Source organism: Bacillus sp. COPE52 (assembly GCF_003355115.1).
Classification (GTDB): Bacteria; Bacillota; Bacilli; order Bacillales; family Bacillaceae_G; genus Bacillus_A; species Bacillus_A toyonensis.
In genome coordinates this window covers 5,357,812-5,473,154 of sequence record NZ_CP031292.1, presented here as the reverse complement: position 1 = coordinate 5,473,154, position 115,343 = coordinate 5,357,812, and the positions used below count along the sequence as shown (strand labels likewise).

At 33.1% G+C, this 115,343-nt stretch carries 96 protein-coding genes and 13 pseudogenes; 63 read left to right on the top strand and 46 right to left on the bottom strand.

Annotation, left to right across the window (positions count from 1 at the left end; all coding sequences use genetic code 11):
- Positions 1-62 precede the first annotated feature (62 nt).
- Positions 63-1,253, bottom strand: coding sequence for an MFS transporter (locus DPQ31_RS27670; protein WP_208731302.1), 1,191 nt, complete (start codon positions 1,251-1,253; stop codon positions 63-65).
- A 351-nt stretch (positions 1,254-1,604) separates the two neighbouring features.
- Here DPQ31_RS27670 and DPQ31_RS27665 point away from each other — a divergent pair, with 351 nt between their 5' ends.
- Positions 1,605-2,192 carry a TetR/AcrR family transcriptional regulator gene (locus tag DPQ31_RS27665; RefSeq protein WP_208731301.1) on the top strand — a complete coding sequence of 196 codons (588 nt, stop codon included), beginning with the start codon at positions 1,605-1,607 and terminating at the stop codon, positions 2,190-2,192.
- 334 nt (positions 2,193-2,526) lie between these two features.
- On the opposite strand, the pseudogene DPQ31_RS27660 reads toward DPQ31_RS27665, so the two are convergent.
- The 9 genes and pseudogenes from DPQ31_RS27660 to DPQ31_RS27620 all read right to left on the bottom strand — a co-directional run.
- Positions 2,527-3,315: pseudogene (locus tag DPQ31_RS27660) on the bottom strand (RNA-guided endonuclease TnpB family protein); the annotation flags it as partial.
- A gap of 11 nt (positions 3,316-3,326) precedes the next feature.
- Complete coding sequence (tnpA, locus tag DPQ31_RS27655) at positions 3,327-3,722, bottom strand: IS200/IS605 family transposase (protein ID WP_208731300.1); 396 nt, start codon at positions 3,720-3,722, stop codon at positions 3,327-3,329.
- A gap of 203 nt (positions 3,723-3,925) precedes the next feature.
- Positions 3,926-4,132 carry a hypothetical protein gene (locus DPQ31_RS27650; protein ID WP_061530031.1) on the bottom strand — a complete coding sequence of 69 codons (207 nt, stop codon included), beginning with the start codon at positions 4,130-4,132 and terminating at the stop codon, positions 3,926-3,928.
- Positions 4,133-4,155: 23 nt separating this feature from the next.
- Positions 4,156-4,677, bottom strand: a pseudogene (locus DPQ31_RS29745) (peptide ABC transporter ATP-binding protein).
- Positions 4,678-4,975: 298 nt separating this feature from the next.
- Positions 4,976-6,871, bottom strand: coding sequence for an adhesin (locus DPQ31_RS27640; protein WP_208731298.1), 1,896 nt, complete (start codon positions 6,869-6,871; stop codon positions 4,976-4,978).
- A gap of 20 nt (positions 6,872-6,891) precedes the next feature.
- Positions 6,892-8,265 carry a hypothetical protein gene (locus DPQ31_RS27635; RefSeq protein WP_208731297.1) on the bottom strand — a complete coding sequence of 458 codons (1,374 nt, stop codon included), beginning with the start codon at positions 8,263-8,265 and terminating at the stop codon, positions 6,892-6,894.
- 406 nt (positions 8,266-8,671) lie between these two features.
- Entirely contained in the window at positions 8,672-9,643 is a 972-nt protein-coding gene (locus DPQ31_RS27630; RefSeq protein WP_208731296.1) for a sigma-70 family RNA polymerase sigma factor, read from the bottom strand.
- Between the two features lie 22 nt (positions 9,644-9,665).
- Entirely contained in the window at positions 9,666-9,896 is a 231-nt protein-coding gene (locus DPQ31_RS27625; RefSeq protein WP_208731295.1) for a hypothetical protein, read from the bottom strand.
- 338 nt (positions 9,897-10,234) lie between these two features.
- Positions 10,235-11,548: a DUF3854 domain-containing protein gene (locus tag DPQ31_RS27620; protein ID WP_208731294.1), complete on the bottom strand. Its 1,314-nt coding sequence runs from the start codon at positions 11,546-11,548 to the stop codon at positions 10,235-10,237.
- A gap of 2,919 nt (positions 11,549-14,467) precedes the next feature.
- On the opposite strand from DPQ31_RS27620, the gene DPQ31_RS27615 reads away from it, so the two are divergent.
- On the top strand, positions 14,468-15,217 hold the full coding sequence (locus DPQ31_RS27615; RefSeq protein ID WP_000572413.1) for a terminase gpP N-terminus-related DNA-binding protein: 750 nt from the start codon (positions 14,468-14,470) through the stop codon (positions 15,215-15,217).
- 25 nt (positions 15,218-15,242) lie between these two features.
- Here DPQ31_RS27615 and DPQ31_RS27610 read toward each other — a convergent pair whose 3' ends face one another.
- From DPQ31_RS27610 to DPQ31_RS27600, 3 genes are all read right to left on the bottom strand, one after another.
- Positions 15,243-16,691: an FtsZ/tubulin family protein gene (locus DPQ31_RS27610; RefSeq protein ID WP_001097026.1), complete on the bottom strand. Its 1,449-nt coding sequence runs from the start codon at positions 16,689-16,691 to the stop codon at positions 15,243-15,245.
- Positions 16,691-17,125 carry a hypothetical protein gene (locus DPQ31_RS27605; RefSeq protein ID WP_001006721.1) on the bottom strand — a complete coding sequence of 145 codons (435 nt, stop codon included), beginning with the start codon at positions 17,123-17,125 and terminating at the stop codon, positions 16,691-16,693. Before DPQ31_RS27605 ends, DPQ31_RS27610 begins: the two co-directional genes overlap by 1 nt.
- A gap of 576 nt (positions 17,126-17,701) precedes the next feature.
- Positions 17,702-18,388 (bottom strand): hypothetical protein, encoded by a 687-nt coding sequence (locus tag DPQ31_RS27600; protein WP_098157558.1) that lies wholly within the window; start codon positions 18,386-18,388, stop codon positions 17,702-17,704.
- 525 nt (positions 18,389-18,913) lie between these two features.
- Here DPQ31_RS27600 and DPQ31_RS27595 point away from each other — a divergent pair.
- Complete coding sequence (locus tag DPQ31_RS27595; RefSeq protein ID WP_208731293.1) at positions 18,914-20,464, top strand: replication-relaxation family protein; 1,551 nt, start codon at positions 18,914-18,916, stop codon at positions 20,462-20,464.
- A complete protein-coding gene (locus DPQ31_RS27590; RefSeq protein WP_208731292.1) occupies positions 20,436-23,513 on the top strand; it encodes a type IV secretory system conjugative DNA transfer family protein in 3,078 nt (1,025 codons plus the stop codon). Before DPQ31_RS27595 ends, DPQ31_RS27590 begins: the two co-directional genes overlap by 29 nt.
- 267 nt (positions 23,514-23,780) lie before the next feature.
- On the opposite strand, the gene DPQ31_RS27585 is transcribed toward DPQ31_RS27590, so the two are convergent.
- On the bottom strand, positions 23,781-23,939 hold the full coding sequence (locus DPQ31_RS27585; RefSeq protein ID WP_001181914.1) for a hypothetical protein: 159 nt from the start codon (positions 23,937-23,939) through the stop codon (positions 23,781-23,783).
- Positions 23,940-24,181: 242 nt separating this feature from the next.
- The gene (locus tag DPQ31_RS27580) at positions 24,182-25,879 is read right to left on the bottom strand and encodes a helix-turn-helix domain-containing protein (protein WP_053446372.1); all 1,698 of its coding nucleotides are present in this window, start codon (positions 25,877-25,879) and stop codon (positions 24,182-24,184) included.
- A 550-nt stretch (positions 25,880-26,429) separates the two neighbouring features.
- On the opposite strand from DPQ31_RS27580, the gene gntR reads away from it, so the two are divergent.
- The 11 genes and pseudogenes from gntR to DPQ31_RS27525 all read left to right on the top strand — a co-directional run.
- Positions 26,430-27,161 (top strand): gluconate operon transcriptional repressor GntR, encoded by a 732-nt coding sequence (gene gntR, locus DPQ31_RS27575; RefSeq protein WP_001130026.1) that lies wholly within the window; start codon positions 26,430-26,432, stop codon positions 27,159-27,161.
- On the top strand, positions 27,154-28,689 hold the full coding sequence (gene gntK / locus DPQ31_RS27570) for a gluconokinase (RefSeq protein WP_199634582.1): 1,536 nt from the start codon (positions 27,154-27,156) through the stop codon (positions 28,687-28,689). The genes gntR and gntK overlap by 8 nt, the downstream gene beginning before the upstream one ends.
- Positions 28,690-28,805: 116 nt before the next feature.
- Entirely contained in the window at positions 28,806-30,152 is a 1,347-nt protein-coding gene (gntP, locus tag DPQ31_RS27565; RefSeq protein ID WP_001131719.1) for a gluconate permease GntP, read from the top strand.
- Between the two features lie 264 nt (positions 30,153-30,416).
- Positions 30,417-31,826, top strand: a complete 1,410-nt coding sequence (gene gndA / locus DPQ31_RS27560; RefSeq protein WP_208731291.1) for an NADP-dependent phosphogluconate dehydrogenase — start codon at positions 30,417-30,419, stop codon at positions 31,824-31,826.
- A gap of 2,174 nt (positions 31,827-34,000) precedes the next feature.
- On the top strand, positions 34,001-35,710 hold the full coding sequence (locus DPQ31_RS27555) for a hypothetical protein (protein ID WP_208731290.1): 1,710 nt from the start codon (positions 34,001-34,003) through the stop codon (positions 35,708-35,710).
- A gap of 1,000 nt (positions 35,711-36,710) precedes the next feature.
- Entirely contained in the window at positions 36,711-37,817 is a 1,107-nt protein-coding gene (locus DPQ31_RS27550; RefSeq protein ID WP_208731289.1) for a conjugal transfer protein, read from the top strand.
- Positions 37,818-37,819: 2 nt separating this feature from the next.
- On the top strand, positions 37,820-38,110 hold the full coding sequence (locus DPQ31_RS27545) for a hypothetical protein (RefSeq protein WP_208731288.1): 291 nt from the start codon (positions 37,820-37,822) through the stop codon (positions 38,108-38,110).
- 41 nt (positions 38,111-38,151) lie between these two features.
- Complete coding sequence (locus DPQ31_RS27540) at positions 38,152-38,556, top strand: TcpE family conjugal transfer membrane protein (protein ID WP_000192365.1); 405 nt, start codon at positions 38,152-38,154, stop codon at positions 38,554-38,556.
- 59 nt (positions 38,557-38,615) lie between these two features.
- Positions 38,616-41,156: an ATP-binding protein gene (locus DPQ31_RS27535; protein ID WP_208731287.1), complete on the top strand. Its 2,541-nt coding sequence runs from the start codon at positions 38,616-38,618 to the stop codon at positions 41,154-41,156.
- Between the two features lies 1 nt (position 41,157).
- Entirely contained in the window at positions 41,158-41,640 is a 483-nt protein-coding gene (locus DPQ31_RS27530) for a hypothetical protein (RefSeq protein WP_061530268.1), read from the top strand.
- 32 nt (positions 41,641-41,672) lie between these two features.
- Positions 41,673-43,172, top strand: a pseudogene (locus DPQ31_RS27525) (CD3337/EF1877 family mobilome membrane protein); the annotation flags it as partial.
- A gap of 69 nt (positions 43,173-43,241) precedes the next feature.
- Here the strand turns inward: DPQ31_RS27525 and DPQ31_RS27520 are convergent.
- Both DPQ31_RS27520 and DPQ31_RS27515 read right to left on the bottom strand, forming a co-directional pair.
- Complete coding sequence (locus DPQ31_RS27520) at positions 43,242-44,282, bottom strand: endonuclease/exonuclease/phosphatase family protein (protein ID WP_208731286.1); 1,041 nt, start codon at positions 44,280-44,282, stop codon at positions 43,242-43,244.
- 276 nt (positions 44,283-44,558) lie between these two features.
- Positions 44,559-44,936, bottom strand: a complete 378-nt coding sequence (locus DPQ31_RS27515; RefSeq protein ID WP_001001283.1) for a hypothetical protein — start codon at positions 44,934-44,936, stop codon at positions 44,559-44,561.
- Between the two features lie 330 nt (positions 44,937-45,266).
- Between DPQ31_RS27515 and DPQ31_RS27510 the strand changes: the two are divergent.
- The 5 genes and pseudogenes from DPQ31_RS27510 to DPQ31_RS27490 all read left to right on the top strand — a co-directional run.
- Positions 45,267-45,734: pseudogene (locus DPQ31_RS27510) on the top strand (GMC family oxidoreductase N-terminal domain-containing protein); the annotation flags it as partial.
- A 527-nt stretch (positions 45,735-46,261) separates the two neighbouring features.
- The gene (locus tag DPQ31_RS27505) at positions 46,262-47,131 is read left to right on the top strand and encodes an RNA-binding protein (RefSeq protein WP_208731285.1); all 870 of its coding nucleotides are present in this window, start codon (positions 46,262-46,264) and stop codon (positions 47,129-47,131) included.
- Positions 47,131-48,102, top strand: coding sequence for a hypothetical protein (locus DPQ31_RS27500; protein WP_208731284.1), 972 nt, complete (start codon positions 47,131-47,133; stop codon positions 48,100-48,102). The genes DPQ31_RS27505 and DPQ31_RS27500 overlap by 1 nt, the downstream gene beginning before the upstream one ends.
- Before the next feature lie 244 nt (positions 48,103-48,346).
- Positions 48,347-48,997, top strand: a pseudogene (locus tag DPQ31_RS27495) (DUF2306 domain-containing protein); the annotation flags it as partial.
- A gap of 541 nt (positions 48,998-49,538) precedes the next feature.
- Positions 49,539-49,979: a hypothetical protein gene (locus DPQ31_RS27490; protein ID WP_208731283.1), complete on the top strand. Its 441-nt coding sequence runs from the start codon at positions 49,539-49,541 to the stop codon at positions 49,977-49,979.
- 320 nt (positions 49,980-50,299) lie between these two features.
- Here DPQ31_RS27490 and DPQ31_RS27485 read toward each other — a convergent pair whose 3' ends face one another.
- From DPQ31_RS27485 to DPQ31_RS27470, 4 genes are all read right to left on the bottom strand, one after another.
- Positions 50,300-52,135, bottom strand: coding sequence for an FtsX-like permease family protein (locus DPQ31_RS27485; RefSeq protein ID WP_208731282.1), 1,836 nt, complete (start codon positions 52,133-52,135; stop codon positions 50,300-50,302).
- A 16-nt stretch (positions 52,136-52,151) separates the two neighbouring features.
- Positions 52,152-52,913: an ABC transporter ATP-binding protein gene (locus DPQ31_RS27480; protein WP_208731281.1), complete on the bottom strand. Its 762-nt coding sequence runs from the start codon at positions 52,911-52,913 to the stop codon at positions 52,152-52,154.
- 763 nt (positions 52,914-53,676) lie between these two features.
- A complete protein-coding gene (locus DPQ31_RS27475) occupies positions 53,677-54,738 on the bottom strand; it encodes a HAMP domain-containing sensor histidine kinase (protein WP_208731280.1) in 1,062 nt (353 codons plus the stop codon).
- Complete coding sequence (locus DPQ31_RS27470; RefSeq protein WP_098711883.1) at positions 54,735-55,421, bottom strand: response regulator transcription factor; 687 nt, start codon at positions 55,419-55,421, stop codon at positions 54,735-54,737. The genes DPQ31_RS27475 and DPQ31_RS27470 overlap by 4 nt, the downstream gene beginning before the upstream one ends.
- 1,162 nt (positions 55,422-56,583) lie before the next feature.
- Between DPQ31_RS27470 and DPQ31_RS27465 the strand changes: the two genes are divergently transcribed.
- The 7 genes and pseudogenes from DPQ31_RS27465 to DPQ31_RS27435 all read left to right on the top strand — a co-directional run bounded on the left by DPQ31_RS27465 (position 56,584) and on the right by DPQ31_RS27435 (position 62,095).
- The gene (locus DPQ31_RS27465; RefSeq protein WP_208731279.1) at positions 56,584-57,567 is read left to right on the top strand and encodes a type 2 periplasmic-binding domain-containing protein; all 984 of its coding nucleotides are present in this window, start codon (positions 56,584-56,586) and stop codon (positions 57,565-57,567) included.
- Between the two features lie 231 nt (positions 57,568-57,798).
- Positions 57,799-57,936: pseudogene (locus DPQ31_RS27460) on the top strand (endonuclease/exonuclease/phosphatase family protein); the annotation flags it as partial.
- Between the two features lie 20 nt (positions 57,937-57,956).
- Entirely contained in the window at positions 57,957-58,244 is a 288-nt protein-coding gene (locus DPQ31_RS27455) for a transposase (protein WP_208731278.1), read from the top strand.
- 53 nt (positions 58,245-58,297) lie between these two features.
- On the top strand, positions 58,298-58,726 hold the full coding sequence (locus tag DPQ31_RS27450) for a hypothetical protein (protein WP_208731277.1): 429 nt from the start codon (positions 58,298-58,300) through the stop codon (positions 58,724-58,726).
- A gap of 95 nt (positions 58,727-58,821) precedes the next feature.
- Positions 58,822-59,409: an SMI1/KNR4 family protein gene (locus DPQ31_RS27445; RefSeq protein ID WP_208731276.1), complete on the top strand. Its 588-nt coding sequence runs from the start codon at positions 58,822-58,824 to the stop codon at positions 59,407-59,409.
- 921 nt (positions 59,410-60,330) lie between these two features.
- Positions 60,331-61,215: an Rpn family recombination-promoting nuclease/putative transposase gene (locus DPQ31_RS27440; RefSeq protein ID WP_061530279.1), complete on the top strand. Its 885-nt coding sequence runs from the start codon at positions 60,331-60,333 to the stop codon at positions 61,213-61,215.
- Between the two features lie 583 nt (positions 61,216-61,798).
- The gene (locus DPQ31_RS27435; RefSeq protein WP_000900156.1) at positions 61,799-62,095 is read left to right on the top strand and encodes an ArsR/SmtB family transcription factor; all 297 of its coding nucleotides are present in this window, start codon (positions 61,799-61,801) and stop codon (positions 62,093-62,095) included.
- Positions 62,096-62,193: 98 nt separating this feature from the next.
- Here the strand turns inward: DPQ31_RS27435 and DPQ31_RS27430 are convergent, their stop codons facing one another.
- The 3 genes from DPQ31_RS27430 to DPQ31_RS27420 all read right to left on the bottom strand — a co-directional run bounded on the left by DPQ31_RS27430 (position 62,194) and on the right by DPQ31_RS27420 (position 65,086).
- Positions 62,194-62,295, bottom strand: coding sequence for a YjcZ family sporulation protein (locus DPQ31_RS27430; RefSeq protein WP_079995239.1), 102 nt, complete (start codon positions 62,293-62,295; stop codon positions 62,194-62,196).
- 236 nt (positions 62,296-62,531) lie between these two features.
- Complete coding sequence (locus DPQ31_RS27425) at positions 62,532-62,960, bottom strand: stress protein (protein WP_097926718.1); 429 nt, start codon at positions 62,958-62,960, stop codon at positions 62,532-62,534.
- A 1,661-nt stretch (positions 62,961-64,621) separates the two neighbouring features.
- The gene (locus tag DPQ31_RS27420; protein ID WP_001059293.1) at positions 64,622-65,086 is read right to left on the bottom strand and encodes a hypothetical protein; all 465 of its coding nucleotides are present in this window, start codon (positions 65,084-65,086) and stop codon (positions 64,622-64,624) included.
- 194 nt (positions 65,087-65,280) lie between these two features.
- On the opposite strand from DPQ31_RS27420, the gene DPQ31_RS27415 reads away from it, so the two are divergent.
- Positions 65,281-65,649, top strand: a complete 369-nt coding sequence (locus DPQ31_RS27415; protein WP_098911878.1) for a DUF3888 domain-containing protein — start codon at positions 65,281-65,283, stop codon at positions 65,647-65,649.
- A 338-nt stretch (positions 65,650-65,987) separates the two neighbouring features.
- Here the strand turns inward: DPQ31_RS27415 and DPQ31_RS27410 are convergent, their stop codons facing one another.
- Positions 65,988-66,164: a hypothetical protein gene (locus tag DPQ31_RS27410; protein ID WP_001113524.1), complete on the bottom strand. Its 177-nt coding sequence runs from the start codon at positions 66,162-66,164 to the stop codon at positions 65,988-65,990.
- 388 nt (positions 66,165-66,552) lie between these two features.
- On the opposite strand from DPQ31_RS27410, the gene DPQ31_RS27405 reads away from it, so the two are divergent.
- Complete coding sequence (locus tag DPQ31_RS27405; RefSeq protein WP_208731275.1) at positions 66,553-67,350, top strand: cell wall hydrolase; 798 nt, start codon at positions 66,553-66,555, stop codon at positions 67,348-67,350.
- A gap of 499 nt (positions 67,351-67,849) precedes the next feature.
- On the opposite strand, the gene DPQ31_RS27400 is transcribed toward DPQ31_RS27405, so the two are convergent.
- Positions 67,850-68,071: a helix-turn-helix domain-containing protein gene (locus tag DPQ31_RS27400; protein WP_097953849.1), complete on the bottom strand. Its 222-nt coding sequence runs from the start codon at positions 68,069-68,071 to the stop codon at positions 67,850-67,852.
- A 288-nt stretch (positions 68,072-68,359) separates the two neighbouring features.
- Between DPQ31_RS27400 and DPQ31_RS27395 the strand changes: the two genes are divergently transcribed.
- The 3 genes from DPQ31_RS27395 to DPQ31_RS27385 are packed head-to-tail and all read left to right on the top strand — an operon-like array spanning position 68,360 to position 70,455.
- Positions 68,360-68,680, top strand: a complete 321-nt coding sequence (locus DPQ31_RS27395; RefSeq protein WP_098711057.1) for a hypothetical protein — start codon at positions 68,360-68,362, stop codon at positions 68,678-68,680.
- Between the two features lie 10 nt (positions 68,681-68,690).
- Positions 68,691-69,857 carry an FtsK/SpoIIIE domain-containing protein gene (locus DPQ31_RS27390; protein WP_208731274.1) on the top strand — a complete coding sequence of 389 codons (1,167 nt, stop codon included), beginning with the start codon at positions 68,691-68,693 and terminating at the stop codon, positions 69,855-69,857.
- Between the two features lie 40 nt (positions 69,858-69,897).
- The gene (locus tag DPQ31_RS27385; protein WP_033658465.1) at positions 69,898-70,455 is read left to right on the top strand and encodes a replication-relaxation family protein; all 558 of its coding nucleotides are present in this window, start codon (positions 69,898-69,900) and stop codon (positions 70,453-70,455) included.
- A 295-nt stretch (positions 70,456-70,750) separates the two neighbouring features.
- Here DPQ31_RS27385 and DPQ31_RS29495 read toward each other — a convergent pair.
- A pseudogene (locus DPQ31_RS29495) lies at positions 70,751-70,876 on the bottom strand (vancomycin resistance histidine kinase VanS); the annotation flags it as partial.
- A 216-nt stretch (positions 70,877-71,092) separates the two neighbouring features.
- Between DPQ31_RS29495 and DPQ31_RS27380 the strand changes: the two are divergent.
- From DPQ31_RS27380 to DPQ31_RS27365, 4 genes are all read left to right on the top strand, one after another.
- The gene (locus DPQ31_RS27380; RefSeq protein ID WP_208731273.1) at positions 71,093-71,740 is read left to right on the top strand and encodes a lysozyme family protein; all 648 of its coding nucleotides are present in this window, start codon (positions 71,093-71,095) and stop codon (positions 71,738-71,740) included.
- 304 nt (positions 71,741-72,044) lie between these two features.
- Complete coding sequence (locus DPQ31_RS27375; protein WP_208731272.1) at positions 72,045-72,551, top strand: GNAT family N-acetyltransferase; 507 nt, start codon at positions 72,045-72,047, stop codon at positions 72,549-72,551.
- Between the two features lie 243 nt (positions 72,552-72,794).
- A complete protein-coding gene (locus DPQ31_RS27370) occupies positions 72,795-73,727 on the top strand; it encodes a transglycosylase SLT domain-containing protein (protein ID WP_208731271.1) in 933 nt (310 codons plus the stop codon).
- Positions 73,728-74,498: 771 nt separating this feature from the next.
- A complete protein-coding gene (locus DPQ31_RS27365) occupies positions 74,499-75,344 on the top strand; it encodes a hypothetical protein (protein ID WP_208731270.1) in 846 nt (281 codons plus the stop codon).
- A gap of 315 nt (positions 75,345-75,659) precedes the next feature.
- Here DPQ31_RS27365 and DPQ31_RS27360 read toward each other — a convergent pair whose 3' ends face one another.
- Positions 75,660-76,127 carry an RsfA family transcriptional regulator gene (locus tag DPQ31_RS27360; protein WP_000237088.1) on the bottom strand — a complete coding sequence of 156 codons (468 nt, stop codon included), beginning with the start codon at positions 76,125-76,127 and terminating at the stop codon, positions 75,660-75,662.
- A 361-nt stretch (positions 76,128-76,488) separates the two neighbouring features.
- Here DPQ31_RS27360 and DPQ31_RS27355 point away from each other — a divergent pair, with 361 nt between their 5' ends.
- Positions 76,489-78,138 carry a S8 family peptidase gene (locus tag DPQ31_RS27355; RefSeq protein ID WP_208731269.1) on the top strand — a complete coding sequence of 550 codons (1,650 nt, stop codon included), beginning with the start codon at positions 76,489-76,491 and terminating at the stop codon, positions 78,136-78,138.
- A 596-nt stretch (positions 78,139-78,734) separates the two neighbouring features.
- Here DPQ31_RS27355 and DPQ31_RS27350 read toward each other — a convergent pair.
- A complete protein-coding gene (locus tag DPQ31_RS27350) occupies positions 78,735-79,508 on the bottom strand; it encodes a cardiolipin synthase (protein ID WP_208731268.1) in 774 nt (257 codons plus the stop codon).
- A 23-nt stretch (positions 79,509-79,531) separates the two neighbouring features.
- Positions 79,532-80,059 carry a matrixin family metalloprotease gene (locus tag DPQ31_RS27345; protein ID WP_001011319.1) on the bottom strand — a complete coding sequence of 176 codons (528 nt, stop codon included), beginning with the start codon at positions 80,057-80,059 and terminating at the stop codon, positions 79,532-79,534.
- Positions 80,060-80,195: 136 nt separating this feature from the next.
- On the opposite strand from DPQ31_RS27345, the gene DPQ31_RS27340 reads away from it, so the two are divergent.
- Positions 80,196-80,975: a hypothetical protein gene (locus tag DPQ31_RS27340; RefSeq protein WP_208731267.1), complete on the top strand. Its 780-nt coding sequence runs from the start codon at positions 80,196-80,198 to the stop codon at positions 80,973-80,975.
- A gap of 136 nt (positions 80,976-81,111) precedes the next feature.
- Here the strand turns inward: DPQ31_RS27340 and DPQ31_RS27335 are convergent.
- Positions 81,112-81,303 (bottom strand): annotated as a pseudogene (locus DPQ31_RS27335) (TetR family transcriptional regulator C-terminal domain-containing protein); the annotation flags it as partial.
- 109 nt (positions 81,304-81,412) lie between these two features.
- On the opposite strand from DPQ31_RS27335, the gene DPQ31_RS27330 reads away from it, so the two are divergent.
- From DPQ31_RS27330 to DPQ31_RS27320, 3 genes are all read left to right on the top strand, one after another.
- A complete protein-coding gene (locus DPQ31_RS27330) occupies positions 81,413-81,688 on the top strand; it encodes a DUF1093 domain-containing protein (RefSeq protein ID WP_208731266.1) in 276 nt (91 codons plus the stop codon).
- A gap of 233 nt (positions 81,689-81,921) precedes the next feature.
- Entirely contained in the window at positions 81,922-82,329 is a 408-nt protein-coding gene (locus DPQ31_RS27325) for a type VII toxin-antitoxin system MntA family adenylyltransferase antitoxin (RefSeq protein ID WP_208731265.1), read from the top strand.
- Entirely contained in the window at positions 82,319-82,732 is a 414-nt protein-coding gene (locus DPQ31_RS27320) for a type VII toxin-antitoxin system HepT family RNase toxin (RefSeq protein ID WP_098323516.1), read from the top strand. Before DPQ31_RS27325 ends, DPQ31_RS27320 begins: the two co-directional genes overlap by 11 nt.
- A gap of 423 nt (positions 82,733-83,155) precedes the next feature.
- Here the strand turns inward: DPQ31_RS27320 and DPQ31_RS27315 are convergent, their stop codons facing one another.
- Both DPQ31_RS27315 and DPQ31_RS27310 read right to left on the bottom strand, forming a co-directional pair.
- Complete coding sequence (locus DPQ31_RS27315) at positions 83,156-83,548, bottom strand: hypothetical protein (RefSeq protein WP_097953838.1); 393 nt, start codon at positions 83,546-83,548, stop codon at positions 83,156-83,158.
- Between the two features lie 113 nt (positions 83,549-83,661).
- Positions 83,662-83,811: an HU family DNA-binding protein gene (locus DPQ31_RS27310; RefSeq protein ID WP_002060360.1), complete on the bottom strand. Its 150-nt coding sequence runs from the start codon at positions 83,809-83,811 to the stop codon at positions 83,662-83,664.
- Between the two features lie 727 nt (positions 83,812-84,538).
- Between DPQ31_RS27310 and DPQ31_RS27305 the strand changes: the two genes are divergently transcribed.
- The 3 genes from DPQ31_RS27305 (at position 84,539) to DPQ31_RS27295 (ending at position 89,818) form a co-directional block, all read left to right on the top strand.
- Positions 84,539-85,708, top strand: coding sequence for a serine hydrolase domain-containing protein (locus DPQ31_RS27305; protein WP_208731264.1), 1,170 nt, complete (start codon positions 84,539-84,541; stop codon positions 85,706-85,708).
- Positions 85,709-86,473: 765 nt separating this feature from the next.
- Positions 86,474-87,640, top strand: coding sequence for a serine hydrolase domain-containing protein (locus DPQ31_RS27300; protein ID WP_208731263.1), 1,167 nt, complete (start codon positions 86,474-86,476; stop codon positions 87,638-87,640).
- A 93-nt stretch (positions 87,641-87,733) separates the two neighbouring features.
- Positions 87,734-89,818: a serine hydrolase domain-containing protein gene (locus DPQ31_RS27295; RefSeq protein ID WP_208731262.1), complete on the top strand. Its 2,085-nt coding sequence runs from the start codon at positions 87,734-87,736 to the stop codon at positions 89,816-89,818.
- Between the two features lie 520 nt (positions 89,819-90,338).
- On the opposite strand, the gene DPQ31_RS27290 is transcribed toward DPQ31_RS27295, so the two are convergent.
- On the bottom strand, positions 90,339-90,920 hold the full coding sequence (locus DPQ31_RS27290; RefSeq protein WP_000124673.1) for a TetR/AcrR family transcriptional regulator: 582 nt from the start codon (positions 90,918-90,920) through the stop codon (positions 90,339-90,341).
- Positions 90,921-91,194: 274 nt separating this feature from the next.
- On the opposite strand from DPQ31_RS27290, the gene DPQ31_RS27285 reads away from it, so the two are divergent.
- The 3 genes from DPQ31_RS27285 to DPQ31_RS27275 all read left to right on the top strand — a co-directional run bounded on the left by DPQ31_RS27285 (position 91,195) and on the right by DPQ31_RS27275 (position 94,617).
- Entirely contained in the window at positions 91,195-92,454 is a 1,260-nt protein-coding gene (locus DPQ31_RS27285; protein WP_208731261.1) for an MFS transporter, read from the top strand.
- Between the two features lie 99 nt (positions 92,455-92,553).
- Entirely contained in the window at positions 92,554-93,627 is a 1,074-nt protein-coding gene (locus tag DPQ31_RS27280; protein ID WP_106081082.1) for an LLM class flavin-dependent oxidoreductase, read from the top strand.
- A gap of 51 nt (positions 93,628-93,678) precedes the next feature.
- Positions 93,679-94,617 (top strand): alpha/beta hydrolase, encoded by a 939-nt coding sequence (locus tag DPQ31_RS27275; protein ID WP_208731260.1) that lies wholly within the window; start codon positions 93,679-93,681, stop codon positions 94,615-94,617.
- Between the two features lie 791 nt (positions 94,618-95,408).
- On the opposite strand, the pseudogene DPQ31_RS27270 reads toward DPQ31_RS27275, so the two are convergent.
- Together DPQ31_RS27270 and DPQ31_RS27265 are read right to left on the bottom strand one after the other, a co-directional pair.
- Positions 95,409-95,564 (bottom strand): annotated as a pseudogene (locus tag DPQ31_RS27270) (zinc ribbon domain-containing protein); the annotation flags it as partial.
- 185 nt (positions 95,565-95,749) lie between these two features.
- A complete protein-coding gene (locus tag DPQ31_RS27265; RefSeq protein ID WP_199633723.1) occupies positions 95,750-96,844 on the bottom strand; it encodes a Rap family tetratricopeptide repeat protein in 1,095 nt (364 codons plus the stop codon).
- A gap of 295 nt (positions 96,845-97,139) precedes the next feature.
- On the opposite strand from DPQ31_RS27265, the gene DPQ31_RS27260 reads away from it, so the two are divergent.
- Positions 97,140-97,466, top strand: a complete 327-nt coding sequence (locus DPQ31_RS27260; protein ID WP_208731259.1) for an ArsR/SmtB family transcription factor — start codon at positions 97,140-97,142, stop codon at positions 97,464-97,466.
- Positions 97,467-97,701: 235 nt separating this feature from the next.
- Here the strand turns inward: DPQ31_RS27260 and DPQ31_RS27255 are convergent, their stop codons facing one another.
- From DPQ31_RS27255 to DPQ31_RS27245, 3 genes are all read right to left on the bottom strand, one after another.
- Positions 97,702-97,968 (bottom strand): hypothetical protein, encoded by a 267-nt coding sequence (locus DPQ31_RS27255; RefSeq protein ID WP_208731258.1) that lies wholly within the window; start codon positions 97,966-97,968, stop codon positions 97,702-97,704.
- Positions 97,969-98,344: 376 nt separating this feature from the next.
- Positions 98,345-98,722: a hypothetical protein gene (locus tag DPQ31_RS29485; protein WP_232353609.1), complete on the bottom strand. Its 378-nt coding sequence runs from the start codon at positions 98,720-98,722 to the stop codon at positions 98,345-98,347.
- A 460-nt stretch (positions 98,723-99,182) separates the two neighbouring features.
- The gene (locus DPQ31_RS27245) at positions 99,183-99,857 is read right to left on the bottom strand and encodes a hypothetical protein (protein ID WP_106081079.1); all 675 of its coding nucleotides are present in this window, start codon (positions 99,855-99,857) and stop codon (positions 99,183-99,185) included.
- A gap of 376 nt (positions 99,858-100,233) precedes the next feature.
- On the opposite strand from DPQ31_RS27245, the gene DPQ31_RS27240 reads away from it, so the two are divergent.
- Together DPQ31_RS27240 and DPQ31_RS27235 are read left to right on the top strand one after the other, a co-directional pair.
- Positions 100,234-100,404: a hypothetical protein gene (locus DPQ31_RS27240; protein ID WP_176569475.1), complete on the top strand. Its 171-nt coding sequence runs from the start codon at positions 100,234-100,236 to the stop codon at positions 100,402-100,404.
- Positions 100,392-100,520 (top strand): annotated as a pseudogene (locus DPQ31_RS27235) (IS3 family transposase); the annotation flags it as partial. The gene DPQ31_RS27240 and the pseudogene DPQ31_RS27235, both read left to right, overlap by 13 nt.
- 129 nt (positions 100,521-100,649) lie before the next feature.
- Here the strand turns inward: DPQ31_RS27235 and DPQ31_RS27230 are convergent.
- Positions 100,650-100,946, bottom strand: coding sequence for a hypothetical protein (locus DPQ31_RS27230; protein ID WP_106081078.1), 297 nt, complete (start codon positions 100,944-100,946; stop codon positions 100,650-100,652).
- An 827-nt stretch (positions 100,947-101,773) separates the two neighbouring features.
- On the opposite strand from DPQ31_RS27230, the gene DPQ31_RS27225 reads away from it, so the two are divergent.
- On the top strand, positions 101,774-101,962 hold the full coding sequence (locus tag DPQ31_RS27225) for a hypothetical protein (RefSeq protein WP_098179939.1): 189 nt from the start codon (positions 101,774-101,776) through the stop codon (positions 101,960-101,962).
- A complete protein-coding gene (locus DPQ31_RS27220; protein ID WP_098145065.1) occupies positions 101,962-102,390 on the top strand; it encodes an SMI1/KNR4 family protein in 429 nt (142 codons plus the stop codon). Before DPQ31_RS27225 ends, DPQ31_RS27220 begins: the two co-directional genes overlap by 1 nt.
- A 176-nt stretch (positions 102,391-102,566) precedes the next feature.
- Here the strand turns inward: DPQ31_RS27220 and DPQ31_RS29480 are convergent, their stop codons facing one another.
- Both DPQ31_RS29480 and DPQ31_RS27215 read right to left on the bottom strand, forming a co-directional pair.
- Positions 102,567-102,701: a hypothetical protein gene (locus tag DPQ31_RS29480; RefSeq protein WP_254903127.1), complete on the bottom strand. Its 135-nt coding sequence runs from the start codon at positions 102,699-102,701 to the stop codon at positions 102,567-102,569.
- Complete coding sequence (locus DPQ31_RS27215) at positions 102,701-103,771, bottom strand: Rap family tetratricopeptide repeat protein (protein WP_085450949.1); 1,071 nt, start codon at positions 103,769-103,771, stop codon at positions 102,701-102,703. The genes DPQ31_RS29480 and DPQ31_RS27215 overlap by 1 nt, the downstream gene beginning before the upstream one ends.
- A 316-nt stretch (positions 103,772-104,087) precedes the next feature.
- Here DPQ31_RS27215 and DPQ31_RS29475 point away from each other — a divergent pair, with 316 nt between their 5' ends.
- From DPQ31_RS29475 to DPQ31_RS27205, 4 genes and pseudogenes are all read left to right on the top strand, one after another.
- Positions 104,088-104,306 carry a hypothetical protein gene (locus DPQ31_RS29475; RefSeq protein ID WP_061531659.1) on the top strand — a complete coding sequence of 73 codons (219 nt, stop codon included), beginning with the start codon at positions 104,088-104,090 and terminating at the stop codon, positions 104,304-104,306.
- 169 nt (positions 104,307-104,475) lie between these two features.
- A complete protein-coding gene (locus DPQ31_RS29470; protein WP_261797476.1) occupies positions 104,476-104,670 on the top strand; it encodes a hypothetical protein in 195 nt (64 codons plus the stop codon).
- A 2-nt stretch (positions 104,671-104,672) separates the two neighbouring features.
- Positions 104,673-104,975: a hypothetical protein gene (locus DPQ31_RS29465; RefSeq protein WP_257142536.1), complete on the top strand. Its 303-nt coding sequence runs from the start codon at positions 104,673-104,675 to the stop codon at positions 104,973-104,975.
- A gap of 339 nt (positions 104,976-105,314) precedes the next feature.
- Positions 105,315-105,598 (top strand): annotated as a pseudogene (locus DPQ31_RS27205) (DUF3967 domain-containing protein); the annotation flags it as partial.
- Positions 105,599-105,733: 135 nt separating this feature from the next.
- Here DPQ31_RS27205 and DPQ31_RS27200 read toward each other — a convergent pair.
- Entirely contained in the window at positions 105,734-106,192 is a 459-nt protein-coding gene (locus DPQ31_RS27200; RefSeq protein WP_208731257.1) for a hypothetical protein, read from the bottom strand.
- Between the two features lie 665 nt (positions 106,193-106,857).
- Between DPQ31_RS27200 and DPQ31_RS27195 the strand changes: the two are divergent.
- Positions 106,858-107,046: pseudogene (locus tag DPQ31_RS27195) on the top strand (hypothetical protein); the annotation flags it as partial.
- A gap of 93 nt (positions 107,047-107,139) precedes the next feature.
- On the opposite strand, the gene DPQ31_RS27190 reads toward DPQ31_RS27195, so the two are convergent.
- Positions 107,140-107,544, bottom strand: coding sequence for a DUF3221 domain-containing protein (locus DPQ31_RS27190; protein ID WP_208731256.1), 405 nt, complete (start codon positions 107,542-107,544; stop codon positions 107,140-107,142).
- A 1,166-nt stretch (positions 107,545-108,710) separates the two neighbouring features.
- On the opposite strand from DPQ31_RS27190, the gene DPQ31_RS27185 reads away from it, so the two are divergent.
- The 4 genes from DPQ31_RS27185 (at position 108,711) to DPQ31_RS27170 (ending at position 111,521) form a co-directional block, all read left to right on the top strand.
- Positions 108,711-109,331 carry a DsbA family protein gene (locus tag DPQ31_RS27185; RefSeq protein ID WP_097879202.1) on the top strand — a complete coding sequence of 207 codons (621 nt, stop codon included), beginning with the start codon at positions 108,711-108,713 and terminating at the stop codon, positions 109,329-109,331.
- Between the two features lie 293 nt (positions 109,332-109,624).
- Positions 109,625-110,446 (top strand): MBL fold metallo-hydrolase, encoded by an 822-nt coding sequence (locus DPQ31_RS27180; RefSeq protein WP_098179936.1) that lies wholly within the window; start codon positions 109,625-109,627, stop codon positions 110,444-110,446.
- Positions 110,447-110,450: 4 nt separating this feature from the next.
- Entirely contained in the window at positions 110,451-110,843 is a 393-nt protein-coding gene (locus DPQ31_RS27175) for a nuclear transport factor 2 family protein (protein ID WP_053446117.1), read from the top strand.
- Between the two features lie 153 nt (positions 110,844-110,996).
- On the top strand, positions 110,997-111,521 hold the full coding sequence (locus tag DPQ31_RS27170) for a nuclear transport factor 2 family protein (RefSeq protein ID WP_208731255.1): 525 nt from the start codon (positions 110,997-110,999) through the stop codon (positions 111,519-111,521).
- 145 nt (positions 111,522-111,666) lie between these two features.
- Here the strand turns inward: DPQ31_RS27170 and DPQ31_RS27165 are convergent, their stop codons facing one another.
- A complete protein-coding gene (locus tag DPQ31_RS27165) occupies positions 111,667-112,008 on the bottom strand; it encodes a hypothetical protein (RefSeq protein ID WP_106081073.1) in 342 nt (113 codons plus the stop codon).
- A gap of 244 nt (positions 112,009-112,252) precedes the next feature.
- On the opposite strand from DPQ31_RS27165, the pseudogene DPQ31_RS29890 reads away from it, so the two are divergent.
- Both DPQ31_RS29890 and DPQ31_RS27160 read left to right on the top strand, forming a co-directional pair.
- Positions 112,253-112,443, top strand: a pseudogene (locus DPQ31_RS29890) (hypothetical protein); the annotation flags it as partial.
- Positions 112,444-112,635: 192 nt separating this feature from the next.
- Positions 112,636-114,684: a class I SAM-dependent methyltransferase gene (locus DPQ31_RS27160; protein ID WP_208731254.1), complete on the top strand. Its 2,049-nt coding sequence runs from the start codon at positions 112,636-112,638 to the stop codon at positions 114,682-114,684.
- A gap of 458 nt (positions 114,685-115,142) precedes the next feature.
- Here the strand turns inward: DPQ31_RS27160 and DPQ31_RS27155 are convergent.
- A partial coding sequence (locus tag DPQ31_RS27155; protein ID WP_208731253.1) for a zinc ribbon domain-containing protein occupies positions 115,143-115,343 on the bottom strand: 201 nt, incomplete at its 5' end.

Genomic DNA, 115,343 nt, shown 5'->3' with positions numbered 1-115,343 from the left:
CTGGGATATACCAATGAATAAGCATTCAAACGAATGCGGACTGCTAAAATTCAATTATAAAACTATTTCTCTGTAGAAAAATAAAGAAGGGCTATGATCGGAAAAGCGATTCCTATCCATAATGTTAGGCTCCAACCACCTAAGGCATATGCCCATCCTCCAAGAGAGGAACCAACAGCACCTCCTAAAAAGAAAATAGCCATAAATAGCCCGTTTAGTCGACTACGAATTTCTGGATCCAATGAGAAAATTAAACGTTGACTAAGCACAAGGTTTGCAGATACTCCCATGTCCAACAGAATTGCAGCAATTACTAAAACAGTTATTCCGATGGGCGAACTACCTTGAATAATAAGTGGTAATAATAAAGAAATAATAACAACAGTGAGAGCTATCCCAGTGGCGGGTCGTGTCCAGCCAAAATCAGCTAGACGACCACCTATTGGAGCGGCTATTGCACCTGTAATTCCGACAAGTGCATATAATGCTATGGCAGTCTGAGAAAAATGAAAAGCAGGACTAGACAATAATAATGGAACAGTGGTCCAGAATAAGCTGAAAGCCCCAAATACACAAGCATGATAAATTGCGCGACGGCGTAAAATTGGAGTAGTTCGTAGTAGTTGCCACATTGAACTAAGTAAGATAGTATAATTTGTTTTTTCCGTTGGTTTCCTAGTAGGGAGTACTTTCGATAATACAAACGCCAAAACAATGATTACAGTAGCAGATAAAGCAAATATTGCATTCCATCCCCAGATATCAGCTACTAGACTAGATATCGGACGCGCAAGCATAATACCTAATAACAGGCCACTCATGACATTACCAACTACACGACCGCGTGCATCTTCCGATGAAAGGTATGATACAAAAGGTACGAGCACTTGCGCTGCAACCGACCCCAATCCGATAAAGAATGAAGCTACTAACAACAAGATTGCGCTCTTTACAAAAACTGTGGCAGTTAGAGCAACTGCACTTAGAATTAACAATATAATTATCAATTTTCTATTCTCAACAATATCCCCTAAAGGTACAAGAAATAGTAAGCCAACAACATATCCAATCTGAGTTAGTGTTACAATTAATCCAGTGCTACTATTAGAAAGCCCAATTGCATGACTAATTACCCCAATTAAAGGCTGAGCATAATAAAGATTAGCCACAATAATACCACATGCAGTTGCTAGAAGAATGATTAAACCCGATGAAATCTCCTTATTGATTGCTTTATTTTTAAAATTAGACATATCTATTTCCTCCCATACTTTTATTTCAAAATTACTGAATCGCCTTGGCAAGAACTACAGCACTACCATTATTCTAAATTGAGCCTGAACTACTTTCTGTTCTTCTTTCAAAAGATCCAATTTCCCCACTTTTTTATTCCCCTTTTCTAAATTTTTTTAGTAATTCACTTTGTGGATTTGGAAACCTGTTTAAAGACCTTACCATTATAAGTTGCTAGGTAATTAATAAACTAAACGTTCAGTTTATTAATTACCTAAAATATATACTAAACGTTCAGTTTTGTAAATAGGCTATTTTATTATCCGTTCATATTAAGTATACTAAACGTATAGTTTATGTTCTTGAAAGGAATGATTAATGTGCAAGGTAAAAGAGGTCGACCACGTAATATCGAAACCCAAAAGGCTATCCTTTCTGCATCCTATGAGTTATTACTGGAAAGTGGCTTTAAAGCAGTCACAGTTGATAAAATTGCAGACCGTGCTAAAGTTAGCAAAGCTACGATTTATAAATGGTGGCCAAATAAGGCTGCTGTGGTAATGGATGGTTTTCTTTTTGCTGCTGCTGCCAGATTGCCTGTACCTGATACAGGTTCAGCATTGAATGATATCTTAACACACGCCACAAGTTTAGCCAGTTTTTTAATAAGTCGAGAAGGCACTATTATTACTGAGTTAATTGGCGAAGGGCAATTTGATTCGAAACTAGCAGAGGAATATCGTACTCGCTATTTCCAACCACGTCGACTGCAAGCAAAGCAACTTCTGGAGAAGGGAATTAAAAGAGGCGAATTAAAAGAAAATCTCGATGTTGACTTAAGCATCGATCTCATCTACGGACCAATTTTCTATCGTTTGCTAGTAACAGGTGAAAAGTTGGATGAATCCTATGTGCATGACTTGGTAATAAATGCATTCGAAGGAATACGATTGAAGTGATTAATATTCAAATAAGTGTTTAGAATCCCCATTCCCTCCTATGCGGATGCAAATTAAATTAACTTGATAAATAAAGTGTTTTATGTTTTTAAACTGATGTATATGGAGTGATCTCCTATATACATCAGTTTAAAAATTGATAATTACTCTAAAAGGATCATCATGAAAATAATTTTCTTTATGGGATATTTATAATATCTTAACTTGATTGACATAGTTTATATTTTGGATTGTGAACTACCCGCCACTTAACGTCCTAACGGACTGTTTGAAGTGGGGGCTTCTCGGTTAGTCGTTACTTTTGATAGCTAACGAATTCGTCCTAAGACAGCCGAGCTAACTCTTTAGACTTATGATGAAGGAAGTTCTTACGTTGGTTCGCTACTTTTTCATGTAACGTAGCTACACGGATACGTTGTTTATTCCAACGAATAGAACCTTTTGTTCTTCTTGATAATACTCGTTGTGCCTTTGCTAATTGGTCTAACATTTCACGATAGAACTTAGGATAATTGGCTCTCTCATCCTCAGAACTGACGTATAATTGATCCATCGCAAAGTCTAATCCAACAACTGTTTCTACTTCTTTTTGTACGATCTCTTTTTCGTATTCAGTCAAAATGGACACATAGTATTTACCAGTAGGTGTCATAGAAATCGTACATGACTTGATTATATGGCCTTGTGGTATTCCTCGATGCTGTTTGATACGTACCATTTTCAGTTTTGGCAATTTGATATGACCGTTAAGCAACATAATATTTCCGTTCACTACATTCGTTGTATAAGACTTTCTGTCTTTTTTGCTTTTGAATGTTGGGAAGTCATTTTGACCACTAAAGAAATTCTTATAGGCAGTTTGCAAGTTTAGTTGAGCATTTGCCAAAGCTAATGAATCAACTTCTTTTAACCACTCAAATTCTGCTTTGTATTTTGCAGGAGTGGGAAGCTTTTGTTTCTTTAGTTGATCCTTATCATCTTTATGTTTTTCATACGTTTCTTTCCGTTCAGCTAACATTCTGTTATACACGAAACGTACACAACCGAAGGTTTTACGCATAAGATGTGCTTGGTCTTCTGTTGGATACAAACGGAATTTATATGCTTTATTCTGCTTTGTCATATCATTTCACCTCACTTTTCACTTTGATTTTCAATATATGTTTTTACTACGTCTATTGGCGAACCACCAGTAGTTAGCAAGCAAAAACTTCTTGACCAAAACATCTCTTTCCAAAGTTTCTTTCTTAATTTTGGAAAGTCTCTCTTGATTAGTCGAGAACTTGCACTTTTATAAGCATTAATAAATTTTGTCATTTCTGTATTAGGGTGCGCCTGGAACAAAATATGAACATGGTCTACATCATGATTCCATTCAACTAATGTCATGTTATAGCTTTCAAATAGTCGAACAAACATATCTTTTGCATAGTCTGACATATCATCAAACACATCTCTTCTGTATTTCACGACCAACACAAAGTGATAATACAACGAGAATACTGAATGGTTATTACTATCTAATTTCATTGATATACCATCCTTTATAATTTATAAGACTGATTATATTGGAGACAAAATAAAAAGCAAAACCTTTTGGCTACGCCAAACCGAAATTCATTTCTAACCAAGAATTCTCATATTCTTTTTAATTAAAGACGGCCACTTTTTTATAATTTTCATAGTCGATATATCCACACTTCTTAGAAAATAAAAAAGACAGGGAATCAATCCTAGTCTTTTTCATAACCGCAGTCATTTTTTTCTTCATATTCTATTACCATAACCAAAAGCGGTTGGCCTTGTTCACGTTCCATGAACCCGCTTGGTGTTATTTCTTTAACTACTTTCCCGTAATTAGCACAATACTTCAAAAAGCCATTCACTTCTTCATCTATTCTTAATGCATCAGCAATAACAGTTCTAATTTGTAATAACATAATAACTCCCTCCCAATAATTTTTTATTTTAAATATGTAATCTCAGAAATTCGAAATCCATCTATTTCTGGTACATATTTAAATTCCAGAATTAAGTCGTTTTATTTTACCAAAAACAATCCTTTTTTTATTTTTTTAACAGTTCTTGGTTTTTCATAATTAAATTGACTTGGTTTACTTTCATAAGTAACTTTGTAATTCTTATTTATACTAAAATAGTCTTATGTAAATCCATCAGCTAATTCTGCAATAGTTACATGATTTCCTAAAAATATTTCTAGTTCTTTTTTATTTTGAAAAATGGTTAAGTGGCCGTTCTTATCAATATCATTAAATATTAATTTGAATTGCCCTCCTAGGTTATTAATCACATTTTGTGATAATTCAACTTCAAACAAACAATCGTATTGAATTTTATATTTCAAATCTTCTACTTTGATTGGAGTTAAAGCATTTGTTTGATGTTTGTTTTTTATAAAGGTGTTATAAAAAACAAACATCATAGCTAAAAAGCCTAACAATAAAAACAATCTCTTAATCTTCATCCTTTCACAATGTAATGTTCTCCAAAAAACGCAAAAAGGCCCTTTTCAGAGTTATATTTTCAGAGAAAGTAAAGTTAAAATACTTAAACTATCTTAGAAAATCGAAACCCCGAAAGGGCTATAGTAGTTATAGATATAAAAAATTGAAATTTAAAAAGGTATACTTAATTTTAGCAAATTCCATCCACAAAAACAACAATATTCTGAATATTAAATTCATTAATTTTATAACAAGATAATTCTACGCTATAAACCATTCGATAGGGTACATTTAATTTTTTGTCGTTATGCTAAAATTTTATTTAGCTACACCATTAGAATTTGATACAAGTAAACCATTACCTTGCTCTTTAGAAATTGTTCCTGCAGTTTTCTGTTCTGGTTTTTGTTCTGGTTTTTCTTTCTCAAGAACTACCACGTTAACTTTCGCCGTTGAGCTGTTACCTGCCTTATCAGTTGCTGTTACTTGAACTGATATCGTACCTGGCTTACTTGTATCACATGTCCCTACTATTACTACTGGACTTGGATCTTTATTATCTTTTACACTCACTAAACTTCCTGGACTTAATTTATCTCCCACATGTACGGTTACACCATGTTTCACTGTTATTACTGGTGCTTCCGTATCCTTCTCTTCTTCTTTTTCTACTACGTTAACGGTTACCGGTGCAGTTGAGCTGTTACCCCCATTATCAGTTGCCGTTACTTGAACTGATATTGTACCTGGCTTACTTGTATCATACGCTCCTACTGTTACTACTGGGTTTGGATCTTTATTATCTGTTACTTCTACTAAATCTCCTACATTTAAGCTATCTCCTACATGTACAGTTACACCTTGTTTTGCTGTAATTACCGGTGCTTCTGTATCTTTTTCCTCTTCTTTTTCTACTACGTTAACGATTACTGTTGTACTTGAACTATTTCCTGATGCATCTGTTGCCGTTACTGTTACTTGAATTTCTCCCGCCCTACTTGTATCGTAATCTCCCACTGTTACAACTGGATTTGGATCTTTATTATCACTTACTTCTACTAAATCTCCTGCATTTAGACTATCTCCTACATGCACTGTCACACCTTGCTTCGCTGTGATTATTGGTGCTTCTGCATCTTTTTCCTCTTCTTTTTCTACTACGTTAACGGTTACTGTTGTACTTAAGCTATTTCCTGATGCATCTGTTGCTGTTACTGTTACTTGAATTTCCCCTGCCTTACTTGTATCATACGCACCTACTGTCACTACTGGATTTGGATCTTTATTATCTTTTACTTCTACTAAATCGTCTGCACTTAGACCATCACCGACATATACTTTCACACCTTGTTTTACTGTAATTACTGGTGCCACTGTATCTTTTTCAGGTTTCTCTGGTTTTGTTGTGCCACCATCGTTACCATCACCGCCTGTTGGTGGTTTTGTACCTCCTCCACCATCTTTACCATCGCCGCCTGTTGGTGGTTTTGTATCTCCTCCGCCATTATTACCATCGCCGCCTGTTGATGGTTTTGTATCTCCTCCGCCATTATTACCATCGCCGCTTGTTGATGGTTTTGTATCTCCTCCGCCATTATTACCATCGCCGCTTGTTGGCGGTTTTGTATCTCCTCCGCCACTAGAGTCTCCAGAAGCTGATGGCTTTTTATCATTATTAATTGGGGGTATTGAATTATTTGCACTAGCAACTCCATCATTGATATTTAGATCGCCACCAAATACAAAGTTCTTACTGTCCTTATTATCCGAGACAGAAGGATTGTTTGTTGCGGATGCTATTGAAGTATTTAAATCTGAAAAACGATTATTTGATTTATCACTGTCAATAACTGATGCTAGATTTCTATCTGAATTTATAGCCGCGGTCGCAATTGAATCCGTTAAATCATCAAATTTCTTTTTGGTTTTGTTATTTTCAATGATTCCAGATAAATTTTGATCTGAGCTACGTTTTGCATTATCAATGATTTCATCAAAATCATTAGTATTTAAATTCTCAGTTGTTTCATCCTTACTTTCATCTTTCTTCTTTTCTTTTTCAGTATCTTTTTTCTTTTTAGATACTGATGCTGTTTTGGTGCTCTTTTTTTCCGAAGAAAACAGCGAGCAGCCTGAAACTACCCCAACACTTAGGGTAGTAGCAGTAGTAGCAAGTAAAACTTTCTTAAAAATTTCCGAATAATCTAATGGCACAATCAATTCCTCCCCATTACTTAACCTGCACTAATAGTTGCTACAGAGGTAGCAGAGCTATTAGGCGCAGAATTATTAATTTTTTCAAGTAAATCTTTATTTCCAACCTTTTGAGCAAACTTTTTAGCTTCCTCAGATTTATTTAATTTCAAATAACTATTAACAATAATTCCTTCTCTTCTGTCATCTAATGCTGCAATTTCAAAATGAATTAGTGGATTTTTTGTTTTGAGTTCTTTTACTTTTTTCAAATTATCTACAGCTATATAATATGAAACTACTGATTCTGCAAAATCTTGCTCTAAGTCAATAGCCTTTTGTGCTTTACCGCTTAAAAGATAAGTAAATAAAACTGCCTTTTTATCTTCTTTTCCTATTTTTTTATAATCCACTTTATCAAATTCCGAGGCAGCATCTTGATATTTTTGAACTGCAGATAACCTTAATCCATTTATTAGATTCGCGTTAACTTCTAAACTATTTACATTATTTGCAGATGCAGCCTGTGAATTCTTCAAATTGCTAAAGGCAAAACCTGCTAATATTAATAAAACAATCGATGCGATTCCTATAATAGCGTACTTATATTTTTTCATATTATTTAAAATTCCTTTTTTATCGATTACTACTTCCTCTTCTTGTTTAAATCTAGTTTCATTTGCTAGATTTCTTTTCTTATTTAAATTAATTTCATCACTTTCTGGTTCTCTTTTAACCACAACTATTTTTTGTCTCTTTTGTACTTCTTCTATTCTCTTTTCTTCCTCTAATCTTCTTTTTCTTACTTCTTCAAGTTTTTTCTCTTCTTCTTTCCGTCGTGCTTCAGCCTGTTTCCTTGCTTCTTCTTCCGCCTTTCTACGCGCTTCCGCTTCTTCACGTTTCCTTGCTTCTTCCTCTGCTTTCCGTCGCACTTCCACTTCTGCTTGTTTCCTTGCTTCTTCCTCTACTTTCCGTCGTGCTTCCACTTCTGCCTGTTTCCTTGCTTCTTCCTCTGCTTTCCGTCGTGCTTCCACTTCTGCCTGTTTCCTTGCTTCTTCCTCTGCTTTCCGTCGCGCTTCTGCTTCTGCCTGTTTCCTTGCTTTTTCTTTCGCTTTTCTACGTGCTTCTTCTATTTTAAATTCACTTTCAGAAGTGCCTGACTGTTTTTGAATTGTTGTAATCCAATCAAGAGCCGGATTATTATTTGAAACCTCATTTTTAGGTGTACATAAATTTACACTTTCTTCGCTTTGTTTCAGTGGTTGTTCTAAATGCTCTTGCTGAAATTGCTCACTTACTTGATCCTCATGGAAATCCCCATATTGTTCTTCTTCCTCTGCTAGTAATCGTTCCCGTCGTTCTTTTTCTTGTCTAATCCTTTCTTTAATTACGTTTCTTTTTCTATTATTTTGCATATAACAACAATGGCCTCCTTTCTATTGGTACCTCATAAATGAGAGTAATTAAATTATTTATCCTTCATAATTAATCATGAGATATTTCTTTAGAAAAACTAAGGAAAAAAAGATAATATTATTTTTTTAAGCATGATATATAAAAAGAAGGATAAACAGGTAGCACCCATTTATCCTTCTTTTTTATTTTACATGTATTAAGGTTATATTACATGTTATACCCTTAATACATCACTTTGTTTCCACCTTTTAGATACAAAAAAACCTCATAGTCTCGTATTATTACAAAATTAAATAACAATTTTGTAATTCACGTTACTCGAGGGGCAAAATTTTGTGAAATAGATATTAAAAAATACAATACGCTCGTTACACTGTATATTCTGATAAATACGAATATATAATTTCACGCCATATTAAGTTCATCCATTACTTTCAACTTTTCATGTAATAGATTAAAAATTTCATCTTTATAGTCGCATTTCTTCAATCTATTAATCGCTTCATCTTTTAATTGTGATACCCTTTCAGTTGTAATCATAAGTGCTTTTGCAATTTCTTTATGCAAATGAATTTTACCATCTAGTAGACCAAAACATAGATTTAGTACCATCTTTTGCTTCGGATTTAATACTTCATCAAATATTATCCATATCTCGTAATTCAAGTCCTCCATTATCATCTCATTTGTGGAGGGAATTGCTGAATTATCATTACAGAATGAGTTCAGTATACCTATATCTTCATTTATTGTATCTATATCTAAAGTCATAGTAGTAACCCGATTATAATATACGTTGTGTCGAACTACCTTTTCTCTAGTTACATCTAACTCTTTTACTACCTCTTCAACTGTAGGGATTCTGTTGTGCATTTGTAAATATTTATCTTCGATTTCAACATATTTCACATTAACTTGATTCACATAGTTAGGGATTTTAAAAGGCCCAGATTTTTTTTTACATATAAACCCTAACATACTCTTTTTTATCCAACAGTAAGCGTATGTAGAAAAACAATAACCTAAATCAGGATCAAAATCCTCAATTGCTCGCAACATTCCCTCATTACCTTCTTGAACCAAATCATCAAATTCTATTTGTGGGTGCTTCTTTTTATATTTTCTTGCAATAGATAGTACTAGGCCTATATTTACATGGAACAAATATTCACGTAGATCCTTTTCACCATGTTTGTACCTTCGAAATAAATTTAAACTCTCTTGCTTTGACAGTACTTTATAATTCCAAATCTCCTTAACTTCAAAATTTTCATCCTCAGGTTTAACCAGCGGCCCAATACTTCTTGCAGTAGTACCTAAAGTTATAGTTCTTGTTAGTGATTCGTCTCGATTTAAACTGCTATATGATTGATTCATACATATTCCTCCTTTCTGTTTTTTAGCGAAGTGTTTCTAAAAATATTTTTGTCTCTTCTTGTAAACTGTTTATTAAATTACAATCCTTTGCACATGTATTAGCAACTTCTTTATGTGATTTCGTCTTTTTTAACTCATTATATATATCGCATCCTTTACAGATGCTGCTGATACTTTCCATTATTTCTAACTGTTTTTTTCTTTCATATAAAAACTGTTCTTGTGATTTCTTCCTATCAACTTTTCTCCCCATTTGATTCACCTCGTATAAATGAATAGAATTTAGCAATTAAAGACTACTATTGATACTACATAGATACGAAACTTCCCCATTAGATTTATTCCAAAATTCCTCTATATATAATATATATGATTACAAAAAATGTAAAATTAATTATTAGAAAAATCTTAAAACTTAAAGATATCTATTTCCTCATTATCTTCTTATAGTGGTGTTACATATTTTTATATAAATCTACTTTAATACTTTACTTAAATATCAAAAAGAATTTCTATTTTTTAATATTCATTCAAAACTTAATAATGCAATCCTTTCATTGACAAGTTAGTTTCCTCTTTGAACAATAGCGTTTATCTCACTTTCTCTATTGCTGGAATATAATCGTTTAACAGTAAATCATCTAGCCCCTTTCCAAGATTAATATCCCAACTTGCATAATTAACACTTATCCCTTCTTGATAAAGCGCTTGCGCACATTCTAATAACGACCACTGAACATCTGAATTTGTAATCATATCCATATCTAAAGCGAAAGTTGCCTGTTTAACTCCCATTTTTTTTAATGGTTCAATTAATATTCTCCATACTTTAACCCCAGGTATTGATACGACTGTGGTACCATACATTAATTTTTCCTCATTTGTTAGTAGCTCGTCTAAGTTTTCTGCAGCAATATCAGACTTTAGACTCCCTTCTGAAATCCATATATTATCCTTTTTTATTAATTCTCCACGTTCCCAATTTTTCAGCTCTCGACTAGGTACTGCTACATGTATTGGCAACGGGTTCCCAACTCCTGTTCCATGAAATCTCCCACCTGAGCTGATCCAAATATATTTACTTTCTAACTTTAATTGTACTTCACCTAATTTTTCACCCTCATAATTAATTTCATACCATTCTTTAACATCGACTTTACCTTTAAATATAGACTCTATCTTCCCATTGATTTTATAGGTCACCTCTATAGTATTGGGTTGCTCAATAACTTCTGCCTTAAAGCTTGATTTATGATTTTTTACAACTGTCATATATTCAGGGTCATCAATTCTACATTGAAAACCGCATATCTGATTATATATATTTCCCTGCGGTATTAATAAAGAATCTCTCCTTCCTGCACACGTGAAATATCTTCCATCCTTCGTTTCTTTTGCATAAAATCCTGGAATTCCAACAATATAGCTTGTTTTCCCTCCTACTTTTTTTATTAGCTCTTTTGTAGTATCCCAAGGTTTAATAGGAAAACTTTTGTAATTTCTAATATTTATTACTTCTCTTGTAATCCTACGTTCTGATCCTCTTAACATTTTAATATGTTCATCTCGCACGTCTAAAGATTCTAGGAATAAAGTGTAAATAATATCAAGGGTGTAATCACTTTTCTTCCTATGTTCTTTAATCATCTGATCTTGAGAAAAGTCATATCCCCTTTTTTGCTCTTCAGCTACTATATGTAAATAGCCTGCTTCCCCGAATACTGTTTCTGATGAAATTCGTCCACATATTATTTTGGTTTCAGAATCATTAACCATGCACCATCCTTGCTTACCACATATAGGGCATGTTGTTCTATAATATTCAAACCATCTCTCATTACTCCCCTTATTCATGCTTCTCACTGGTCTTAATATTCTACTTGTTGCTAACTTTTCAATTGACATCACATCTCACCTTTTCCCTTAATCAAATAAAAAAGCCCTTTGGAATACGGAGGTTAAATACCACACAAACGTGTAATTTAATCCGTAACCCGAAGGGCTTCATGTAATCACTAGAAAATAAAAAAATTTACATTTTATAATAAAAATATACTAAAAATTATAAATTTAATCTAGAGGTTAATTATAATATTCTTTATTTAATCAAATAATCTTCTAAATATTATTAAACCCCACACTATAATTATACATGGGCATATCACTATTTAACTCCTTTTGGACCTTTTGAAGCGAGAACTTCTTCAGAATCAGATACTATTTTAGCAATCTATATTTACCAAGCTATAAGGATACCCGTTATTAACGGTTCACTAATGTTTCTCTGCTGAATTTTTTTGATACAGTATATATAACCTACTAACCAATTAATTGCACTATTAAGTGCATTCTTGTTAACCATAATCAATTCCTTGTAAACAATTATCATAACTTTACACTTTGTCTAAAATTAATTATTCCTACTTTTTAAAAATTTAGACCAAGGACTATAAAACAATCATATAATTATCCATCTCATGTTGATATCAACAGAAAACCAATACATCTTACCCATATTTGACATTGACATATCAAACGAGATTAACATGTCAACTGAATCGCACCAACCTAAATGCTAGTATCTATGAATTAACATTAACATAACGTTAACAAGCGGACGCTTATCAAAAATATTTGTGCCTATCAAAACTTCAAGATCTATATTAGTTGAGCATTAGCCTATTGCAACGGATTGTATAGAAGTATGTTAATTAATAAACTAGCATTGAAAATGTTTCAATGCTAGTAGGATATACAAAAGAAACAACACGAAACTATCAATCTCATGTTGATACCAATGGAAAGATAACTGATTTTTAATCTCTCATTTGTTATTAACATGTTAACTGAGATTAACATGTTAAGTGATTGTTTTCTCTTGTTATCAATATCATTCCGATTAATATTGACATAACATTAACAATTCGATATCAAAAAGAAGGAATGTTTATAACTTTCGAGATTTCAAAATCTATATTGACTGAAATTTTTCTTCTGCGGTAGTTTTCTTGAAGCGAATCTAGTAACGATCTATCTTAAAAAATGTTTCGACACTATCAAAACATAGTTAAAGATTTAATCGAGTACTAAATGCTGACAGCAATTCAATGATTTTTACCCTCTATTTATCATTTACATATAGTTGAAAACAGCAAATACAAAGGAATACTTTCTGTATTGTTAATCTCATATCAACAATTTGGATTTAACATTGATATAACATTAACAATTAAGTGGTTGAAATACGTATAAATACAGGTCTTGAGTCTAGAGATCTGCATTAATTATAAATTTATCTACCACAACAGTTTTCCCTTCATTTATCATTGATATATAATCTGAGATTGACATGTTAAGCATTTATTTTCTTTTGTTATTGATATTATTCTAATTGATATTGATATAACATTAACAATGAGGTGTCAAAAAAGGAGAAGTATTTATGGCTTTCGAGATTTCAAAATCTATATTGATGAAAATTTTCTTTTGTGGCAGTTTACTCGAAGCGAATCTAGTGACGATCTATCCAAGAAGATATTTTCACACTATCAAAAAATACTTGAAATTTCATCACATTAATAAATGACGACAGCAATTCAATAGTTTTCACACCTTGTTTATCATTGACATATAGTCTAAAAGCCAAACGTAGGGAGAAATGCCATTTTAATTGTTAATGTTATATCAACAATTTACATTTAACATTAATACGACATTAACAATTAAATAACTAAAATGGTCATAGAAGCACCTTTCGGTTTTTCAATATCCGCATTAGTTAAAAATTTATCTACCACCATGTATTTCTATAAAAAAAGAAAACACCCTAAAAGAACTCTAATTGTAGCTAGAAACCAACAAGAACTCCATACAATTGATAGTTTCTTATTAGTAACACAAAAAAAATAATAGTTTTCTCTTCATTTATCATTGATATATAACCTGAGATTGACATGTTAATAGGGCTAGTTATTAATTAATGATAACTTCATAACAACTATCACCAATACGTATCAACATGACATTAACAATTATTAATTCTAAAGTTGAGAATATACATACAAATAGAGTTTTAAGTTCTACATTTATTAAAAGGCTTTTTTCTATAGCGAAATCCACTGGATAAACCGGAGAAGATATCATTCTTGAAAGCATTTTGATAGTGGCTAAAAACAATAAATTGCTTTTTATTACTTCCGATTTAAGAGTACCAATTGTATGAATCAATTTTGATTATATAGAGATCACTTGTAAAGGGCGGTGCATTCTAGAAAAAACGAGTTTATATTAAGCCGTATTAATAGTAATTCAATAACCTATAATAACCTTCATGTGCATTCTAAAGACCTACTGAAACCAATTAACTATACAGTTCTTAGCTTTCTACTACCAAATATCTTAAATAATAATAAATATAGGCCTTTATTTATTATTAGTATTGGCTTTTCGCTTTACATTTATACATACTTTTTAGCTTTTAAGTCTTTAAGTTTAATACTATATCCTCATAATTTATTTACAAATCACTAATATTTTCTTATCATTAATATATTGTAGACTAATTTGTTAATTTCATAGCAACAATAATCATTAACAACTAACGAATTATTAACAAGATATTAACAATAGTTAGCTCCAAACCCTTTATTTATCAACTTTATGTTAACAAGTGATGCTTTACATGTTAATGATACATTTCATGTGAATGTCAATCAATAAAGGGATTCGGGTTTATATTATCGAAAAAAACACTTAACATGTTAATCTCACTTTATATGTTAATTCCATTTTATTGTGGCCATTATATTTCAAGGAGGTATAACGATGATTGAACAAGATAACAAAAATACAAATGAACATATGGAGTCAAATAATACAAACTCTAGTCATGAAGATGCTTTTGAAAAAGCTTGGCGAATAACAGAGTTTTCAAAACTAGTAGGCCGACATCATAACACTGTGTACAATTGGTTCAATACCCTAGAGGAAAAGGGGTTACACGGAACATTAAGAACCAATAATACAAATGAAAAGCTATATAACACACTGGATTTAGACATAGCTTTATTTATTAAGCTAAAGAGGGATGAAAAGTGGTCGCTAGATGCAATTATTGAGCTTTTACCACATCAATTCGAACTAAGACCAGTTTCTCCAGAAAATCAAACTAGTGAAGTCTCAACCCCATTAAACATGCAGGAAGCTGCAGCGACTATTGAGAAAATAGTAGAGCAAAAGATTCAAATGCATTTACAAAACATTGAATTAGAGTATCAAGGAAAGTTTGAAGATGCTATACGTGCGGTGCTACCTGAACCAGAAGACCCTGAAATGTTAAAAGAGCGCCAAAGACAAGAAAGACTAGATAATATGATAATTCAACATAGAGCACGTACAGAGTTAAGAAAACAAGCTGAAAGAGAGTGGAGTGCACAACCAGAAGAAACTCGTATTAAAAAAGTTGGCTGGTTTAAAAAAGAGGAAGATCTTGCAAGAAAACAACTTTTTATAGAAAACTATATTGATGAGAACATGATTGAATATATGAAAAGTGTAATGAAAACAGAAAAATAAGCCTGGAAAATCCCAGGCTTATTTTTTATTTTGATCCAAACATCTTATCTGGATCCATAAATGCTGCTAATTCTTCATCATTTTGTGCTTGTGGTTCTTCATTTTTAACTGGTTCTAATTCAAAGTAATCACCAAAATTAATATTGAAATCATCATCAAAGTCTTGCGCTTCAATTGTATTAATTTGAGACTTTGTATATTGGATTTGGCTTTGTTTTTCTTTAAATTCATTATATTCTTCAACTAATCCTTTAGATAATCGTGATGGTAGTGCATCTGTCTTATAGAAAGTATACACGCTGCCCATAAAGTCATTTTTACTGACTAAATAACCATTAAAAACAGTTCCATTGATTGGTAGTTTATTTGTCACTTCTACTTTTGCATCATCCATAAATGAATCATCAATGTTCTTCTGTTCATCTAAAATTGCTAACATCCCAAAATGATGTACCTTTGATGCCTCTAAATCTCCATTTTCATTTGTCTTCATCAGGTCAATAGGGTGATGGAAGGAGCTTCCTTTCAATGATTCTGAGAACATATCTACAATTTCTTTACTGTTTTCAATTTGATTCATATTACGTGAAACCTTATTAATTACTAAACAGCCTGTTCTTTCTAGTAAAATTCGTTTAAAGTCCTGAGAATCTAGAATTACTGATGTTCCTGAACCATTTGCAGCTGTATTTAACTCATGAATAATATCTCCAATGCGTTGGTTTGCATAGTCTCGTGAGTTTCCAATGCCTTTTTTCTCATTTTCGTTTAATCCCTTAAACTCATCATAGAAGTGTTGGTTATCTGCAAATACAACAAATGCAACGCCTTTCGCTGGATCATTAGCTAACTTCCAAATTTCTTGTGAAAATTTATTCACCTGTCTTAGTACATCAGGTCCATCCGCTCTAACTGGAAGTGTAACTACAATACCCATTTTAATGAAATCTTTACGCTCAATAGCATTATTGAAAGCAATTCTTGCATACTTTTGTTGATTTTTTATTAATTCTTCTCTAGGAATTTTCATTGCCATACTTTTAAGTTCTTCAGCAATTACAGGTTTATTATGAAAAGCGGAGAATTCTTCAATTGCTTGAATAATTGTAGATGTACCTGTACCACCGCCTAAACCTGCAAAAAATAGTACTAATTCATCAGTTGGTCTAACACGTTCCGTTATAAATTCTTTTAGTTTATCTTTAGCTTCTTCATTAGATTCTAAAACCTTTACAGCACGCTCAGGATTCTTACCTAAACCACCTAATTTTAGTGAAACTTGGTTACTTTTCGGCACATTTTTCAGTTCAGCTAAATCCCCATCATTACTATTCAATGCTAGGCAATTATAAACTGCTGTACCGTCTGTATGCTTATACTCAGCAAACTTATCTACCATTCTAGTTCCAGCTTGACCAAAACCAACCATAGTCATTTTCACAGCTACTTCGTTTTTCAGAAAGTTTTTTGCCATTATTTTATCTCTCCCTTATTCTCATTACTTTTTTTACGTTTCCCTAATTCAACTAATACTTGTTGTCCCCTAATAGTTGAAATTAAAAACTTATACGGATGCATAATTTTTTCTGTTATTAATGACATTGAAGCTAAAGTAGCAACACTACCTTCTGCCGATCTTCTTGAAATGTTAGTTCTTTCAAGTTCTAATGAATAGGATTTACCCTTAGGTTTCTTTACTCTCCTATCAATAACAACACTTTCTACTATTTCATTTATTGAGATTCCTCTCATATACTTCGTCTCTTGGTATTGTTTGTTTACTTGAGATCCTATGTAATGAAATACATTGTAGAGTATTTCGTCTCCTTCAATAATGTCTGCAAACATTTCCACAACTTCTTCAGTGAATTTGTTTTGTTTATATTTTTCACTTAATACCTCGTTCAAGTTGTCCCCCCCTTAAAACGTTGGTTAATTATTCCTAAAAATATATTACATCATTGTAAGACGTATATCAAGTCATTATATATAAGCCTTATATTAAGTTGTTATATACAAGACTTATATAACATTTACAAAATGTAAAATCGAAACAATGTCCTATATATCAACGTCAAATATATAAGACGTACATGAAAGTCTTTCATATAAGCAGTAAATAAAACATGTCAATATCAGGTTTCATATAACTAACAATAACTATTAAATAATAAATATGAGTGCAGTATTTATGTATATTTTTCCCATAATTATAATTCCAATATATAATACTCCTAAAATAACGTACTATTATCAAGGTTATTTGATTTATACGTCTTATACATAAAAACTACATATAAGACGTATGGACAAACACTTAGTATTAAAGGTTTTATATGGTTTTATATTAATTTCTTGTCAATAGACTATTACCATGAATTATTACACGTCCTATTTAAAGGACTTATATAAAAGACTTATCAATAAAACGTGTATTTAACCCTATAAAAAAAGAGTAATACTTCTTAAGTATTACTCTTTTAACTATATAGTTTTATATAAAACACTTAGTTTATTAAACAGATTTTTATGATCCTGCTTCTTTTTTAATAACTCATTTTTCTGTTGGTTGTCCACAGAAAGGAAAGGGGATGTTAATGTCATGTTATATTTCGTTATTTCTTTTATTAATTCCGTAGTTATTTCTGAGATTTGCAGAAATAACACATAAAATTGTGATTCATTTTCATTCATTTGTTTTTCTCTGAAATTAAGTTCTACAAACTTGTCAGTATAACTTGTCAATTTCATATCAATATAATCACTATAACTCACATGTAATGCCATAAAGCGATTAAACTCAGATAAACTAATTAATTTCTTTGTTAAACATAGATGTACTAAATAAATCTTGTATACAGCTTTAAATGAAATAATATATTTAGTTTCTTTTTTTATTAATTGGATGTATTCACCGTATCTGTTAATTAAATACCTTAATTTATTAGGTTTTAGTCTCAATATTCTACTAACTTGTGAAGTATTGTAGATTTTATAAGGATCTAGAGCAGCAAACTGTAATGGAATTATCTCATATTCGTTATTTAATGTGTTAGTTACCTTGTTATAAAAAAAGTCTGTTTCAAATTCACTTTGTATAATCTTTTTTATTAACCCATATTCTGTGTTCCAATTCCGCATTTTTTCACCCCTTAAATCAGATTGTAACATGCAAAATACGAAATATACAAAATTTTCATTTACTTTATTATAATTATTTACTTATTTCTTTTATGATGTGATTTTTCCTCCTAATAAACAGTTACATCCAAAAAATTTTAACATTCATTTCAATATTGAATTTCATCCATTCAAAAATATATTCACTCTGTATTTTGAGGACTCTACACAGATATGACGTAATACATATGACGAACTCTATTTTTATTTTTTAGCTTCGTCACATGTCTTTTTATTTATGTCGAAGGATATATGACGAACTCTAATAGTAAATAGATCCTTATTACATTTGATTTTTATAAGACATACATGAAGATGTATTACGTGTTTTTAAATCCAGAGTCTTGATGGATAACGAGTTGTTTTTTTGTAAATTTCAGTTAAAATATTTTTAAAACATTTTTATGTTCTCAAATGTTTTATTTACCCAATCAGTCTAGGTTGGCTTTTGGATAGTTGCAATCGATTTTATGCAAGTTTCCGTATTTTATTTCCATATCAGGGGAGTGTTTAAAATTGAAAAAATCATTTAATCATGCAGTTAAATATATCGTCGGAGAAAATGATCGTGGAGTTTATTTTAATCGTTCTGATATTTTTACAGTTTTATTTTTATATGAACAGCGAACAGTATCTCAAATTCAATTACGTAAATTTTATGAATTGATAAGTGGGGGGCCTATAAGTCGAACTACTTTTTCATCAAAGTTAACTAAATGGGCAAAAATGAAATTACTAAAAAAGGAAAATATAAGCGTGAGAAAAAAGCGAGGCTTCACACTAGATTTCGTTTCTATCTCTTTGAAAGGAGCTGAAATATTATATAGATTAAAATTACTTTCTGATTGTAGCACCTCATTTGTTACTAAAAGGCAATATGAACACAATATAGCAATCACGCAAGTTGTCTTAAATTTACTAAAAGCAGAATCAAACAATGAACATGCCGGCGCAATTGTAGGCGGTAATGGAGATTATCTCTTTCCACTAAGCCAAATTGTAAAGCAAAACTTACAGTTGCCCCACCTGATGTATTCCGATTCAAAAGATGTCTACTTTTTATATGAAGATGAAGAATACCGTGAAGTGTTTCAGCCAGAACTTCAACCCGTTTCTTTCCTACCAGATCTGCCTCAACTTGTATATTCATTTCGTCCATCTAAAGAATTTTATCCTGACTCAAAGGGAAACCCATTACTAATTCCTGATTGGGTTATTACTTGTAACAATTCTATTATCAATATCGAAGTTGATACAGGATCGGAAAACATTCCGTTTTTAGAAAATAAATTAAAAAAATATCTCGATATCGCTGCTGCTAACCCATCTAAGCAATATTACGTGTTATTTTCTATTATTGATGACTCCTACCATACCATTTCTACTTACAAAAAACGGATCACACGTGTTACCAATTTAAAAAAAGCTTTTGGTAATATTCCACGTTTAAGTGTGTTAAACAACCTCAATGTTTACGTATGCAATATGGGTAGTTCTGCACTTGTAGTAAATAATATTCTTCAAGAAATTCGCGAAACTAATAGTTTAAGCAAAAGTCACCTAATTAAAAAAATCACTGAACGTTTAAGCATAAATTCTTCTTTCCCTTATTCGGTAGAGTGGATATCTAATAAAAATGAAATGCAAGCGAAAGGGGTTCAGCATTCTAAACTACTTGAGCTAACAGATGACATTCTGGTATTACGAAAAAAAACATCTGATGAAGAAAAAAAATCTTTAGATTACTTAGAAATAGTTTGTATATTAACAATACTTAAGGTAGGGGAGGTTAACACACACTTTAAATTACAACAATTATCAGGATTGTTGGCCATGCAAAATCAACACCGAACACTAAACCCAATTAAAATATTGGGGATATATGAAGCGGACGAATTAGAGCATGGGCAGCAGGCCATTTTTACTGATTTGTATCACAATTCCATAGCACCAGAGAATATATTATTGGCTACTTCTGCTGAATTGCTTAATTTCACCGCTGCTTTTTATTCTTTAAAAGAGAGGGTGAAACAAGAATTTGGAGAACGCAGTTCAAAAGAATGCTGAACTTAATAATACACCAGGTAATGGGGAGGATCCAAAAGCCGGGAGGAGCAAGAAAAATTCCTATACAGTTACAATCGATATTACAAAAAGCTGGAAATATCGTTTAGTAGCTCGCTCATCTTACTATGTTGTGACTTTACTATTGCTGCTAGCTTGGTATTTTGCTTTCAGGGGAATATATAAATATGCTTCTTTCTGGTCAATACAAATGGGCGTTCCATTACCTACCTTAAGTATCTTCGGTAATCCGTTCGAAACTAATTATTACATTGAAACCTTTTTTAGCTTTTGGATTTTAATCTATACTTGGCAGCTTTCAACCAAGGTTAAGACTTATCAGGAGATAAAACGTAGATGGCTTATTTTCTCGATGATGTTAATTGGTATAGTTGCCCAGTACTTATGGGCGTTTAGTGTTCCATTAGCTAAAATATTTATTCCATTCTTAAATTCGAAAGCTGGAGAAGTTTCACTAAATGACAAAGGATTAGAGGATACTATACTTTCAAATTTTAGTAATATCATGCACCTTGTATTTGCTATACCTGTAATTATTATTATTCTCGTACTCTTATGGCTCTTTAAGATTTTTTATGAACATAAAAAAGAGCTTTTAGATGAATTTGGAAAATGGGAATACGTATTTAAAATACCTGGTTGGATGCTTTCCTTTTTGAATGATGATCGTCAACGAAAACTTGCTACTTCATTACACAAATTTTTCACTGAAAAAAATCCATTAAAATTGCCAGAACCCGATATCTTTCTTGGTCCTAACAGTGCTACACGGGAAATGGCAGTTATTCAGGGCAAGTCTTTAACACTTAACATAATGATCATCGGTAATATTGGTACAGGTAAATCAGCTGCACTAGGTTTGCCAATTGCCAATCAAATTCTTGACTATATGGCTTCAATGATTAATAACTTTAAAACCCTATATGCAAGAAAAGATTATCATTCAGAGGATGTAAAAGGAACGCAGATAAATGGTCTTACAGTTATCGAGCCATCTAACGACTTCTGCGAAAAGGTATATCAATTGGTATTGGCACACAAGATTCCCGAAAGTGTTATTTTCTATTTAGATCCAACAAATCCTGATACCCCTTCAATAAATTTTGTACGTGGTCCAGTTGATAAAGTTGCTGAGATGTTATGTTCAGTATTAACGGGGCTCTCTGATAATGGCGCAGGAAATCCTTTCTTTGTTCAATCTGAGCGTTCGCATCTTAAACAACATATTTACTTGTTAAAACTCCATGATTCAAAATTTGAAGCTAGATTTGAACATTTAATTGATTTGTATAATGATGCTAATCTCGTTTTTGAGATGCATCTCAAGTTAAAAGAGCGACTTCCAAATGATATTGAATCTATACCTGATAGAGATGAACGAAATCATTGGCGAATAATGAAGCAAGTTGATGAATGGTTTGCTTTAAATTATGTACCTGAAATTTCTGGCGGTCGTGGGGGAGGGGAAGTTGTTTATCATACTGAAGGGAAATACTATGGGCAGCCAAAGATTATTGATAAACAAGAAACCTTCGTTCGTGGTTTACGAAACACATTAAATGATATTTCAGCTCAACCTCTGCTCCGTCGTGTATTATGTGGTCCATCAGATTTTGACTTTGAAAAGCATTTGGAATTTGGAGGTATCCTTTTAATCAATACAGCGAAAGGGGAACTTTCTGACCTATCTGATGTATTCGGTAAATTATGTTTATATGCAGTGCAAAATGCTGTTTTCCGTCGTAAACCTAACGTATCTCCATACCATCCCGTTTTAGTTGATGAGTTTGCTGATTACATTTATAAAGCATTTAAAAGTTTTCCTGCTCAATCACGTAAATATAAAGCTCCTTTAATTGTTATTGCACAAACAATTAGTCAATTAGCAATTGAACATGGCCCAAGATTCATGGATATCCTGTTAGGTACATTTCGTAATAAACTTGTTTATGGTGATGTTACTAATGAAGATGCTAAATTGTTTAGTAAGCTTATGGGTACGAAAACAATTTATGAAGCACGTGAAGGTGATCAAGAAATTGATATGGTAACAGCTGAAACGAAAACTCAAAGTACACGTAGAACATCCTACTCTTATTCGAAAACAGAGGTACCCATTCTTTCTGAAAATGATATATTGATTCAAAAAGCATTCCAGTGTGCTGCTAAAATTGTAAAAGATAATGCTCCTCAAGGAGGAATACAAGTAAATGCAAACTTTGTTCCTGCCACTGAGTTTAAAACAGCTAAGATTCAAGTTGATGCAGAAGCAGCTGTTTATTGGCTAAAAATTCGTGAAGAATCATTGAATGCAGAAATTAAATATGATAATTATGTTACAGATACAGATGTTGATAGTGAAGAAACTGTAATTGAGGAATTGAGTACGCCTAAAACAGCGCCTACTGCAATAGAAGGTTGGTTACAAACGTTAAACCCTGATACTTACGATTTTTATAATAATGACGATTATACTGACAGTGAAGGTGAGTTAACAAACAATCAGTCTGTGCAAGATTACTCAAAAAATTCTGCTCCTAAGCTAAAAAAGGGGGACGCTACAGCATCAATTGCTACTTCTACTACAACAGAACACGCAAAAATTAATGAAGTAATCAATGTTCAAAAAGAAAATGTACCAGACACAAGTAAACATAGAGAACCTATTGAAATTAACAAAAAAGCATCAGTTATTACTGAAACCCCAATAGAAGTGCCAAGGGCGAAGCAAACACCACAATATAGAGAGCCTGCTTACACATCGACTGTAACTCATAATCAGCAAGAACAGGAAATTCAACGAACTGCAGAAATCAATGGTAAAAATACAACCTCTAATTTAACAATGCAATGGTTACAGCAACAAATGGCTACTACTGTTTTTCAAGATGATGAAAACACATTACCTATAGATGAAATGCAAGGGGGCTCTCGACTTCACAATCGGAAAGTGGCAGAAGTAACTCCAGAAAGTGCCGCAATTAAGGCTAAACTCAATCAATATATCGAAGGTGACATTGATCATGATTGATAAGCTATGCATATAACGAATTTTTCTACCAGTAAGAAGGTGTGGGCTGTAAGCTCATACCTTCTTACTTTTTAAGATGAATATTTCCGAAAAAAAGACTTTTTATGAAACAAAACCAGAATTATGGCCTTACAGCAAAACTTGATTAGAATCCTGTGTTAATGTGCAGGATTTTTTCCTATTAAGCAATCGGGCCAGATTACGGAATAACTCCTTACTGAATAAGATTTTAAAGAAGAAAATTAAAACTCCGTAAGAAGGGGTTTCTTAATCTCGCATTGCCCCAGCTTCCCGGGAAGTCATTGCTCCTTGTCCTGCTCTTACATCATTTTGAATTTCTTGTTTTACTTTTTGCGCATCAGTTTCTGCAAAATTTGGTTTTATAATAGAACCAGACTTCTCTATAGCTTTTTTATAATTTTGCATACAAACCCTCCTCAATTTAACGTTTAACAATTTTATTTTGTACAAAAGTACACTCGGTATACCCCGGGTAGTTGAACGAATTTCACGTAAAGTAAAGGAGGGGAAATTAAATACGTGGTTTCTGTTTTTAGGAATAGCAAATAGAAATTATTCCAATGTCAAGTGCGATTATGGAGCCATACATATAGAAAATGAAAAAACTAAAAAGAAGCAGGTACCTCTGTAAAGGTATCTGCTTCTTTTTACATAGATTCTATAATCATTTGTCTTTCATACCACTTGTTAAGTTTTTCATTAACACTTTTTGAAATGCGTTTCATTTTTTTATTACAAAATCTTGAGAGTGTAGCAGGGGATAGACCTATTTCATCTGCTATCTCACGCATTGTTTTATTTTGATGCATATGCTGATGCATAATTTTCTCTCGAACCATATCCTCTGATCCTACAGTAGGTTGTTTTACTGTATCTACAATATAACGCTCCTCTTGCTTCTCTTGCGTATCTATTGATTTTTTCTTCACCATACTATCTATATTATTCATCAATTCTTTTGGAGGTAAAATAATGATTCCCAACTTTTCAAAGTAATTCTTAAACCAATTGCGTTCTCCTATCTTTGTTTCATCCAATTCTTCTGCATACGCCCAATGTGAAATTACATTTTCTTTTTCTAAATCATTTAAAACATTTTCTAGTTGTTCACGAATTCGAGTTGGGCGCCCCTTTGTAGTTGTAATACCCATTACAGATAGTAAACCTTTTTCTCCACCAATGGAGTATGGTCTTTTTAAAGTACTGTATTGTTGACGAATTCGCCACTGCCAGGATAAATAACGTATTAAACGTTTATGAAACTTGTGTCTATAGCTATTATACTCTAATGCTTTTTTCGATAATAAAGCAGTTGTGCTATTAGATCCATACAAATAGCCCGATAAAAAACTACCTGGTTTAATCTTACAGGATTCTATCCCCATATATTCATTAGTATTCTTATCTCTCCATAACACTACAGAGTCCAGTACGAATAGCCTTTTAATTACTTCACGTTTTACTTCAAATTTTTCCCCAGTTTCAGCTTGATCGTTCAATACTACAACTTCATTATCATCATTCAAATAAATAAAGATGCTTGCTAACGCTGCAATACGTTGCGCTACTTTTATCTTATCTTCTGCACGATAATACTCTACACCGTTTGCTGATGCTTTTGGCATATTACATAATTCCAACACATTTTCATAACTAAAATCTATGAATTCATCTGGAGATTTAGCTTGATTTAACCATTGTATTGTAATGGTATCCAAACAGTCTGCTGTAAGATCATCCATATTACTAATGACTCCATCAACCAATATAGACCATCTTTCTGCTTCGTTTGTATTCACTAATCTCAAATCCTCATCCTTATGTGAAGATAGTTGTGCAACACCGCTTGAATTTTTTGTTTCTAATGGCAGTACCGGTTTTGCTACTGCTTCATCTTCCTCAAAATGATTTTTTGCTATTCCATCACGTAATTGATAGTACATTGCGTCATTGGTTACAGGATAGTAATCATCCGATATATCTTCTATATGTTCTGTTACCTGACTATCTTCAAAAATTGAAATTTGAGTTGGTTCAACTGCTTCAACTTTTTCTCCGAATTCTTGTTCAATGATCTTATCTAGTACATTTTGAATTTCAATTTTATATTTATTCAGATTGGCATAAATGTTTAATAACGATATTCCTTGCTCTTGTTTCTGACCTAACCAAGAAACAAGTGTCGAAAAGGAAGGGGACATATTAGCTGATGTTACTAATTTATCGTGATTCCCTTGTACTTCTTTATAATATTTATTCCATTTGGCCCATAACTGCTTGTTTTCTTCATAAATTGGAGCAGCAAGTAGGAGGGCATCACTAAACAATGCTAACACTTTCTCCATATTTAAATACCTCCTAACAATGTTAATTACAAATATAATTTGAATCTTAAAAATGTGAAACGTCATAGCTATATGATGGCTATATAACCTTTAAGTTGAAATGTTGTCTGAATAATCTACATAATCGTTGTTTTTTTACACGTTTTACTGTGAATCATTTAAATTCTCTTTACTTGTCTTTAATTATATAAAACTGCTTCTATTTGTAAAATCATTACTTTACAATACAATTTCAATTTTTGAAAGTTTTTAATGCTCAAATTCAGTTACTGTTACATTTTTAACATCTATATTTTTGGTTCAACAAGTTGTAAACCCGGGTGGTAAATATGTTGATATAAGTCCTTGGATATCATATTCTTCAGTTTTCCATTCCCTAAATCTTCTTCATCAACAATAATAGTTTTTGGGGCGACTCGATTTATTAGCTTAATAATTATGGAGCTTTCCTCTAAAAGAACCAAAGTAAACAATAAAAGCGCTTGCATAATTAAAAATCCGAGTTATAATACTTGTATACAAGTATACTTGATTAACATGAGGTGAATTTATGGCGAAATCAATGGAATTTCTTTATCCTGAAAAATGGCTTTCAAAAGCTTCTACAGGTGATCGTGTTGCGAGCGAACTGAGAATGCGCATTATTGCAGGTGAAATTGAAAGCGGTACCATCCTGTCGGAAAATAAATTAGCTGCCGATTTTTCTGTAAGTCGGTCACCCGTCCGTGAAGCATTAAAAGTACTAGCTTCTGAAAATATTATTCGCTTAGAAAGAATGGGTGCAGTTGTCATTGGTTTAACCGAGAAAGAAATCGAAGAAATATATGATGTTCGTTTACTTATAGAAACGTTTATCTTTGAGCGACTTGTAAAGATGGACACAAATGATTTAGTAAGAGAACTAAATAAAATAATGGAAATGATGAAAATCGCCATTAAATATCATGATTCCGATGAATTTTCTTATCAAGATCTCTTATTCCATGAAACGATTATTCGAACCATTGAGCATTCCTACATCCTGATGATTTGGAATAATTTAAAGCCTGTTATGGAAAGCTTAATCCTTTTATCAATGCGTACTCGTTTCAAGGAAAAGTACGAAGACTTTGAACGGATTATAAAAAATCATGAGCTTTATATAAAAGCAATCGAATCAAAAGATCGAGCCCTCATGATTAAGGCCTTACATCAAAATTTTGATGATGTTCAAGGGAAAGTTGAAGATTTCTGGATGTCACAACAAATGTTATCTAAAGGAGTAGAGCAAGGACATGAGTAGCTATATGTTAGGTATAGATATCGGTACAACAAGTACGAAAGCAGTTTTATTTACTGAAAAAGGCGAAGTCATCCAAACCGAGAATATTGGTTATCCACTTCGCACACCGGATATATCCACAGCGGAACAAGATCCAGAAGAGATTTTCCAAGCTGTTTTACAAGCGATATCAAATATAACGAAACAGCATTCAGATAAAAAACCATCGTTTATTTCATTTAGCAGTGCTATGCATAGTGTCATTGCTATGGATGAAAATGATCATCCGCTGACACCTTGTATCACTTGGGCAGATAATCGTAGTGAGGCATGGGCACATAAAATCAAAGATGAACTGAATGGCCATGAAGTTTATAGACGAACAGGAACACCTATTCACCCAATGTCACCATTAAGTAAAATTACATGGATTGTGAATGATCATCCGGAAATTGCTATTAGAACGAAAAAATATATTGGAATCAAAGAATATATCTTCAAACAATTCTTTAATCAATATGTTGTTGATCATTCCATCGCCTCGTGCATGGGTATGATGAACTTAAAAACACTAGATTGGGATGAGGAAGCTTTAAAAATTGCTGGTATAACACCAGCTCAATTATCTGAACTTGTACCAACCACCCAAATATTTAGCAACTGCAATCCAGATTTAGCCCAAAAGATTGGTATCGATTCACAAACACCGTTTGTCATTGGTGCCAGTGATGGGGTGCTTTCTAATCTAGGTGTGAATGCAATTCGAAAAGGTGAGATTGCCGTCACAATTGGGACAAGTGGTGCTATTCGGACCATCATTGACAAGCCACAAACAGATAAAAAAGGAAGAATATTTTGTTATGCCTTAACTGAAAAGCATTGGGTAATTGGTGGACCGGTAAACAATGGCGGAATGGTCCTTCGTTGGATTCGTGATGAACTTGCTTCATCAGAAGTAGAGACTGCGAAAAGACTAGGAATTGATCCATACGATGTATTAACTAAAATAGCTGAACGCGTGAGACCTGGTGCAGACGGATTATTATTCCATCCATACCTCGCAGGTGAACGTGCACCATTATGGAATCCAGATGTACGTGGCTCCTTCTTCGGTTTAACGATGTCACATAAGAAGGAACATATGATTCGTGCTGCTTTAGAAGGCGTTATATATAATTTATATACTGTATTCTTAGCGTTAACCGAATGCATGGATAGTCCTGTAACCCGTATTCAAGCAACAGGCGGCTTCGCAAGGTCTGCCGTTTGGCGACAGATGATGTCCGATATTTTCGCATCTGAAGTCGTTGTTCCAAAGAGCTACGAAAGCTCTTGTCTAGGTGCATGTATATTAGGTCTCTATGCCACAGGAAAAATTGATTCTTTTGAAATCGTTTCCGAAATGGTTGGCAATACCTACAAACATACACCGAAAGAAGAAGCAACAAAAGAATACAGACAATTACTGCCGATATTTATTAATCTATCAAGGGCGCTAGAAGATGATTATACACGAATTGCAAATTATCAAAGAAATTTAATAAAGTAAAACTTTCATCAGTAATCCCCACGCCTCGCTTCTATCTAAATCTCGAGGTGGGGGGCCTTACTGCCCACGAATAGCGGGATAAATACAAATACAGCTAAGATTAGGGGGGAACTACGATGCCATTAGTCATTGTAGCAATTGGGATTTTAGCATTACTTTTACTGATTATGCGCTTTAAATTAAATACCTTTATTTCATTAATCATTGTATCGGTCGGGGTTGCTTTAGCACTTGGAATGCCACCAGAAAAAATTTTTAAAACCATTGAAGCGGGATTAGGGGGAACACTTGGTCATTTAGCACTCGTTTTTGGACTTGGTGCGATGTTAGGTAAGTTGCTTTCAGATTCTGGGGGCGCACAACGCATTGCCATGACCCTTGTGAAAAAATTCGGTGAAAAGAACATTCAATGGGCTGTTGTGACTGCCTCATTTATTATCGGGATTGCATTATTTTTTGAAGTAGGATTAGTATTATTAATTCCAATTGTATTTGCGATTTCAAGAGAATTAAAAGTTTCTATCTTATATCTCGGTATTTCGATGGCAGCAGCTTTATCTGTAACACACGGATTTTTACCGCCACACCCAGGACCAACTGCTATCGCTGGTGAATTACATGCAAACATCGGTGAAGTATTACTTTACGGTTTTATGATAGCGGTTCCAACGGTTGTATTAGCTGGACCTGTATTTACTAAACTTGCAAAAAAACTAGTACCTGAGGCATTCACAAAAACCGGTAATATCAAATCTTTAGGTGAGCAGAAAGTATTTAAACTTGAAGAAACTCCTGGCTTTGGAATCAGTGTTTTTACCGCTTTACTGCCTGTTCTTTTAATGGCAGTCGCTACAATTATTACTTTGCTGCAAAAAACAATGGGATTCAAAGATAATAGTTTACTAGCAACGATTGAGTTTATTGGGAATGCGGATACTGCCATGTTGATATCCTTACTAGTTGCGATCTATACAATGGGATTGGCAAGAAATATTCCAATCAAAAACGTGATGGAATCTTGTACAACAGCGATCTCGAATATTGGGATGATGCTCTTAATTATTGGTGGAGGCGGCGCTTTCAAACAAGTATTAATTGATGGCGGCGTTGGTAACTATGTAGCCGAATTATTCAAAGGAACTTCATTATCACCGATCTTGCTCGCATGGATTATCGCTGCCATCTTACGTATTTCATTGGGGTCTGCTACGGTTGCTGCATTAACAACTGTCGGTTTAGTGATCCCGATGTTAGGTCAATCTGATGTTAACCTTGCTTTAGTTGTCCTTGCAACAGGGGCTGGTAGTTTAATTGCTTCACACGTGAACGATGCTGGTTTCTGGATGTTTAAAGAGTACTTTGGTTTAAGCATGAAAGAAACATTTGCAACATGGACTTTACTTGAGACTATCGTTTCTGTAGCCGGATTAGGATTTACTTTATTATTAAGTTTATTTGTATAGATCTTTCTAAACAATAAAAGGGATACGGAAGCTGTTTAATTTGATTTTCCGTAATTAACCAGTTATTTTTCATGATTGATTAATAAGGATGAAAATCTCTCTTTATTTTTTAACTTGATAGTGATGTGCCGTGTCCCTATAACCTTTCGCAAGAATACTGGCGGAGCCTATTGAAATGAAAAAGATTGATTATTTGATTAAAGTGTTATTTTAGGTATATATACTATAATACAGAGTAACATACATGGAAAGGAACGATGGAATATGGCAAAGTTACAAATTGGAGTTGTTGGTGTGGGCGTTATGGGAAAAAGCCTCGCACTTAACTTTGAGAGCAAAGGGTATTCTGTGGCCCTATATGATATTTCAAAGGAAAAAGTTGATGAAATCATTGAGGAAAACCGTGGTAAAAACTTAGTTGGTACTCATATAATTGAAGAGTTTGTTAACTCACTTGAATTACCTAGAAAGATTTTATTAATGGTGAATGCAGGGGAAATTACAGATAAGGCGATTGATTCTCTAGTTCCTCACCTCGATAACGGTGATATTTTAATTGACGGTGGTAATACATACTTTGTCGATACAATTCGCCGAAACAAACGTCTTGCCGAAGAAGGAATCAATTTCATCGGGGCAGGTGTGTCAGGTGGCGAAGAGGGTGCATTGAAGGGACCATCTATTATGCCAGGCGGACAGAAGGATGCATACGAAAAAGTAAAAGATATGCTTGAAAACATCTCCGCAAAAGTGAATAACGAGCCTTGCTGTTCTTATATCGGACCTAATGGGGCAGGCCACTATGTAAAGATGGTTCACAACGGTATTGAGTATGGAGATATGCAATTAATTTGTGAAGCATATTTCTTCTTGAAACAAACACTTGATTTGACTGCAGAAGAGTTCCATGAAATATTTGCTGAATGGAATAAAGGTGAACTGAACAGCTATCTAATTGAGATTACAGCCGATATCTTCAAGAAGAAAGATGAAGAAACTGGTAAGCCATTAGTGGATGTTATTCTTGATACTGCAGGACAAAAGGGTACAGGGAAATGGACAAGCCAAAGCGCACTTGATTTAGGTATCTCTCTGCCTATTATCACGGAATCTGTATTTGCACGTTGCATTTCTGCTTTAAAAGAAGAGCGTGTGAACGCAAGCAAAGTTTTATCTGGCCCTAAAGATAAAACAGCAATTGAAGTTGAAAAAGCTGAATTAATTGAAGCAGTGCGCCAAGCTTTATATATGAGTAAAATTTGTTCTTATGCACAAGGATTCACGCAATTGAAGGCAGCTTCTGAGGAATATGATTGGAACCTTGATTTTGGAAGCATTTCTATGCTTTGGAGAGGCGGATGTATTATCCGTGCTGCCTTTTTACAGAACATTAAAGAGGCTTATGAAACAAACACTGAACTACCGAACCTTTTACTTGATCCATACTTTAAAGAAATTGTAGAGTCATATCAAGGTGGATTACGCCAAATTATCTCAATGGCGGTACAACAGGGCATTCCGATACCTGCATTTTCAGCAGCAATTTCTTATTATGACAGCTATCGTACTGCCAAACTACCTGCCAACTTGTTACAAGCGCAGCGCGATTATTTTGGAGCGCATACGTATAAACGAGTAGATAAAGAAGGTACATTCCATACAAAATGGATATAAAATAAGAAATGGACTAAGATTAAATTCTTAGTCCATTTTTCATCCCACAATTCGCAGGCTATAAGACTCCCACTGATGGAAGTTCACTTTAAACGAATGACCGAATCAAAATGCGTTTATTTTTCCCATTTAGATGAAAAACTACATAGCCTTATCGGGGCTATAAACTCTTATTTGAAACTACATAGCCTTATCATGGCTATAAACTCTTATTTGAAACTATATTGCTTTATCGGGGCTATAAACTCTTATTTGAAACTACATAGCCTTATCATGGCTATAAACTCTTATTTGAAACTATATAGCCTTATCATGGCTATAAACTCTTATTTGAAACTATATAGCTTTATCGGGGCCTATAAACTTTTATTTGAAACTATATAGCTTTATCGGGGCCATAAGCTCTTATTTGAAACTGCATAGCCTTATCACGGCCATTACTTCTTATTTGAAACTATATAGCCTTATCACGGCTATTACTTCTTACTTGAAACTACATAGCCTTATCGCGGCTATTACTTCTTATTTGAAACTATATAGCCTTATCACGGCTATTACTTCTTACTTGAAACTACATAGCCTTATCGCGGCTATTACTTCTTACTTGAAACTATATAGCCTTATCGCGGCTATTACTTCTTACTTGAAACTACATAGCCTTATCATGGCTATAATCTCTTATTTGAAACTAGGTAGCTTTATCATGGCTATAATCTCTTATTTGAAACTATATAGCTTTATCTTGGCCATAAGCTCTTATTTGAAACTGCATAGCCTTATCACGGCTATTACTTCTTACTTGAAACTACATAGCCTTATCATAGCTATAATCTCTTATTTGAAACTATATAGCTTTATCTTGGCCATAAGCTCTTATTTGAAACTGCATAGCCTTATCACGGCTATTACTTCTTACTTGAAACTACATAGCCTTATCATAGCTATAATCTCTTATTTGAAACTATATAGCTTTATCTTGGCCATAAGCTCTTATTTGAAACTGCATAGCCTTATCACGGCTATTATTTCTTACTTAAAACTACATAGCCTTATCATGGCTATAATCTCTTATTTGAAACTATATAGCTTTATCTTGGCCATAAGCTCTTATTTGAAACTATATAGCTTTATCTTGGCCATAAGCTCTTATTTGAAACTATATAGCTTTATCGGGGCTATAAACTCTTATTTGAAACTATATAGCTTTATCTTGGCTATAAACTCTTATTTGAAACTATATAGCTTTATCATGGCTATAAACTCTTATTTGAAACTATATAGCCTTATCGCGGCTATTACTTCTTACTTGAAACTATATAGCCTTATCGCGGCTATTACTTCTTACTTGAAACTATGTAGCCTTATCATGGCTATTACTTCTTACTTATAATAATGAATAGCTATATTGTGGTTATAATTTCGTAATTTATGAAACGTTATAGCTATATGATGGCTACAACTTTTAAAAAATGAAACGAGAATATCCTGAAAATCATTCGACTAAAAAAAATTTTATTCTATGTAATTTACTAATAAACGTTGATATAAAGCCACTTCTTTAATTATGAAAGAAAACAAAATAAAATCATTATAGCTATATGATGGCTACAACTTTCACTTTAAAACTTCAAACAAATCTATATATACCAAGGGTTACAGCAGCTTTCAATAAAATATAACTTGTTTTAAAAACATGAAACGTTATAGCTATATGACGGCAGGAAACATGAAACGAAATGAAACGTTTATAGCGGTATGATGGCTACAACTTTTCATTTAAAAACAGTTATAACTCCCTATATATCAGTATTTATACGAAATCTAGAGAAATTTCTTAGTCAATCCAAAACATGAAACGTTATAGCTATATGATGGCTACAACTTTAAAACAAAATTAGCATGAAACCCTATAAAATCAATGGTTTAGAAAGATTTATCCCACTACACACTACGTTTCATATTTAAAAAACTTCATAGCCCTATGGTGGCAACAAACTTTTTTTCATGAAACGTCAAACCCCTTGTCGCACAAGGGATTGAGGCACGTTTCATTTTTTTATTTTTCCTCTTAAAGGGACAGATTTCACCAGTATTCGATTTGATATAATCAAAAATGTAATTCTATATCTAATTGTGGGGAAAACTGCAACTTAAAATAAAAGGAGGTGAAAAAGATGGCAAAACCTTTCGTTATAAAGAACAAACGTAGTTTGAATGGTGAAACAACAACACCGGTAATTGTAACAATTAAATCATGGCAAAAGTTAGTAGATGCTTTAGAAGGTAAGTATTACAGTTTTAAAGATACTTATCTAGAAGACATTGTGAATTCAATGTCCTATGAAGAACGAATTGCGGATGAAGAGGGATTTGTTGAACAAGCAAAGCCATCTTTTTCACTGAAAATGAAAAAGATTGTAGATAAAGTAAGTGGATTTGATAAAAATGAGGGCAGAAAACATAAGCTATATGGTATTACAAATGCTGATGTAGAAGTATTTCTATTTCTTCATAAAAAATGTAATACATATGGTGAGCTTTCGCATGTATCGATCCATATGCTTTGGGAAGATTATAAAAATTATAAAGAAGCATTTGCACATATTCACCACTCACAATTTTATGTGGCTTTGAAGAAGTTAAGTTTCCATAACATCATTACAATCGAAAATGAGTACAGTGGTAAATATAAAATCACCTTAACTGATTTCATGAATAAAGAAACGAATAAAGCAAATGCATATACATTTATTAGCCCGATAGTATTTACTAAAGAATTCTTTGAGTTATCCATTGCAGCTAAGAAACTATTCATGGATGTAGCAATGCAGCAGAAACGCGAAACTACCCTGAAACGTTCTTTATTTAAAGTTGATGAACAAGGAAACTCAACTCACTTTGGTGGTATGTATCGTTACTTACATAAGAAATACCCACATCAGATTCGTGCTGTGCTTGAAGAACTAGAAACAAAGCTATCTGCTACTGGATCTCCTTTATTTAAAATTTGCAAGTTAGAAAAAGGGAAGAAGAACAAAAAGCAATACACAACATTGCATTTATCTGTACATCCTGATTTCTTATGCGCAAAAGAAGAAGGAGCAGAATACCGTGATCCTTTTACACCACGAGATACATATAAGCGTAAAGTTAAATTCATTGAAAATCTGTTAGTGGAAATGAATATTGCTGAATTTGCAAAGGATATGAACCAATTCATTAACGTTTTAAAACACTCTTGTCATCGTCAAATTCGCCAAGTAGTTCGTGGCTTACGAGAAATGATTGATCGACAAGAAGGATATCCTAAAAAGCTTGTTTATACACTAAGTAAATTATTAAAGCAATCTTCTCAATATCGTGTATTAGACACAGCTGCTAAAACTGGTATTTATCCTTTAATTACACACAATGTACCTAAACATGAACAAGAAGAGGCCATTTTTAAATTTGGTACTCATTTTGCTATATACTCTTTACGAAATGTTCAAAAGCTATTCCGTAAAGCGCATGACCTGCTTCATGCGAAATATGCTGTACCTGTAACCTTAGATGCTTACCATCGTAATTACATGCAGTATCAAGAGGAATCACTATTTAGAAAATATGCTTATGAGCAAGGAGTAAATATTAACGCATATACAGCATTAGAAATTGAAATCCGTGAACTATTAAAGTCTAGCGGGCATCAAGGAACTAACATGCCTAGTGATATTCGTGAACTGTTCATTGAAAAAGTTGATAAATTGTCGAAGGAAAAGATTCGTGTAATTGAGGTCCCTGAAGACTTTGATTTAATTCAGTTTCTACAGTCCTTAGAAGCATACTACCGTTCAACAAGTGAAACACCACATTCAGTTGATCAGCTGCTTCCAGCAATGTAAAGATACAGCTCTCTATTTTTGAAAAAACAAAAGTGGAGGGCTATTCGTGTTGAAGATACCCTATGAAATGCATTACTTCAAACAAAACAGAGAGAAAGTTTTCAATTTTAATGATCACGCCTCTCTATTTTTTATGCAATTACATACATTGCATGTAAATCAAAATGAGATATTCACAATTTTCGAGTTATTAAATCTGAATTTTCAATCCTTTTGTGTCATTTCATCTACAAAAAAGCATAAATATTTTTTATAATTCTGTTGATATCTTAATAATTTTGACATGATGTGTATAACATAAAGCCTTAAGTACTGTTCTTATCATGTTCTATCTCTAAATCTACTTAAAATCAGAAAAACTTCTGTTAGTTATGTTTAAAAAGTGGATTCTGTTCCTAACTTTGACCAATTTGTTAATAAATTGTGTGTAGTTTTTAAGAAATGTGGAAAGCTTGTTCATAAATCAGCAAAATTTGTATTTATTATTTATTCATTTACTCGCATCAAATTAACGATGATTATATGTAGTTTTTATATACCTACTTTACGATATTTTGTAGTTTTTAATCATCATCCAGCTCATTAAGTACGTTCCCAGTATTTACTTTTTATGATTTTTTACGGCTAGAGTAATGATGAACCCTTAGCACAGCAATGTTTTAAGACGATTTTTTCTCTGTATAAAAGTATTATCTTTTTTCTTTATATATATTAAAGATATATATTATATTAGGTTTTTATATTGTGTAATACTTACTATAGAGAATAGATCCTGTGTAAAACCAATTTCATTTCTTAATGGAATTGGTTTTTTTATGTACTTTAATAAACATTATATTTAGGTTTAATCTTCCTAAAAAAATTTTGATATAAAACATAATTTTTTTTATTTCTCTTAGATTTCCGAAAAAAGTAAATCATACTTAAAGTAGATAGTTAATTAGTAGAAATTACAATGAACCTTGTAATCTCCTAACCATTTAAAAAGAGAGGTGAAGACATGGTAAAAAAGAAATCCCAGAAAAACGCCGAAAAAAAGAAATTTACATTCTTTAAAAAGGCAAAGAATAAAACAACTGAACTATTAGATATGCAACAAGAAAATTCAGAAGCACTTAAAGAAAAGAAGACACGTAAAACAAGGGAGAAAGTTCCAGTTATAACAGGAAGAAAAGTAGGTAAGGTTACATTTTGGTGTGTAATGGGATTCGTGTTTGCAGGAAGCTCCCTTTCATTTATCCAACTTGCCGGTCCTCCTAGAGCAGTAGCTGTTCAAGAAAAGAAGGAGGAACCCGTAAAAGTTAAGATGTCGGAAGCAGAATTAATTGCATATGCCAATAGTTTTGCCGCTGATTATTTTAACTGGAAGGTTGATATGAATGTAGCTGAAACACGAAAAAAACGATTAGAAAAATATTTAATTGAAGGATCCGATGAGCAAGGAGGATTAAATAGAGATAGTTTAAAAAATGCTTCTAGTACGTTAGTTAAGTCGGAAGCTGTAGAGGTTCGTCAAAAAGGAAATGAAGCAGAAGTTACATTGAAAATCATTCAAAAACTAGAACCTGTAAATAATCCAGCTCCTGGAACAACTCAAGCCCCAGATACACCAAAAGAACCTAAAGAAGTGACAAGGTACTTCTCTATTCCAATCTTAATAGAGAAAGGGAAGATGGTGATTCCTGACCATCCTACAATCGTTCATGGAGAGAGAGAAAAGGCATCTTATAAAGTGGCTACATTTAAATCAGAAGGACGAGAAATAAATACAGATTCAGAAATAAAAAAAGTAGAACAATTTTTGCAGTCTGTATTTAAAGTGTATACAGAAGGAACACCAGAAGAAATTGCTTACTACTTTGAAAAAAGCAATATAACAAATGGACTAAAAGGTATTATGACATTTAGCAAATTAGAAAACTTGCGGATTTATGAAGATAAGGATAAAGGGTACAGAGTCTTAGTTGATGCCAAATTAAAAGACAACGATAGCAGCTTAGAGTACACATACACATATGATTTAAATCTAGTAAATAAAGATAATAAGTTTTCAATTAGCTCTATGAAAAAATTTGAAAACACATTAGAGAAAGTGGAGGGTAAATAATTATGGAGCTTTTGGGATTAGATATGATTGCTCATCAATTACCTGCTATTACAGATGCAGCTGTAATAGGTAATATAAATTTTGGAGTAAATATTAAAAACTGGTTAGTAGCTCAATTGGGCCCGATCTTTTTAGTTGTAGCACTTATTGGAGTTATCGTCTTTGCAGTTAAACGACAAATGGCTGGTTTACTTGGTTGGATAATTGTTTGTGCACTATTATCAGTTTTTGTATTCTCACCAGACGTTTTCAAAGATCTTGGTACAAAATTATATAATTTAGTATTTAAGTAATAGATTAAAAATCTCTAAAAATATTAAAGGGGTTGGTAGAAATGACTCAAAAGCCGACTCGTAAAGAAGTTAGGACATACAACTCGATATGGGATATTCCTAAGAGTTTATACGGAATAAGGGACTTAACTCTCCCTTTCCCAGTTCCTTATAGACAGTTGGGCTTCTTTGTTGGATCTTTACTTTTAATTTTAATTCTAGATCAGTTTTTACCTTTAGGAAATAATGTGTTTTTAAAATATTTAATATTACCAGGTGGAATAGCATACTTCTTTGGCAATGTAGAATTGGATGGAAAAAGCCCGCATAAATTTTTATTTCGATTTTTCGTGTTTATGTTCGAAAGTAAGAAGATTAGCCGCTATAAAGATACAACTGGTAATATTGGAAACTATCAATATAAAACCTTAATACGATTCAAGGATGATTCAATCAATAATAAGTAACTAATTAAACTATACGGAAGAATTATTTTAGTCTCATATTCTTCTCTAAGGAGGGTAAAATGAATCAGGTTGAATTTCCAGTCAAATACTTTCACGAAAATTTGATTTTTAACCAAGATGGCTCTTGCTGGGCGTATTATGAGGCATACGGAATACCATACGAATTCCGAGGAGATGATGATAAAAATACCTTATTCATGCGCCAACTTGGATTGTTTTGGAATTTCGATGAAGAAAAGCACCTCTTAATGATTCCTGTTTATCAGAACTTCCAAGAAAAAGCAGATGAATTCAAAGAAACAGTAAGCGGTGAATTAAAAGAACTTGCAATTGATCATACAGATGATGTGGTACATGAGCTAGAACGAAAATTTGGTAAAAATGCAGTAGAGTACCGATATTTTATTGGCGTGAAATTAAAGGTAAGACACATACAAGAAGGGTTTAAAGAAATGTTGTATACAGCATTTCATACCTTTAAAAACACTGCAGAACAGTTTGGGTTACTTGGTGATACCAAAATACTAAAAACTGATTTGGAGATGTTTAAAAGAGAAGCTAGCGCTTTTAAAAATAAAATAAGAAAACATTTGGCTGTAAGGGCTCTAGAAACTAATGAAACGCAATGGATTATATTAAGAAACTTCTATCGCACATTAGAGGCGCCAGTAACTGCTGGATGGACACCTCCCGTACAAAATGACGACTCTGCAATCATACCAAATCAAGAAAGCTTATTACGTTTATCAGAGGCAGAATTTGATGTTAAAGGAAGACATATTGAAATGTCCCAGATTGGTACCGACGGGTTAGAATATCCAGCATATATGAGCTTTTTATCTACATCTAAAATCCCATATACGATGGAGTTTCCAGACCAAGAGTGGATGTATATGATTCAAAACATAGATTTCCCTATTGAATTAAGTGTCCGTACAGAAAACATAAATCATCGTAAAGCACTATCTAAACTAAATAAGAAGAAAAAGGATTTAGAAGATCAAGAAATGCATGCAAGGGAAAATGCACAAACTGTTGGATTAAACGTGTATGAAGGTGTTCAGGAAGCTACTGAGCTACAAGCCCTTATACAAAAGACACGTATGCCACTAGTTAAGACATCAGTATCTTTCTGTATATGTGCTGAAAATTTAGATACAATGCGTCGAAATACCAATTCACTTATTTCTATTTATAGAGAGATGATGATTGAACTAGTAAGACCATATGGAGATCAGTTCCTGCTGTTTAATGAATTTATCCCTGGTGCTAGAAGATATGTAAATGATTATATACACTTTATGGAGCCTGGAGTTCTGGCGGCCGGTATGTTTGGTGCAACACAAGATTTAGGTGATAATATCGGATTTTATATAGGTACAACTGGAATTTTAAACAAAGCAGTTTATATGACACCTTCTCTTGCAGCGACAAATACTGTTGCAAATCAAAAAACGAGCGCACTTTCAGTTGCAGTAACAGGAAGTACTGGTTCTGGTAAATCATTTGGAACGAACTTAATTGTTTATCTAGCAGTACTAGGAGAAGCTCAAACACTAATAGTCGATCCCAAAGGTGAGAGGGGGAACTGGACAGAAGATTTACACGGCTTAGAAGGTAAGGTAAACGTAATTACACTTGGGACTGATAGGCGAGATGAGGGGAAATTAGACCCATTTATCATTCATAAACATAGCCGAAAAGATGCAATTGAGTTAGCGATGACAATTCTTACTTTCATTACAGGTATTAAACCAGATAACTCGGAGAAATTCCCGCGCTTAGCTTCAGCCGTAGAATTCGTAGCAGGAATGGAAGAGCCGTGCTTAACAGCTGTATCTCAATATCTTGAAGATAGTGAGGATAAAGTGGATCAACAATTAGCCGCACACATTCAAGCATTTGAGAATTTATCATTTGCACACTTAATCTTTGGTGATGGAACAAATAGAGATATTGAACTTGATACAGCAGTGAATATCATACAAATTCAGCACCTTGATATGCCAGATATTCAAAAAGATCCGAAAGATTATACCTTACAAGAAAATTTATCAGTTAGTATGCTCATGTCTCTATCTTCTTTTGCAAGAAAATTCTTTCAAAAGGATTCTACTAAATTCAAAATTGTTTTATTGGATGAAGCATGGGCGATTATGGGGACTTCTCAAGGGCGAGAGTTGGCTCGTAAGTTAGTGCGTGAAGGTCGTGCATTAAACTCTGCAGTATACTTTGCTACTCAAAGTGCAAGTGACCTTGGAGATGAGACATTTAAGAATAATATCGGTATGAAGTTCTCATTCCGTAACACAGACAGTAAAGAAATTTCTTCAATCTTAGATTTCTTTGGATTACCTGACAATGAAGAAAATCATGCAATTATTACAAATTTAGAAACAGGCCAATGCCTATTCCAAGACATTCAAGGAAGAACAGGTGTTGTCACAATGGATGTAGTGTTTAAAGATTTATACGATGCATTCGATACAAGACCAAATGCAAGAAAGAATTATAGAAAGTCAAATGATGATGAAAGGCAGGAAGTTAATGCAACCATTGTCGAAGAAGGGGGAGAAAAAATAAATGTAGGAGTGAGTTAATATGTTGAAAACTAAATTCAAAAAAATCATGCTAACAAGTCTATGTGTAGGTACTCTTTTCCTGAGTGCAGCATGTGGAAATAGCGAAACAAATGTAGGAGAAGAAAAAGATAAACAGGGGCACACTCCTAGAGAAATGATGTTGGATTTTGTAAAGGCCGACTTACAACATGATAATAAAACAATTAGAAAACTTATCGTCGATGGAGATAAAAATAAAATTTTAGATCCGAATCAAGGACCACAAAATAATTTATCTTACAAAGATTATACAGTAAAAGAGTATGTGGTAGATAAGGATACAATTATGTATAACTTTATTTCAAAGAAGCCCCCTAAAAATATCGATAAAGCAGTGAAATGGGTAAGAGTAGTTCGTACAGAAGATGGTTTCAAAGTTCGAAGTTATGCTGCCCCTTATCGAAATGAAATCGATGAAGTAGCAAATACTAAACCGACAAATGAGTTTAGTTCGAAAAATTAATAGGTTTCCCATAAAAGGGGGAGTAACATGTAATGAAAAAGTTTATTACCCTATTGTTATTAATTTGTACTTTGATTTTAGCATTTAATTTACTTTTTAAAGCTACCCCAGTATATGCAGAGGAAGAACCCAGACCTTCTCTTATAGATGATATTATTCCAAAGAGTAAGGAAAAATTAAAATATGAGGAATACCCTCCAAGTAGCTATGGGATTGATATTTATACACCAGAAGGTGGATTTGGTGAATCCCTTAAGTTCTGGAAATGGGGGGATAAAGTTAAAGAACAAATGGTTGCTGTATTATTTAGTCTTATAAGTATTGGATGGACCATTAATCTTGGAATTAGTACTTTTGTTACAAGTATGGTCGGCCAATCTATGAGTCTCAATATTGTAGCTGATGTAGGAGATAAATTAGGTGATGTAATATCTAAAGCAGCAGGGTTCAATGGTTCTTGGGGTAATGGAATATATAGTGAATTAATTGGACTCATGTTAGCTTTATTAGCTTGCTGGGTTATCTGGGTAGGTTTTGTACAACGACGCCAGTCAGATATGCTAGGAGGAATGTTAAAAGCATTAGGTATTTTAGTTTTTACTTTAGGTTTTTTCGCAAATTCAAGTTATATTATCAAAGGATTGAACACTTTCTCGGAACAAGTAAATAAAACTGTTCTTGATTCAACACAAAGTATTAGTGGAGCAAGTGAAGGATATTCAAGCGGTGTCGATTCCATCACTGATTTAACACACACTCTATTAATAAAGCAACCTTATACATTATTACAGTTTGGCACAACAAATATGAAAAAAATCGGTGATGAAAGAATTAAGAAAATGTTAACAACAACAGCAGCAGATGAAAGGCAGGAGCTATTAAAAGAGGAAGTAGAGCAGAAGAAAAATACGATATTAACTTTAGATGCTACTTTTGAGCGTGGCGCTTTAGTATTACTACTTTTCTTAATCAATGGACCTTTATGGGTTGTCTTAGGCTTATGTAGTATGGCGATGTTATTTTATCAATTAATGTTTATCATCGTAGCGCTGATGTCACCAGTAATGTTATTAATGGCTTTAGTACCTGCATGGACTGGGACAGCTAAGAGATTTTTATCTGAACTTTTTAGAACATTACTTATGAAAGTTGCAATTGGTTTTCTATTAACTTTAATGTTTTGGGTTTCTTCAATCTTATATAGCGCAACTGATAAGTATGGTTATTTAGTAGTTGCTGCATTACAAGTACTTTCGTTCTTAGGTGTTTGGTTATATCGTAAAATAATTTTTGATGCTATTACTACAGTACCAGCAAGTGCAGGAGCAGCCCGAGCATCAGATGCTATGAGTAATATTAGGCAGAAATATCGTGATGTTAGACGTGGATCTAAGGCAGTTGGAAGAGGTGTAGCAGTAGCTGGCGTCGCGGGTGTTGCAAGTGCTGCGGTGGCAGGGAAAATGGGTAAATCAGGCTATAGTAAATTTAAACAGTTGAAAGAAAACTATGCTGATAGAAAAGAAAAGGTAGCAGTTTATCGTTATTCATATTTCTCTGACCGTATCTTTTGTTTATCAGAGTTTTTTAATATAGTCCTTTCTTTAGGAGGGAAGAATCAAGCTAGCCACAACTCCTGCATGGTCAGAAGGCCATAGTGCCGTTGGTGTACGATCCTCTTGCTCTTCTCCTACAACGTCCACTTTTTCAACTTTGAAATCGCCTCGAAAGAGAATTAAGTCTATTCTAACAACTAGTTGCGAGATCAAATTTAATACATTAGCATCTTGGCAACATGTTAATCCATTGCCTTTTCCTGCGATAGTCCATGTATCTTTAAATCCAGCATTTATCAAAAGATTGTAAGATGGACCACTGCCGTCAGAATTTGAGTTGAAATCCCCTATGAATACTAAGGGAAGATCAGTCGCTCCAGGGCCAGTTAAAAGTTCGCGAGCTTGAGCCAGTTGTATTGGAAGTGTTTGGGGGATTCCAGGTGTAATGGGTTGTAAATGAGTATTTACGAGTCTAAATTTCTTTCCGGATATTTCGACATCAACAGATATAAAACCAAATAGGAGTTTTTCAACATTACCGCCAACTGGAACGGGAAGAAAAGCTTCAAAAATCTTTGTTTGTATATTTGAGAACTTAAGTCCTGAATTTTTTCGCACCAAAATAGCATCTCGATCTACAAATCGAACGTTGAAGCCGGTGCTACTAGGTAACGTAGCATCCACTATTGCTAAAACTTCATAATGCAATCCTCTTTTTTCTAACTCCTTGAGAAGAATCGAAACAAAATCATACTCTACTGCTACTTCAGAATTTTGGGGTAACAAAAGTTGCCATATTGCTGCTTCTTGAAGACCTATTATATCTGGTTTTTTTCTTGTAATTTGATTAGCAATAGCCCCTGCTCGTACCGGAAAATTTGTTGCTTGAAACAGTGTAAAGACCTCAGTAACACGTTGTGGGAGTTGCTCTGGAGTGGTTCCTGCTAAAGGCGTTAAAATAGTTCCAAAATAGATGTTCCATGTCATGATCGTTAGTGGTCCTTGGGGTTCTGGAATTGGAGGGACAGCAGGTGGAAAAGCAGGAAAAAGTCTATGACAGCATCTTTGTTTTGAAAAATATGAGTTCAAAACAATTCATCTCCTTTTTTCGAAATTTAATATAATTATATGTATTCAAATCTAGTACTTTGGCTTGAATGTTTGGTTTACGCCTAATAAAATTCATGATGTATATCTTATACATATTCGGTTAACATAACGTCCTATTATTGGTAGTTAATACATCTAGAAGTCTACAAAAATATCCTCCAGTTAAGTACTCTGGAGGATATTCATATTTACATCATCATCCTTAAAAGAAGTCACACAAAATGAAACCTCTTTAGCGCTCAAAAAGGCTTACTCTTATCTATTAATAACTGTACATCGTCTTGCTCCTCTACAGATTAAACGCTCGGCTTCTCTTAATGAAATTGGAACAAGTACAGCTTCATCAACATCGTCTTCTACATCAAAAACCGCAAATGCTTCCCCACCCACGATTAAAACACAAATGAATTCTACTTCTAAATCATCATGAGACCTAGGAATACAATTAGAAATAGTACAACGTTGAATACCCGCTGCTAACAATGTTCTAGCTTCTTGCTCAGATATTCGAATAAAAACAAATTCCTCTATGGCTACATTTCCAACTTCCACTTCAATTTCTACTAGAAGAAAGAATCTGTTTCTAATTCTCACTATACAATTTGCCCCAATTGAAATAATATCTTCATTCATTCTTTTCACCTCCTTTAATACTATAAAATTCATAAAGAGGTGAAATGGTGTGGACAAGCAAACAAAAAATTTGTTTTTTTGAAATGTGAGACATCAGTTAACAACTATCATCAAAAAACAGAAAAAACAACCTACACAACAGGACATTTTTTCTGTTTTTAGTCTGTATACGATATTCAAAATTAGTTAACATAACGTCTCATTATAAGAACTAAGCCTTTTCTAAACTATTAATCTCCTTCATAAGTACAGGCAGCTAGTCCAATATGTTAATAGTATATTGGACTTGAATTTGTTGTTTTAAATTTTTATATTGAAAGGAATAATAGCATGTCAAAAAAATATATTTTTGATTACATCGTAATTGGTGCCGGTACTGCCGAAGGGGTAATTGCTAAAAAATTAACGGATGATAAATTTACTTCCGTGCTTGTTCTTGAAGCGGGAACGAATATGCCAAACAGTAGTCCTTCTATTGCGACAGCAGTAAATTTAGCTAATGATAATAAGATTTCCTTTAACGTTTTTTCTAAAACAGAGGAAACTATTAGACGGCAGCTTAAATTATCGGGTGATCGATTAATTGGTGGAGGCTCGCAACATAATTTTATGGCTGCAGTACGTGGCAGTCGTGATCTTTATGATGCATGGGCACAATTAGTTGAAAGTAACGCATGGAATTACGATAGTATTCGCTCATTATTTATTGAAAATGAAACGTATACAGGAATGACACAAATCCCTCAAGAACGTGGAAGTAACGGCCCTATTTTTATTAGACAACAACACATTCCTGATTAAGGATTAATCCAAACCGTAGCACAAGCCACTTCAGATGCTTTAAATATACGGATTGTTTAATATTATAATGCAAATATAATAGAATGAAGAACATGATAGTGATTGAATTGTAATTCTTTAATTGCTTGTTATACAACTTGTTAAAAACATTCTGGACATAATAGAAAAAACGAAGGAATTAAGAGAAGAGAAAAATGAAGAAAGGATAGAAAATAATAAAATAAAAGCCCTGTGGTTCGTCGCAACCTACCAAGAAGCAAATGAATCACAAGACGCTAAAACAAGGGGAGGGCAACCTCCCTCTTCTTTAAATTATAACACAATTACCAATCCTAAATACATATGGAACATTAACGTTAATCCCTATAAATAAAGTAAGTGACAGGTCTAATATAAAAAACAATTAAAAATTTTAGGGGAAATTTCTAAAAAACTTAGTTTCTTAGTTAAAAGTAACAATAATTCAAGTAGAAGTATTATTTTTGAACTTTATAAATATTGAACAAGGGAGAGGAGATATTTTTATGGATTCAAAAACTTATGAAAAGCTACAGGGACTACGTAGATATAAAGAGCCAATTCAAGCAGTATTGAGAACGGTTAAAAGACACGATAAAGACGATCCAGATGCTGAATATGCTGAGTTTGCCCTTGAAAATGGTAAGATTATAGGTATTTGTAAAAAAGAAGACTTCTCTGATTACTCTTTTAGAAGTATTACTCAATTCACAGGTAATATTTTTAATGTAGTAATTACACAAATGTCTGATGAACTGGATATAAATAAAGTACAGGTTTCAGTAAAAGAAGCTAGCAGGAGATCGGCAGATGCGTTAATTCGTGAGTTAATAGAATTGGAGCAAGATGAAAGACTTCAAGTACCTACTTACAAAGCTGAGGTAACTGGATATAACATGAATGCTCAGGTTCCTACTATATTCTTACGCATCAATGGTGCGGAATGCTTCATGAAATTACATGAACTAAACTATGGAAGAGTGTATAAAAACGCTGTGGATCGCTATGCACCAATTGGTGAACGTATCCCAGTTAAGGTTCTACAATTTAATCCAGAACAGCGACTAATCCACGTTTCTAGAAAAGCTGCCGTGGAAAATCCTTATCAGTTATTATCTGAATTAGCTGAAGGGGATACAATTGTAGGAAGGGTTGTAAATGTTGACCCGCGTTTTGGTGTTTTTGTTGAATTGGACCAAGGCTGCACAATTAAAGGAATTGTCCCTAAAACAATCGAACAGCCAGTATTGGATGACGTAGTAAGTATGAGAATTGTAAGTGTGGATGTGGAAAAAGAGAGAGGGTCGGGGGTTATCTTTAAGTTTCCATTTGGACGCAAAAAAGTTAACGATCCAACGGCGTTTTTATATAACTAATGAGTGCGCCGCAGGTTTCCGTACAAGAGAATGGAAAGGCGGTTCAATATTGGCTTAATAGGGACGAATCGTTATCACTTTGGGATGACCCCTCTTTACAGGGGGGACCAATTCTTCCAGATAAATTTAAACCCCTCACAGATTTACGTAGTATATATGACAGAATTAATTCAGGTTTTATAAATGAAAAAGACAATTTAATACTAAAGCTTATTTGGGATTCATTAGCGACTACTGAAGCTCAAATTAAAAATTTTGTGGAATCTAAAATTAGTAGGTCACAGGTTTCAGAATCGCTGAAAAAACTGGTACTGTATGGATTTGTTAGTAGATGGGAAATAAAATCGGGGCTATTTCCAGATCAACCCAAAACCTCTGCTCCAATCACTTTAAATACTGCTGGTCATTTGATGATGTGGGCTTATCATAATCGTAATACAAACTATTCTTTAAAGCCAGAACAGTGGTTAAGGCTTGGAGTAGCAGGGGTACAAAGATTTGTCACTATGAATCAAATAAAATATGAGTTTGCAGTAGGCCAACAGCTATTAAAAAACTGGTGCTGGTATCCAAAGCTAAAAGGTACTGGTAATGGTTATAATCCAATTGTTGTTGGAGAAATTAAAACTCCAATTGGAAATCAAAACTTCATATTTGAAAGGGTACAACAAGGTCAGCAATATGCACAACATTTAAAATCGCGATTGAAAATTTGGGAAGATCAAATTCAAAATGGACCAAATAATTTATTGAACTTCGAAAACACAAAGAGTTTACCTGGAATTTTTATATTATCTATATCTAATCTCGCTTTAGCAGAACACGTTAGAAAGGAGCTAATGTTAGACTTAAGAAAAATTCCTATAATGCTTGTAATAGATGAATGCATTCACAGTGAGGGATTCGCAAAATCTTTTTATATCTCAACTCAAAACGGAATTCAGCAAGCACCTTTACCATTTTTGAGATAACAAGAGCTGCTTCAGGTTAATATGCTGAAGCAGCTTTTTGTTGTTCTAACGATGAATCGATATGCACAGCTCAACTTTTGTTTGAGATATATCTAATTTCATTTTTTATAGATTTCAATTAGAGTTGTTTTAATGAAAAAACAATGTGTTGAATAGATAATTAAAGAAGGCTTTTCTACTCATTACTAGAATGAAAAGTAATGTATAATCTACTGTCCCTAAATGTAGCAAGGAGGAAGTAAATTTGAACAGGAAAATTTGGTTTATATTTACTTTTTTAGCTATTTTAGTAGCTAGTTATGTTGTTGTCCAATATCTTATTATGGATGGATTTCAAACAGGGCTGGTCAAAATGAAGCTTATGTTCGTTTCTAAATTAAGTATTTTTTGGTACATTATGTTATTTATAAATATTACAACTAGTATAGTAGCGTTAGTAATCGGTCAGTTTACATTATCCGCAAAATTTAGAGGAAAGAATATCAACCTTCATCGAATAGTTGGAAGAATCTATATGATTGGTATATTATTAGGCGGCGTTTCAGGACTGTACTTATCCTTTTACGCTATGGGGGGATTGGTAGCAAAGCTTGGTTTCGGTTTGTTATCCGTATTTTGGCTAACATCAGCATATCAACCATTAAATAGAGTTAAGAATAAGAAAATTCAAGACCATCGAAATTGGATGATTAGAAATTATTCCTTAACCTTTGCGGCAGTTACATTAAGAATTTGGCTACCTTTGTTTGTATTGCTATTTGGAGTAGAGCAGTTTGACCTTAGTTACGCTGTTATTGCTTGATTAGCGTGGGTACCAAATTTAATTGTTGCAGAATTATTTATAAGACAAAGACTTAATAAAGGGCAATACCAGGAAAATGAGGGTTACATTTTTGATGCAAATCTGATTTTATGTCGAGGATTGAATTCCTCAGCAATTCAATATTTTATTAATGACTTTTCACGTTGAGTTTATGGAGTAAGCTATCGTGACGTTAGGGGAAAAACAAAGGAACTATTGGAGCGGTGAACTAATCGCCACTTACCAAAGTATGATGTGGGAACCTCTCAGTTCCGCGAAGAAAGTAATCTTTCATCTCTCTAAGTGTTACTTTTGGGGCCTCCCTAGATGTCCAACGCTTTGACGCTCTCTTAGTACTGTTGATATTTTACACAGGAACCGGATGGATTGGTTTTCGCACCCTGTTTACTTCTTGCAACCTCATATATCAAGTTATCAAAGAACTTCATATAGCTAGTTTATCAAATGTTTTGGCTATGCCAAACCGAAATTCATTTTCCATTCAACCACTTCACATTCTTTGAGGAAAGAGCCTTCTTGGCTAAAATGATAAGTCCCTGTTTGGTAGCAATGTTTAACGGGCTAATATAATCGGTGTTTATTTGTTAAATAGTTTAGAGAGGGGGATATAATTGTGAAAGTATTTTTATCAAGAGATGCAGCGATGAACATGGATTTAAGACAACTTGAAATGAATACTACGTATGCACTTGTAAATTATGGCGAACCAAAAACTGCTCTTATGAAGAAAGTTCAAATAAATATTACTAAAATTGAAGATGTGAAACTTAAAGTAGAAGTGATTGAAGAGAGAGAGGGGCCAAAGGTGTATGGTTTCTCAATTAAAGACTTTTTTGATGAACTAGTCAAAGGAGTAGAAAATCATCCGAAATTTAATCTAACATACTATGACATTGATGGTGCTAAAGCTATTGTTTCTTATGATTTCACTCTCAATTCAAAGGCACCTGATATAGAGATTAATAAATTTATCGATTTTATAGAGGGGCAAATTACTGGAGTACATTTAGAAGTTTTTAAAGATTTTAATTTACCAAAAAACAAACCAGAATAGTTAGATCATGTCGTAATACGTAAGTAGAACACATAAAATGATTAATCTTTTTTATAAAAACTAAAGGAATTCAAAATTAAAACCCGCACATTTTGATCAAACTTTTTCAAAGTGTGTGGGTTTCTTCTATTTTATGAAATCAATATTTGCAGCAATACTTTGATTAAACTTTTTTACAAAAATTGTATAATTCTTCACAAAGTAGGGAGCCATTTTAATCAATCTTTTTCAAAATGGCTTCCTTTTGCTTCTTATCAAATAGAGGTTTGTAAAACATTTCTGATTAAATTTTATTCCAAAACAATATATAACACTTTACATCATTCTTCTTTCGGAAGTACGATTCTTTTATACAATTGAGCTGTAATGAAGTAATAAATTGAGTAAATCACTACGAAAATAACAATTGGTAACCAAATACGAAAATATGGATCAATCAAAATGACTCCGAACATGTTCATACCAACTAATACATGAACAATGCCAACAACTGCTGGGACTAAGAACACAAAGAATAACTCCTTATAAATCGATTGTGTTAATAATTCTCGGCGTACACCGATTTTACGAAGCATTTGATAACGTGTGCAATCTTTGGATGCACCAGACAAAATTTTAAACATCAGGCAACTTGCCATCATTGCTAAGTACGCAATTCCGACGAAAAAGCCCATGAACATTAATCCACTGAACATACCATGAAAAGAATTATACATTCGATATTTACTCTTCAGTTCTTCAGGTTTTATACTTGTATATTTCGCTAACTGTAATTCGTCAAGTTGTTTCCATTCTTTTAAATATGATTTAAAATCATCTGTTTTCCCAATAAACACAGTACTTTCTCGGCCCTTTATACTATGGTACAAGTTTTTGTCTACAATTTTTATTTCATGATCAGGATACATATAATATGGCTGGATTGTCTGGAACGCTTCACCCCATTGTTGCGGTGACTTCTTCATGTTTTCACCAATTGGCAGCTCTTCTGACACTCTCTTTGTTTTCCCATAATCTTCTCTTTCGCTTCCATTTTTTTCTACTAAAGGACGATTTTTCTCTAAATCATCTTTTAAATAGTAAATAGACTGACCATCTATTTTGTAATGATATTCAAGCTTCTCTGTAAATGATATAGTATTTAAAATTTTCTTTTCTTTAGCTGTTGGATTATGAACGACTGAATCGTAAATTTCACTACCATTAACCATTTTTATTACGTTGTTTTTAAATGCCATACCACACGCGATTCCACCAGCACCAAGAGCCACTAAGATTGCTACTGTTGCAAGCACATTTGTTAGGCCATTAATGCGGAAATTTAATTGTGCAAAAGTAAAAGCATTAAGGCCTTTTTCACTACGTTTTTTATTACTCTTTAACTTGTTAATCATAACTGGGAGAAGTGATCCAAATATAAGGTAAGTACCAACGGTTGCTGTGATTAATCCAATGGCCATTAATCCCAGACCAATTAGGGGGTTTGCATGTGACATATAAATCAGTGATGCATAACCAATACCCAATAAAATCACACCAAGGATTGCAACTACAACTGTCATTTTTCCTTTTATGGAGACACGTTCTGTTTGTGCATCTGCATGTACAAGTTGTAATACAGAAAAACGCGCTAGCTTAATGCTACTTATACTTGCTGATAGTACAAATAATGCAAAGAAAAAGATGCAAGTAACCGTCATAGATGGCATGTAAAATGCTTGATAACCACTAACAGGAAGTTCTAATTGTTTCATTAGTAACTGACCGATACCTTCTGCGAGCCCTACACCAACTGTAATTCCAATCACAAGAGATGCGGCACCTAATATAATTGTTTCGATAAACATAAGTAAGGTAACTTTATGCTTTTTTGCTCCTAACATCATATACATACCAAATTCTTTTTGGCGAAGAGATGATAAGAAAGAGTTTGCATATAAAATATAAAAAAATGTGATAAACGCTAACAAAAAGGACCCAATTTTAAATACAAACACAATATCCCTAATAGAAGAGTTAGATTCAAGGAACGCCTTATTGAGTGCTAATGTTTGAAACATATAAAAAGTTGAAATAGAGAAAATAAGACCAACAAGTAAGACAATGTAATCTTGCAACTTATTTTTTAGGCCTGACATGGAAAGCTTAAATAACATGATTGAACTTCCTTCCTTACACTTTTTGTGTACTTAAGTTTGCAAGCACGTCTAAAATTTCTTTATAGAACTCTTCACGTGTACCACCGCGATAAATTTCTTTATATAGCTCACCATCGTGAATGAATAAAATACGCTGACAGTAACTTGCACTATATGGATCATGAGTAACCATCATAATGGATACGCCTTGCTCTTTATTTAAGTTTGTCATCGCATCTAGTAAACTAGCTGCATTTTTAGAATCAAGAGCTCCTGTTGGTTCGTCTCCTAAAATAATTGCTGGTTCATGAACTAACGCACGTGCTGCTGCGGAACGCTGCTTTTGTCCACCAGATACTTCAGATGGATACTTTTGAAGTATTGCTGAGATTCCTAACATATCAGCTACTTTTTCTACTTTCGCTCCTATACTTCGTGATGAGAAACCTTGAAGTGAAAGTGGAAGTGCAATGTTTTCATAAATAGACAGGTTTTCTAACAAGTTAAAATCTTGGAAGATGAATCCTAGTTTTTGTGAACGGAAATCAGAAAGCTCACCTTGCTTCATTTTCGTAATATCCGTTCCTGCAATTTCAACAACGCCGCCTGTCGCTTTATCAAGCGTTGAAATTACGTTTAATAATGTCGTTTTACCAGAACCAGATGGTCCCATAACACCAACAAATTCACCCTCTTGAATGGAGAATGATACACCTTTTAACGCGTGTGATTGGTTCTCTCCTTTTTTACCGTATACTTTTTGGATGTTTTTCACATCTACAACTGATTTTGACATCTATATCCTCCTATGTTTCTTTTTCTATTGTGAACCCTTGGAGCCAAACAGCTATTGGTTCCTATTACATTGAATAGTTGTTTTTCCACTAATGCATAAAAATATCCACAATTTATATATATGTGTATATAGATTTAGTTGTATTAACGTTGCATTTAGGCATGATGTTTCACTGCGTCTTCTGTTACATAGTACATAATCTTTGGAATGAAGAATGATGTAAATAAAATGCTAAAATAATGTAAAGTAATCAGTGTGCCTTTTTTCATCATATTTACCTCCTAATAATTATTTTGTAAGATAGTTTGAATTATAAATAGAAATTCTTAATAAACCCTGTATATATTTATTAAGTTTTCTTAAGAAAAAAATAGAAAGCTTTCGCACTAAAGATAAAATTTTAGATTTTTAGGTAGGTTACAAATTTGGTCTTTTTTTATTTTGGATCAAACAAACTTACCTTATTTTTTTATAGTTTGGGAATGTACATCAAAGTGGAGGGGGGCGGAGGGGAGTGAGAAGAGTCCTATATGAATTATTTGCTAAAGAAAAAAACATTTCCAATCATATCTAACAAATACACTATTTTGTATCAAACATAGTCTTTTTTTATGTATAGTGAACGATAGCATTTAGCCAGCACTGCCTAAATATTCTCTCTTGCTTCTCTGTGTATACTATTTAAAACATTTACAACAACAAAAAACACTTCATAAAATTTTGAGGAATTTTATGAAGTGTTTCGTAAAGGGAGCACGGAATTTTAATTTCCGTACATAAGTATTGGATGTTCAACAACAAAAGTCATCCGTCCGTCTATATATTTTGCAGTAATGGTACCATTGTGAAGGTCCACAATTCTTTTTGAGATTGCTAGTCCAATACCAGTTCCCTGCTTAGTCATTCTAGCTTTCTCTCCCGTAAAGAATCGTTCGAATACTTTATTTATATCACCTAAGAGAGGCCTTTCTGTGGTGTTTGATATTTTCAAAATCACATTATTATCAATACATTCGAGATGTATTGATAATTCAGATGGCTCTGAACTGTATTTTATCGCGTTTATAAATAGATTTTCATAAACGCGGACCATTTTATCTATATCTATGAAAACCAGTATCTCTTCATTCGGTATGGATGTTTGGACATGTAAGCTTTTCTTTTCAAATATAGGTATGTATTCTCCTATTATTTGCTGTAATAAACCTGTCAGATCAACCTTATTGAGATTTAGCATAACATCCGGACTTGAAACACGAGTATATTCAAACAGCTCATCGATTGAATGTTTCAGTCTCTGCGACTTTGAATAAATGGTTTCAATATATTCTTGAAGTTGTTTTTCATCGTTATATTTTCCCTTTTTTAACAAATCTAAATAACCAATGATAGATGTCAAAGGTGTACGTAAATCATGAGATACATTTGTAATGAGTTCATTTTTTGTCCGTTCTAATTTTCTTTCATATTCAAATTTATTCCCTAATTCTTTGGACATATAATTGATATTTTGTGCAAGAAGAGCCAATTCATCCCCGCTATCTATTCTGATTGTTAACCCTAGTTCTCCATTAGCAATATTGTGAACACTCTCGGTAATAAGTTTCAAATATAGTAATTTTTTTCGCAGCAGTAACAGCAATACTCCAATAAAAGTGAAGATTATCACTGAAAAAAAAGTTAGTATAGAATAGAAAGGTGAGAGTTCATTATATATTGGAGTAAAGATAGTTATTATTATCACCCCAAATGAGGTGATAAAGCTAATTCCTACCGCAAAAAGTAGTTTTACAGCCAATTTATTTTTAAATTGAAACATCCTCATATTTTATATCCTACTCCCCAAATGGTTTTAATATAGATAGGGTGTTTAGAATCTTCTTCTATTTTATCTCTAATTTTTGTAATGTGTACCATTACATTGTTATTCGATTTATAAAACTGTTCCTTCCAAACAGCTTCATATATTTTTTCTACACTTAATACCATCCCTTTGTTACGAGCAAGAAGTTCCAGTATATCGAATTCTTTAGGAGTGAGCCTCACTTCTTGATTTTTCACCCATACTTGACGTGTATCTGTATTTATGGTTAATCCTACCATTTCGATAGTGTTTTTATTCTTGTTCGTGTCAGTGTTATATTTTTTATGTCTTCTTAATTGGGATTTAACTCTAGCAATTAATTCTAGTGGGTTAAACGGTTTTGATAGATAGTCATCAGCACCAGAAGTAAGTCCTTGAATCTTATCCATATCTTCTGATTTTGCAGAAAGCATGATAATGGGAATCGTTTGTTCTTCCCTAATCTTCAAACATGCTTCAATCCCATCCATGTTAGGCATCATAACATCTAAAAGTATGAGATCAAACTCTTTTTCTTTCAATAATTTCAAAGCTTCAATAGCATCTTCAGCTTTTTGTGTTTGCAAACCTTCATTTTCTAAATAAACAGAAATAAGATTTCTGATGTCTTTATCATCATCAACAATAAGAATTTTATCTGACATAGTATTCACCCTTGTTTTTATATTGAACTGTTATAGATATACGCTAGTAGTACATTTCTAAGGTTCCATTTCATATCTATTTTAGCAAAAGATTGATATACAAACCTTTTTAAAATAATTCCTAATATATTAAACTTTATCTATCGTTAATAAGATTGCTTCTAAAACAAAATAGTCTACATTAGGAATATAAAGTCTTGCAAATGGTCGTCGGTATTTTCCGTAACCATCTGTTCCTAGTCTATATTTAACAGTATATTTTACTTGTTCAAAATTTCAACGTGCTATCTATAGTTTAAAATAAACACATAAAGAAAGTAGGGTGAAAATTCTTAAGGATTCTTAAGAATTGAATAAAGTATGTAATGTTTTCCGTTACAAAGCTTTTGAAATTGGAACATATATTGAACTAATACACCGTATGAACATAAATGTAATACTCGTAAAATTTCATCGGATTTAATAATAATAAATTAAAAGATGAAACAATATTTAAAACTACATGTATTTGTTTATTAGAAATAAAGTCACTATGTTTAAAGAAAGATATGACGTTGTAAAAAATGGGATCTTCAATCTGTTCAAATAGGGGTTATGAAATGTTAAATTATGGTTTGGAACATAATTGTATGGTATTATTATATAGAAAATTACAAATGTTTGTGAACTTTAGAAGGGGATTTTTGTGAAAACTATAAAAAACAAACTGTTTTTCAGCATAGATACTATAGGAGCTATGATTTGTATTATCATGCTTATTATTAGTCTTGTTAATTTTAGAACATGGATACATCCATTTTTATTTTGTACATTCGGATTAATATTTTTACTTAATGTAGTGAATACTCTTAACGGAAATAGACGTAAATATTGTGAAATACAGAAGCATTTATAATGACTTATTGGATATACAAATTAAATGAAACTTTGAAATAAAATATCGGTGTTAAAACAAAGACATCATGTCTTGCCCCTTTGGATTTTTATATCTATAGGGGCATTTTATAGTGAAAAGGGTTGTTTTGAATACTTGTTTTAATGAGTGAGTTCTTTCTAATTGAACGAATGAAGTACGTTATTCAAAAGATTGCTTTACTTTAATATTTATACTGTATTCTAGCAAGCAACGTTTCTTATGTAAGGAAGGGGTATGAGGGATTATATGAAAAGAATGAAAAATATATGGTTGTTAGTGTTATGTTTCTTATGTTTGAGTGGATGCAATTATGAAAATGAAGATCAGGTGAAAAAATATATAAAAGAAAAACATGGGTTCGATGTTGTTGTAACAGATTGGGGCGGGATAGATGAAGGAAATATGGGACATACATACCATACTGTTCAAGCAAAAGATAATAAAAATATTCAATTTCGTGTAGAGGTAAATGGCATCTTCTATTCCACAATACAAGGTGATGAATACGAATATGGGAAAAACACATACGAGGAATATAAGAAATTCAAACCTGTTCTTGAAGAAATGAAAAAGTTAGGTTACGAGGAATCTGAAAATAAAAATGTTCTGCAATATATAGTAGATTATAACAATGCAGCAGGAAAACCAACAGATGAGTTGTTATTAACCTTGAAAACGAGTAAGGAAATCGATTATAGTCAATTTGAAACAATAGAATTAGATCGTTTACATTCATTATTCCAACTCATTCAAAAGAGTAATAGAAAGATAACAGAACTTCAAATTGAGGATCATAATGGTAAATCGATTGGTCTTCCTTTCGAAAATGTGCAAAAGGATATAACGAAAGAAGAACTTCTACTAACAATGAAAGACACAGTAAGCAGTTATTGGACATATTTGATTAAAACACAAACAAAAGTCTTTGAAAGATTAGAAGAAATTCAAAATGACCGCTTTGTAATTAAAGATATTACTTGTGCAGATCCGAAGGAAGGGAAATGTCCAAAATATGAAGCTACGATAGTTTTTAATGACAGTTCTATGGAGTATAAAAATGATCCCGATGTAATGGAGGATCTGACAAAGGTGGTCACGATTTTTAAAGAAGAACTACTTAACGAGAAATTTGATATATTTTTATCCAACAAAGATAGAACAAGTTATTCACGCTGGCTAACGTCAGAGAAAATTCAAAACAGTAATAACATCAATGAACTAATAAAATAATTGTTTATCAAAAATAACATGTAATTTTTGAAGTTTTTAAAGCTTTTAATTTTCCAGCAAACAAACCAAAGAATAGTTAGAAAGGTTGTAAATACATGAGAGATAAAGGTCATTGTTGCAATGACCTTTTTTTACTTGAATATGTATGTATCAATTATTTCGGATGTACAAAAATATTAGGGTGTTGATGGGTTGTATAATATTATGTAGTCACAGATAGGAGCTGGGTAAATGAAAATAGTTGCATGGAATGCAGACAGGGCATTTAGGAAGAAAATCAATAAAATATTACCGCTTAAAGCAGACATATTGGTAATTTCAGAGTGTGAAAAATCGGAAAAATGGGGGCAGATTGTTAAAGAAAAAGGAACTGGCATGGCTTAGACCGTGTGTTTGTTAAAGATTTAAAATATGAAATAGGATCGCCTGAATCTCATGCACTATCCATACATAAAACTAACTTTGAAGATTGGGAGTTAGAGTTAAGTGCCGATGAAGAAGAACTATATTATTTTGAAGAAGCAAAACAAAAAAAGGAACCTATAGAATTTGCTATTTATATTCAACATATGAATCGTTTAACAGGAAAATCGATAGTGAAAAGTATTGAAGAAAATACAATTGTAGTAAAGGGAATTACTGTTTTATATGGTTATAGATATGTATCATCACGTTGAAAATATTTTGACCTTTAAACAGAATAAAATAAACAAATTAAGGGGTATGTAAGATGGGGAAATTTGTGAAAGACCAAAAGGTAGTTGCAATGACATTAGAAGGATTGGCACCATGTACAGTTGTAAGAGTAGGTTGGATTTTCATTATGGTAGAAGTAGAAGAAACGAAACATTTATATTCTGTTACAAAAAGTAAACTAACACCTATAGAGGAAGAAAGACACTATCTTTTAGAAGAGAGTATTGATGAAGACGGTGTATTCGATATAGGTAGATTGTTTGCTAAAATAGAAGCAGAAGACATGGACCTTGCAAAGAAATCATTTGAAGAAAATGAAGACTTTAAGAAATACGAAGATTTTCACCATCCATTAGAAGGGAAACTGTATGGTGGAGAGTACTATACAACAATCAAAACAGGTAAAGAGCTACTTGAACAATATTTTAATCAAGAAGAGCTAGAGCGTAATGGTACTAATTAAATTAGATGTGAAAACAGTTAAAGGTCAAATCTTATTTATGTTAGGTATATAGACTAATAAAAAATTTTATATTTTATTATTGGGAGGACGAAATAATGGATTTGGTAAACGAATTTTTAAACGGCTTGAGAGCAGCATTATCAACAGATGATCTCGAGGCAATAAATAAAGCGTACGGTGCTACAAAAGAGAATATTGATACATTAAGGTCAGAATATCCAAATTGTCCAGAATCACTAATCTCTTTACTTGAAAATATCGATGGTACATATTGGCGGAAATATGGGGAAAACAAAGTTGCGGTATGTATTTTAGGCTCAGATGTTGAAGAGTATCCATATTATTTGCTTTCTACACAGCAGATGCTCGAAAGTTCAAAAGAAGAAGAAGACGTCTCCTATCTTTTAGAATACCAAGATGACGAGGATGTTGTTGACTCTAAGATAAATCCAGAAGGGCTTCTCCCTGGAAAGTATATTCACTTTTCAGATTGTATAAACAATGGTGGAACATCAAAGTTGTATATTGATTTTAACCCTTCTGATGAAGGTGTATGTGGTCAAATAATTCGTTTTTTACACGACCCGGATGAATATGAAGTGATTGCAAACAGTTTTGATGAGTATTTACAGGATCTAATTGATGGTAATTTTAATTATTTAGACGAAGAAGAATCTCAATGATTTGTGAAGAATTACACTTAAACTAAAAGGTTCTTTAGTTGAACTAGATTTAAATAATTTTATTACTGATTTTTGTCTACAAACACATTTAAAAGATTAAAAATTAAACAACTTTAAAGAGCCTTACTACAATATGATTTGTAACGAGGCTCTTATATTTTTAAATAAAAGTTAAATAATCTAGTGTATGGGGTTTAAACGCAAATCCTTTATTATTATGAGTGTTCATTTTCATTATTTGGCTCACAAATTAAGAAACTTTATTATTCACCCAAAAACCTATTCTCTATGACGCAACTAGATTTTCAAACGAATTTAATAACCATCTGTCATTTACATAGACAGATGGTTATTGTATTTTTTTGCGTCAAGACTAAACAACTTTTTTATCTTTACATTTGCCACCGCGTGCAAGTTTAGATCACTATATATAATGTTGCATAAATGCATACGAAAATCTTAACAAAGATTAACAATTAGATGAAGAATTCAACGACATGGATTCTTGGAGAGAGGTAGTCGGAAATATTGAAGAGAATGCAAATATATATAATCGTAATGTTTTGAGTGTGGGGTGCAAGAGATTTCTAGAGATAATAATTTAGAGGAATTACAAGGGGGAAATCTAAATCATATACACGAATTAAACAATTATTGGACAAACAGGTTAAGAGATAAGTTGGTTAAATATACTTATTTTGAATTAGCAAAGTAAGTTTTAGTTTGATAATAATGTGATCAAGGAATAGACGAATAATAAAGGGTTTGGCACAAAACGAAGTTATTTGCAATTGCTTTTTATCGGAATCACAAGTTTTTATAGGTTTAGACAACCTGATAACATAAGAGCCTGTTTGCATGTGCTACCTTTTTTTATGTACAATAGTAATAAGATATGATATAGACAGGGAGAGGAAATCCATGTCCACTAAATTAGTGAATTTACGCATTGATTTTGCTTTTAAACAGTTATTTGGAACAAAAGGAAATGAAGAAATTTTAATGGGTTTCCTAAATGCAATTTTAGAGGAATCTTTAGATGCACCTATTACTTCACTACAATTAGATGATCCACATCTCCATAAATCTTATGAAGATGATAAGTTATCGATTTTAGACCTATTAGCAACGCTGGATAATGGAACGCAAGTAAATATTGAAATTCAGCTTCGAAATACACATGATATGGTAAAGCGATCTTTATATTACTGGAGTAAACTTTATACATCCCAAATGCAAGAAGGAATGCCATATCGTTCACTTCGGAAAACCATTACCATTAACTTACTAGATTTTATTTTATTTTCTCAGGATGATGCATTTCATACTATCGGACAATTATGGAATCCTAAAATGCAGCAACTATTAAGTGACGACATTGAAATCCATTTTGTAGAGATACCAAAATTGGTAAAACAATGGCGTGAAGAAAAAGTAAACCCGTGGGAAAATACATTTGTTCGTTGGATGTTATTATTACCAGCACATGAAGATGAACATTTAACTCAAACATTGGAGGAGATTGCGATGAATCAAGATCCAATTTTACAAAAGGCAATAAATAAATGGGAAAATATGAGCCATGATTCTTCTTTCCGAACAGCATATGAAGCTCGAGAGAAATTACTTCTAGATGAACAAGCTAAGTTAGCCCATGCAGAACAAGAGGGCATGGAAAAAGGTATTGAGCAAGGTAAGATGCAGATGATTCGAGGGATGTATGAAATTGGTGTACCGCTTGAAACTATTGCAAAAGCAAGTAAGTTGAGTGTGGAAGAAATAGAACGTATCTTGAAATTAAAGTAAATATATATGAACCGACAGTACTTATAAATAAAAGAAAATAGATTTTCATTATCATGATACGTTTAATAGAAAAGCATTGCTGAAGATTTTGGCAGTGCTTTTTCTTAATCAATTTTTTGATGTTTTTCATGCTGCTCACAATTATTTAGAAAAGTTGAAAAAAGAACGTGAAATGTATTTACGATTAATAAATCTGATGCAAATCTGATGTAATGTTGAGGACAGAATACTTCAGTAATTCAATGTTTTTTTTATGATTCTTCCCACGTTTGTTCCTCCAACTATGTAAAATTTAAGATTGCAACGTAATAATAACATAGTGAATATCTTTATATTGTTTATTATGTCAAAAGTAAATAAAAAGATAGTTTAGAATTTTCAGACTACACTTCTGTCCTATGGCCTATTTTTCCCCGTATCTCATATTCATAAAGAAAAGACACCTTAAGGTGCCTTCCCCGACTTGAACCATCAAAAACCTGAAATTTTTACATTTTTATAGAAATTATTAGGAGAATACTTCCTGTTTTTATGTTAAACTATTTGAGCTAGTATTTGTATTAATATTAGGGGGATGAATAGTATGTTAGGCGATTTCAATATGAATTCCAGTAATTATGAAAGTGGTGCGGAAATCTTAGAATTATTAGGCAGTTTAAGTCGTTTATTAATTGTACGTGAATTGACTGTAAGTGGGACTTTGACAGTTTCCCAGTTGAACGCTGCGACGCATATTTCGGAACCTATGATTTTACAACATTTACGCAAACTAACTAAAGGTAATATGGTAATTATCGAGCGCAAGGGTACAAAGCTTTATTGTAGAGTAGAAGATAAGAAAATCATTGATATTATTGATTTATTAGGATTATCATATTAGGTTCTATTCTATGTCTTTTTTAAATTCAAGCACTTTATAAATAAAACAATAACCAAAAGAAAAGACACCCATATAAGAGTGCCTTTTCCGATAGTTTTTTAGCAGAAGCAAGAAGCTCCAACAATGATTAATAAAATAAATAAAACAACTAATAAGGCAAATCCTCCGCCACAACTACCGCAACTACCACCAAAGCCCATTTTAATCTCTCCTTTGAGTAGGAGGGGAAAATTAAGGTCATTCATGTATTTTAATGGATTCACTTTACCTTATGTTTTTAAGGATTAATTGAGCAGGTCCGTTTGAAAATAAAGAAAAGACACCCTAAGGTGCCTTCCTCCGACTTGAACCACTTTAATTTTAATAATATGTATTGGACTCCCATCCAAAGATAATTCTAACATGTTTTTATATAAATGAAAGCGGATTCTTTAACTTACTTAATTACTTTGTCCATAACTTCTTTATATTTGTTAAATTGGGCATCTTCCATATCACCATTCATTTGTATAAGGAAGTTACCTTTTGCGTAAGTATGAGAGAATAGCATCTGATTACCATTACCTAAATCGTCATAGTATTTCTTAGCTTTCTCAAGATCTTCTTTGTTTTTAAACTCAAATATTCTACCACCACTATCTTCACCTAATGCTGGAACAAGAATGCGTTTTGCTTCTTTTCTAGTATTTCCAAATTCTTTTTCTGGTAGGTCACTAGGATTGTCAGCTTCTAATCCTGCAGCTTTAAATTCTTCAATTACCTTACCAACCGTGGCATTACTTGTCATTGATTTAACGCTGTCACAAGCGGATAAACCAAATAATAATAGAGCTCCAATAAGTAATACTGCTAATCTTTTAAACATAGTTGTTCATTCCTCCTAATGTAAATAAATCCTTAAATATAATAACAAATTATTTATCTTTATATTGTCATATATTGTCGAAAGGAAATAAAAAAGGTGTGCCGTAGCCCCCTTTTTTTTAAAATTACTATATCTGTAATGATCCGACTAAGTTTATTACTCTGTTTTATCAAGATCATCCGATAATTTCTTTAAAATATACGTGCTTCCTTCTTCTCTTCATCTGTTAACTTTGCAGTCTTACTCTTTGCTTCAAGTGATTTAAGGATATTACGTAAGGAAATCAAACAAAATAGTTATAAAAAAAGACCCCTTACGGAAAGATAAGAGACCATCAAAAAATGTTGTATTTGAAACACGTGATGTTTCATAAAGATATTATAAATTAATTTATATATTAAGTATAATGAATATAAAAGTTTGTGAAAATAATAAAAGTGTATAAAATCCGTATTTAAACGAAGAAGCCCTAGAGTTAGGGCTCTAGGGCTTCTTGTTTTGGTATATCTCACACGGTTTTATAAAAAGAATAGAACGTACTGAAGATAACATATGAATGTTTCATAAATGTATCGAAAAAGTGAACAAAATTGCTATTGCAGAAGGAGTAAAAATGAAGTTTCTAATAATTAAGTACATAAAAGGTGTTATTTCCAGTGGATAAAATGCGCGTGAGGCACCTAATCATTATTTTACCAGAGGAAAAGAATATGTTATGAACTTTGTTGAATGAAAAAATGAATATTTTACTTTAAGCGAAGTTAATGAAATATATTTTGGGGGTTATATCAATGATTGTTATCTCGATGGACACTTTAACTTTATAAAAGTCCTAGAAGAAAAATACAACTATGAGGAATTGTAAGCTATAAAAGTGAACAAAATCGTTTTTAAAATAAAAGAAACCCCGATTGTCTGCGGGGCTTCTAAGGGTAATCGTCAAGTAATGACGTACTCGACTAAATAAACATATCATGAGTTTTTTGGTGAAAATACTGGTAAATGTGTCCAAATGAGTAAGGGCATCATTTTGAACAAAAACGCTATTTTAATAAAAAAAGAGCTTGCAAGGAAACAAGCTCTAACGTAATTGAGATGTCTATATATTACCATTCATTTCATTATAATTCCATCCGTTGTGGTTGAGAAATTAAGTATAAGCAATTTAATAAAAACCCTAGTTTCCTAGGGTAATGGTATAACAGCCAAATATATTTTATTCTTTTATATCGTAACTTAATATTACGTTAAAAACATCAGGGAAATGTAACCAATTGCAGAAAATAAAAGAGCAGCCAGTAAAAGCTAACTGCTCATCTCCAAGGGGGAATGGAGAAAATATAATGTTGTCTGCATTATTAACAGAATATTTAGTTTTATTCAACGTAAGATTCAGATTTAAATTAAAATCTCAGCAATTAATATTATCATTCTTACAAGAAACAAGCGTATAACAAAATCTTTATTTGAATAAAGAAGCCCTAGGGTTAGGGGATCTAGGGCTTCCTGTGTTGGTATATCTCACAAGATATTATAAAAAGAAAAGAACTTACTAAAGATAACGCATAAATGTATCAAAAAAGTGAAAAAAATCGTTATTTGATTAAAAGAAAAAAGAGCACAAGTTGATATGAGCTCTAAAATAATCATTTTAAAATCTATTAAATTGTTTCTTTTGTATTAGGGGTATCAAATTTATCAATTAACTTAAAGATTGCTTCTAAAAGAATTGTAGATAAAATCGCAAAGATTAATACAGCATGTGGTGATAATTGTACTGCTGTGAAATTAAGGTTTGCTAGCCAAAAATATCCGACATACATTGTCAGGAATGTACTAACAATTGAAATTGTAAATCCTAAGAAACCTAATTCTTTTAGCTTTTCTTCAGATAATTTAAATACGTGTAATATGAAAGAGAAGATAATCCCAACTATGAAAAATCCAATACATAGGGTTAATAGTGAAATTATACTAGGGTATTCAACGTCATCAGGCATCCATTGTTTCATTCCTACAATTATTGCTGTAGGGAGCGCGATAGGTATTAATAGTGGTGATACTATTAGAAAAATTGCCAATAGTCTATTGCTGTTGTTTGTCTCATTGTTGTTGTGATTATTCATAAAGCCTCCAAAAATAATTTTAAAATTAATATCCTAGTGGATTTTAGCACATAAGCATTAGTAAGGCCACAGTCAAAAAAAGTGGATTTAAACAAAAGTGCTGTTTGAATAAAAAGAAGTTCAATACGGGGGAGAATAGTCATCTCTTATGCTGGGGAGGTTAACGGATATCCAAATTTATTAAGGGTGATTATATGTTGAACAGCAAAGTGGTTATTTTGCTTTTGGGAATTATAATAGCAGTTTTATTTTTAAAGCCGCTAGATACCAAAGCAGTTAATATTGATAATCAAGATTTTTATAATTCTTACAATACTTTATTAGCACCATATGCAAGCAAAGCTATCAGAAATAAGCTTGGGCCAAATCATCAGTATAGTTTAACGGACGCAAAAATTTTAAAAGTTGAACGGTTTCCAAAAGAAAATTTTAGTTTTATCGTTACAGTTCAATATAAAACTTATACAGGCGCTTATAATCCTCCGAATGGCATAGAAACCGTTACTTTTAATATAGATCCAAGTGGAGTAAAAGTTATAAATTTTGTTCATAAAGATGCTTAAAAAAGAAGTGATATCCTTCACACATTGATTAGGGGGATATTCCAATTAATAAATATAATAAAAATTTCATTTTGTATTAATTTAAAACACGAAAAGAGCACTTAATAAAGTGCTCTCATGACAAGATAATTCATTTGTAAAGACTATTTCAATTTATAAAGAGAGGAACACAGAATATTATATGTGTGCCCAGTTAATGGAGTGCTTTTTACAAACAAAAAGCAGCTAGCAAAAGCTAACTGCTCCTTATAAGGAGATACAGAGAAAACTACTTCAAATGAGTTGTGGCATACAGCTTATATACAGTATTGACGGAATATTGAATTTCATTCAAGAGGTTATGTTATATGATTAATTAAAAACTCTTTTATTAGCAGTAAAACTCCGAGGAGAGATAAGACTTCAATCGAAAACCAAAACATATCTTTTTGAGGTTTTTTAAACTCCATTACTATGGAGGAAAATAAAAATAAGGCAATGACTATACCAATACAGAGACGGATCACATCAGGCATTTATGGCACTCCTAATAATTAATTATTTTTTTATATAGGTATTTCCAATGGTACGGAATTTTAAAAATGTTTTATGGAAAATCAAATAAAAGAACACTATTCGAGTTGACTTTAAATCCTTATAGCCTCAAGGTAGGTTTTTAGTTTCTCTTTAAACAATTAAAGTAAGCCTCTACTTTCCAAAAATTTTGTTTGAGAATTGAATTATCCGATTCTTTTAAAACCTAACTATAATAATTCATTTTCAATATCATCAGCAATTCAATTATTATATAGAAATACAAATTCAATGACTTATATTTTATGTTTTGTTACGCTATATATAGCTTGATTTGTTTTTAACATAGACATATTAAGGGTACTTAATAATTTTTAGGAGGCTTTTTGAATGAAGTTATGTAAGGTGAAAACTTTGTTACCATTATCTGCTGCAATGATTACAATAGTATCAAATCCAGTAGGCGCTGCGGCTTCAACGGTTTATACGGTTCAAAAGAATGATACCCTAGAAGCAATAAGTAAACAATATGAGGTGTCCGTACAATCACTTAAACAAGCTAATAGTAAAGCAAATGATCAAATTAATATTGGAGAACGCTTAACAATTCCAGGATCTTCAACTGCAAACGAAAATGTTCAAAAAAATAATTCAGCAGTTTCAAGTAATACATATCAAGCAATTTACCAAGTGAAAAGCGGGGATACATTAAGTTCTATATCACAACAATATAAGGTTTCAATACAGATTATTAAACAAAATAATAACGTAGACGGAAATCAAATTTTTGTCGGTCAGCACTTAAAGATTGATACGGGTATTCCATTACAAGAAGTGGATTTAATGGCTCGATTAGTGAATGTAGAAGCAGGGGGAGAACCGCATGAAGGAAAGGTTGCAGTTGCAATGGTAGTGTTAAATCGGGTTAACGCTAATGGCTTTCCAAATACAATTAAAGACGTAATTTATGAACCCATTAAAAATGGTTATGCATTTACTCCTGTTACAGACGGTAGAATTAATCAGCCTGCTACACAGGAAGCAAGAATGGCAGTAGAAGAGGCTCTCACTTCAAAAGGAACAAATTCTGATTGGCTTTATTTCTATAATCCAAAAACCTCGACTGACAAATGGATTACAACACGTCAAACCGTTGCACAAATCGGAAACCATTTGTTTGCTAAATAAAATAATAATATATTAATGGATTTCCAATGAGATAAGGAGAGGTTATTTTTGCGTGTAATACATTCACTATTAGCAATATTAGCGGTTATATTTTTAATTTGTGGTGTTATTATTCACGAATATGTATTGGTGTTTTTTGTGGGGATTTGTTGCATGGTGATAGTAAGTTTTATGATTTCCAGTATACGTAATTGGAAGGTGAATAGGAAGCGCATTTCTATCGTGTATTTTTCTTGTGTATTAATATTATTGCTCTTAACAATATATCTTTTGTTTATCACTTTTTATACACGTTCTTTGGAATTTTAGTACTTTTATTTGTATAGCAAAAAAACCTCAGATCATGTTCTTTTGGTTTTTATTGGCCAGTTATGATTCAGTTTGTAATACCTTTAGAAAAAATATGTTCATTCTGTTAATAGAGAAACCGGTATTTAAAAAATCAAAAATAATGATGAAATCCTCAAAAAATAATCAGCTCGGTTTAACGAGCTGATTATTACATCCAGAAATCCTCAAAGTCTACGCTGTAACCTTTTCTTTTTAAGGATCTAATTAGTTTTTGACCATTCCCTAATGAAGGCTTGTATGCGTTTGAACGAGAAATACGACTAATTGTATTTTGATTAACTCCACTCCATTCCTTTAATTCGGTTTGAGTAATATTATTTTTCCTTAAAAATTTACCAAACTTTGATAATGGTTTCCCCAAGCCAAACATTGTGAACACTCCTATTCTTAAATCCTCTATTAATCACATCTTTTCCAAAGCATGATTTTTTTAAACAAAAGTGTTAATAATGTACAAGCCCCACGCAATATGATGTATCAAGGTAGCAACCATGGTATCTAGCAAACTTATTACCAAAGTAGATACCAAATCAACTAGCCTTTGAACTAGCAAAGTATCTACCACGTTAACAGTCAAGATAATGCTATCAAGGTAATAAGCGTATAAAACCTATATTTTATCTAGTTTGTTCATTCTGTTTATAGAGGGGGCATTTAAATGCGTGGTAGGAAGGAAACAGTTTCTTTTCGTGAGTTTAAGGATCGGTCATATGAAGAGAAAGTAAAGAAAATACGTAAATACAATTCATTAAGTCCTTTCGCATTCCTTCATATGTCGGATCAGGTACTCAACACTTACATTGCATTAGGAGTAATGGGAACTGTTTTAATCGGGGCAGTCATGTTAGAAAAATATTTGGTACGACATGACTATATATCCGCAGCCAAATTTGTAAGTGAAGGAATTTATTACGGCATGCGAATTGGTGGAGTTTGTTTGATTGGATATGTATTTATTCGCATCGTAATCATGTTTTAGGGGGGAGTATATGAAACTGATTAAGAAGTGGCTTCTTACACAAAGGTTAAGGAATCAACTTATAGAGGTATTTGGAAAAGCAGGTCTATATACGGAACATCAAACACGCGGGGGGAAAGTACTTATTTATCCAAAGGTACATAATATTTCTTCTTCAGCAGAAAGTGTGAGATATGTGTTTACCATACCAAACGGATTAGATCCACAAAAGATTGAAAAGAAGTGGTTTTGTTTCCAGCAAATATTAGGACGAAATATTACGATTGAAGGTGATGTGAAAAAATTTGTCCTACATGTATTCCGTTCGAACGCTGGGCTAAAATCGTACAATTACTGTTATAAAGGATGGAAACCACTATTAAAAGATTACCGTTTACCTGTTGTTGTTGGTAGGGACCAATTTGGAAAGATGATTGCGTACGATATGATTGACTCCAATTCACCACACTTATTAATTGCAGGGGAAACGGGAAGTGGGAAAAGTAGTATGGTACGTGTTATATTATCCACACTTATTCAATATATGTTTCCTGAAAAGTTGCATTTATATCTTGGTGACTTAAAAAACTCTGAATTTCATTTTTTGCGTAGAGTGAAGCATGTAAAAGAAGTTTGTATGGAAGAAATCGAAATGAAAATAATGCTTCAAAAGTTATGGAAGGAAATCAGAGAACGAAGAAAACTTATGGAAGAATATGAAGTTGATCATATTGATGCGTACAACAAAATAAATCCTAATTATCAAAAATCATATATTCTACTTGCTATCGATGAGGTAGCTATGCTTAAAGATGAAAAAGAGTGTATGGCTACAATAGAAAAGATTTCAGCAGTTGGGAGATCACTTGGAGTCTTTCTTATGCTTAGTATGCAGCGACCAGATGCCAAGGTGTTAGATGGTAAGTTAAAACTTAATATGACTGTAAGAATTGGCTTTAAATGTGATAGTGTGATTAATAGTAATATCATGGGTACTCCTGGTTCAGAGCATTTAGAGCAATCTGGCCAAATGATTTTTAAAAGAAATGGATTAAAGAAAGTGCAAGCACCTTACTTGTCACTATGTAAAGCGAAACAAATTATTGAGCCATATCGTATGGCTAAAGAGGAGAAAAAATCTAAAAACCCTCTGCAAAAAGAAATGCCTTTATTTGGGGTGTTAGATGATGAAGAGTAGAGATATAGGGATTTTGAATGACTTGAAACGATTTAGGTGTATGTCTCGTGACGATATTATTTATTTACATTTTCAAGGATTAAAGAATGCAATAACTTGTTGTAATACAGTTATGAAACGATTAAGAAGAGATGGGCATGTTGATGCTAACGTATTACAGCACCCATACATTTATTTTCCACAACCCAGTTCTATCAAAAAAACGAGTCAAAAAATTCCTCATTTCCTTGGTATTGTGGACGTATACAAACAACTCGTTCATTATGAAAATCCTAAGCTATTCGAAGTTGAACCAAAGTATGGGAAAGAATATATGGAACCGGATGCTTTTACAATATGGCGTAGATCGCCATTCTTTATTGAAGTTCAAAAGTCAGTGTACAGTAAAAAGATAATGCAAGATAAGATAAATAGATATGAGTTATACTTCCATAGCCAAGAATGGCATAATGAATCTTGGCAACCGAAAACTTCTAAATTCTTTCCTTCAATCCTTATCATTACTGACAAACATTATGACGTTCAATCTTCTTATTTTCGTGTATTCCAGGCGAATTCTATAGAGAGTTTTATGAATAATTTAACGGTAAAATCATAAAGAAAGCCTGCATAGTGTAGAACTGTTTCTTTTCAATAATGTATTAAGTCATGTGTGATGATGATTGTTAGACGGCAATAAATGCGGAAGATTAAATTTGAAGCAAGTTATGAAATAGTAAAAAAATGAAAAAAGTAAACCTTTAAATAATTTTCAATGGTTAAGCCAATATCTCATTGTATAGCGCTAAGGGTGATAATATCTCAAGTATGAAATAATTAGTAATTTGTGACGGCCAAGTCTCTTACGTGGAGGGTTAGCCGTTTTTATTATATTTTATCTCTTAGTTTTCTCTATAAAGTATATTAAAAAGATAAGGTAAATCTTCTTCTAAAATGATATCTCCAAAATTAATAACTTGTACGATAATCTCTCAATTATCACTAAACCCATTCATATCAACAAGTTCTCCCACATATCCGTTTGTACCAATACTTTACTAATGTACGCATAAAAAATGCCCTTTATCTTATCTTTATCTTATCTTTACCTTATCTTTAAATTTTTATATTAAACTATAAATCTTAAAGTATTGATGTTTAAGTCTGAAAAGGAGCGGGAGATAGATGTTTATTACATATTTTATAAATAACTAATTACCTTTGAAAAATAGAATTTCTTATACGAGGAGGAATATATGAAGAATACGAGTAAAATACGAATTATTATATTATTGTTTATTAGTATTTTGGGTTTAGGAACAATGCTTGGAATACTATATCTTAATCATAAAACCAATATTCAACAAAATAAAGCGCTCGCAACCGAAAAACGTGTTTTGCAATATGAGCACACCTTGAAAAAAGAATTAGAAAAATATAATTTAGGAGAGAAAACAGCAGTTTTATTAGGAATTATGTACCAAGAGAGTAGAGGTGAGGGAAACGACCCTATGCAGTCTTCTGAATCACTGGGATTAAAGCCAAATGAAATTCAAGAGACAAGCTTGAGCATTAAACAAGGGGTAAAACACTTTGCAAAAATGTACAAATATGGAACGGAAAAAGATGTTAGCATGGAGACAATTATTCAAAGCTATAATATGGGACCAGGGTATATTGATTTTATCGCCAGTCAAGAAGTTAAACAACACTCGGAAGATTCGGCCAAAAAGTTTTCTAAGATGAAAGTTGATCAAAATCCAGCGATGTACACTTGTGGTGGAAATAAAAATAATTTTAGGTATCCATATTGTTATGGTGATTTCACATATGCCACAAAGGTAAATGAAAAAACAAAACTTATTGAGGAACTTCTTCGAAATGTACATAACTCTTCTAAATAAGTTGCAGAATGAAATATAATGATACCGTCAGCTCTTAATAATAATATCTAATAAAAAACTAGTTTTTTATTAATTCACATAATTTCCAAAATTAAAATCTGTGGATGTTAATATTTGTTATATAATGTATTTGTCAAAGCATTACCCCTGTAGTTTCTATGATGAATCTGTAAGATAGTTTGTTTGCCCCATATATTCATCTTAAACTAAAAAGAACTTGTAGAGATTCCTACAGGTTCTTTTTGTTTTAAGGGTTATATGTGGATTTAAAATATAATTACAATTTTTTGAGAGGGGAAAGTACATGTTTGTAAAAGCAGAAAGATTATTAATACGAAAATTTGAGTTCAAAGATTGGCAAGCTGTCCATGAGTATACATCAGATATCAATGTTATGAAATACATACCTGAAGGGGTTTTTACTGAAGAAGATACAAGGAACTTTGTGAATGAAAACAGTGGTAAAAATGCTAAGAACTTTCCTGTGGTATTAATAGATGAAGATATCCTGATTGGTCATATAGTATTTCATAAATATTTTGGTGAGCATACTTATGAGATTGGTTGGGTGTTCAATCCAAAATACTTTAATAAAGGATATGCTTCTGAAGCAGCACAAGCTACATTAAAATATGGCTTTAAGAAAATGAAATTACATAGGATTATCGCTACATGTCAGCCACAAAATATCTCATCATATCGAGTGATGGAGAAGATTGGAATGAGAAGAGAAGGCTATTTCAGAAAGTGTATACCACATGGGAATGAATGGTGGGATGAATATTATTACGCTATTTTAGAAGAGGAGTAGTGTCTCAGAACTCATTATTTAAATTCAAACTCCTATCCCTAAATAGGCAAGTGACTAACGTTAGTAGGATTTTTGCTACCAAAGGCGAAGTCCATTTCTGCTATCGCTGAAGTGCAAGACCGTGGTGTCCCATTACCACTCTCGTGATTGATCCTATGGATTCTTAAAATATAGAATGTTAGAAATATATCATGGTAAAATGTGTATAACTATAAATTATTAAATAGATTGGAGAATACTAGAATGAAAGTACAATTACTAAGAATAGGGATATTGGCTTGCTTCATGATATTTTGTTGGTCCTATGAAGATGTCTCTGCTGCATCTACGTGTGAGCCATATGGTGAAATTAAGCCGAACCAAAATCCCTCTCGTCAGCACATAAATTGCCTACTAACGAACGCAGCATTAAAAGAAAATGTTCCTCCTGAAGTTGTAAAAGCTGTAGCTACACAAGAAAGTGGATGGAAACAATTTGATGGAAACGGCCAGCCAATCATAGCACAAGATGGTGGAATTGGGATTATGCAAATTACCAATCAACCTCAGTTCGATCAACAAAAGTTAAAATATGATATTAATTATAATATTGAAGCAGGTGTTAAAGTTCTTCGTAGCATGTATCAGCGAACAGATCTACCTAAGGTAAAAGCTGCTGGATCAGAAGTAATCGAAAACTGGTACTTCTCCGTTATGGCTTATAATGGAACAAAACCTGCAAACAGTCCTTTATATAAAGCTACCGGTCAAAAAAATTTAAACGCTTACCAAGAAAAAGTGTTTTCTATTCTAGAACAATACAGTTTTTTAAATGATACAAAATTGGTACAGTTTCCTTTCAGTACAGCTGATTTCGAATATGATCCTAACACGAGCACAAATATTGTATTTAAAAAGAAGGAGTACATACTAACAAATCCACATTCTTCTATCTATCACCTAAAAACAGGTGATCAAGTACTTGTAACAAGAGATGGAGTAAATTTAAGATCTAAACCTACTTCCGCTTCAAGTGGGAAACCGTTAAGTAAAAGTACGAACTTGATTATTCAAGGAAACGCTGCATATGATGAATCTGTAGATAGTAGCAATCAGTTTGTATGGTATCCAGTTAAAACTGCAGATCAAAAACTAGTAGGTTATATTTCTTCTGCATATATTATGAAAAAATTATAATTTAAGATCAAACGGTGAAGATAATCACTGATAAAGATATGGTAGTGATGGGAACAGTTGAACCAAATATAGTTGTGGGTTTTGGTGCAAAAAAATTCTTAAACTTGGACATACCGATACTGTTACTCTACAAAGGCTTGTAATTGGTATGGAAATAAAAAAGTTGTTCAAGTGGAAGCATTTTGATCCTAACTGTATTTTATAAACAGTGAAATGATACAAGCGGTACAACTTGAATCTTCGTAAAGAAGCACCCCTACGTGTATACTACTTAGGAAAGTTTGGGAGGAAGTGAGGAGAGACGAGCTTCCAACGAAAGCAAAAGAAAAAACAGATATGAAATAATTAGTTACTTGTGATGGCGGATTCTCTTACATGGAGGATTCGCCGTTTTTTTATTTACAATGAGAAACGCATGTTAGGGTGAATATTGGGGCGAATTGAAATGTCTGACTGGTCAATACTGTGAACGTATTAATGATTGATTTGTATAAGTACCTATACATACCAGGTTAACGAAATTTTGTTCATTTGTTTTCACTAAAGGTGCATCTCGGGGGGAAGAAGAAAGTGTGCAAAAGAAGTGTTAGAAAGCCGTAGCATGATTGACAGAATTAAACTCGTTAGATATCTCGTAATAGATAGCATAATAGAGAATTAAATTGTTGTATATTTTAATATATTGTTATAATATTACGAAGGGAATAAGGTAATATAAGGTAAATACGATAATGTTATTGTATAAATATAGCGCAAACAGGGAGAATGGACATGAAAAGATATCTAGTATTAGGATTATTGTTGTCAAGTTTATTAGTGGGATGTGGTCAGGAGAACGCCTCTACCAAGAAAGAAACTCCTAAGAGTGAGCAAGAAGTGAAGAAGGACGCGCTAGCCGATAAGAAGGTAGATGAAACAAAGCGTGATGAATTAAAGGACGCGGAAAAGTTGGATGATAATGTGCCAAGGGATAACGAAAACAGAGCGATTGATACGGAAAAAAATGAGGATAAAGTTGATATTGTGCAGTATCAGCTTCCAGTAGATGAAAGTAGTTCTACAATGCCTGTCGATTACTTTGAAGCACTTGAACATGGTATGCCATATGAAGAAGTAGCTAAGGCATTACACCGTAATGCGACAAGTGCATTTAAAACGAAGAAGTTTGATACTGAATTAATTGAATATATTTATGAGGCGCCAGAAGCAGTGATACAAGTTCAATTTAAGGACGGTAAGTTATTTGGTGCGGATTATGTTGGCCAAGATAAGGAAATGTATTCAGTTATTCCCGTCGGATGGGATGTCAAAAATAATCGTTGGGCTGAAGAGAAAAACGTAAGCGTGCAATCTAATGAGAGTAAGTCAAATAATCACAAGTCTCAAATGAACGAAGGCAAGAATGTTGAAGCCAATGATAAGCCCGAAGAAGTTACTACCAAACATAAACCTAATAATAACGAAGTTGAACAACAACTTAAGGAAGTAGAAGAATTTAAGCCGAGTGATGCAGACATGGAACGCATTAAACGACAAGAGGACCGTTGGAATACGCCATCAGGAGGTGTGGGTGCTACATGGAAACAAGAAATGGAAGAGATGAAAAAACAAAAATAAAATAATGTATATACCTATTATACGGGTTAAGTGAATTTAAAATGGGGGATTTATTTGATTTACTAACTCTTAATAAGAGTGGAAGATTATCACAAGGTAAAGTAATTGTTGCTTTAAAATACGTGGTGATAATTTATAACAAAGTCTGATCATTAATAAAAATACTTGATAAAAACCCCTATTAATTTTTAAGTTAATAGGGGTTTTTATCGATCTTATTTTCAAAAAATGCTCTTTAGACTTACCTATAAATCAAATCTTATTCTTAACTAATACTACGGTTTAGAAAGCATAATAGTTAATTTATTTCTAAATTTAATTGGCTACAATTAAATTTCTTGTCTTATCGATATGATTAAGTAACATACTATACTCTTCTTCATACATAGCTAAACGTTGCGAAAGAGAGTGATTCTCTGCTTCTAAATATTCAATTTGATTTTGTAAAGTTGTCAATTCATCCATTTCTTTATAATTTTGTAGAAATGAAATAATGTCATCTAATGTAATAGATAAAGAGTTTGTTTCTTTTTTTTGTTGGAAGGGAGAAATGTTATTTTCCACTTTTCGATTTTGTTTTGCTTGTTGTATTTCTTCTTCGTATTGTTTTCGCAAGTAAGAGTTCCAACGAAATCCGCAAGCAGCAGGAGTTCTGGCCAATGGTTTAGCAGCTTCTTTAAATGCAGCTAATTGTGTTCCGCCGTTACGAATATTTTGAAGCACGATTGTTGCGAGAAGTAAATCGTTATCGTTAGTCCAGGAATCTTGTCTTGAAATTACCACGTTTCCATCCCCCTTATATGCTTTTTATTATATATATGCAATTACTTAAAATGATAGAAGCTCAACTTCTCTTAAGATAATTAGGAGCAAATTAAAAGAAGTATGTATTTTTAAAAATGCGAAATTGCATAAAAAATAAGGTTGACTATTTACTATAGTTGTAACTATAATGGTTACAGCTAAGCGGCTGAATGAATAGATTTGATGACATGAATTAGTTGTATTAGTGATGTATAAGCAATTATTAAAAAATGAATGGAGTTGAAAATATAAGCCTACATTTAAGACGTTCGTATAAGAAAAGAAGTTAGGTAATATACATTTTTTTATAATCATATATAAATTAAAAGAGGTGCACATTTTGAAAATTTTTAAGGGAATTCTAGTTTCTTCAATTGCTTTAACAGCATTTAATGGGGTAGGTGGTATACTTCCAAGCGAAAAATCAGAAGTTGCCTACGCTGCTACTTACAGTTATTCAAATAAGCAATTGAATTCTACTGTACATAAGCAAGTTACTAAACAATTAATTTTGAAATTTAAAAATGAAGCAAATTTACCATATCAGGATGGGATAGAAAAATTCATTAAAGAAAAAAAACAAGACCCTGAACTAATTAAAATTTTAGCCGAATACCCAAATATAACTATAAATCGACTTTTTAGTTCTTTAAACCCTACAGAAATTAAAAATTTAGGTGAAGAAATAAAAGACTCTGATTATATTTCTTCTAATTTGCTAAACTATTATATTGTAGAAACTCAAGTTGATGTTGATGTACAAGCATTACTTGTAAAATTTGAAAAATCATCTCTTGTTGAAACGGCATATCTACAAGAAGAAGAAGCACCACCAGAAGAGCGTTTACCGAATTTATCTGTTAATCCATATGATGAGCCTAGACTTACAAGGCAAGGTTACCTTGAACCAGCACCATTAGGAATCAATGCACCTTATGCCTGGGGTATAAAAGGTGGAGATGGAAAAGGAACAACTTTTGTAGATATGGAGTATGGCTGGTTATTTACTCATGAAGATTTAGTGAATCAGAAAATCGAATTAATATCAGGACAGAATAAGAGTGAACACCATGATCACGGTACTTCAGTCTTAGGGATTGTTTCGGCAGAAGATAATAACATAGGCGGAATTGGGATTGCACCAAAAGCTAAGGTAAAAGTTGTATCCCAGATTAGAGATAACGGTAGATATAATACAGCAGATGCTATATTAAGTGCAGTTAACAATATGCAAGCTGGAGATATCCTTTTATTAGAAGCCCAAGCAACATATGATGGATATGGAGATAAGAACTATCTTCCTGTAGAAGTAAAACCAGATATATTTGATGCAATTCGTATAGGAGCAAATAAGGGAATTATTATCATTGAAGCAGGTGCAAACGGCGGAAATGATTTGGATCAATTCAGAGACCGTAATGGTAAACAAGTTTTAAATCGTAATAGTCCTGATTTTAAAGATTCAGGGGCAATTATGGTTGGGGCAGCTTCTGCAAGGGTCCCTCATAAACGTTCATATTTCTCTAACTACGGTAGTAGAGTGGATGTTTATGGGTGGGGAAATGCAGTAGACACAACAGATGCAAAACCAAGTGAATTTATGACAAATCTATATACATCTAGCTTTAGCGGAACGTCTAGTGCATCACCTATTATTGCTGGTGCTGCTGCATCAATTCAAGGAATTGCAAAAAATAATCAGGGGAAAGTATATACACCAAGCCAGCTAAGGGATATTTTAAGTGATTCTAGTACTGGAACGAAATCTAATGATCCAACTTCTGATAAAATTGGTGTGTTACCTGACTTAAAAGCCATTTTATCTAAACTTGGTTTTTCACCAAACTTAAGTAATGATTCTTCCATTGTGTTTCCTGAGGAACAAGAAATAAATAATGGAAATAAGGGAAATGAAGGATCTACTATTACATTCCCAAAAGAGGATTCAGCTAATAGTGAAGGGAACTCTAGCTTCATTTTCCCAGAATAATTGTAGAGATATCTTTTATTTAGTATGAAAGACTTTTATATAACTAGTTGTTTATAATACTAGTCAGATAGACTCTTATGTGTAATAGTATAAGAGCCTATCTGTTGTACTTTTAACCATATGAAGAGGAAAGTACTCCTGGATATATTTTTAGTGTAGTGAAGTGTCTTATATCTACATTTATATAATATTCAGTGTAGCCTCTTTATAAATTTAGAAATGAACTATTTTTCAATTATATGCACAACGGTAATTGGTGGTAATAGTGAAGTCCAACCAGCTGCATAAATGTTTAATTTTTCAACTAATTTGTAGTTTTCACTATTTGAAATAGGTAATCCATTGTTATAGAAATTGCTGTATAGAGTGATGGAAACGAATGTGTTTAAATAATTAAATAGAAGGAGGGGCTTATGTTAAGGATTACTTAAAGATAAGCCCTTTCTTTTTTATTATTTCATGACATTCATCTCAAAATTCTAAACGATGTGGAAGTAGGGGTAGTTTAAGATAATTTGTATTTAATTTTTGACAACTTTAATAAATTAATTTTTACTATCGTATGAATTAGGATAAATTATTATAAGTTATGGTTATTACTTAACATTTTGTTTTACTTGATCTTTTAATTCATTAAGGGTCTTACCGCTAATATTGTCAGTAATAGTTTCATGTATTTCATTTTTCAATACAATTGTTTTACCTGCAATTTCTGCCTTGGAAGACATCTTACTTTCATTAATAGTTTCTATGTTTGTTTGGAGGTCAGCTTTGTTATTTTCATCAAAAGTAATTGCAAATGGTTCAATTGCTCCGTAGTAGTTTCCAAATAATTGATCTTTCTTTAAAAACATCATATATTTTTTATTAACTTTAGGTTCGATATATAAAGGATCCTTATTTTGAACCTCTTTAGTAGTTACCTTAGTAGCTTGTTTTGTAACTGTGCCATCTGGTGCAACAACTGCATTAGAATCTTCAAGTTTTACATTTTCAGCGAAACGATGATTAATTTTTATTTGTTTATTTTCATTTACACCTTTAATTGTTTCGGAAATGTTGAAATTATATAGATGTCCTTCAACATAGTTTTCTTTGTCCTCTTCCGATGGATTACTTGGATTACGTGCCATATTCCACTTAGAGTCAAGACCTTCATATTCACCGATTACAACTAGGTCGGCTTCATTAATCATTTGATTTAAATCACTTGTAGCAGGGAAATCTTTACTGAGAATGACAGTTTCAGCATTCTTATCTTCGCCAGCAACATTGGAGAAGTGACTATTATATGCTGAATATCCTCCGAAACCAATCACTGCAGCTAAAGGAATTGCAATTACTAAATTTTTTGCTTTTTTATTTAACATTAAGAAATCATCTCCTTTTTCTGTTAATAGATTGCATTTACACCATTCTTATCGTCAGTTTGAGGAACATGCATAGTAGTACGATTACGATTGCTGTTCATAATTGAAGTGCCACTGTTGTGACCTATTCCTATTGCATGACCAAACTCATGTACTCCTGTACTTTTAGCAACATTAGATTTTGTAATATTTGTATTCCCTGCATTAATATCACCAGCGAATTTCGTTACTTTTTTAGTGGATGTATTATAAGTTGTGTTCATTCTTCCGTAATAAGTAGAGGAACTTTCAAACCAAGAGTTTAATTTGTTCACAGAAGAAGAAGAGACTGTAAAGTTAATACGAGAAGCAGTGTACCAGGCTGAATCTGCAGCTTGCCAACCGGATTTAATGATACTGGAGCCATCGTCTAATCTGTCTCCCCACTTATATGTAGCTGATTTTGAAGGTAGCTTCCATCCTTCTTTTACATAAGCTTCTGAAACTCCAACGCTGGAAAAGACAAACACACTACCTAATAAAAATGCAGTAATCCCTTTTCTAAAATTCATATTATCCCTCCAAAGATTATTTTTAACAAGAGAATTATAGCATCATTATCTTGTTTTGAATTAATATTTTTTAAAAATTCGGAATATTTATATTGAGAAAATGGTATAAAATATCTTTTAAGGAGACGTTATTATAATGTATAAACATAAAGTAATAAAATGGAGTCTATGTTTATTAATATTTACTTTTTTAATTATTATTGGTAAAACAATTTGGTCAAATACAGACATAGCAGAAGTGTCTAATGTTTCATCGAATTCTGAAACTATAGTATTAAGTAAGACATTCAAAACTACAAATCATTTAAGTGAAATGGTAGAAGAAGCAGATGTAATTGTACTAGGTAAATATGACGGTTTACACTCTAAATGGAATATGGCAAACAATTCATCATATGAGATTCAAGATGAAGATGTCGAAGGCCATCTGTTTAATTTTCATGTTAAAGAAATTTTAAAAGGGGACTCTGTAGAGAATAAAATTTTAATAAATCATAGATACTCAGAAAGCCTCGTATTAGAGGAAAGTAATGAAGTTATTGATGACAATGGAATAATTCTGAAAGGTGCTACGAAAGTGTTTACAAAAAAAGTGAAAAACAAAGATCCCTTGTATATAAAACCTAAATCTGGTGACACATATATAGTTTTTTTAAAAGAGAATAGTAAACTTGGACATTTTTATCCAGCTTTAGAACCTTTTATGATTCAGTTTGATTTAAGGGATATTGCACAACTAAAAAGCAATTTAATAGATTGGGATAAAAATAAATATAAATATAAATTTGAGGTAAAGGTTAATGAGAAAACTTTTTATATTGAAAATGAAATAGATTCAACCATCAAAGATAATATTAGTGGAAAAAAATTAAAGGATATTAAGGATTTTGTGAAGAGGTCTTCAAAAGTGAAATAACATTTTCACAGGCTATAAATCTATCCGGCATTAAAGGATAGAATTTGCGGATATTTAAAATAATAAATTGCATTATGAAAAGAAAAGAGCTCAAAAAAAGAGTCTAATCTTTTTTTTGAGTTTTCTTTTGCATTCTTTATGCAGAATATGAATTAAGAAGATGTCTTATTCGTTCTATAAAATAATGATGGTGTATATTATTTTTTCATACTCGACTAGCCATAATAGCTTCTTTTATTGAAGAAGAAAGGAAAGAAGCAAGTGACATAACATCTATATCATTTTTAATTTCATTTTTTTCGATTCCTTCTTTAATAAGAGATTCCAGGCTACAAGTTGATAGAAAAGCCTATATTACGAAAATGTAATGTTAATGGATTTTGGTAGTAAGAAGATTAGGATATAATTTTTGTGAGAAGAAATATGAGATGAATAATATGAAACGAATAATGCTTATGTTTAGTGTTTTTGTGATGTTTACTGTGTTTTTATCGGGGTGTAACTTAAATCGACTTGGTACAGATAAATATTATGTTCAAATTAATAAGGATGGCGAACAATTAAAAGAGAAAAATGTTAATGGTGATACGACCTACCAATATAAATTGTCTGGAATTGATAAGGACGATAAGGAAAAAGGTGTGAAATCTTGGGAAGAGGTTAAGAAAGAGGAACTCCCTGCAAAAGTAAAAGAAAAACTAAAGGTGAATTAACATATAAAAGACGCCATTGTTAGAGAAATATAGCCCCTATTTGTTTAGAGTTTCAAAAGCAAAAGACTTACAGTTATTGTCAGTCTTTTGCTTTTACAGGGATAAGCACGTAATTTTGAGGTGCTTTAAGTACTAAGAAGGTTTAATTTTGTTTATGTATTTGTTGTAGCTTAATGGATTTTGTAATGGTTATGATATAATAAAATTCAAGTATAATAAGGGGGATTAATTAAATGATTTTTCAAAGCATGATAACAGCTATTATAGAAAAATTACAAGAGGCGGTAAATCCCTATTGGATAATTGTGTTTGGATCAACGGCTGAGAACAGAGAACGGGAAGATAGTGATATTGATATAGCTTATTTAAGTGACACAACTTTAGGGAACTATGAACGTTTTTTATTAGCACAGGAGTTAGCTAACATTGTTCATAGAGATGTTGATTTAGTTGATTTATCCGAAGCTTCTACAGTTTTTCAAGCTCAGATTATACATACAGGAAAGACAATATTTTGTTCTGATGAAGAACGGAAAATCATTTTTGAAATGAAAACTTTAAAAATGTATTCAAAATTGAATGAGGAACGCAAGATAGTGTTCGATGATATAAAGAAAAGAGGTTCTATATATGAAGAATGAGGTTATTTTAAATAAAATTTCCACAATAGAGCGCTGTATAAAAAGAATCCAAGATGTATATGGAAATGAACCTAAAAATTTGGAGGATTACACAAAGCAAGATTCAATAATATTGAATATACAAAGAGCTTGTGAAGCGAGTATTGATTTAGCAATGCATATTGTTGCTGGGAAAAAATTAGGACTACCCCAATCTAGTCGAGAGGCTTTTGATTTATTGGTTACAGCAGGATTACTTAGCGCAGAGCTAGCAAATAAGTTAAAGGCGATGGTGGGATTTCGAAATATTGCTGTTCATGATTATCAAAGTGTAAATTTAGATATTGTTCGTCAAATTATTGAAAAACATTTAACTGATTTTAAACTATTTACGAAAGAAGTTATGGGGATATTGGAATTTTAAATGAAAGAACAGAATAATAGAGCTAAGAAAGTGAGCAATCCTGAGAGCCACGAATTAGCTATTGATAGTAATGTTAAGAAAACGCCATATACAATTTTATACCTTACAATTTCAAAACCAAAAAGCAATGAAACTTATATGTAGAATAAAAAAGGGACCTATTTAGTAGGTCTCCTTTTTTATCTCGGAAGATATTAAATAAAAACCAGTCTCCATTCTTCACAGATAAAAACACTAAAACAATATGATTTTAAAATATTAATAAAGTTCATTAAGGGTGGTTTTTGCTCATCCCCTCAAAAAGGGGGAATAAGAAAAAAGCAAGCTTCCCTTTTAAGAAGATTTGCTTTTTTCTAAGCTATATTCATATTCTTTGAATCTTCTACATTTGCTATGGTAAGCGCTTTTATAAATACAACATATTTATTGATTAACAAAAATATAAAACCCTTTTTCCCATCGATCTTTGAGCCATTGCAATTCTTCTTTCATATTGGGAACGTATTCGTTTGTTCGTTCCATCAATTTATAGGTTTCCACTAGTTCCAAACATCGATTTGGACTAGTAAGAGAATGTATAAAGAGCATATCACGTTTTGTTACCGATCCAAAAGAGATCCCTTCACGGCTCACCGATAATAACTCTTGAATTTCCTCTTGATCCATATTTGTTTTCTTTAGGTAATTATTCATATCGATGAATGTAGTGTAGCTCCATTTCATATTGTCATAATCATTTTCTTGTAGGAGCATTTCACGATAGGATTCCATATCATGTATGAGGAAATTCCGAATCGCGTCTATAGAAAATTGCATGTACCAAACTTCCTTTACTGTATAGGGTATGTGTGAGTTTTGAGGTTCCTTTAAAAAAGTATTTTCCTAATATGTAGGGAAATACTTTTTTACTTTACCATATATTTAAGTTCTTAGCTGATTTTAAAACCTGGTAATTTTGAAGGGAGAATCTTCATCGCTTCTCCTGTTTTTGGATTATGACCGTTACGCTCTGCAAGTTCCTGGACTTCGGATGTCCTCAAAAACCAAGTAACTGTACTTTTTCTCCTTGTTGTAAACATTTTGCGATTTGGTACAATCCTATTTGTATCGCTGAAAACGCATCTTTTGAGTTAAGTTTGTTTCTTGTTTAATGAGTTCCATTTTTTCATCCCTCATACCTATATATTCAACAAAATTTCAGTAATCATTATAACGTGTTTGCTATATATAAAACGAGTTTCTTGCATTAGCATATTTATACTAGAGAAAGTTATGCTGTCTTCAAAAAAATCAGAGAATGATTTATATCTCATGTACTGACAGGCGTGTTGTTTTTTGGGTATATCTTCAATGTTCTTAATATAGCTACTTTACTTGTTTTATTAATAATTTGTATTTTGAAATTCAAGGATGATATTGATGTACATTTGCGTAAGTGAATAGTTTTCTGTTGAGTTTATAGTAAGTGAAAAAAACGATTAATAGTTGGGTTACGGAAAGGATTCGAATTTGTATTCTTTCTCAATACATATTATGGATAAATAAAGTAAAATATGGGTTGGGGTTATGTCTCATGTTGTGTTAATCCTAACAATAACTAAGGGTACATAATATGCTTTCATACCTTTGAATAATCTTGTTATAGAAGGGATGGAGATTTAAATGGCTCAAATTGTTGGTATTAATAGATACCTTTGTACTGGAGCTTTAATCTATATGCGTGAGGGCCTTTCCCTAAGTCTTGTCAGGAAGTAAGGAACAGTAAGCAAACACTTATACAATATGAATAGAGGAGAGGAATGCCTTATGAAAATACGTAGTCAAATTACATGTGCAAGTCTGGCCCTTTTAATAGCTGGAAGTTCCCTGTTATATACAACACCAACCTCAATTGTAAAAGCAGAGCCCACTCAAAATGTATCTAGTTCGTTACAAACAAATACTCAACGAGATCGTACTTCCGTCAAGCAAGCAATGCGGGATACATTGCAACTTGGATACCCGGGGATACTTGCTAAAACTTCTGAGGGTGGAAAAACGTGGGGGTATGCCGCTGGGATAGCGGATCTGAGAACCAAGAAACCAATGAAAACAGATTTTCGCTTTCGCATTGGGAGTGTGACGAAGACGTTCACCGCAACGGTTATACTTCAATTAGCTGGAGAGAATCGCCTGAATCTAGACGACTACATCGAAAAATGGTTGCCTGGTGTCATTCAAGGAAATGGATATGATGGTAACAAGATTACTATTCGGCACATATTGAACCATACAAGTGGTATTGCTGAATACTCAAGGTCAAAAGACGCTGATTTTACGGATACAAAAAAATCGTATACGGCTGAAGAGTTAGTGAAGATGGGGATTTCTTTGCCCCCAGACTTTGACCCAGGAAAGGGCTGGTCTTATTCAAACACAGGATACGTATTACTGGGTATTCTTATTGAAAAAGTAACCAGAAACAGCTATGCGGAAGAGATTGAAAATCGGATTATTGAACCGCTTGAATTGTCGAATACATTCCTACCTGGCAATTCAAGCGTTATTCCAGGCACCAACCATGCCCGTGGATATGTCCAACCAGACGGAGCAAGTGAGCTAAAAGACGTTACTTATTATAACCCAAGTGCAGGTAGCTCTGCTGGAGATATGATTTCTACTGCTGACGACTTAAACAAATTCTTCTCTTACTTGCTCGGTGGCAAATTACTGAAGGAACAGCAACTAAAACAAATGCTTACTACAGTTCCTACAGGAAAAGAAGGAATCGATGGATATGGTCTTGGAATCTATGAAATTAAGCTTCCAAGCGGTGTCTCGATATGGGGACACTCAGGTGGCATTCTAGGGTTTACAACTCTAGTTGGAGGTAAACTTGGAGGCAAGCATACGTTGGTCGTCAATTGGAATAGTTTGGGTAGAACTGGCAGTCCTAATCCTTTTAAAAATATTTTACTTGCTGAATTTAGCAAGTAGGAAAAAGGAAAAATTTAACATAATTTTCATAGTTGAAAATATACTTTTCTGGTTCAAAAGCCCCAACTTATTTTCAAGAAAAATTTGGGGCTTTTTTTGTTTTGGTGGCGTTTATTTTTCTTAAGCTGATGGATATGGAGTATCTGCCCTAAGTTAAATAAATTTTGACTTAAAAACAAGTGATTTTAACAACGTTAGGAGTGTTTCATGCAGCACAATGTCATTTGTGTTGTATTGGAAGAAGAAAAATTACATTAGAAAAGAGCCAGAATTCATCCTGTTAAGGGTAAATTGACTCTTAATATTTAAAAGGATGGAACAAAGAAACACAGAAATAAAAAACCTCTGTGTTTCTTTTTGATTAATATATTTACTGAACTTTCCGGTACAGATGCTCCTTCTATCCTATTATAAAATCGATTTTGAAAGTAAGTAATTTGTAAGAAATGAGTAAGAAAAAAGAAATTTTCATTGTGTATGATAAAAATATAAAGAGGCGTGAAAGGCGAACAGATATGACTTATATATGAAAAGCAGACCAGTAACAAGACTGTTTCAAGGAAAAGAAGTAATTTATGTGGTTAACATATATGTGGGAAAAGAGGGATTTACCCAGGACAGAATGGCGTTTGTAAAAAAATAATTATGAAGATGATTACGAATTCAATGTTGACTTTTTTTCATTGGTGGAGATGGTAGCTGTGTGGTTAATACGAAATAGCAAGAAACCACCTATACAATATGAATAGAGGAGAGGAATGCCCTATGAAAACACGTAGTCAAATTACATTTGCAAGTCTTGCCCTTTTAGTAGCTGGAAGTTCCCTGTTATATACAACACCAACCTTAATTGTAAAAGCAGAACCTACTCAAAGTGTATCTAGTTCGGTACAAACAAGTACTCAGCGAGATCGTAATTCTGTCAAGCAAGCAGTGCGGGATACATTGCAACTTGGATTCCCGGGGATACTTGCTAAAACTTCTGAGGGTGGAAAAACATGGAGTTATGCCGCTGGGGTAGCGAATCTGAGCAGCAAGAAACCAATGAAAACAGATTTTCGCTTTCGCATTGGTAGCGTGACGAAGACGTTCACGGCAACAGTTATACTTCAACTAGCAGGAGAAAACCGCTTGAATCTAGACGATTCTATTGAAAAATGGTTGCCTGGTGTCATTCAGGGAAATGGATATGATGATAAACAGATTACTATCCGGCAATTATTGAACCACACAAGTGGTATCGCTAATTACACAAGGTCAAAGGATTTTAATATCATGGATACAAAAAAATCTTATACTGCTGAAGAATTAGTAAAGATGGGAATATCCATGCCTCCAGATTTTGCTCCAGGAAAGAACTGGTCGTATTCAAATACAGGATATGTATTACTAGGAATTCTTATTGAAAAAGTAACTGGGAACAGCTATGCGGAAGAGATTGAAAATCGAATTATTGAACCACTTGAATTATCGAATACATTCTTACCCGGAAATTCAAGTGTTATTCCAGGAAACAAGCATGCCCGTGGATATATCCAATTAGACAGAGCAAGTGAGCCAAAAGATGTTACTGATTATAACCCAAGTATGGGGAGCTCGGCCGGAGATATGATTTCTACAGCTGATGATTTAAACAAATTCTTCTCTTATTTACTTGGGGGTAAATTACTGAAAGAACAGGAACTAAAGCAAATGCTTACAACAGCCCCTACAGGAATAGATCAACTTGGCGATTCCGGGCTTGGAATTTTCAAAATGAAGCTTTCAAACGGTGTATCGATATGGGGGCATGGAGGAACCATTCCTGGATTTTTAACTTTTGCTGGGGGCACACTTGGAGGTAAGCATACATTGGCCGTCAATTTGAACAGCCTTAAAGCTGATAGTCCTGATCCTTTTAAAAATATTTTACTTGCTGAATTTAGTAAGTAGGTCAAAAGGAAGAACGGATAATTTTTATCATATTTTCATAGTTAAACAATTAAATGATGAAATTGATCACTTATCTAAGGAGGCAATTCCTTCATGAAAAATAAATTAATTGGTGTATTAGTCGCTACATTAGCGCTAACTATGATTCTACCAACAGGGGCGAAAGCATTTTCTGACAGTAAGACTACAGTCGTATCTAACGCAGAAGTAGCTAGCCAAGAACTGAAGAAGATTGCAGCAGAAAAGGCTGCGCTACTCACGAAGTCCCATGGGACGACTAGCGTGCAGTATGCGCTAATTGATAATGGCAAGCTTACTTTGTCGGGGCAGGCTGGAAAGAACGATATGGAAGGGGAACAGCCACTAACCAAAGATACTCTATACGGGATTGGTTCAGTCAGTAAAATGTATGCAACAGCGGCTGTAATGAAATTGGTGGACGAAGGAAAAGTCGATTTGGATGCTCCTGTGGTCAACTATGTTCCTGATTTTAAGATGAAAGATGGGCGGTACAAACGCATTACCCCGCGTATGTTGTTGAATCACTCCTCCGGCTTGCAAGGTTCCACGTTAAGTAATGCATTTTTATTTAACGATAATGATACCTATTCCCATGATTTCTTGTTGCAGCAATTGTCCAACCAGAGCCTGAAAGCAGACCCTGGCGCGTTCTCGGTATACTGCAACGATGGCTTTACGCTGGCCGAAATTTTGGTGGAAAGAGTCAGCGGCATGAGCTTTACCGAATTTCTACATCAACGGTTTACAGAACCCTTAAAGATGAATCATACAAAAACGCCACAGGACAAATGGAGAGACGAAAAGCGGGCTGGACTTTATTTTCCGGCGTACCAAGGGCAGCTTCCAATTGAATCGGTGAATGTGATTGGTACGGGAGGGGTCTCTTCCACAGCAGAAGATATGGTACGATTCTCACAATTATTTATGGGACAGGGAAAAGGGATCCTCTCTGATAAGGTAGTCAAGGCGATGGAGCAAGAGGAATATAAAAAAGGAATGTGGCCGGGGGATGGAGATAATGTTTTTAACTATGGTCTTGGCTGGGATAGCGTGAAACTATACCCATTCAGTGAATATGGGATAAAAGGCTTGGCTAAGGGCGGCGACACGGCACTGCAACATGCTATACTGGTCGTGCTTCCAGAACAGAAAATGGCAGCGGCTGTGTTGTCATCCGGTGGACGAAGCTCTACAAATCAACTGCTGGCAACAGAATTGCTGCTCGCCGTGCTTAAAGAGAAGGGTACAATTAAGAACATCAAGCCGAACAAATCTTTTGGCAAGCCGGTCAAGGTCAAGATGCCTCAAGACGTGGCAAAGAAAGCGGGCTTTTATGGCAATAGCGAAACGCATTTCAAAATTGAAATTACAAAGAATGGAGAACTGTTCTTACCATCTAATCGAGAAGAAAAATATGTATATACTGCGGATGGAAGCTTTATTAATGAGAAGGGTACTTCTAAGCTCAACTTTGTCACCGAGAAGAATGGAAGAACTTATTTGAGGGAGAGCACATATAAATCGACACCAGAATTAGGGCAAAGTGCGATGACTCACTATTTAGCCGAGAAACTAGAAGACAATGTGCTATCAAAGAAAACCGCTGCCGCATGGGCGAAGCGGGAAGGTGTCAAGTTCTATCTCGTGAATGAGAAATTTAGTTCTATTGAATATCTCGTACAACCGAAACTTATTACCACACAAATTACTCGTAAGGAAGGCCTGGCGGGCTATTGGGAGGGCAGAAAAATTACAGGTCCGAACACCGCGACGCATCAGCTCCAGATCCCCGTGATGAATGGCCGTGATACGACGGAAACGCATTTCTATACAGAAGGCGGCAATGAATATATGGAAATGGCCGGGTTGTTATACGTAAGTGGAACCAACGTAAAACCACTTGATGCTAGCCAATCAACCAAAGTTACGCTGCAAGCAAATGGGCATGCGAAATGGTTTACGATCCCGCAAGCGGCAGCAGGAAAAATGATGACCGTGACATTGCCATCGAAGGGTGCGTTCGCGGTGTATGATGAGAATGGAGTATGTGTCAACTTTACCATTGTGAGCGGCAATAACAAAGTAAAACTGCCGAAGAATGGAACGGTTGTAATTGCTGGGGCACCGAACTCAGAATTTGCAATTACGTTGAACTAGCTACAATTCTAGATGGACTTCAACAAAACCAGTACGACATAGGAACGGTGTTTTGCTGGTTTTGTTTGTATTTACGTATTATCTTTAAGAAGAGAATTTCAACGAATAATATCACGCTCAAACTCTGCAAAAACAGCTATCATACTAATTCAGGGCAATCATCATTTGCTCCATTGATCTTCTTGATGTAAATACGTTCGCAGCCGGTATTATGATGTACAAGCCCTATACGATACAGGAATTATCCGAGGTGTTTAAGCTACTAAGTTTACGCCATATGATACAATCACAAGTCAACAGGTTGCACTTATGTTAGAACGAACTCTAGAATATCTAGGTGTAGAAAAAGAGTCAAATATAGGGCCCTACCACATCGCTATCAAGCTAAAATTTTATAGTACCCCTAGAACGAAATTTTGTACTAAATTTCGTTCTAGGGGTATTTGCATTTCTTAGCTTGATGGAGATATGACGCTACCCTTATAAAGGTATAGTTTTCGTACTTTCATATACAATTATGTCACTTAAGTAATGTGAGCGTCGTTGCTATTACATTGTCGACAAATGTACGTTGGGGGCGGGATTTCATCATAACCGTTAGACCGATTAACGCTACAATCAGTGCCTGTGCCAAAGACTTTGCATCTGTGTTGACTTCAAGCTCACCTGATTGGATTCCTCGTTCAATCGTCTCCTGAAAAATGACGGCGAGGTACATTTGATGTTCTCTGGTCAAAATTTCAAATCTCTCATCATGAGGTGCTAATTCAACCATTGTATTGATACAAAAACAACCTTTACTAAGATCCCCTGCGTATTCTTCATTGACGACATCGGCAAAGAAAATAGAAAATGACTCTTTTACAGAGGAGTGACTTTGAAGCTTATTTCGTATATCAGAGGCCCGAGACATTGTATATCTACGAAGTGCGGCTTCAAACAATTCTTTCTTATCTCCAAAGGTCGAATAAATACTAGGGCGTTGAATGCCCATTCTAGAAGTAAGATCACTTAATGAGGTAGCCTCATATCCCTTCTCCCAAAATAACTGCATTGCTGCATCTAAAACTTGATCCTCATCAAATTCGCGGGTTCTTGCCATTAAGAATTCTCCTTCTCAAACTTTGATTTTATTAATTGTTTTAGGATAGGCGTGTAGGTAAATACAATTGTTTTTTTTATTACCAAACAGTATGTAATTATTATATAATTAGCCATTATTTATGTCAAATCAAGCTGCATTCATTTAATGCAACATAAACTTCAGTTCAAAAATCGTTGACATCATGAATAAGACTAAGTTATATTTACCAGTAATCATATTGTACTGAACGGTATGTTATGGTTAAAAATCTAATGTGATTGGAGGGTAAGGTATGTTCAAAACAGAGACAAATATAGATGATGATCCACTCTACACTAAGATAAGTCATAAATCTTCCATAACAAAACCTAATTTGAATCAACAGCCATCCATGTCTCACACTTTGGCATTATTGTTTGCGGCTGCCTGTGGAATGTCTGTTGCCAATATTTACTTTGCACAGCCGTTGCTTGATCAACTATCTAATGAGTTTGGTATTAACCATTCCATTATTGGTGTTGTTATTACCGCTACACAAATTTTTTATGGAGTGGGCTTACTGCTACTCGTACCGCTTGGAGATTTGCTAAACCAGCGACGTCTAATTGTCGGTCAAATGCTATTATCTACAACAGCTCTGGTTATAGTTGGTACTGCTTCCTCCAGCATGGTACTTTTCGCAGGTATGGCTTTGGTGGGGCTGCTTGCAGTTGTGACACAGACTCTCGTGGCGTTTGCAGCGGCCATCGCTTCCCCTACAGAAAGAGGACGTGTCGTTGGTATTGTAACAAGTGGGATAGTTATTGGCATACTTCTCGCACGTACTTTTGCTGGTATATTAACAGATGTTGCGGGATGGCGTTCTGTATATCTATTTTCTGCTGCGCTCATGCTTTTGATGGTTTTTATGTTTATAAAGATGTTGCCCAATGTTGAGCGCGAGGTAAAATCGCTATCCTATCCTCAGTTGATTAGATCGGTGTTTACTTTATTTATTCAAGAACGAACGTTACGCGTTCGCTCCGTTCTAGCCATGCTGATTTTTGCTGATTTCAGCATTTTGTGGACTTCACTAGTACTGCCACTTAGTACACCGCCAGTTGCTCTATCTCATAGTGCAATTGGCGCATTCGGTCTTGTAGGTGTGGCTGGAGCCTTAGCTGCGGCACGGGCAGGGAAATTAGCCGATCAAGGTTACGGACAACGAACGACAGGCATTGCTTTAGCTCTATTATTGATTTCATGGTTGTTCATCAGCTATATGGAGCAGTCATTAATCGCATTAGTGATAGGGATAGTTCTACTTGATTTGGCCGTACAAGCAATACATGTCACGAATCAAACCATGATTCTTCCATTGCATACAGAAGCACGGAGTCGACTTACTGCTGGATATATGGTTTTTTATTCTATCGGCAGTGCTGGTGGTTCAATTGCTTCGACTCAAATATACGCACACTTTGGCTGGGGAGGAGTTTCCTTACTCGGAGCCTCTGTCAGTGCTTTCGCTCTTCTTTTTTGGGCTATGACCAGACGAGTTAAGATTTTATGAAATAAACGTGTGTTAGCCAATATGAGAAACACGTTACTACCATAAAGAAAATAATTAATTTTTTGACTTAAAATCTAATTGGACTAGGAGAGATAACAAATGGAAATAGGTATTACATCTTTTGTAGAAACAAAACCAGATGTTCATAGTGGTGAAGTGATAAGTCACGCACAGCGATTACGTGAAGTTGTTGAAGAAATCGTTCTTGCTGATCAAGTAGGACTTGATGTGTTTGGTGTTGGTGAGCACCATAGGAAGGATTATGCAGCATCCTCTCCAGCGATGGTTCTATCAGCGGCGGCACCACAAACGAAAAAGATACGGCTTGCGAGTGCAGTAACCGTGCTTTCTTCAGCTGATCCTGTGCGTGTTTTTCAGGATTTCTCTACACTGGATGGCATTTCAAATGGACGGGCAGAGATTATGGCGGGTCGTGGTTCCTTTATCGAATCGTTTCCACTGTTTGGCTATGACTTGAAGGACTATGATGAACTGTTTGAAGAACATTTGGACCTACTGCTCAAAATACGTCAGTCCGAAAAAGTGACTTGGGAAGGCGGACATCGACCAGCAATCAATAATTTAGGTGTGTATCCAAGACCTGTTCAAAATCCTTTACCGATATGGGTTGGTAGCGGTGGGAATCAGGAATCTGCTATCCGTGCCGGTTTTCTAGGATTACCACTTATGCTGGCGATTATTGGTGGTAGCCCAATGCACTTTGCACGAATTGTACAGCTATATAAGAAAGCGGCGGCTCACGCTGGTCATGATGTTTCAAAACTTCAGGTGGGATCTCATTCGATTGGATTTGTTGGAGAGAATACGGAATTGGCAGCAGATACATTTTTCCCTTCCACTCAGGCAGGCATGAATAAACTTGGTAAAGAGCGGGGGTGGCCTTATTATGATCGTTCCAGCTTTGATGCTGCACGAAGTTTTGAAGGGGCGTTGTATGTTGGTGATCCAGATACAGTCGCCGAAAAAATCATCCATCTTCGTAAGCATGTAGGGATTACACGCTTTATGATGTATGTACCATTAAGTACCATGCCACATGATCAAGTCATGCGTGCCATAGAATTGCTAGGAACAGAAGTTGCCCCTCGTGTAAGAGAGGAAATTGCAAAATGGGAAGCTGAAGGAGAACAGGAGACACATCTATTTCGTTAATTAATCCATAAAGATTGCATCAAGTTTCATTATTTAATTGGAGGAATTTATATGAAAATTGACAGTCGAGTATTACCAGAATTAAAACAGGCTTTCTCACAATTTCCAGGCTTTCAATTAGAGGGGGATTTGGAGGCGAGTCGAAGTCTCTTGTCGAATCCACATTTGGAAAAATCAGAGCTTGTACACATGACCAAGCGAATGATTCCTGGCGCAGCCGGCGAGATGTTAGTTAAAATTTACGAACCCATTGAGAAAAATCTTGATAAACTTCCAGCTATGCTGTGGATTCACGGTGGTGGATACGTAATGGGCCACCCTGATATGGACGATGTTTTGTGTGAACGCTTTGTTCAGACTGCTGAATGCGTTGTTGTGTCTGTCGATTATCGACTTGCGCCCGAGCATCCTTATCCAGCGGCTATTGAAGATTGCTATGCAGGCTTGGTTTGGATGACAAATGAGGCAGAATCGCTTGGTATTGATGTGAATCGTGTTGCAATCGCCGGTGCAAGTGGAGGCGGTGGACTAACAGCAGCACTTGCGTTAATGGCTCGTGATAAAGGAGGTCCATCTATTGTTTTTCAGATGCCGCTGTATCCAATGCTTGATAGCCGCAACATAACACCATCAAGCTACGAGATTATAGAAGACAACGCAACATGGAATAGAGCAAACAATTTAACGGCTTGGAATATGTACTTGGGCAAGAAGAACGATACTAACAAACCATCTCCCTATGCCGTACCTTCGAGAGCAGACAACTTAGCAGGACTACCGCCAACTTATACATGTGTAGGTCAACTCGATTTATTCCGAGATGAAATCATTGAATATGTAACAAGACTTGCACAAGCAGGAGTAGATGTTGAATTTCATCTCTATCCCGGCTGCTTCCATTGCTTTGAAGTACTTGTGCCTGAAGCCGAAGTGAGTCAGCGTGCCAGTCAGAATTATTTTGATGCGATGGCACGAGCGCTTCATCCATAATTTATTTATCACCAATGATTATCAATAATTGAAATGCGAATGATTATAATAAAAAAGAACCTTCAATAGGTTCTTTTTTATAGTTGGTAAATATGTAATCAACAATAGATGGTAATAAAGATAAAAATTCAGACACTTTTTATTAATGGGCTAAGTTTTCTTAGGAAGAAATCTATTTCTCATGACTGATCGCTAGATATAATAGGACATATCATTTATTAATTTGGGTGGGTGATTTAGCTTTTTGAGTTTACCACACTTAAATTTAAATTTTGTTTAGGGACAAAATGTTAAAGTTATACATTCTGAATTAACAGAAAATTAAGGTGGTAAAAATCCTATTAAATCTTTTATCAGGTAAACTCATATTTCTTTGGCCTTATTTTCATGGTATTACCGAACGTTTATATGTCTCTAAGGGAAAGAAATACTTTAAGTTTTATTACCATCTAATGTTTGATTAAGATGGTAACATGAAAATAAAACGTTTACAACTAGAAAATAAAGAAAAAATATAAAAATTCGACTTTTTTCGACATTATGACTATGAGAGAAAGAATCTAAATTAAGTAAATCTTTTATTTAGAGGGGGGATTTATCTTATAAATAACGGTTAAAACATTTGCAAATGTTTCACGAGTAATTAAAAATGTCTAATATAAAATTATATTGTGACAATTTTAAACGAACATACTTTATAATTCATACTTAGACTATTGAACTATCCCCACTTTCACTTCATTTAGAAGAGGGGGATTCCTAAGTAAAGAGTTCTATCGAACTCTAATTTATTAGGCTATCTCCGCAGTCCTTGCGGTTAGAAGCCTTATCGCTTCATTCTTTAGATTAATACTTGCGTTAATATCCCTATCATGGTGAGTACGACAAGAAGGGCAGTCCCATTTACGCAGGTTTAGATTTTTAATGTTTTTGTTTTGATATCCACAATTTTAATGGGCTTATAAAGGGAATATACAAGGAAAAGGAAGGTGTAATCCTTCCTTTTCTTATCCAGTATGTCCATGTGAATATTTGATAATATTTACCGTACTTTGAGTACCTGTTGAAGAACTCGATCCAAAAGTTACTGTGACAACAATTAAGATACCAAGTAAGCTAACCGCTAATTTTCTCATTTTAATGCTCCTTTTTTAAACTTTTTTTCACTGGCTTTGCTAGCTTCATAAAAGTAATAGCTTGCTTTTACATGATTATTTTCTTTATAAAATTGGGTTGCTAATTTTTCAGTATATTCATTTATATACTCATATAGTTCTTCGCGTTCAAAATAAGAAATCCCTTCTAAAATGGCTTTTTCTACATCACTTGCACAACTATTAAGGTTCATTTTTTCTAAAATATTAAAGTGATGTATATAACCTTCAATACATAACTGAGTGGAAAGTTGTAGTCCCTTTTCAATTAGCTCTTGAGCTAATTGGTTTTCTCCTAATTTATAATGTTCTCTTGCCTCAATAAATAAAGCTTTATAATCACTTGGTAGTTTTTGATTAACTTCAGATAAATATCGTAATGCTAACTCAGAAAGGTTTTGTGTAGCATACATAAATCCTAGATTGTGACGGACAATTAAAATATTGTATTCTAAATTTTCTTTTTGGAATGCATCCATCGCTGAAATATAATGTTCTTCGGCTAATTCCCACTCTCTTAAATGAGTACATGCCAGCCCGTATAAGTTATTGCAAAAAGCAACTTTTAATTCATATCCCATGTGTTTTGAAAAGATATCTTTAGCTTTCATAACATGATTAATACATAAGATCGATTTATGTGTATGACAGTAGAAAACAGCCAATTCATAATGGAATTCAGCGTATTCAATTTCGTCAGGTATTGTTGATAATAAACTTTCAGCTTTATCAAAATGTATTCTTGCAAGACTATGATTACCCGTAACATTCGAATGTATTGCTTTAAAGAAGTGATAATAGTATGAAAGGAAGTCATCTGTAGGAGTCTCGTAAGCATCACATTGTTTAAAACTATCTTTAGAAATACTTAAACTATCAACTAGATATTGGTGTCTAAAATCAAGAAGTGAGTAGTATAATAGTATGGTTTGATTTTCTTCCATATCTTGGATTTTATTTTCGATTTCTTGTTTCAGTAATTGAGCGGCATCTACATGTCTGGCTCTAATTTCCTGATACCATTCATTTAATAAATGATTTATTTGTTCGTGTCCCTTTAATTGAACATTCATTGTTCAGTCTCATCCTCTCCATAGATACTATATAGCAATTAGTATCATAGCAGAGTTTTCCTCTATTAAAATCTATCAAACAGCATTTTTCAATATAAGACGGAATATTCTATTAATTAAATTCGGTTTAATTTTGGTTTAAATAGTATTTATTATTGTTATTTTTGTAAAAATAATCTCTTATTTAGGCTACAAAGCAGATAAGAAATATTTTCTCAACAGGATAAAAGGAGGTATTCATCTATAAGTACTATGTATAAGGAAAATAGAAATAAATAATAAAGGGGAATGTGAGATGATAGCATTAAAAAATGATTGGGATATAAAAGAAATTTCGGAAGAGAATGTAGATTTGTTAAAGGTTATGGCTCATCCAGTAAGATTACAAATTGTAAATGAATTAATGCATCATAAAAAATACAATGTTACACAGTTAACGGAAATAATAAGGCTCCCTCAATCTACTGTTTCACAGCATTTATCAAAATTGAGAAGAACTGTACTCCATACAGAAAGAAAAGGATTAGAAGTATATTATTATATTGGAAATGCTAAAGCTCGTCGGATTGTAGTAATTTTAGGTTTGCAGGTTAATAATATGCAAAAAAAGTTCCTTTTATAAAGTAAGGAACTTTTTTATTTATATATAATAATTTCATTTTGTAAGAATTACTGTGTAGATAAGAAAATATTGCTCATATAATTTCTGTACATTTCAAAGAAGTGTAATTAAATAAGGTCTACGTATTTATTTTCCATAGAACTTATCAAAAGCCCCTGAAAAGTAGGGGCTGGTTGTATAGATAAAGGTACATTTATTATAGGAATATATGTAAAATTAATTAATCATTAGTTTATTATTTCTGAATTAGTTGTAAAGCTTTCATCTGTTCTAAAAGAATTAAATTGTTTTGTTCAATCATCTTTGCCACTGCTTCAAAGTATGCTTGATTCTCAAGAACCTCAATCCGTTTCTCTTTAGGAAGTGATTGAAGTATTTCTTTCATTTCTTTACACTCGTATATGCTATTCTCTGAGTTGTCTATTAATTTATTGCGACGATTTGTGTATTCAAGTGCACCTAACGTCGCTAATGCGCGGGTATCTAGTCCTAGGATTTCCATGCATACATCTCCTTTCCTCTATAATAATTCGATAGGGAAAAGGAGATTCCTTTAGTGATTTGGTAGAGTTTTTATATTGCAATGCTTATAGGTGATTTTCCAACTGTTATTACTGTATTTACGGTATAGTCAACGGAGTTAAGAATTGTAACTGTATATTGTTCCGGCTGAGCAATATAGATGAATTGCCCATCAGGTGTAAATGTAGCGTCTGCTGGATTGTTGATGGAAATCGTTCCTGTGGATAGTTGTTGTGCTGTATCAATAATATTGATTTCATTGGTTGTTTTGTTTCCTAGCAATGCTACGGGTTGATTAGGTGAAAGAGAAAGGGTTCCATTTAAGATAAATGTATTTTCATCTTGTGGCTTGACTGTTAAACTCTTAAGTTTAAACCCACTAAAATTAAAGCAGCAATTAGAATCAGTTGTGTAAAAAACAATCTCATTAATGGAGAATTTGTGCCATTTAGAAAAAGCTGCTGGTCCTTGTCCATATTGATTTTGAACAGGAGAAATAGTACGCCATATATACGAACACTGTGTACTGGATAGGAAGCATCTGGTGAATTGGTTTGTAGTAGGCAAGGGTTCGGTGTTTGCAGTGTACATGGTTCAAATGTACATTTGAATCGCTCTGTATTCCATGTAACGGCAACGGTGTAATGCGTATCATTAATTATATATTCTTCAGGAGCTGTAATTAAAACCTCAAAATCTACATGTTGATTGCACGTACCTTGGCAAGGTAACATGGGCTTTACTTCCTTTATCAATAATTATGTGTTTTTTCATGGGGTCTATAAAGTTGATTACATACTGTATTAAAAAAATATTTTTAGAACCTATGCCTTTTAAAGAGATAATCATGTTTGAAAGGCTTGTCTTCTTTGATACAACATACAATTAGGTGGCAATGCTCTATATTATGATTCTTATTTCCTAATGCGTATACATATTGTGGTTATCTTAATCGTTAGAAGGTATAATCCAATAATGATAAAACATATTGAAGTGAGTAGAAGGTTAATCTCGATACGTTAAGTTTAATGATAGGGCACGCGATAAAGTGCTATTAAACTCGAGGAAGCCAAAGTATAAAAGGGGCATTTATTGCAGCTCGAATATCTATTACTGATTTATTGCATATAAAAAGTAGCTGCACAAAAGTACAGCTACTTTTTTCTCAAAAACATTATTATGCAAATAGCATACTTAACGTAAACTTGCGCTTAATGGTACTTGTGAATAAACTGTGAAATTGCTACCATAAGTACCGTGTCTAGAGAATGAAGAAGAAATTGAACTGTTCCAACTTTTGTAGGTAGATCCAGACATATCTGCTCTTAGTAGCACGTTTGAAAAGCTAGATTGGCTAAAAGAATTACGTCCAGTATCCTCCACACCCTGAACCATTTTTACTGGTTCATATTGAGAAAATGTACCATATACAGGCTGATTTGCGTATCTAGGGCTTCCATTTACATACATAGTAACCGTACCATTTCCGTTATTAACTAATTTAAGATTTACTCGATCACCATCTTTAATTGATGTATCATACTGTGTATTCCAATACTTACTGTTTTGACCGGATTCATTATATCCTGAATTAAGAAATACTTTATATCCACTTGATGTTTTTGAAATACCACCTTCAACTTTAGATGCTCCAATACCTAAATACCAATTTACATATCCATCCTTAACAACAACTGACTTTGGTAGATTTATATCAGCTGCAATCCCGGTATAGTTACTATTTGTAACACTTTTTACAGCACCTTCTGTAGCTGCAAAGCTTGTAGTTGAAAACATTGATAGAGAAATTAGAAGTGAACCAACTAGATACATCATTTTTTTCTTACTTTTCTTTAATACTTGATTCATTTTAGGTCCCCCTTATTTTTTATTGTTAAATTGCATTGAAAGTTGGCCAACTAACTATGACTTACAAAGCAAAGATACATCAGGTTTCATTGGATGTATATATTTTCCTGTTATAAGTCATTAAAACGTCAAATATATTAGGTGTTTCATATTTATCAATATAGATGGAGTTGACAGTTTAAAGTGGCATGTCTATTTAAATTCAAGAAGATTTTGTTGAAAATACTATTAAACCTATAAATGTGTTGGGGGATAATATGTACTACGATTCATTTAGGAGAGAAATATGGAATGAATATAGGGGGATTATTCAAAGGGGATATCTGAAATGTTTAGAAATGGATTTCCTATATAAAAGAAGAAAGGGGATCCAGCTATGGGAAATACAAATACAAGATCAAAGTTAGATAATGTAGCTATTGAAGTTGTTATAGAGGCATTAAAAGATGAAAATGAATGTTTACGTATGGAAATCGATTATATAAAAGAGTTAAAGGCCTTAGTTCAAAAAGAGAAGGAATTACAAAACAAGACAAAGTGGAAGTAATTTATCTTAAAGAGTTCGAAAGTATGAATTATTTTAAGACAGAATTAGCTAACTATATAGGTTATTACAATCACAAAAAAATTAAAGTACATTTAAAAGGAATGAGTCCAGTTTAATACCGGACTCACATTCAAACGGCCGCTTAATTTTTTGTTTAACTCTTTGGGTCCATTTCATCATAGGCAATTGATTGTTGGATTGCTACGCTTAGTGATTGTTATTCTTTAACTCATCTCATATTGCGTTTAGTTTAAGTACTGGGAATAAAAGAATAGGAATAGAAAAATTAATGTTTTGCTAAATAATCTGTTAAAGAAACTTAAAGGAATAACAAGTTCTCCTATTGTAAGGTTTTTGAGTTTATCCTTATTCGGTCTTCTTATTAATTCTTTAAATGTTTGGAAGTTTATTCTATTAACGAAAGACCAACTTGGCACAGCTTTTGTATCTGAACCTATTTTGAAAATGATATGAATACTATGTGCATGAAAACCGCTTATAATTAAAATAAGCAAAAATCCTAAGATAATAAACCAAGTCATTTTTCAATACCTCCTTGCAGTATTTAATATTAAGATATTAAAACTGCTGAGAAAGTGTGCTATTGTCCATGAAAAATATTGAAAATTTATTGAGGAAACATTGAGAATGTTGCAATGCTATTGATCGTTGAGGAGTTAATTATGCTTTTTCATTTGAAATTTATAGAAAAAGAAAATCAAAAAGAGAACAGTTGCGTGGACTGTTCTCTTAAGGAGCGGAAGTGCTGAACATTTTCAATGACAATGATTCAAGCATTCCGTTAATAGTATGTGCATATGTTTGCAGTTCATACAAGAAGGTAGCTAAAAAATAGCTACCTTGTCTCAGGGAGAATTCAAGAAAATTAGAGATTCATTATGGATACAGATTGGCTGTTACCAATCTATTCGTATTATTGGAAAGGATTCCGTAAATTATTCATAAGTTAAAATCTGACTTCATTATAGGTTCAGTGGTTGGCAAAGTAAAAAGAGCACTTTTGTAAAGTGCTCTTTTTAACATGTGTATTAGGACTTGAAAGAGGCATCAATGACAATTTAAAAGGAGATATCTCTATACAACATATGGATGTGCAATGGAAAGGTGACGATAAAAAGAAAAAGAGCAGTTAGATTGAACTAACTGCTCAGCTCCAGGGGAATTGGAGACTTGGTTATTTATAGTTTTGACGGAATTGCGGGGTATTATTCAATAGTAGATGTAAATGATATATTATTAGAAAAGATCAAAAGGTATACATAACTTTTATAGTGTATCAAAAATATTTTTTATACCTTTTGAAACGGGAAAGGGGTTACCACATACTATTATTACTAATGCGCAGAACTTGAGACGTGATGAACGTGTAGCTTTAGGAAATGGAAAACGGGGCTCTTCTTTACAAGAGGAATTAAAGAATATAGTTTCTGATTTTGAAAAAGCGGGATTTTCTAAAGAAACTATTAGAGGAACTTTAGAACAACAATATAGAATGCTTGATAAGTTAAAAGTAAAATATGAAAGGATTGAATATTAATGAGTATACTTGAGAACTTAAATGCAGTTTTCACTTTAGAAACACAAGAACCTCCAGCAACTAATGAAACGATTCGAGAATTACAAGGTTTTTCATCAATAGATGTTCCTTCAGATTATCTAGAGATAATTCAACATTGTACAGAGGCAGAGATTAATGTAAATAATGAAATATATATCCGTATTTGGAGTCCAGCGGGTTGTATAGAGATGAATGAAGCACATAATATCCAAAAATATATACCTAACTCACTTGCAATTGGTGATGATGAAGGTGGGAAAGTGTTATTATATGCAAATGGAAAAGAAGGATTCGGATTATATATGGTGGATTTTGGAGATTTAGATATCGAAGAAGCAATTAAAATATCACCTTCTTTGAAACTGTTATTAATGGATGGCGTAGGTGTAGAAAAGTTATTGTTATAATTTTAAGGACATATGAAAACCACTGTATTCTGAAAAGGTAATGTTAAAACATGTCTTATAAAACTTTATACAGCAAATGAAAAGAACCTACATTAGGTTCTTTTCATTTTGTTAATAATTATTTGTGTTATGCATTGAAACGGGGTAATGACATAACTTTTTAGTATTTCATTGTGTTAAATAGTTTCACCATGTGCATATTGAACAAAATCTACTTTTTCTTTTGATACAGGTTGTAAGTTTGTAGTGTTACTGAAGCTGAAAGATAAAAAACCTGTGACAATAGCAAAAATTAATAGAGATTTTTTCATTACTTTAAAGCTCCTTTCTCTGAAGCCTTTTTATCCGCTTCATTTGTCATGTGTAGATACTTGCTCGCTTTTTCATACGATTTTGACCCGTAAAACTTATTGCCTAAAATAGCTGAATAATCTTTTACGTATTTCCATAACTCTTCTTTCTTAAAATAACAAATTCCTGCCAAAATGATTTCTTCCAATTCATCTGTACTTATATTGTCATTTAATCCTTTTAGAATATTGAAATGATGATTATACTCTTCGTTTGAAATTTTTAATCCATTTTCAATATGCAACGTGACAGCATTTTTATCATTTAATTTGAAATACTCCTGCGCTAATAAGAACAATGTTTTTTGGTTATTTACAAGTGATCCATTTAGGTATTTTATTGCTAGTTCGGAAAGGTTTTGATCTGCGTACAATAACCCTAAATTATGTTTCACTTTTGCTGATAGTTTATCCTCGTCGTGTTTGTTGAAAGTGTTTAAAGCTGCAAGGAAGTGTTCTTCCGCACTTTCATACTGGCCGAGGGAAGTACAAGCAAGTCCAAGCGTGTTATTACAAGCAGCAACTTTGATATCGTAGCCTTCATGCTTTGAAAATAATTCTTTTGCCTTTGTAGTATATTTGACAGCTGGCAGTGGCTGATAAATATGATAGTGGAAAGAACCGAACATATAATTAAATTCAGCTATTTCAATTTCGTCTGGAATGTCTTTTAATAATGATTCAGCTTCTTCGTATTGTTCTTTAGCAGAAGTGTAATCTCCCATATTAATTGAATAAATTGCCTTGAAAAAACAATGATAGTATTTTAGAAAGGTATCTGCTTGATCGGGTATACGATCTATCTTTTCTAAACTTTCTTTATAGTTTTTAATGTCATGGGTAAGTAACTTATATCTAAAATCTAGTAATGAATAATAGATAAGGATGTTTTGGTCTTCAATTTGATGAAGTTTACTATCAATTTCTTTCTTGAAATTTGTGGATTTTAGTACATGTTGTGAAATGATGGATTGATACCAATTGTTTAGTAGATTTGTTATTTCTCCTTTGGAGACAGTTTGCACATTCATATTTAATCCCCTCACCCTATTAGTATATATTTCCATAATCTTACCAAGTTAGCGGAATTTCAAGGTGTCATTGTTGTTGAAAAATAATAAACGGAATATTCTGTTTTTAAAAATGGGTTCTGTGTATTTTATTTACTTGATTTTTATATGTGTACCTTTTGAAACGTAAAATAAGATCGACGAAATTAAAAGTTAATCGGTTCATTACTGTTTTTTTTTTTTTTTTTTTTTTTTTTTTTGAATATTCAGCAAAAGTGAATGATATGTTGTAAAATTTAGGTATACAATAAATTTATATAGGAAAGAAGGAATATTCATGTTCAATAATTATATAATCGCAAAAGACGAACTTTTTTATAAAAAACGTTTTTACAATGTATTAGCTTCAACTCCTCTTGTATTCATTTCACTAATAGCTATTTATTTATTAGATTTTGGATTAATTAATTTTGTAATCGTAACTGGCATTGCAATAATGACTTTAATAATTCAGTTCATTTATTATTATTCAAACTGGAAAAAACTTCTCAAGTGACTTTGGTAGGTTTCAAGATATATTGACTATTGATAAGTGGTATTATGTCAATTAAAGGTATATTAGGATGTAATTTTTTTGAAAACTATACACGGCTATTCTGTAATATTAAAGATAAGTAATAGTATAATAGGGGTAGGTATACTAGAAGACAGATAGGGGTAGCAGTATGGGTGAAAAGAAATTTATAAACTATGAGAAAGACCCAGAGTATTTAAACGACTATATAGCATTTACAAGTAAAAAGTTTGGAAAAACCTATTATTTGACTACAGACGTTAAGGGGTACACAGAGTATGAATTGGAAGCGTATAAGAAAAAGAAAAGAAAGAAAAATTGGATATACTTTGGTTGTTTTGTATAGTCTTGTCAGTAATAGAGGGGTATCAAAACGATGAACTAGTTGGGAAAGGTAAGCCAATAGAAGCACCTGTTCTTGGGAGACATGTTGAGACCGAATATCTTATCCTTGAACACCCTACTTTAGAATTGATTGTTGATGATAAAGTCAAAAAGTTATGGGTAAAGCAAGAGTTGTATGACAGTATAACTGTCATGGATAAGGTGAAGGTAATTGAATATAAAGGTGAGATTAAGTTAGACCCTAGATACAAAGGTGAAGACTTAATTATAAGGTTTATTAAAAAAGAAAAAGAAGTAGGAGAGTAAAATAAAAAAGGTGTGGCATTAGTATGGAGATGAAAGATAAGGGGCAAGAAATTAAATCAAAAGAATAAAACGATAAGCCTTTAGCTTTTTGTTTTATTCTTTTCATTGTACTCGGGTGTTTTTGCCCAAATCCCCGAGATGGGGGAATTAGCTCATGATTATCAAGCTAAGAAATCCATTGTTCGCCAAAACTAAAAAAAATGACCTGAATTTTCATAAATAATGGTTGTAGTAATATGGAATTTTTTTAGGAATACCCCAAAGTGTTAGCTAGATAAGCATAATCCTTAGCTTCTTTTATAAACAATACAACTATTATTGATATAACAGCAGTTCGGACAGCAAGCGAACCTATTAGAAATGAAAAAGAGACTCGGTGATCGTATAAATCTAAGAAACAAATTAATAGAAGAGGATATTAAAGAAATAAATTAATAAGAGAAGATATGAAAGATCGGAAGGAGTGTGAAGAAAGGATAGAAAAGAGGTTAGAGCTAAGGGATGATAATCTTATGAAGATGGTCAGGGAGATTCAAGATGCTAAACGTACTATTGTATCAGCTCAGGAAGAAATAGCGGCAGCCGAGTTGAAGAAAAAGTCTTGGTGGATGTTTTGGAAATAAGTATCATTTTTTAGGGTATTTTACTGTTTTCGCTCAAATGGATTGTCTTATACATCTAAGTTGTTTCTACATAAATATCTGTAATCTCTCCTATTACTGTATCTAAAAAAAATTTGCAACAGAACCAATAAACTGTTATAAGAAGTATTTAAAGTAATAACAAATAGGTATAATAATTCCCACTATAGAAAATACAATACTTCCTAAATTAAATGCAGAAAGTTTTGTACGATGGACTTGAATTTCACCTAAATCTACCCCTCCACTAAAATGCTTATCCATAACTTTAGCGACGTTTTGTTGTTGATTAACAAAATAAGGTATTAACCATATACAGCAGAACAAAATAATACTACCAAAAAAGAGTGTGTCAATAATTGAAGCTTTCCAATTTAATGAAGTAATGACTATGAGAACAAATTCGACCACCATAACAATTATCATAGTTACTACATATTTAGATTTTTCAGAAATGTTTTTAAATAAATTCTCGTCCAGAGTTTTTTCTACTTTTGTCCATATTACACTGATTAACACGATTAGGCTAATTAAGAAAATAGTAAATAAAGCTTTAACTAAAAGATACTCAAACACTACCAACACCACCTAATAATTTCTAAATTAGAATATAAAGTTATTTTTTTAACTCTATCAAAAGATTAAATTCAATAATCTATTAACTAGCTTATCTACAAATTTATTGATTTAAAGCTACAACGCTATATGTATTAGTTATATAGGATAAGATCTCCTGAAATTCCTTTTCTAATATATATATCTTCTACGCATTGTTGGACTTCAATTAGGACTTTTCTATCTTTATTTGGTCCGGAAAATCGAATAGTTACCATGAAATACCAAAAATTACCCTTAGCAATTAACAGTATAATATACTGTTAGAAAAAATGGAATATTTAAATATTTTTTATTGATAATAATATGAATTATTAGAATGCTTATAATTATTGTATGGATTAAAGATAACTCATCTGTGGTGATCTTTATTCATTTTTTTCTAGAGTTTATATTAACTTAGAAAACTTTGTAACAGAAGCATATATAAGATCAAATATGATACAAGCAATATCACAAGTTTTTTATTTTTTTACAGTAACCATTTGTTAGTAAATTCCCCCTATTAATTTGGGGTATTATGTTATTTTTTCATCAATTTACAATTGCAGGTTGAACTATTATATAATCTACAGAGTTATGGTGATATTTAGGTAAATAGAAGTAGTTGAGGAGGACGTAGTGATATGAGCACAGATATTTTAATGCATGGAGCAGCTATGCAACAACTTAATGATTTTTATCAAATGATGTTGTCGCAGCAAATTATAAAAGCAACTGAAGTAAAAAAAGAAATAGATGAAAAAATTGAACAGATTAAGCATGCAGAACAAAAAGAAAATCAAAAAGCGGGTTATCCAATATTAGATGTACAAGAGGGGAAAGAATTCTGGAAAATGTCAAAAGAAAAAAGGAGTCGAATAACGACTCCATTTTAAATGGGATAGCTTTATTATCAGAAATATTACCTACTGAAATACTTTTTCAATTGTAGGCATAACAGCGATTGGTGGTAGAGATTTAGTCCATGCAGCTGCATATATATTTAACTTTTCACCTAAAGTGTAATCTTCTCCATTGGAAACAGGAACTCTTAGAATCTTATTCTGGGAAACTAGCTCCCACCAATCAGTTTGATACGCAAGTGCTTCATCTTTTGTAGAAGTAGCTGCAACTACTAAATAATTGATGTCTACCGAGATAACATATCCAGTAAAAGGTTCTTGCTCTTGGTTTTGAATAGAGTGAACAGGTGTAGCGCTTCCAGAAGAATTATTTGAATCTGCAAAGGCTGGTGTTAATCCGAAAGTGAATCCACATCCTAATGTTAAAGCTGTTATGGTTGTTACTAATTTTTGATTGTTTGTAAACATGATATATCCCCCTTATATTTTATCCCTTCACTATTCACTTTCTAGTTGTACACATATAAAGCCTTTTAATATTAGGATATTTAACAATTATGTCACAAATATCCCATAAATGTTAATATTATCTATTAATAGGGATGGATTTATGTTATAATTCACTAGGTGAACTATTATTGTTCCTTTCATCTCTTGATGAATGTATACCCTTCCTTAATTTTAAATATGTTCAATTTTATTGGTGAAGAGGAGAGAGATCCCTCTTCTTTTTTCTGTTCATAACATAAGATTTTATATTATGTTATGAACAGAAAAAGAACCCTATGGGGTTCTTTTCCCAGGCATATTAACAGTAAGGAGAGTAATGAAGTGCTAATTTCAAATCTTTATTAGGTGAAAGATTTGAAAAAGCTTATGTCATTATTTTTACACATATGTAATATATAGTAAATTGATAATGTTTTAACTTACTATTACTAATATTCAATTAAGATAGTTAACACTATTTATATGTTGTTAACTATCATGTTCGGCATGGAATACTTAAAAAATGTAACAAAAAGCTTTTTGGGAATTTATTGCTGGTTATAAACGATTTAAAAATAAAACTAATCAATAAAGACCCTGTAGAAAATACAGGGGTAATGGATAACATAGCTTCTTACCAACTCAGTAGCATATATTTTTTAAGAGCTTTACTAAGTTTTTTGAAAGATTTAAGAACAAGAAGAAAGTTTTTAATGTTAGAATTCTGGAAACATTAGGGTAGAAATTTAATGTTTTCGGAAAAAAAGAATTGACTTCTATATTAGTTGTAACTAGAATGGTTACATAACGATGTAATCAATTCAGTTACAACTAATGACTGCTTAAAATAAAAATATGATTTATATATTTAATTAAGAAGGGTGGTCCACACGTTGCCACCGGGTGTAGAAAGTTACTAACGCATTCAAATTAATGAATAATCCTAACTTTAGTAATTTCTAATACTGGGCAATAATGTGCAACGTTATCTTTTGTTAAAAACCTTGGTTAATCTTTCTTTGGAAATATTAGTTTTTGGGGAATATAGTAAGGTAACTCAAAAAGAACAAGGTATAAAAAGATGTACTTATATAAACCAAAAAGTTAGCTGAGCTGGATAATAAAAATAAAGGTAGGAGATTTAAATGGAGACGAAACAAGATAACCTTATTTACGTATGGGACGCATATTGTGGATGGTGCTATGGCTTTTCGGAAAGTATTAAAGGATTTTATAAAAACCACACCGAAGTGCCATTAACAGTTTTATGTGGTGGATTATTTTTAGATAATCTACCAATGAAAAATTTCTCATATATAGAAGAGGGAAATAAAAGAATTAATCAGCTTACAGGTGCAGAATTTGGTCCTTCATATCAAAAATTGGTGGAAGAAGGTACTTTTAAAATGAATTCGAAAGATGCTGCAATTGGTTTTTCGGCATTACGCTCATTAGCGCCAGACCGTTTGCTAGAATTCACTTCGGCTATGCAAAAAGCGTTTTATTTTGAGGGACAAAGTCTAAGTGATCCTGAAACATATCGTAAGATCGCAATTGAGCATGGTTTGGACCCTGAACAAGTGCTAGAGCGTTTAAACGCTCAAGAAACATTAATAGATGTCCAAAATGATTTCAATAAAGTTCGACAGCTTGGTGTTAATAGTTATCCTTCATTACTTTTACAAAAGGAGAATCAAATTATTCCTATTGGTGGTGGGGTGATGACACCAGATAAAATCGAAGCACGTTTTAAAAATTTATATTAAAAAATTTTAAGCTAAAGTATATAGCATTTAACATTTTAAAAAAGGCTAGAAGTGGATGAACTTAAACCCTTTTATAACAGTCATAGTTTTAACTTGTTTTTAAAAAGAGTCCAATTTTAATTTTTCTATAGACTATAGTAGTAAACATGTTATCTTAAGCCAACGGACATTCATCTCTCACCTATTTGTTGGTGCTATCACACTTTCAGGTAAATTGAAGAGGGAACTTCTGGCGGAACAAGATAAGAATATGTTAACTATTTAATAACCTTAACAAGGGAGAATAACATTCTATGTTTAAAACAATTGATACAAATCAAAAAGATGTAAAATTGACGGTGTTTAATTCAGACGAAAAAAGTTTCATGGTCACTGCAACCTTAGTTGAGAAAGCGGGACATGCATTTTTAATAAACTCAAAATTTACTCAGTCTGATTCGAAAGAAATTGTTGAGTATCTGAAAAAAAACGACTTATCTTTAGATAAAATCTTTATTATTCATGGGGATCCTGATTACTACTTTGGATTAGAGAGTATTAAAGCTACTTACCCAGAAGCTATAGCGTATGCTACAGAGTCTACTGTTGAACATATTGTTCATTCTGTCTTAGGTAAATTAAAAGTTTGGAAAGACGCCCTAGGAGAAAACGCACCAAGTAACGTAGTATTACCTCAAGTGTTTAAAGAAAAAGCTATTGATTTTCAAGGGTTAACATTTGAACTAGTAGGCTTAGATCATTACAGAACTAGCTTATTTAATAAAGAGCTAAAATTATTAATTGGTGGTATTGATGTATTTAACGAAATACATGTATTCTTAGCGGATACTAGCTCAAAAGCGGCAATGGAGGCATGGATTGAAAACTTGAAAGTATTACAAGCATTACATGCTGACATAATTGTACCTAGCCATGGATCAATTGAAAAATCTTTAAATAATCAGGCACTTACTGCAACTATGGATTACCTAAGAACTGCGGTTCAAGCTTCTGAGGAAAGTAAAACTTCAAAAGATTTTGTGGCAAAACTTGAAGCAGCATATCCAGGTTATGCAAATAAAGGTGTATTAGAATTAAGTGCAAAAGTTGTAACAAAAGAAATGCCTTGGGGCTAATGCCATGAATAAATATCAAAAACTATTACATGAAACGTATGTGTTAACTGGCGAAGGTAAATTGGACGCGTTCAAAACGTATTTAAGTGAAAATGTATCTTGGACAGAAGCTGCTGGGTTTCCATATGCAGGTACTTATATAGGTCCAGATGAAGTAGTGAAAAATGTACATGAACGCCTTGGCACGGAATGGGATAATTATAGCGCTAAAGATGAAATTTATGCATTTAATAACAATACTGTTATCGTTTATGGAAAATATAGTGGAACATATACAGCTACAGGGAAATCGTTCATAGCAGATTTTTGTCATCTTTATGAATTTGATGAGAACGATAAGGTTAAGAAGTTTATTCAAATTGTGGACAGTGCAACTGTTAATGAGGTATTAAGGTAGAGTTAATTGTTACTAACATATCTTGTATAAGGAGTAGTGTTAGGAAAAAAGAATTTTCCTGACATTACCCTTACATTATATTTTGGGGAAGGTTTCTCCTTCTTCAAGCTTTTTATAGAAGAAAACTTATTTAAGTAGAAGAGGTAGGTATATATGAAATTAGAGAAAAATTTAATCATAACAATTATTTCTGTGTTTATTTTAGGAGTAGTTTCGACTTTGGTATATCAAGCTTCCACCGGTAATAACAAAGGTAAATCAATAAAGAGTGAGAATGTTGCTTCTGTATCAAAAGAAGTGAAAGAAAATGAGAAGAATAAAAAAATGGTAGTTGATTTCTATAATGAAGTTTTTAATAAACACAATATCGATATTATCCCTAAATATGTTAGCGAAGATTATAAGCAACATAATCCTTTTGTTGCTGATGGACGAAAAGCCTTCATGGATTTCTTTAAGGAGGATTTTGTTAAAAATCCTAATTCCTCTGCAGAGATTAAACGTGTAGTAGCTGAAGGGGATACAGTTGCTCTTCATGTACATTCTCGTACTAATTCTCAAGATAAGGGAGTTGCTATAGTGGATTTATTTCGTATAAAGGATGGTAAGATTGTTGAACACTGGGATGTAATTCAAGAGATTCCAAGTGAAGCGGCTAATGATAATACGATGTTTTAGGTAGAATATATATCTAATAATTGTATAATTGGTAGTGCTGTATAGAATTTAGAAATTTAGATAAGTAAAGGAGATTTAATTTATTGTTATTTGTATTTTTTTATGTACTACTATTCGAGTACATATCATTTCAGGCGGTTTTCTTTTATACTTCTATATCTTTCCCCTCTGCTACCACTGTATCTCTCCACAACACAAGTAGTTTTCTAAATTCAGAGGTTTCAATTTTACATTGGTTATTTGGGGCACTCATAAAGAAGTTAATAGCACTGGTATAATTAGGTTCAATGTAGACTGCTGCTACGTTCCCTTCTATTTCATATTGCGGAACTGTTTGGTCAACTGCATTATCCAAAATCTGTATATACTCGTCTGCCTCATCATCTAAAATATCTTCTAAAAAATGAGAAATTATAGAAATCTCCTTTGGCAAACGTATTCTCAATCCGCCAAGTCCATCACGATAAAATTCGTATGTATATTTCATATTTTACCTCCTTGTATAAATAGGATATGCGGTTATTATCTCATTATTTTTTATAATCATTTCTACTTTAAATCCGAGAGATGTTTGTCCTGTATATCTAACTGTATCGACTTAAATCTTATTATTGTATGCTTCTTTGATAGAATCAAGTACCTGTACTCTATCCCAATCACTAGGGGAAAATGAAGAAAGCGCGGTTTTTGCTTCACCGTCTACTTTTACTTTATATACTCCCACAGAATTTGGTGCATGGGAAGCGGTTGAAGATACCATAGAAGGATTTAAGGAACTTGGTAAATGGGGAAACGTGGGAAATACCGCGTTGCATCTTATTGATACACTTAGTACTATGTATAATGCATTGTCAGATTCATTTATTAATGATGTAATAAATGGGGAAGTTATGCTGTTACACAAATTGGGCTTGGACTCATGATCCTTACTTTGTCAAGGTAGCGCTCTCCCTGCTGAGCTATGGGGTCCCAACAAACGGTACAATCGTTGCTTAATAAACGGTTAATTGCAAAGTACAGGTTGTGAGGATTGCCAAAAAGGTGCGGTAAAGCTAACAGAGAACAGACTTAATGTGTTACAGGCGTTAGGGTAATACGAGGATATTGATTATATATGGGGGTAAATAAGTTGAAAAGCATTGAAGTTCTAAATACATACATTGAAGGGTTTTCTGATGCTCTCCCTACGTGGTTAAAGCATCTAATCGAGGCAGAGGAGATACATCAAAACTATGAGAATGTACAGGTACTTGGTGCATTAAAAACAGATGTGGTGTTGTACTATGTACACCGTACGCTGCAAGTGTTAGAGGGGTTGTCTTTAGATGAAGAAGCTTATCGCATTATTGAACAAGTATTAACGTATAGTGAGCTTGCAAAGGTAGGCTCTTTAAAACAGCGGGAGCAATGGAAGAAAAACGGGATTAACCTATTGGTACATAACGAAGGTTCTGCGGATATCTTTAGTGATATTCAGTTTATCGAACGTATAGAGACAAACTTAAATTCTACTGAGTATTTGTTTGTTCGAGATTTAATTAGAACACATGGATTAATCGGGCAGTATATCCGCGGGGAGGCTCGTTTAGATTCTCATGTTGATTTGATTAACACATATAAAGAAGAATACGGAGACGTTAGGTTAAAGGAGATTCTATACTATCTTAACCAATGTATTATTGAGGGCGTATCAAAATCCTTGTGGAGTGAAGTAAAGAACGATGTGAAGATTACAATTGATGGGCTATTTGATGGCTATGTGGAGCCATTTACTTCTCGCATACATAGACTCACGCCAAAACATAAGGAGTCAGCATTTGAAAAAGATATAATTATGGGGAGCGAGAAGAGTGGCGTTCAAACCTTCTTATCTGATAAGGATTTATGGTATGTAGAACCGTCTATGCATGCTCTTAGCTTCGAGGATATCTGGACAGTTTTTATTATGTTAAAGAACAAAATAGGCACTGGAAAGGTTCAGCATATCCATTTCGAGAAATTGATGCAGCAGTTGCACTATGATTTCAAAGGCGAGAAGAAGGACAACTTGTATCGTAAACGGGTTATTGAGAAGTATCTACGGGAGTACCGTGAGAACGAGAAGCCGGATACAACGCATGTTTCCTTTGAGGTTAAAGTCGATGAAGATATGAAGACTGCGTATGTGTCGTTTCAGTTTTCAGCTGTAGGTGAGGCGTTAATTACCTTCTGTGTAGAGGCGGAAAAGGTAGATATGATGCATGCTCGGGCAAACGTGCTACTGTTTGATTTCTTCGGGTTACGTAAGGACGCGTATGATAGATTCCATAACGAAGAAGTGTATCTGGAGCATATGAATAGTTCGGCGGATGATAAACGAATTATTCTTGATTATATAAAGGGAGATACGGTTGTAGATGTCGGAGCCGGTGGTGGTGTCATGCTAGACATGATTGAGGAAGAGACCGAGGATAAACGAATCTACGGTATCGATATTTCTGAAAACGTGATTGAAACGTTGAAAAAGAAGAAGCAGACCGAGGGTCGTTCTTGGGACGTCATTAAAGGGGATGCAATCAACTTAAGCAGCTCGTTTGATAAAGAATCGGTTGATACGATTGTATATTCTTCTATCCTTCATGAACTATTCTCTTATATCGAGCATGAAGGTAAGAAATTCAATCATGAAGTAATTAAAAAGGGGCTGCAGAGTGCCTACGAGGTGTTAAAGCAGGGAGGTCGTATTATCATTCGTGATGGCATCATGACCGAAGATAAAAAGTTAATGCGTGTGATTCGTTTTAAAGATGCCGGCGGAATGAAGTTCTTAGAGCAGTATGTCCATGAATTTAAGGGTCGTATAATCCAATATGAGGTACTTGCAGACAATACAGTCAAAATGCCTGTTAACGATGCGATGGAGTTCTTATATACGTATACCTGGGGCGAGGATTCCTTCGTTCATGAGGTACAGGAGCAGTTTGGAATATTTACGCCAAACGACTATAAGGATTTCGTAAAGGGTATCTTTGGGGATAAAGTAAACATTGTTCAAGCTATGAACTATTTGCAGGATGGATATACTAGTCATCTTAGCGAGAAAATTGAGTTTAAAGATGAGTCTGGGAATGCAGTTGCGCTACCGGATAGTACGTTCTTTATGGTTTTAGAAAAGGTGAAGTAATGGGTATTGATATAAATAAAGTATAAAGGGGTAAAGGGCAATGGAAATCTTAGAAATGCAATACACAAAGGAAGATAGAACATCTTTACAATCTAGGGTTGTCGAGCGCTGATGATGCACTTTGTTTATTCATTTTAAAAACTCCTAATATTAAATTATATAAGACAGAGGAATCGCTGGGAAGCGGTAAATAAGGAAGAATTGTATAAAAATGAGGTTTGATTTGAAAACGGCTTTCCAAATCGGTTTATATTGCGTTTTGATGAAGGAATTAATACAATAGGTCTTATTTATTATAAAAACGCATGTAAAGATGAATACAGGCTTTACATGCGTTTTTTAGGGTTTTTAGGGAAAATAAAAGGGTACTCATTATTTATGGCTTGAACTACCCCCACTTTCACTTCGTTTAAAAGTGGGGGATTCCTAAGTAAAGAGTTCTATAGAACTCTAATTTATTAGGCTAACCCCGCAGTCCTTGCGGTTAGAAGCCTTATCGCTTCATTCTTTAGATTGATACTTACGTTAATATCCCTATCATGGTGTGTATGGCAAGAAGGGCAATCCCATTTACGTAGGTTTAGATTTTTAACGTCTTTGTTTTGATATCCACAACAAGAACATAATTGGCTTGAAGCAAATGTTTTCGATACGACAAT

What these genes read in the sequence shown, in the direction of transcription:
- DPQ31_RS27180 (WP_098179936.1), top strand. Translation starts at nt 109,625, where the DNA reads ATGTTTAAAACAATTGATACAAATCAAAAAGATGTAAAATTGACGGTG.
- DPQ31_RS27650 (WP_061530031.1), bottom strand. Translation starts at nt 4,132, where the DNA reads ATGTTATTACAAATTAGAACTGTTATTGCTGATGCATTAAGAATAGAT.
- DPQ31_RS27580 (WP_053446372.1), bottom strand. Translation starts at nt 25,879, where the DNA reads ATGGAGAAAGTGTTAGCATTGTTTAGTGATGCCCTCCTACTTGCTGCT.
- DPQ31_RS27430 (WP_079995239.1), bottom strand. Translation starts at nt 62,295, where the DNA reads ATGGGCTTTGGTGGTAGTTGCGGTAGTTGTGGCGGAGGATTTGCCTTA.
- gndA (WP_208731291.1), top strand. Translation starts at nt 30,417, where the DNA reads ATGGCAAAGTTACAAATTGGAGTTGTTGGTGTGGGCGTTATGGGAAAA.
- DPQ31_RS27500 (WP_208731284.1), top strand. Translation starts at nt 47,131, where the DNA reads ATGAGTGCGCCGCAGGTTTCCGTACAAGAGAATGGAAAGGCGGTTCAA.
- DPQ31_RS27395 (WP_098711057.1), top strand. Translation starts at nt 68,360, where the DNA reads ATGCGTGGTAGGAAGGAAACAGTTTCTTTTCGTGAGTTTAAGGATCGG.
- DPQ31_RS27385 (WP_033658465.1), top strand. Translation starts at nt 69,898, where the DNA reads ATGTCTCGTGACGATATTATTTATTTACATTTTCAAGGATTAAAGAAT.
- DPQ31_RS27330 (WP_208731266.1), top strand. Translation starts at nt 81,413, where the DNA reads ATGAAACGAATAATGCTTATGTTTAGTGTTTTTGTGATGTTTACTGTG.
- DPQ31_RS27480 (WP_208731281.1), bottom strand. Translation starts at nt 52,913, where the DNA reads ATGTCAAAATCAGTTGTAGATGTGAAAAACATCCAAAAAGTATACGGT.
- DPQ31_RS27185 (WP_097879202.1), top strand. Translation starts at nt 108,711, where the DNA reads ATGGAGACGAAACAAGATAACCTTATTTACGTATGGGACGCATATTGT.
- DPQ31_RS27190 (WP_208731256.1), bottom strand. Translation starts at nt 107,544, where the DNA reads ATGTTTACAAACAATCAAAAATTAGTAACAACCATAACAGCTTTAACA.
- DPQ31_RS27425 (WP_097926718.1), bottom strand. Translation starts at nt 62,960, where the DNA reads ATGTTTAAAAGATTAGCAGTATTACTTATTGGAGCTCTATTATTATTT.
- DPQ31_RS29475 (WP_061531659.1), top strand. Translation starts at nt 104,088, where the DNA reads ATGTTCAATAATTATATAATCGCAAAAGACGAACTTTTTTATAAAAAA.
- DPQ31_RS27345 (WP_001011319.1), bottom strand. Translation starts at nt 80,059, where the DNA reads ATGAATTTTAGAAAAGGGATTACTGCATTTTTATTAGGTAGTGTGTTT.
- gntK (WP_199634582.1), top strand. Translation starts at nt 27,154, where the DNA reads ATGAGTAGCTATATGTTAGGTATAGATATCGGTACAACAAGTACGAAA.
- DPQ31_RS27280 (WP_106081082.1), top strand. Translation starts at nt 92,554, where the DNA reads ATGGAAATAGGTATTACATCTTTTGTAGAAACAAAACCAGATGTTCAT.
- DPQ31_RS27435 (WP_000900156.1), top strand. Translation starts at nt 61,799, where the DNA reads ATGTTAGGCGATTTCAATATGAATTCCAGTAATTATGAAAGTGGTGCG.
- DPQ31_RS27420 (WP_001059293.1), bottom strand. Translation starts at nt 65,086, where the DNA reads ATGAATAATCACAACAACAATGAGACAAACAACAGCAATAGACTATTG.
- DPQ31_RS27630 (WP_208731296.1), bottom strand. Translation starts at nt 9,643, where the DNA reads ATGAATCAATCATATAGCAGTTTAAATCGAGACGAATCACTAACAAGA.
- DPQ31_RS27445 (WP_208731276.1), top strand. Translation starts at nt 58,822, where the DNA reads ATGGATTTGGTAAACGAATTTTTAAACGGCTTGAGAGCAGCATTATCA.
- DPQ31_RS27220 (WP_098145065.1), top strand. Translation starts at nt 101,962, where the DNA reads ATGAGTATACTTGAGAACTTAAATGCAGTTTTCACTTTAGAAACACAA.
- DPQ31_RS27555 (WP_208731290.1), top strand. Translation starts at nt 34,001, where the DNA reads ATGGCAAAACCTTTCGTTATAAAGAACAAACGTAGTTTGAATGGTGAA.
- DPQ31_RS27545 (WP_208731288.1), top strand. Translation starts at nt 37,820, where the DNA reads ATGGAGCTTTTGGGATTAGATATGATTGCTCATCAATTACCTGCTATT.
- DPQ31_RS27540 (WP_000192365.1), top strand. Translation starts at nt 38,152, where the DNA reads ATGACTCAAAAGCCGACTCGTAAAGAAGTTAGGACATACAACTCGATA.
- DPQ31_RS27275 (WP_208731260.1), top strand. Translation starts at nt 93,679, where the DNA reads ATGAAAATTGACAGTCGAGTATTACCAGAATTAAAACAGGCTTTCTCA.
- DPQ31_RS29480 (WP_254903127.1), bottom strand. Translation starts at nt 102,701, where the DNA reads ATGAAAAAATCTCTATTAATTTTTGCTATTGTCACAGGTTTTTTATCT.
- DPQ31_RS27610 (WP_001097026.1), bottom strand. Translation starts at nt 16,691, where the DNA reads ATGGCAAAAAACTTTCTGAAAAACGAAGTAGCTGTGAAAATGACTATG.
- DPQ31_RS27615 (WP_000572413.1), top strand. Translation starts at nt 14,468, where the DNA reads ATGATTGAACAAGATAACAAAAATACAAATGAACATATGGAGTCAAAT.
- DPQ31_RS27365 (WP_208731270.1), top strand. Translation starts at nt 74,499, where the DNA reads ATGAAAAGATATCTAGTATTAGGATTATTGTTGTCAAGTTTATTAGTG.
- DPQ31_RS27290 (WP_000124673.1), bottom strand. Translation starts at nt 90,920, where the DNA reads ATGGCAAGAACCCGCGAATTTGATGAGGATCAAGTTTTAGATGCAGCA.
- DPQ31_RS27485 (WP_208731282.1), bottom strand. Translation starts at nt 52,135, where the DNA reads ATGTTATTTAAGCTTTCCATGTCAGGCCTAAAAAATAAGTTGCAAGAT.
- DPQ31_RS27585 (WP_001181914.1), bottom strand. Translation starts at nt 23,939, where the DNA reads ATGCAAAATTATAAAAAAGCTATAGAGAAGTCTGGTTCTATTATAAAA.
- DPQ31_RS27405 (WP_208731275.1), top strand. Translation starts at nt 66,553, where the DNA reads ATGAAGTTATGTAAGGTGAAAACTTTGTTACCATTATCTGCTGCAATG.
- DPQ31_RS27600 (WP_098157558.1), bottom strand. Translation starts at nt 18,388, where the DNA reads ATGTTACAATCTGATTTAAGGGGTGAAAAAATGCGGAATTGGAACACA.
- DPQ31_RS27300 (WP_208731263.1), top strand. Translation starts at nt 86,474, where the DNA reads ATGAAAACACGTAGTCAAATTACATTTGCAAGTCTTGCCCTTTTAGTA.
- DPQ31_RS27175 (WP_053446117.1), top strand. Translation starts at nt 110,451, where the DNA reads ATGAATAAATATCAAAAACTATTACATGAAACGTATGTGTTAACTGGC.
- DPQ31_RS27515 (WP_001001283.1), bottom strand. Translation starts at nt 44,936, where the DNA reads ATGAATGAAGATATTATTTCAATTGGGGCAAATTGTATAGTGAGAATT.
- DPQ31_RS27245 (WP_106081079.1), bottom strand. Translation starts at nt 99,857, where the DNA reads ATGAATCAAGTATTAAAGAAAAGTAAGAAAAAAATGATGTATCTAGTT.
- DPQ31_RS27530 (WP_061530268.1), top strand. Translation starts at nt 41,158, where the DNA reads ATGTTGAAAACTAAATTCAAAAAAATCATGCTAACAAGTCTATGTGTA.
- DPQ31_RS27380 (WP_208731273.1), top strand. Translation starts at nt 71,093, where the DNA reads ATGAAGAATACGAGTAAAATACGAATTATTATATTATTGTTTATTAGT.
- DPQ31_RS27320 (WP_098323516.1), top strand. Translation starts at nt 82,319, where the DNA reads ATGAAGAATGAGGTTATTTTAAATAAAATTTCCACAATAGAGCGCTGT.
- DPQ31_RS27165 (WP_106081073.1), bottom strand. Translation starts at nt 112,008, where the DNA reads ATGAAATATACATACGAATTTTATCGTGATGGACTTGGCGGATTGAGA.
- DPQ31_RS27440 (WP_061530279.1), top strand. Translation starts at nt 60,331, where the DNA reads ATGTCCACTAAATTAGTGAATTTACGCATTGATTTTGCTTTTAAACAG.
- DPQ31_RS27665 (WP_208731301.1), top strand. Translation starts at nt 1,605, where the DNA reads ATGATTAATGTGCAAGGTAAAAGAGGTCGACCACGTAATATCGAAACC.
- DPQ31_RS27260 (WP_208731259.1), top strand. Translation starts at nt 97,140, where the DNA reads ATGATAGCATTAAAAAATGATTGGGATATAAAAGAAATTTCGGAAGAG.
- DPQ31_RS27625 (WP_208731295.1), bottom strand. Translation starts at nt 9,896, where the DNA reads ATGGGGAGAAAAGTTGATAGGAAGAAATCACAAGAACAGTTTTTATAT.
- DPQ31_RS27325 (WP_208731265.1), top strand. Translation starts at nt 81,922, where the DNA reads ATGATTTTTCAAAGCATGATAACAGCTATTATAGAAAAATTACAAGAG.
- tnpA (WP_208731300.1), bottom strand. Translation starts at nt 3,722, where the DNA reads ATGAAATTAGATAGTAATAACCATTCAGTATTCTCGTTGTATTATCAC.
- DPQ31_RS27255 (WP_208731258.1), bottom strand. Translation starts at nt 97,968, where the DNA reads ATGGAAATCCTAGGACTAGATACCCGCGCATTAGCGACGTTAGGTGCA.
- DPQ31_RS27375 (WP_208731272.1), top strand. Translation starts at nt 72,045, where the DNA reads ATGTTTGTAAAAGCAGAAAGATTATTAATACGAAAATTTGAGTTCAAA.
- DPQ31_RS27400 (WP_097953849.1), bottom strand. Translation starts at nt 68,071, where the DNA reads ATGTTTGGCTTGGGGAAACCATTATCAAAGTTTGGTAAATTTTTAAGG.
- DPQ31_RS27370 (WP_208731271.1), top strand. Translation starts at nt 72,795, where the DNA reads ATGAAAGTACAATTACTAAGAATAGGGATATTGGCTTGCTTCATGATA.
- DPQ31_RS27505 (WP_208731285.1), top strand. Translation starts at nt 46,262, where the DNA reads ATGGATTCAAAAACTTATGAAAAGCTACAGGGACTACGTAGATATAAA.
- DPQ31_RS27305 (WP_208731264.1), top strand. Translation starts at nt 84,539, where the DNA reads ATGAAAATACGTAGTCAAATTACATGTGCAAGTCTGGCCCTTTTAATA.
- DPQ31_RS27410 (WP_001113524.1), bottom strand. Translation starts at nt 66,164, where the DNA reads ATGCCTGATGTGATCCGTCTCTGTATTGGTATAGTCATTGCCTTATTT.
- gntR (WP_001130026.1), top strand. Translation starts at nt 26,430, where the DNA reads ATGGCGAAATCAATGGAATTTCTTTATCCTGAAAAATGGCTTTCAAAA.
- DPQ31_RS27170 (WP_208731255.1), top strand. Translation starts at nt 110,997, where the DNA reads ATGAAATTAGAGAAAAATTTAATCATAACAATTATTTCTGTGTTTATT.
- DPQ31_RS27470 (WP_098711883.1), bottom strand. Translation starts at nt 55,421, where the DNA reads ATGTCAGATAAAATTCTTATTGTTGATGATGATAAAGACATCAGAAAT.
- gntP (WP_001131719.1), top strand. Translation starts at nt 28,806, where the DNA reads ATGCCATTAGTCATTGTAGCAATTGGGATTTTAGCATTACTTTTACTG.
- DPQ31_RS27265 (WP_199633723.1), bottom strand. Translation starts at nt 96,844, where the DNA reads ATGAATGTTCAATTAAAGGGACACGAACAAATAAATCATTTATTAAAT.
- DPQ31_RS29485 (WP_232353609.1), bottom strand. Translation starts at nt 98,722, where the DNA reads ATGTTACCTTGCCAAGGTACGTGCAATCAACATGTAGATTTTGAGGTT.
- DPQ31_RS27240 (WP_176569475.1), top strand. Translation starts at nt 100,234, where the DNA reads ATGGGAAATACAAATACAAGATCAAAGTTAGATAATGTAGCTATTGAA.
- DPQ31_RS27350 (WP_208731268.1), bottom strand. Translation starts at nt 79,508, where the DNA reads ATGTTAAATAAAAAAGCAAAAAATTTAGTAATTGCAATTCCTTTAGCT.
- DPQ31_RS27315 (WP_097953838.1), bottom strand. Translation starts at nt 83,548, where the DNA reads ATGCAATTTTCTATAGACGCGATTCGGAATTTCCTCATACATGATATG.
- DPQ31_RS29470 (WP_261797476.1), top strand. Translation starts at nt 104,476, where the DNA reads ATGGGTGAAAAGAAATTTATAAACTATGAGAAAGACCCAGAGTATTTA.
- DPQ31_RS27475 (WP_208731280.1), bottom strand. Translation starts at nt 54,738, where the DNA reads ATGAGGATGTTTCAATTTAAAAATAAATTGGCTGTAAAACTACTTTTT.
- DPQ31_RS27550 (WP_208731289.1), top strand. Translation starts at nt 36,711, where the DNA reads ATGGTAAAAAAGAAATCCCAGAAAAACGCCGAAAAAAAGAAATTTACA.
- DPQ31_RS27635 (WP_208731297.1), bottom strand. Translation starts at nt 8,265, where the DNA reads ATGCAAAATAATAGAAAAAGAAACGTAATTAAAGAAAGGATTAGACAA.
- DPQ31_RS27390 (WP_208731274.1), top strand. Translation starts at nt 68,691, where the DNA reads ATGAAACTGATTAAGAAGTGGCTTCTTACACAAAGGTTAAGGAATCAA.
- DPQ31_RS27295 (WP_208731262.1), top strand. Translation starts at nt 87,734, where the DNA reads ATGAAAAATAAATTAATTGGTGTATTAGTCGCTACATTAGCGCTAACT.
- DPQ31_RS27160 (WP_208731254.1), top strand. Translation starts at nt 112,636, where the DNA reads ATGGGGGTAAATAAGTTGAAAAGCATTGAAGTTCTAAATACATACATT.
- DPQ31_RS27285 (WP_208731261.1), top strand. Translation starts at nt 91,195, where the DNA reads ATGTTCAAAACAGAGACAAATATAGATGATGATCCACTCTACACTAAG.
- DPQ31_RS27415 (WP_098911878.1), top strand. Translation starts at nt 65,281, where the DNA reads ATGTTGAACAGCAAAGTGGTTATTTTGCTTTTGGGAATTATAATAGCA.
- DPQ31_RS27230 (WP_106081078.1), bottom strand. Translation starts at nt 100,946, where the DNA reads ATGACTTGGTTTATTATCTTAGGATTTTTGCTTATTTTAATTATAAGC.
- DPQ31_RS27215 (WP_085450949.1), bottom strand. Translation starts at nt 103,771, where the DNA reads ATGAATGTGCAAACTGTCTCCAAAGGAGAAATAACAAATCTACTAAAC.
- DPQ31_RS27670 (WP_208731302.1), bottom strand. Translation starts at nt 1,253, where the DNA reads ATGTCTAATTTTAAAAATAAAGCAATCAATAAGGAGATTTCATCGGGT.
- DPQ31_RS27465 (WP_208731279.1), top strand. Translation starts at nt 56,584, where the DNA reads ATGAAAAGAATGAAAAATATATGGTTGTTAGTGTTATGTTTCTTATGT.
- DPQ31_RS27535 (WP_208731287.1), top strand. Translation starts at nt 38,616, where the DNA reads ATGAATCAGGTTGAATTTCCAGTCAAATACTTTCACGAAAATTTGATT.
- DPQ31_RS27340 (WP_208731267.1), top strand. Translation starts at nt 80,196, where the DNA reads ATGTATAAACATAAAGTAATAAAATGGAGTCTATGTTTATTAATATTT.
- DPQ31_RS27450 (WP_208731277.1), top strand. Translation starts at nt 58,298, where the DNA reads ATGGGGAAATTTGTGAAAGACCAAAAGGTAGTTGCAATGACATTAGAA.
- DPQ31_RS27310 (WP_002060360.1), bottom strand. Translation starts at nt 83,811, where the DNA reads ATGTTTACAACAAGGAGAAAAAGTACAGTTACTTGGTTTTTGAGGACA.
- DPQ31_RS27620 (WP_208731294.1), bottom strand. Translation starts at nt 11,548, where the DNA reads ATGTCAATTGAAAAGTTAGCAACAAGTAGAATATTAAGACCAGTGAGA.